Source organism: Sphingobacterium psychroaquaticum (genome assembly GCF_900177625.1).
Lineage (GTDB): Bacteria > Bacteroidota > Bacteroidia > Sphingobacteriales > Sphingobacteriaceae > Sphingobacterium > Sphingobacterium psychroaquaticum.
In genome coordinates this window covers 427,818-543,160 of the sequence record NZ_FXAU01000001.1, presented here as the reverse complement: position 1 = coordinate 543,160, position 115,343 = coordinate 427,818, and the positions used below count along the sequence as shown (strand labels likewise).

78 protein-coding genes, 1 tRNA gene and 1 riboswitch (2 of these 80 cut by a window edge) are annotated in these 115,343 nt (G+C 42.2%); of the genes, 31 read left to right on the top strand and 48 right to left on the bottom strand.

Translation table 11 applies throughout. The features are described from left to right. From B9Y69_RS02090 to B9Y69_RS02080, 3 genes are all read right to left on the bottom strand, one after another. A protein-coding gene (locus tag B9Y69_RS02090) for a sensor histidine kinase (RefSeq protein WP_085471344.1) crosses the window boundary here: on the bottom strand, positions 1-193 show its start. It extends 839 nt beyond the left edge of the window; the window shows 193 of its 1,032 coding nt (coding positions 1-193); the start codon lies at positions 191-193; its stop codon lies off the left edge, out of view. A 29-nt stretch (positions 194-222) separates the two neighbouring features. Next, positions 223-2,733: a carboxypeptidase-like regulatory domain-containing protein gene (locus tag B9Y69_RS02085; RefSeq protein WP_085471343.1), complete on the bottom strand. Its 2,511-nt coding sequence runs from the start codon at positions 2,731-2,733 to the stop codon at positions 223-225. Between the two features lie 166 nt (positions 2,734-2,899). Next, positions 2,900-3,469 carry a TMEM175 family protein gene (locus B9Y69_RS02080; protein ID WP_085471342.1) on the bottom strand — a complete coding sequence of 190 codons (570 nt, stop codon included), beginning with the start codon at positions 3,467-3,469 and terminating at the stop codon, positions 2,900-2,902. 239 nt (positions 3,470-3,708) lie between these two features. Between B9Y69_RS02080 and B9Y69_RS02075 the strand changes: the two genes are divergently transcribed. From B9Y69_RS02075 to B9Y69_RS02065, 3 genes are read left to right on the top strand one after another with little or no spacing between them, the layout of a single operon-like run. Next, the gene (locus B9Y69_RS02075) at positions 3,709-4,857 is read left to right on the top strand and encodes a 6-bladed beta-propeller (protein WP_085471341.1); all 1,149 of its coding nucleotides are present in this window, start codon (positions 3,709-3,711) and stop codon (positions 4,855-4,857) included. Between the two features lie 3 nt (positions 4,858-4,860). After that, complete coding sequence (locus tag B9Y69_RS02070) at positions 4,861-7,668, top strand: hypothetical protein (protein WP_085471340.1); 2,808 nt, start codon at positions 4,861-4,863, stop codon at positions 7,666-7,668. A gap of 46 nt (positions 7,669-7,714) precedes the next feature. Further along, entirely contained in the window at positions 7,715-8,551 is an 837-nt protein-coding gene (locus B9Y69_RS02065) for a DUF1835 domain-containing protein (RefSeq protein ID WP_085471339.1), read from the top strand. Positions 8,552-8,644: 93 nt separating this feature from the next. On the opposite strand, the gene B9Y69_RS02060 is transcribed toward B9Y69_RS02065, so the two are convergent. The 13 genes from B9Y69_RS02060 to B9Y69_RS02000 all read right to left on the bottom strand — a co-directional run bounded on the left by B9Y69_RS02060 (position 8,645) and on the right by B9Y69_RS02000 (position 27,216). Beyond that, positions 8,645-9,862 carry a TCR/Tet family MFS transporter gene (locus tag B9Y69_RS02060; protein WP_085471338.1) on the bottom strand — a complete coding sequence of 406 codons (1,218 nt, stop codon included), beginning with the start codon at positions 9,860-9,862 and terminating at the stop codon, positions 8,645-8,647. Positions 9,863-9,982: 120 nt separating this feature from the next. Then, complete coding sequence (locus B9Y69_RS02055; protein WP_085471337.1) at positions 9,983-10,855, bottom strand: helix-turn-helix domain-containing protein; 873 nt, start codon at positions 10,853-10,855, stop codon at positions 9,983-9,985. A gap of 135 nt (positions 10,856-10,990) precedes the next feature. Then, positions 10,991-11,063, bottom strand: a tRNA-Lys gene (locus tag B9Y69_RS02050). 249 nt (positions 11,064-11,312) lie between these two features. After that, a complete protein-coding gene (locus tag B9Y69_RS02045; RefSeq protein ID WP_200811730.1) occupies positions 11,313-12,920 on the bottom strand; it encodes a RagB/SusD family nutrient uptake outer membrane protein in 1,608 nt (535 codons plus the stop codon). Between the two features lie 10 nt (positions 12,921-12,930). After that, the gene (locus B9Y69_RS02040) at positions 12,931-15,876 is read right to left on the bottom strand and encodes a SusC/RagA family TonB-linked outer membrane protein (protein WP_085471335.1); all 2,946 of its coding nucleotides are present in this window, start codon (positions 15,874-15,876) and stop codon (positions 12,931-12,933) included. Positions 15,877-16,093: 217 nt separating this feature from the next. After that, positions 16,094-18,334 carry a S9 family peptidase gene (locus B9Y69_RS02035; protein ID WP_085471334.1) on the bottom strand — a complete coding sequence of 747 codons (2,241 nt, stop codon included), beginning with the start codon at positions 18,332-18,334 and terminating at the stop codon, positions 16,094-16,096. Further along, positions 18,327-19,745, bottom strand: a complete 1,419-nt coding sequence (locus B9Y69_RS02030; protein WP_085471333.1) for an APC family permease — start codon at positions 19,743-19,745, stop codon at positions 18,327-18,329. Before B9Y69_RS02030 ends, B9Y69_RS02035 begins: the two co-directional genes overlap by 8 nt. Before the next feature lie 8 nt (positions 19,746-19,753). After that, positions 19,754-21,574, bottom strand: coding sequence for a DUF885 family protein (locus B9Y69_RS02025; protein WP_200811729.1), 1,821 nt, complete (start codon positions 21,572-21,574; stop codon positions 19,754-19,756). Positions 21,575-21,594: 20 nt separating this feature from the next. Continuing rightward, a complete protein-coding gene (locus B9Y69_RS02020; RefSeq protein ID WP_085471332.1) occupies positions 21,595-22,854 on the bottom strand; it encodes an NAD(P)/FAD-dependent oxidoreductase in 1,260 nt (419 codons plus the stop codon). A 22-nt stretch (positions 22,855-22,876) separates the two neighbouring features. Then, on the bottom strand, positions 22,877-23,875 hold the full coding sequence (locus tag B9Y69_RS02015; RefSeq protein WP_085471331.1) for a 4-hydroxyproline epimerase: 999 nt from the start codon (positions 23,873-23,875) through the stop codon (positions 22,877-22,879). A 13-nt stretch (positions 23,876-23,888) separates the two neighbouring features. Continuing rightward, a complete protein-coding gene (locus B9Y69_RS02010) occupies positions 23,889-25,337 on the bottom strand; it encodes an aldehyde dehydrogenase (NADP(+)) (RefSeq protein ID WP_085471330.1) in 1,449 nt (482 codons plus the stop codon). Between the two features lie 16 nt (positions 25,338-25,353). Further along, a complete protein-coding gene (locus B9Y69_RS02005) occupies positions 25,354-26,253 on the bottom strand; it encodes a dihydrodipicolinate synthase family protein (RefSeq protein ID WP_085471329.1) in 900 nt (299 codons plus the stop codon). 81 nt (positions 26,254-26,334) lie between these two features. Continuing rightward, positions 26,335-27,216, bottom strand: coding sequence for an AraC family transcriptional regulator (locus tag B9Y69_RS02000; RefSeq protein ID WP_085471328.1), 882 nt, complete (start codon positions 27,214-27,216; stop codon positions 26,335-26,337). A 193-nt stretch (positions 27,217-27,409) separates the two neighbouring features. Between B9Y69_RS02000 and B9Y69_RS01995 the strand changes: the two genes are divergently transcribed. The 3 genes from B9Y69_RS01995 (at position 27,410) to B9Y69_RS01985 (ending at position 33,833) form a co-directional block, all read left to right on the top strand. After that, positions 27,410-30,121, top strand: a complete 2,712-nt coding sequence (locus tag B9Y69_RS01995; RefSeq protein ID WP_085471327.1) for a DUF5695 domain-containing protein — start codon at positions 27,410-27,412, stop codon at positions 30,119-30,121. 144 nt (positions 30,122-30,265) lie between these two features. Further along, positions 30,266-31,657, top strand: a complete 1,392-nt coding sequence (locus B9Y69_RS01990; protein WP_085471326.1) for an aminopeptidase P family protein — start codon at positions 30,266-30,268, stop codon at positions 31,655-31,657. After that, positions 31,650-33,833, top strand: a complete 2,184-nt coding sequence (locus tag B9Y69_RS01985; RefSeq protein WP_085471325.1) for a S9 family peptidase — start codon at positions 31,650-31,652, stop codon at positions 33,831-33,833. Before B9Y69_RS01990 ends, B9Y69_RS01985 begins: the two co-directional genes overlap by 8 nt. Before the next feature lie 68 nt (positions 33,834-33,901). On the opposite strand, the gene B9Y69_RS01980 is transcribed toward B9Y69_RS01985, so the two are convergent. The 14 genes from B9Y69_RS01980 to B9Y69_RS01915 form a co-directional block, all read right to left on the bottom strand. After that, positions 33,902-35,746 carry a DUF4859 domain-containing protein gene (locus B9Y69_RS01980; RefSeq protein ID WP_234991053.1) on the bottom strand — a complete coding sequence of 615 codons (1,845 nt, stop codon included), beginning with the start codon at positions 35,744-35,746 and terminating at the stop codon, positions 33,902-33,904. Between the two features lie 24 nt (positions 35,747-35,770). Then, entirely contained in the window at positions 35,771-37,162 is a 1,392-nt protein-coding gene (locus B9Y69_RS01975; RefSeq protein ID WP_085471324.1) for a DUF4859 domain-containing protein, read from the bottom strand. Between the two features lie 11 nt (positions 37,163-37,173). Further along, complete coding sequence (locus B9Y69_RS01970) at positions 37,174-38,310, bottom strand: DUF4859 domain-containing protein (RefSeq protein WP_159451790.1); 1,137 nt, start codon at positions 38,308-38,310, stop codon at positions 37,174-37,176. A gap of 18 nt (positions 38,311-38,328) precedes the next feature. Continuing rightward, positions 38,329-39,807, bottom strand: a complete 1,479-nt coding sequence (locus B9Y69_RS01965) for a RagB/SusD family nutrient uptake outer membrane protein (protein ID WP_085471322.1) — start codon at positions 39,805-39,807, stop codon at positions 38,329-38,331. 12 nt (positions 39,808-39,819) lie between these two features. After that, entirely contained in the window at positions 39,820-42,930 is a 3,111-nt protein-coding gene (locus tag B9Y69_RS01960) for a SusC/RagA family TonB-linked outer membrane protein (protein WP_159451789.1), read from the bottom strand. A gap of 187 nt (positions 42,931-43,117) precedes the next feature. Next, the gene (locus B9Y69_RS19065; RefSeq protein ID WP_144036482.1) at positions 43,118-46,615 is read right to left on the bottom strand and encodes a family 43 glycosylhydrolase; all 3,498 of its coding nucleotides are present in this window, start codon (positions 46,613-46,615) and stop codon (positions 43,118-43,120) included. Between the two features lie 267 nt (positions 46,616-46,882). Beyond that, positions 46,883-48,268, bottom strand: coding sequence for a DUF6055 domain-containing protein (locus B9Y69_RS01950; protein WP_085471320.1), 1,386 nt, complete (start codon positions 48,266-48,268; stop codon positions 46,883-46,885). A gap of 166 nt (positions 48,269-48,434) precedes the next feature. Further along, entirely contained in the window at positions 48,435-49,274 is an 840-nt protein-coding gene (locus B9Y69_RS01945; RefSeq protein WP_085471319.1) for a glycoside hydrolase family 16 protein, read from the bottom strand. Between the two features lie 39 nt (positions 49,275-49,313). After that, entirely contained in the window at positions 49,314-49,772 is a 459-nt protein-coding gene (locus B9Y69_RS01940) for a DUF4488 domain-containing protein (RefSeq protein WP_085471318.1), read from the bottom strand. 111 nt (positions 49,773-49,883) lie between these two features. Next, positions 49,884-51,119, bottom strand: coding sequence for a hypothetical protein (locus B9Y69_RS01935; RefSeq protein ID WP_134433413.1), 1,236 nt, complete (start codon positions 51,117-51,119; stop codon positions 49,884-49,886). Positions 51,120-51,132: 13 nt separating this feature from the next. Beyond that, positions 51,133-52,368: a DUF4998 domain-containing protein gene (locus B9Y69_RS01930; RefSeq protein WP_085471316.1), complete on the bottom strand. Its 1,236-nt coding sequence runs from the start codon at positions 52,366-52,368 to the stop codon at positions 51,133-51,135. 25 nt (positions 52,369-52,393) lie between these two features. Then, positions 52,394-53,587, bottom strand: coding sequence for a DUF5000 domain-containing lipoprotein (locus B9Y69_RS01925; protein ID WP_085471315.1), 1,194 nt, complete (start codon positions 53,585-53,587; stop codon positions 52,394-52,396). A gap of 35 nt (positions 53,588-53,622) precedes the next feature. After that, the gene (locus B9Y69_RS01920) at positions 53,623-55,542 is read right to left on the bottom strand and encodes a RagB/SusD family nutrient uptake outer membrane protein (protein ID WP_085471314.1); all 1,920 of its coding nucleotides are present in this window, start codon (positions 55,540-55,542) and stop codon (positions 53,623-53,625) included. A 10-nt stretch (positions 55,543-55,552) separates the two neighbouring features. Further along, positions 55,553-58,759, bottom strand: coding sequence for a SusC/RagA family TonB-linked outer membrane protein (locus tag B9Y69_RS01915; RefSeq protein WP_085471313.1), 3,207 nt, complete (start codon positions 58,757-58,759; stop codon positions 55,553-55,555). Between the two features lie 339 nt (positions 58,760-59,098). On the opposite strand from B9Y69_RS01915, the gene B9Y69_RS01910 reads away from it, so the two are divergent. The 6 genes from B9Y69_RS01910 (at position 59,099) to B9Y69_RS01885 (ending at position 67,847) form a co-directional block, all read left to right on the top strand. Further along, entirely contained in the window at positions 59,099-63,169 is a 4,071-nt protein-coding gene (locus tag B9Y69_RS01910) for a hybrid sensor histidine kinase/response regulator transcription factor (RefSeq protein ID WP_085471312.1), read from the top strand. A 151-nt stretch (positions 63,170-63,320) separates the two neighbouring features. Beyond that, positions 63,321-63,851 (top strand): hypothetical protein, encoded by a 531-nt coding sequence (locus B9Y69_RS01905; RefSeq protein WP_085471311.1) that lies wholly within the window; start codon positions 63,321-63,323, stop codon positions 63,849-63,851. A gap of 4 nt (positions 63,852-63,855) precedes the next feature. After that, positions 63,856-64,809: a DUF4407 domain-containing protein gene (locus B9Y69_RS01900; RefSeq protein WP_085471310.1), complete on the top strand. Its 954-nt coding sequence runs from the start codon at positions 63,856-63,858 to the stop codon at positions 64,807-64,809. 53 nt (positions 64,810-64,862) lie between these two features. Beyond that, positions 64,863-65,177: a DUF4342 domain-containing protein gene (locus tag B9Y69_RS01895; RefSeq protein ID WP_085471309.1), complete on the top strand. Its 315-nt coding sequence runs from the start codon at positions 64,863-64,865 to the stop codon at positions 65,175-65,177. A gap of 487 nt (positions 65,178-65,664) precedes the next feature. Beyond that, positions 65,665-67,305, top strand: a complete 1,641-nt coding sequence (gene abc-f / locus B9Y69_RS01890) for a ribosomal protection-like ABC-F family protein (RefSeq protein ID WP_234991051.1) — start codon at positions 65,665-65,667, stop codon at positions 67,303-67,305. A gap of 116 nt (positions 67,306-67,421) precedes the next feature. Continuing rightward, positions 67,422-67,516, top strand: a riboswitch (SAM-I-IV-variant riboswitch). A gap of 67 nt (positions 67,517-67,583) precedes the next feature. Next, positions 67,584-67,847, top strand: a complete 264-nt coding sequence (locus B9Y69_RS01885; RefSeq protein WP_085471307.1) for a hypothetical protein — start codon at positions 67,584-67,586, stop codon at positions 67,845-67,847. A gap of 29 nt (positions 67,848-67,876) precedes the next feature. Here B9Y69_RS01885 and B9Y69_RS01880 read toward each other — a convergent pair whose 3' ends face one another. Continuing rightward, positions 67,877-68,983, bottom strand: a complete 1,107-nt coding sequence (locus tag B9Y69_RS01880) for a DUF2891 domain-containing protein (protein ID WP_085471306.1) — start codon at positions 68,981-68,983, stop codon at positions 67,877-67,879. 82 nt (positions 68,984-69,065) lie between these two features. On the opposite strand from B9Y69_RS01880, the gene B9Y69_RS01875 reads away from it, so the two are divergent. Further along, complete coding sequence (locus B9Y69_RS01875) at positions 69,066-69,737, top strand: DUF937 domain-containing protein (RefSeq protein ID WP_085471305.1); 672 nt, start codon at positions 69,066-69,068, stop codon at positions 69,735-69,737. Between the two features lie 202 nt (positions 69,738-69,939). Here the strand turns inward: B9Y69_RS01875 and B9Y69_RS01870 are convergent, their stop codons facing one another. From B9Y69_RS01870 to B9Y69_RS01860, 3 genes are all read right to left on the bottom strand, one after another. Continuing rightward, the gene (locus B9Y69_RS01870; protein ID WP_159451788.1) at positions 69,940-71,568 is read right to left on the bottom strand and encodes a hypothetical protein; all 1,629 of its coding nucleotides are present in this window, start codon (positions 71,566-71,568) and stop codon (positions 69,940-69,942) included. Positions 71,569-71,760: 192 nt separating this feature from the next. After that, positions 71,761-72,732 (bottom strand): FecR family protein, encoded by a 972-nt coding sequence (locus B9Y69_RS01865; protein WP_085471303.1) that lies wholly within the window; start codon positions 72,730-72,732, stop codon positions 71,761-71,763. Continuing rightward, on the bottom strand, positions 72,729-73,262 hold the full coding sequence (locus B9Y69_RS01860; RefSeq protein WP_085471302.1) for an RNA polymerase sigma-70 factor: 534 nt from the start codon (positions 73,260-73,262) through the stop codon (positions 72,729-72,731). The genes B9Y69_RS01865 and B9Y69_RS01860 overlap by 4 nt, the downstream gene beginning before the upstream one ends. Before the next feature lie 304 nt (positions 73,263-73,566). Between B9Y69_RS01860 and B9Y69_RS01855 the strand changes: the two genes are divergently transcribed. After that, positions 73,567-74,334: a lysophospholipid acyltransferase family protein gene (locus tag B9Y69_RS01855; RefSeq protein WP_085471301.1), complete on the top strand. Its 768-nt coding sequence runs from the start codon at positions 73,567-73,569 to the stop codon at positions 74,332-74,334. 77 nt (positions 74,335-74,411) lie between these two features. Next, complete coding sequence (locus B9Y69_RS01850; protein ID WP_159451787.1) at positions 74,412-74,978, top strand: porin family protein; 567 nt, start codon at positions 74,412-74,414, stop codon at positions 74,976-74,978. A 106-nt stretch (positions 74,979-75,084) separates the two neighbouring features. Here the strand turns inward: B9Y69_RS01850 and B9Y69_RS01845 are convergent, their stop codons facing one another. Together B9Y69_RS01845 and B9Y69_RS01840 are read right to left on the bottom strand one after the other, a co-directional pair. Further along, a complete protein-coding gene (locus tag B9Y69_RS01845; protein ID WP_085471299.1) occupies positions 75,085-76,575 on the bottom strand; it encodes an acyl-CoA dehydrogenase family protein in 1,491 nt (496 codons plus the stop codon). Positions 76,576-76,924: 349 nt separating this feature from the next. Further along, positions 76,925-77,890, bottom strand: coding sequence for a bile acid:sodium symporter family protein (locus B9Y69_RS01840; RefSeq protein WP_085471298.1), 966 nt, complete (start codon positions 77,888-77,890; stop codon positions 76,925-76,927). A gap of 256 nt (positions 77,891-78,146) precedes the next feature. Between B9Y69_RS01840 and B9Y69_RS01835 the strand changes: the two genes are divergently transcribed. Continuing rightward, a complete protein-coding gene (locus tag B9Y69_RS01835) occupies positions 78,147-79,352 on the top strand; it encodes a pyridoxal phosphate-dependent aminotransferase (protein WP_200811728.1) in 1,206 nt (401 codons plus the stop codon). A 131-nt stretch (positions 79,353-79,483) separates the two neighbouring features. Here the strand turns inward: B9Y69_RS01835 and B9Y69_RS01830 are convergent, their stop codons facing one another. Then, a complete protein-coding gene (locus tag B9Y69_RS01830) occupies positions 79,484-80,731 on the bottom strand; it encodes an ABC transporter permease (protein ID WP_085471963.1) in 1,248 nt (415 codons plus the stop codon). Positions 80,732-80,987: 256 nt separating this feature from the next. Here B9Y69_RS01830 and queA point away from each other — a divergent pair, with 256 nt between their 5' ends. Further along, on the top strand, positions 80,988-82,037 hold the full coding sequence (gene queA, locus B9Y69_RS01825; RefSeq protein ID WP_085471297.1) for a tRNA preQ1(34) S-adenosylmethionine ribosyltransferase-isomerase QueA: 1,050 nt from the start codon (positions 80,988-80,990) through the stop codon (positions 82,035-82,037). A gap of 432 nt (positions 82,038-82,469) precedes the next feature. Here the strand turns inward: queA and rpmA are convergent, their stop codons facing one another. The 7 genes from rpmA to proS form a co-directional block, all read right to left on the bottom strand. Beyond that, positions 82,470-82,733, bottom strand: coding sequence for a 50S ribosomal protein L27 (gene rpmA / locus B9Y69_RS01815; RefSeq protein ID WP_085471295.1), 264 nt, complete (start codon positions 82,731-82,733; stop codon positions 82,470-82,472). 46 nt (positions 82,734-82,779) lie between these two features. Then, positions 82,780-83,091, bottom strand: coding sequence for a 50S ribosomal protein L21 (rplU, locus tag B9Y69_RS01810; protein WP_085471294.1), 312 nt, complete (start codon positions 83,089-83,091; stop codon positions 82,780-82,782). A gap of 86 nt (positions 83,092-83,177) precedes the next feature. Continuing rightward, complete coding sequence (locus B9Y69_RS01805; protein ID WP_085471293.1) at positions 83,178-85,088, bottom strand: amidophosphoribosyltransferase; 1,911 nt, start codon at positions 85,086-85,088, stop codon at positions 83,178-83,180. 94 nt (positions 85,089-85,182) lie between these two features. Further along, positions 85,183-86,238: a fatty acid desaturase family protein gene (locus B9Y69_RS01800; protein ID WP_085471292.1), complete on the bottom strand. Its 1,056-nt coding sequence runs from the start codon at positions 86,236-86,238 to the stop codon at positions 85,183-85,185. 23 nt (positions 86,239-86,261) lie between these two features. After that, complete coding sequence (locus B9Y69_RS01795; RefSeq protein WP_085471291.1) at positions 86,262-87,407, bottom strand: cystathionine gamma-synthase; 1,146 nt, start codon at positions 87,405-87,407, stop codon at positions 86,262-86,264. A gap of 26 nt (positions 87,408-87,433) precedes the next feature. Beyond that, positions 87,434-88,210 carry an NAD-dependent epimerase/dehydratase family protein gene (locus tag B9Y69_RS01790; protein ID WP_085471290.1) on the bottom strand — a complete coding sequence of 259 codons (777 nt, stop codon included), beginning with the start codon at positions 88,208-88,210 and terminating at the stop codon, positions 87,434-87,436. Between the two features lie 167 nt (positions 88,211-88,377). Further along, entirely contained in the window at positions 88,378-89,850 is a 1,473-nt protein-coding gene (gene proS / locus B9Y69_RS01785; protein ID WP_085471289.1) for a proline--tRNA ligase, read from the bottom strand. 174 nt (positions 89,851-90,024) lie between these two features. On the opposite strand from proS, the gene B9Y69_RS01780 reads away from it, so the two are divergent. Then, positions 90,025-91,182 (top strand): hypothetical protein, encoded by a 1,158-nt coding sequence (locus tag B9Y69_RS01780; protein ID WP_234991049.1) that lies wholly within the window; start codon positions 90,025-90,027, stop codon positions 91,180-91,182. A 75-nt stretch (positions 91,183-91,257) separates the two neighbouring features. Continuing rightward, the gene (locus tag B9Y69_RS01775) at positions 91,258-92,811 is read left to right on the top strand and encodes an OmpP1/FadL family transporter (RefSeq protein WP_144036480.1); all 1,554 of its coding nucleotides are present in this window, start codon (positions 91,258-91,260) and stop codon (positions 92,809-92,811) included. Between the two features lie 142 nt (positions 92,812-92,953). On the opposite strand, the gene B9Y69_RS01770 is transcribed toward B9Y69_RS01775, so the two are convergent. Continuing rightward, positions 92,954-96,349 (bottom strand): DUF1080 domain-containing protein, encoded by a 3,396-nt coding sequence (locus B9Y69_RS01770; RefSeq protein ID WP_085471286.1) that lies wholly within the window; start codon positions 96,347-96,349, stop codon positions 92,954-92,956. Positions 96,350-96,367: 18 nt separating this feature from the next. Next, positions 96,368-97,636 carry a Gfo/Idh/MocA family oxidoreductase gene (locus B9Y69_RS01765; protein WP_085471285.1) on the bottom strand — a complete coding sequence of 423 codons (1,269 nt, stop codon included), beginning with the start codon at positions 97,634-97,636 and terminating at the stop codon, positions 96,368-96,370. A 259-nt stretch (positions 97,637-97,895) separates the two neighbouring features. On the opposite strand from B9Y69_RS01765, the gene B9Y69_RS01760 reads away from it, so the two are divergent. Then, positions 97,896-99,137 (top strand): ROK family transcriptional regulator, encoded by a 1,242-nt coding sequence (locus tag B9Y69_RS01760; protein ID WP_085471284.1) that lies wholly within the window; start codon positions 97,896-97,898, stop codon positions 99,135-99,137. A 9-nt stretch (positions 99,138-99,146) separates the two neighbouring features. Here B9Y69_RS01760 and B9Y69_RS01755 read toward each other — a convergent pair whose 3' ends face one another. Beyond that, on the bottom strand, positions 99,147-99,905 hold the full coding sequence (locus B9Y69_RS01755; protein ID WP_085471283.1) for a DeoR/GlpR family DNA-binding transcription regulator: 759 nt from the start codon (positions 99,903-99,905) through the stop codon (positions 99,147-99,149). A gap of 124 nt (positions 99,906-100,029) precedes the next feature. Here B9Y69_RS01755 and B9Y69_RS01750 point away from each other — a divergent pair, with 124 nt between their 5' ends. From B9Y69_RS01750 to glpT, 8 genes are all read left to right on the top strand, one after another. Next, a complete protein-coding gene (locus B9Y69_RS01750) occupies positions 100,030-101,595 on the top strand; it encodes a glycerol-3-phosphate dehydrogenase/oxidase (RefSeq protein ID WP_085471282.1) in 1,566 nt (521 codons plus the stop codon). 33 nt (positions 101,596-101,628) lie between these two features. Then, positions 101,629-103,122, top strand: a complete 1,494-nt coding sequence (gene glpK, locus B9Y69_RS01745) for a glycerol kinase GlpK (RefSeq protein WP_085471281.1) — start codon at positions 101,629-101,631, stop codon at positions 103,120-103,122. Between the two features lie 22 nt (positions 103,123-103,144). Further along, positions 103,145-103,870, top strand: a complete 726-nt coding sequence (locus B9Y69_RS01740; RefSeq protein ID WP_085471280.1) for an MIP/aquaporin family protein — start codon at positions 103,145-103,147, stop codon at positions 103,868-103,870. Positions 103,871-103,944: 74 nt separating this feature from the next. Next, entirely contained in the window at positions 103,945-107,190 is a 3,246-nt protein-coding gene (locus tag B9Y69_RS01735) for a SusC/RagA family TonB-linked outer membrane protein (RefSeq protein ID WP_085471279.1), read from the top strand. A gap of 12 nt (positions 107,191-107,202) precedes the next feature. Next, entirely contained in the window at positions 107,203-108,696 is a 1,494-nt protein-coding gene (locus tag B9Y69_RS01730; RefSeq protein WP_085471278.1) for a SusD/RagB family nutrient-binding outer membrane lipoprotein, read from the top strand. Positions 108,697-108,705: 9 nt separating this feature from the next. Then, positions 108,706-109,965 (top strand): DUF5689 domain-containing protein, encoded by a 1,260-nt coding sequence (locus B9Y69_RS01725; protein WP_085471277.1) that lies wholly within the window; start codon positions 108,706-108,708, stop codon positions 109,963-109,965. 51 nt (positions 109,966-110,016) lie between these two features. After that, the gene (locus tag B9Y69_RS01720) at positions 110,017-110,925 is read left to right on the top strand and encodes a glycerophosphodiester phosphodiesterase family protein (RefSeq protein ID WP_085471276.1); all 909 of its coding nucleotides are present in this window, start codon (positions 110,017-110,019) and stop codon (positions 110,923-110,925) included. A gap of 26 nt (positions 110,926-110,951) precedes the next feature. Beyond that, positions 110,952-112,292 (top strand): glycerol-3-phosphate transporter, encoded by a 1,341-nt coding sequence (glpT, locus tag B9Y69_RS01715; RefSeq protein WP_085471275.1) that lies wholly within the window; start codon positions 110,952-110,954, stop codon positions 112,290-112,292. A 32-nt stretch (positions 112,293-112,324) separates the two neighbouring features. On the opposite strand, the gene B9Y69_RS01710 is transcribed toward glpT, so the two are convergent. Continuing rightward, entirely contained in the window at positions 112,325-113,041 is a 717-nt protein-coding gene (locus tag B9Y69_RS01710; protein WP_085471274.1) for a DsbA family oxidoreductase, read from the bottom strand. 224 nt (positions 113,042-113,265) lie between these two features. Here B9Y69_RS01710 and B9Y69_RS01705 point away from each other — a divergent pair, with 224 nt between their 5' ends. The 3 genes from B9Y69_RS01705 to B9Y69_RS01695 all read left to right on the top strand — a co-directional run. Continuing rightward, a complete protein-coding gene (locus tag B9Y69_RS01705; protein WP_234991047.1) occupies positions 113,266-113,784 on the top strand; it encodes a helix-turn-helix domain-containing protein in 519 nt (172 codons plus the stop codon). A gap of 106 nt (positions 113,785-113,890) precedes the next feature. Then, entirely contained in the window at positions 113,891-114,547 is a 657-nt protein-coding gene (locus tag B9Y69_RS01700; RefSeq protein ID WP_085471272.1) for a class I SAM-dependent methyltransferase, read from the top strand. 51 nt (positions 114,548-114,598) lie between these two features. After that, on the top strand, positions 114,599-115,343 hold the 5' end (the start) of the coding sequence (locus B9Y69_RS01695; protein WP_085471271.1) for a heavy metal translocating P-type ATPase. It continues 1,904 nt past the right edge of the window; the window shows 745 of its 2,649 coding nt (coding positions 1-745); its start codon is at positions 114,599-114,601; its stop codon lies beyond the right edge, outside the window.

The following is a 115,343-nucleotide window of genomic DNA, read 5'->3' as shown; positions in this document are numbered from 1 at the left end:
TGGTTAGTAAATAAGTAGCGAATGATAGCAAACCAATCAGATATATTTTACCGCCCAAATGAGCAAGGGATTCCTGATACCCAATGAATACTTGATTGAACGTGATGATCCCCAACGTAACGATAAAGAACAAATGTCGGCCTATTCGATATTCGGGATCGACAATCAAACGATAGAATTTACTTTGATGCATAATTTCCGCAGAATTGCACTAAAATTACATTAAAAATCGATCCTATATAATATATTGAACAATGAAGTGGCCTGTTTTTTTGCTTCGATCCTATTATTTTTCACATTGTACGCATGTTCATAATACTCTTTGGTGCGACTCGCGTTTAACCATTTCACAGCAAATTCATGCGATCGGTTTGTTCTGTTCATCCGATAGCTTATCGCGTAATTAGCAAGCAACATCGGTGCGAACTGCCGAGCATAAGCATTCGTTTCGTCGTATTGGATTTCTTTGTCCACATGATGGAGTGAAGCCGATTCATCAACGGGTGTATATCGATTACCACCTTGATAGGTTAGCTTTAAATTGACACTCAGCAGATTTCTCTTTTGAACACCCAACATCCATTCTTTACCGACTAATCCATTCACAACAAAACGCCTGTTGTATTTGGTATTGAACCACACACCATTCCCTCCCCTATATTTGGAGTCGAACACGGAGGCTGTCAGCATATAATAATATCCTTTGGTGAGGTATTTCTCCAACGTTACATCTAATCCATAATTCCGTCCTTTTCCTTCATTCACCAAGGCATCTTCGACATAGAACAAACTGCGGTTAAGTACCGAGTAAGAGCTATCTGCTATAACCGGTACATCGAATAGATGCTGAAAGTACGGTTCAACTTTAAGGTTCATATTGTCCGCTATTTTATACTGGTAGGACAAGGTTAAGTGATGTGTTTTTGTGAAATCAAGGTCCTTGTTTAACTGCTCTCCCGTATGTTTATCCTGGACATAGTACACATCCATCTTTTCCATTCGGCTGTGTAAACCGTAAGCCAGTGCCAACGTGTTTTTTGGCGATGATTGCCATCTCACCGAAACGCGGGGTTCTACTGTCCATTGACCATTTAAGCTAAGAACCTGACTGTTTAAGCCTAAAGTAGCGGACACGCTATTGCTTAACGTAAACAAGGAACTACTGTACGCAGAGATCAGATTGGTATTGCCTTTTCCTTTCGAAATGGTTTCTAGATTTTCACCTATAAAAGGCGATAGTCCTAAGTTCATTGTGTAGTCCATATGTGTCAGCGTGACTCCACTTTTATTCGTGTGCGTTGCGCTGTACTTTTTACCGAATGCCGTTGTCAAGATCAGGTTGAGGTATCGATTATCCAAATCGAGGTACGGCGTCGTCGTATTGGCGTCTTTGTAGTAATTTTCCTGTGCTTTATTCTTCGTGTAAACAGAAGCCATCGTGCTTTGTAGAACCCCACCATTCTTAAAATTATACCGATGACTAATGCCGGCTGTTCCAGAAGTTTGTTTCATTTCCGAAAATTTACTATCATCGATATACTTCCATTTTTCCGGGTCTTCTTCTTGGGTTAAAAACTTATCAACCAACCCTGTTCCCCAAATAGAAAATGTATTTCCTTTTTTACTCGGGAAGTTCAGTTTGAAATTCAAGTCCTGATAATCCAGCAGTTGATCTTTGGTCTGGCCAGCACTCATTTTATTCATCAATCCGGTGGTCGAATAGCGATAATTAAAAAGATAAGAAGCATCACAATTCTTACGGAGTGGGCCTTCGGAAGCGAAGTCTAACCCCAATAGACCCATTTGAAAGGTATGTTCGAAATGGCGATTATTTCCATTGCGCATCTTCATATCAAACACACCGGATACGGCATTACTATATTCGGCAGGAAAAGCGCCGGTATAGAAGTCGGATTTACCTAAAACATTGGCACTTAAAGCGGATAAAACACCTCCACCTAAGGTGGCTATATCGGCAAAGTGATTTGGATTGGGTATTTCCACGCCTTCCAATCGCCACTGGAGCAGGCTGGGTGCATTGCCATGAACCGACAAACCGTTGTTTCCGACGCTCGGGGATATACCGGCAAAGGAGCTCAACAAACGGGCCGGATCATCCATCCCTCCCGCGTACCGACTTGCTTCCTCCACGCGTAAGGATCGTCCGCCCGTTAACGCCATTTTATTAGAGACTTGTTCTTTGCTGCTAACGGAAACGACAGTCACATCTTTTATCGCCAATTCACTGGGATCCATGGTTACTTCTAGAAATACCTCCTTCTTAGAGCTTAATAAAATTTCTTGAACGATTGTGGGTTTATAACCGACGGATGAGAGCTGAATACTATACCGACCGACCGGTATATTTTGTAGTATAAAATGTCCCTGAAGATCTGTTTGTCCGCCGATACTGGGATGCTCCACCACCTTCAAAGACACAAATGATATAGGTTCTGCCGATACGCGATCTGTTACAACACCTCTAATGTTCTGCGTTACCTGTGCCTGACTGTAGGCTAACGGCGCCCCCCATAGCAGGAGCAGAATTATCGACATTCGGTTCTTGCATGCACGCATAAGGTTATATAGTGCGTGGAATAGATGTCGGACTCCTTTCTTTTTGGATAACTGCTCACTGAGGACCTTCTCTAGCGCGTCCAACACTTTCTCGCAATCGGAAATAGATACTTCTGATAGGGCTGCTATCTTTTCGACCGTTTCTTGCTTCTTCATTTCGTTTTTATCTAATTGATAAGACAAAACTAGAGCGTGACGAAACATGCCACAGAAAGATGAGACAGAATATCCCCTTTCTGCGACAGAAACTGCTTTTTAGTCTAACTATACCTGTAGAATATCGTCGTTTCGGACGGGGCTGACTGCTACAAGAAGATTATGTTTACTCCTTCTTTTCCAATCTTCTGTCTGGTATGATCCATATCATGGCTACGATATAATAGAACACCAACGCTAAATACGGGTAGTAAAAGGAGCTTATTATACCGATCAAATACAGGATAATGGAGGCTTTCTCTTTGACGCTGTTGCCTATCGCTAATGAGAATTCAGACCCTTTTCCTTCTTGTTTTTTTATACGGTAAGACAAGTTTGCATAGGCGATTGCGACCATGATGAGTAAAATTCCATAAAACAGGGTTGTTCGTTCAACGAAATGGTGCTCCCCCATCCAAGCGGTTCCAAAAGGGATCAACGATAAACAGAATAGAAAAAAGAGGTTACTCCATAGTATGCCACCATTGACTTTATGTAGGTAATGCAGCATGTGATGGTGGTTGTTCCAGTAGAGTCCGACATACAAAAAACTGAGGACATAACTGATAAATTTAGGGTGAAGACTGTAAAGAGCTTTCCAATCGGTAGACTCTGGCACCTTCAGTTCGAGGACCATGATGGTGATGATTACTGCGATCACGCCATCACTAAAAGCTTCCATTCTAGCGGTATTCATATGCATTAGTTTAATTGACAGTTGTTCAATATGTAATTATTTGCAACAGTGGGTATTTCCTAGAATGAAAAGCAGTGCTGTTGACAGGAATAAAAATAGAACTATTTTCGGGTAAAGAATAGCCTGTTTGATTTTTTTCTCTTACACGCATAAGTTACTACGAATAAGTAGGTTAAAATAAATATTCCCCTATATGTGAATTATGTTATTTTTAATTATTTTAGAGCAAGATTAACCAAATGAAAAGAAACTTACTAATTACCTTGTTATTGCTGTCAACTCTTGCTTGTTATGCGCAGCGACTAATACATGACCCCAGTATCCCGATACAGAAGTTCCGCATTATCATTGAACAATTACGTGGAGGGACCGTCTCTGAGAACCTAACAGATTTAACGTATATTCCATTAGGTGGAACCAAAAACGATGTTATAGACTATATCGCTAGTTCTGTTTTTACCAAAGAACGAATCGCTATTGTCAATAATGAAAATGGTCATTTGTTTCTCTACGATGAAAAAGGAAACCTTATAAAAAGAATATCAAAAATAGATGGTTATAAACCAAAAGATAAAAGAGTTTTCTACGGTGTGCAAAGAGAAGGTAATAAGCTGATTCTTTTCGGTGAACTGCTGAAGGCGACACTTGACTTTGACGGAAATATTTTGGAAAAAGATATCGATTACAAATATAAGACGGAACGGCCGATCGTAACATTGGGAGAAACGACCTATACCTATGGTCGGACCGAAGTTAAAAAAGATTCCTTCCCAGAATTTGCACTAAAGATGAACGATCAGATTTTAGTACGCTATGATACACGGGATACGGTTAGCAATATCTTTTCTCAAGGAACACCACTGGTTAAGATTTCGGACACAAAAGCCTTTGCCATTTTTCCAACGACCTATAATTTTTTCGAATTGTCGCCCGATGGAATATCAAAAATCCATCAGTTTCTATTTCCACTAAAGAATACGATAGATACGTCAAATTTCCAAGTGTACAAAAGTGGGCAAAAGCTTTTCGAGTATTTAAATAAGAATCAAGAAAAAGTTTACTGCGTAGGGCAACCTCTTCTTTACAAAAACTACCTTATCCTGCAAATTGGAAGCCTGAAGTTAGCAGCTTGGGTTGCCTACGATATAAATCGTGGAGACATTATAAGTTTAAATAAAATTCTGCCCGATGTGTCAAATGATTTCTTGGAATTCCTGGATAGAAACACGCTGACAACAGACGGTGAATATCTATATAGCATCATCTATCCTAATGCTATTCCGCGAGCCAAGGATAAATCCAGAAATGAAGGACACAGCATGCGGAATGAGTATGCTAAATTAGAAAAATCCTTAAACCCCATCCTTGTACGCTTCAAGCTCAATTAATTGATGAATATAAAATCTATTTTTCTCGTCCTAATCTCTTTAGGGTTGTGCTTACATGCAATTTCACAGACCAAGATTACAGGTACACTCATCGATTCGACATACAACCGTGTACTGGAGTCCGCAACCGTATCGGTATATGAACAAGGAAAGAAGGCGGTTGATAAAGTTACACTAACCGATCGCTATGGCAAGTTTGAAATCCTAGGTTCCGCCTCCGGAAAGCCCCTGATTTTGGAACTGTCGCTCCTGGGCTACGATAAGCTACGCATTGATTTTCAACTAACGGCTAACGAGAAGAAAGATTTCGGGAAGTTCAATATGAAGCAGTCTGTCAACGAAATTGAAGCCATTGAGATGGTACCACCGGTACGTATGAATGGAGATACTATAGAGTTTAATGCAGATGCCTTTGAACTAGACTCCAACGCTGTGGTGGAGGATCTACTAAATAAGCTTCCCGGTATTGTTGTCTGGGGTGATGGAGCGGTAACCTATAACGGTCGGCCAGTGCCCACGATATTGGTGAATGGGAAACCATTCTTCGGTGCAGATATGGCTATCGCCTTACAGAATATAGATAAGAAAGCAGTGAATAAACTTCAGGTATACGATAAGAGAAGCCGGGAGGATAAAGAGAATGATCCTGAAGGCAAAAAACTGGAAATGAATGTCGTGCTAAAAGAGGGAAAAGAAAATATGATTTTCGGAAATATTGGTGGAGGGTACGGTACGGATGAGCGTTATCAATCCTCCATGAATATAAATAAGTCACACACGAAAGCACAAACCACCGTTGCTTATTCCGGCAGCAACATTAATAAAGATCTCGCTAATATCGATCAGCTCCTAAAGAATACGACGTTTAAAGGAATTGGTATTAATGCGGACTTTGCTCCAGACTTTTTACGGCAAGGTATTTTAGAACAACATGTTGTTGGGGGTCGGTATCAATATGATTTTAAAGGTTCCGCAACACCCAATAACCAACATATTGCTACCGGAAATATTACGGCACGCTGGAATAGAAATAACAATGAAAATGAATCGAGTACGATCTTGCTAAACCCAGAAAGTGCAGATCGCAATTCGCGGTCTTACTCTTCCACGAGTGAGCAGGACTGGCGTGTCCAAAATGGAAGTTTCAACTATCAGCATACAGATTTCACCTATAATCAAGGAAAGCGGAATAGTATGTATTCAGGAAACGTATGGATGGAAAATTCAAAAAACGATAACCGCAATAGTAGTCTGACAACATATAATTACCTCAATAACCAATCTTCTAATAATCTTAACAATACGGATGAAACCTGGCGAAAGGGATTAAACTTCAATGGTAGCATCCAACTGGAGGCCAAACCAAACTATATGATCAATGGCAAGAGCCAACTCTCTTTTATGGATCATATGCGTGTTCATCTTCAAGTCGATGGTAATTTCAATAATGAGCGTGCCGATTCTTATAAGTTAGGCGATTATGTAAACTTTACCGATTCGTCCCTGGACAAAAAGTCGGAAAGGAGATATAATAATGAACAGTCAAACCAGTATTTTAACGGCAATCTTTTGATTCGACATAAAACGTTTGGAATAAGAAATCGGATTAATTTCAATACCAGGGAAGAAAACAGTTTGGTCAATGATTTAGTAGGTACTACCCTGTTGCAAAACAACAGTCTCTCCCATGATTCGAGATTTAGACAGACACAATATGAGCCTAGCTTAGAGTTTTACAAAACGTTAAAAAATAAATATTTAAACGGCCGCTACTATTATAATCTGAATCTTGAAACATCCATCGGTACACGCTTCTTCCGCAACAACAATATCTCTACACTGGATTACCGTAACTTAGCGCAACGATTTAACAGTGTTTTAGGTTCGCTGGCTCTTAACTATAGCTATAGTAAAATGGGCAAATTTTATTCTTCACATAATCTGCGATACAACTACAATGAAGAATATGCCAACCTACAGCAATTGCGTCCTATTTATGATGACATCAGTCCTGGTTACCGGTTCTATGGCGCTATTAACCCAATTAAGGCAACAGGTGTTCATTACATCAGTTATAATGGATACTACAACCAAGAGCGTCAGCATGCTTTATCTTTAAATTATAATATTGGTTATCGCCTTTATAAAAATGGATTAACAGACAGTTTGGTATACGCGGAGAATGAACAACAAAATTATACCGTTCAGGTTCCTAACGACATGTATGTCCTCACTTTCACGACCTACCTATCGAAGCCTTTCTTTATAAAAAAAGGTCAGACGCTTACGCTTAATATGTCAGTCAATGCCAATTGGGGCAACAAGTATCAGTTTGTGGATGGTCATATGCAAGAGATGATAAATCGTCGTATTGGCGGTAATATGAGCACCTACTATACCATTCTGAATAAATTTCAGGTAGGCTGGAAAAATGACCTGAACTTTTATAAGCGTCATGATAAATTGGCTACTGATGCCAAAAACGACTATTCCTCCTCTACATGGAATTCGGGGCTAGCTATGGCCTACCAGGTAACTAAACGTTGGACCGTAAATACCAGCGTGGACAATCGATCTAATTTTTCTAAATTTCAGGATAATCATGCTGTTATTTGGAATGCCAATACGACTTATAGAATGCTTAAAGGCAATAATCTGGAGCTGAAGTTCGAAGCGTTAGATTTATTACGTCAAAATAAAGGATTCTACTTTAATGATGGGGTAACAGAGTTTACTACGGGGTATCGAAACATCTTGACACAGTACTACATGATTAGCTTGAGCTATATGCCGCGTAAATTTGGGAAATAAGTATAAATTATAGTAAAGAAAAATTTATCATATCAACATACTTAATATGAGACAAAAAGATTTACATATAATCTTTGGATTGCACAGCAAGAATCTATTAATGCAAAGTGAACAAATTGACCCTAAGCGATCCGAGATATTAGTATTGCATGACTCCCTTTCCTTAGGTCCATTATACGATCTCTATGATAAAAAATCTAGCGAATATAGAAACCTATGGTGGGATAAAATAGGAGCAACAAAACCGAAAGAGGATGAGGTTAATTACATACTTGATGAAACAAATAACCTAAAAAATGCAATTGATAAAAGTGACAATTATGATAATATCTACTTATGGCTTGGCCATAATACTGATGAAATAATTCTTACTGCCAGAATACTTCACTACCTTAAGGAAGTAGCTATTCCAGTCTTCAAGTTAAATCTTACTAAGACAATTTTCACAAATGACAAGGGCATGGAAACCGAATTTCATTCTATTCAAATGATGAAGGCAGAGCATGTTCAAGGAGTATCAAAATACTTTGAAGAGCTAAACATCAATGATAAAACTTATTACGCTTCACTTTGGGAACAAATTGGTAAGGAACAATCATTTGTCCGTATTTTTGGCAAATCAATGAACTATGTATCTGGAGATGAAACCTTTTTGGATCAATTTTTAATAAACAATTGCAAGGAAACAGTACAAACATCTTCATATGTTGTGGCTTACACCCTTTTTGAGCTTTGGAATCATTATGGTTTTGGCTGTGGTATAGGTGATCTTTTTCTCTATTATAGATTGAGACAATTAGGAAAAATGGGTAAAATTGAAATTCAATACGCACAGGAAGGTACCGACAGAAGAGAAACAATATTTGATGTAAAATACAGATAAACTTACCCCTTTGAAGAAAGAGAACTAATTTGGTAGTTTCCGTTTTAGTCTTTCTGTATGGAATAAATGGAGATGTAAACCTTGTCATAAAAGTCATTTACTTTTCCGTTGAAAAGCAAAATATACAATAACCGCGCTAATAGACATTAAAATAGATGCTAGAAAAAAGGGGGCTCCTGAAAATTCAAAGGGCGCTTTATCGTGTGTAAAATAATAGAATATGTTTGTCATAACCGGAGGACCAATAATAGAAGTAGCACTCACTATACTTGCTAAGGCTCCCTGAAGTTCCCCTTGTTCATTAGAAGGAATATTTTTACTGATTATAGATTGCAGTGCCGGTCCGCACATTCCGCCTAAAGAATACGGGATCAGGAAAACAAACATCATCCAACCTTGATTAGTGAATGCAAATAGCATTAATCCCAGGGCATAGAATAACAAGCCGAAATATACACTTTTCTGTTCTCCCAATTTTGGGGCTGTCCATCGTATTAGAACTCCCTGCACTAATCCAAGCAATAATCCAAGTAGACCAAGTGATAAACCTACGGTTCGTTCTGTCCAATTAAATTTATACATGGTAAAGAAATGCCAGTTGCTCTGCACGGCATGAAGAGCGACATAGACCAAGATTAAAGCGACAACAAGGTTTGATATCTTTGATTGTTTTTTCAGAAAGATAAATGTTCCGATCGGGTTTGCACGTTTCCAATTGAATGCCCGACGTTTATCTTTTGCCAAACTTTCTGGTAGTATAAATAGTCCGTAAAGAAAATTCACCATACATAATACAGCAGCAACATAGAAAGGAACCCGGGCTCCATATTGTCCTAGCAAACCACCCATTACCGGACCAATAATAAAGCCCAATCCAAAAGCAGCACCAATTAAGCCAAAGTTTTTAGTTCTATCTTCGTCCGTGGATATGTCAGCTATATATGCACTGGCTGTTGAAATACTTGCCCCAGTAAGCCCTGCAATGACTCTTCCGAAAAACAACCAACCGATAGAAGGTGCAAGTGCTAATAGTATATAGTCAATAGCAAATCCAAAAAGAGAGATTAAAATAATAGGCCGTCGTCCATATTTATCGCTTAGATTACCTATTATAGGTGCACATATAAACTGCGTAATTGCATAAGCGAAACCGAGCCAACCTCCATATTTTGCGGCTTCACTAAGGTCACTATGAATAAGTTCTCCAATGAGCTTAGGAACGACAGGAAGTATAATTCCCCAACCTGTTATATCGATCAACAACGTGATAAATATAAATCCAATAGCTGCCTTTTTACCTGTTTTTTTCATGCTGTAAAATTAAACAGCGATAAAAACAAGGGGTTGACAATTTAATGGTGTTTACGTACAATTTGAAAGCTGCTAATCCGCAGCAATCTGTAAATACTTAAGATACATAAACGTATTACATTATTCGTTTCTATACGTTTTTGGCGACACTCCTGCTATTCTTCTAAAATATCTGCTAAAGACACTTGTTTCTTCAAAATGAAGCGCATTACTAATTTCCTTAATCGAAAAATTAGAAGATTTCAATAATGTTTTAGCATGCAGAATGGTGATATGATCAATCCACTGTAATGCAGATTTTCCAGTTTTCTGTTTTAGGAAAGTAGAAAGATATTGTGGTGTTAAATGTAGCTTTTCAGCATAAAATGCAACACTTCTTTGTTGGTTAGCATGCTTTGAAATTAGCAGATAGAAATCATCTATGATTTCATGCGTGCGGTTTTTCACGAAGCTTTTGCTATTCGGTAAATTAGAATATACTTCAGAAATCATACTAATTAAGACCATAACAAGATGCTTTAGCATTTGGGCCTTATTGGGACTTGGTTTTTTATGATAGAAATTTTGTATCAGGGTTAATAGTTCATTCTGGAGCTTGATGTCTTCGGGTTGAAGTCTGATAATGGGCTGCCATCTAATTTGATTATTCATTACAAACTCACGTAGAATGGGAAATTCTGTAATAAAATCTAACGAAAGACCAATAGTTACTATTTCTGCATCTTCACTCAATGACTTTGTATCAATCATTAATTGTGGTTGTAAAATAGCGATATCACCGGCATTTAATTCATACTCTAAAAAGTGGATTTGGGATTTCATGGATCCTTTTACCATGAAGCCTAGTAATAAACCTTCAAATAGGCGACTATGCGTTGTATATTTCTTCTTGGGGTCATTTTGTTGATTCAGAACAATTATCCCTTCCGTCTTTTTCGAAGGATCAAGATTATACAATTCATAGACGTTATCTAAAGTTATAAATAGAGCCATGTACAAATATCAAAAAATAATATTTTATAACTCACTTTAAAATTTTTGAACCTGAGCCTTCACGAATCGAACCCTTGGGTTCTCATCCCATGGGATTAAAACAAAAAAAGCAACTCTTGTGAAGTTGCTTTTTTGTGATCCCGCTGGGATTCGAACCCAGGACCCATACATTAAAAGTGTATTGCTCTACCAGCTGAGCTACGGAATCTTTACTCTTTCTTTTTTCGAAGTATCCTTCGTTGTTTGGAGTGATGCAAAGGTAGGTAAATCCTTTTAAAATGCAAACCCTAGCGTACTTTTTTTTGAAGTTTATTGCGAATAACCTCTGTTATAGGGAATTATTTTTCGATTGATTAACGACATAATATGTGTCCCTCCCAATATTAGACGTCGAGAGGGACACATTTGTTTTAGAAATGAGACTTTTTAAGGTATATGTACGTAAAAGCACCACACATTAGTAGCCTGTGTTTTGTTTTAATTTCGGATTTTTATTGATTTCATCATTTGGAATAGGAAACAAGGTGCGACTTTGTGCGTTCGCATGTGGTGCATGATTGAACCAAGACTTCGTCTGAAAGACACCAAAACGAATAATATCTTGGCGTCGATGTGCCTCCGCCGTAAATTCCCAGCCAAGTTCATCCAAGAAGCGTCCATACTTAATATCCTGTCCCCCATTTGTGCCCGCAACACTACCATCTTTGTTCTGTAATCCATAATTGTATTTACTTCCCCCAAGAAGGTCCGCGCCCGAAACCGTAGCTTTTGTCGGATTCGCCCTGAAGGCACGTTCACGCACTTGGCTCACTAAAACTGCGGCATCACTTTCACGCCCTGTACGAAGCAAGGCTTCCGCTTTCATCAATAGCACATCGGCATACCTAAACATCGGATAATCGTTATCCAAATTGTTAGTCGCTCCTTTCTTTATCTCATACTTACCAATACGATACCCCGCATTAGAAGCAGCGATGGTGCCGTCTCCACCAATCCCTGGAACAGCTTTTTCGTACGTTATCACAAGTTCCCCTGTTGTGGCATGGTACTGTGGCCCCTGAATCCAACTGTCGTAGAGTCTTTGGTCTTCCTTGTCGTAGCTATCGATAAACTGTGGTACAGCGCAATTACCGCCCCAAGGACCAGCAGCCATATTATACACCAATCGACTAAGCGGATCTAGGGTCTTCATATGTATTTGGCTCCCCTGTCCATACACTTCGTCGTAGGGAACAGAAAAGATGATCTCAGGTGAATTTTGATTCGTTGGAGAAAAGACACTCTTGTATTCTGTATCCAAACGATATTTATTTGCATTGATAATATCATCTGTCAGACTAATCACCTTATCCCACGACGATACACCGACGTAAACTTCAGAATTTAAATAAACTTTCGCCAGCAGCGCACGGGCTGCCCATACATTCATACGACCGTACATACTGCCTACTTCATTCGATAAAAGCGGGATAACGGTTGTCAACTCATTCACCACGAAATCATACACTTCCTTACGCGTTTTTTGTTCTGGAAGGCTAACGTCACGGTAGTCCGTAACAATAGGGACATTGCCATGGTTATCCAACAGCAGGTAATAGGCTAATGCACGAGCGGCACGCAGCTCTGCAATTGCCGATTTACCCACGCTTTCCGGAAGCGGTAAAGTACCGTCTTCAATCTGCATAATGACCCGATTCGCCTTCGTTATACTGGAATATGCTTGCTGCCAGGTATTGTAAGGCTGCCACTGTATAGTGGTCCACGTATGCTGGTGCATCCGTCGATATGTCCCGGCATCGTCCCAACCATTCGGGCGTACAGGCGTGATAATATGATCCGCCGATTCTTCTTGTAAGTCAAAATACCCTTGCCAGCCAAACATCAGGTTTCTAAAGGACGCATAAACCGGTGCTAAAATTGTCGGCAAATCACGCTCTTGTGGTTGATATTCCTTCTCGAGCACTTCCGAGAATACTTCTTCGGAAAGATCCGTACAGGAGTTAAAAGATAGCAGCCCAAATCCTACAAGCGCTGTCATCCATATATATTTATTATTTCTAGACATAATTTCAAGATTAAAATGTAACGTTCAGACCTGCCGTAAATGTCCGTGTCGTCGGGTAACGATCCCGGTGTTCAATACCTGGTGCAAAAGTGAAATCCCCCGAGTAGCTTGTCGCCTCCGGATCCAGTCCTTTATACCCTGTGATGGTCATCAGGTTCAATCCGGAAACATATAAACGCAAACGATTTATACCCTTTATCGCCTGCGGTTTAAAACTATAGCCTAAGGTCACATTATCCAATTTCACAAAGTCAGCATCCTCAATATAGTGCGAGACATACACCAAGTCATTATTCAACGTTTTACCATAAACAGGGTCATAAGCCGTCTTTAGTGCATTGTAAGCTTTATTGATTGGGTTTTCATAATACATGCGGGTCATATTCAGAACTTGGTGCCCAAAAGCCCCCCGTAGGGTGAAACTAAAGTCAATATTCTTATAGTTAAAGCTGTTATTCCAACCCAAGTTAAAGTCCGGGATACCATTTCCATAATACTGACGATCATCCGGTGTCGCATCCGCCATGGTTACCGCTTCTCCGGTCTTACTTTCTACCAGCCACTTTCCATTATCATCAACACCAACGGTCTTCCAAACATAAAAGTCACCAATGGAACGTCCTACCTCCACCCTGTGTGTCGCAATCTGAATAGGCTCCCCTGTATATCCTGCTTCAAAGAAAGGTACCGTTACATTAAATGCATCGTTCGAAAGATTAATCAGCTTATTTTTGTTTGTAGAAAAGGTAAGTCCTGTCTTCCATTTGAAATTTTCTTTCCGCACGGCATCGACATTGATCAAGACCTCCACACCACTGTTACTCATTTCTCCGGCATTCAACATCATGCTCGAATACAAATAAGGTGGTGAAGGAACGCTGAACTGATACAAAAGGTCTTTTATACGACGGGAGTAATAATCTACCGAACCATAAACACGATTATTAAGCATACTAAAGTCTAACCCGACATTATATTCATGCTTCTTTTCCCATTTCAGATCGGGGTTGAAATTTCGTACCGGTACAAATCCAGGAACCCATTTACCATTGATATATGCGCCCTGGCCACGGTCAAAATTATAACTCGTTTGCGACATATACGAAGAAGAAGCAATCGTTCCTGTTACCCCAAATCCGGCACGTAACTTCAATTGATTAATGGCTTTGACCTCTTCCATAAAAGGTTCCTTCGCCATATCCCAACCTAGTGAAATAGCTGGAAAATTTCCCCACTTATTGTTCTCTCCAAATGTTGAGGATCCCTCTCTACGAATACTCGCCATCGCCATATACCGCTCCTTATAGCTATACGTCGCGCGCGCAAAGAAACCCGCTAGTTTCCATTGACTCTTTCCACTGGTCATCGACGCCATTCCGCGTTGAAGCGCCATCCCTGACTCTAATTTATTATAACTGTAATTATCCGTTGGGAAGTCAAAATTGTAAGCATAGAAGTTCTCTGCTGTATTATCCTGCCAACTATAACCACCTAAAACACCGAGTTTATGAAGACCAAACGTCTTATTGTAATTTGCCGTTAGCTCCATCAGGTTTTCAACCATCGCCGATGTACTCCGAGAGGCTGTTCCATTCAGGTTATTTTTTGTTGTATTCACATGATCAAAGGAGGTCGAGTTTCCGTATAGATCGTTCTGCTGTACACGTGATAACAACATCTTTAAACTCAAGTCCTGAATCGGTCGATACTCCAAGGATCCATTCATTCGGGTTTCGCGAAAAATACGATCATTTACCGTCTCGTGGATCATACCTAAGGGATTATCGTACATATACGCATTATTCTCTTGCCATTTTCCTTGATCGTTAAATACACGATCTGTAGGGTTCCGGATAATCGCTTGGCGCCACATATAATCCGACGAACCACCCTGCTTAGCTGTGGTACTCCGATTAATAACCTGCATATTGGTGCGAAGCTTCCCATCAAACATTTCGTGGTTTAGATCCGCACGTATATTGAGACGTTCCTGTCCACTTTTCAATAATACACCTTCCCAGTCTCTATAATTGACCGAGCCCGTAAAGTTTGTTCGTGCATTACCACCAAAAAGGGTCACATTGTGGTTATGACTGAATGGGTTCTGGGTGACTTCATCAATCCAATTCGTTGAGCTTCCTAAATCGGTATATTTTACGCCCTCCCCAATCAGCCGCTTATAGTCATCCGCTGTCATCATATCCGGTTTACGGAATAACGTCTGTAGGTTGGCGTAGTTGTTATACTCGATAGAAGTACGATTATCGTTGGATCTATTCTTACGCGTGGTGATCAAGATCACACCGCTTGTTGCGCGTGTACCATAGATCGCCGCAGCCGAACCATCTTTCAAGACATCTATTGATTCTATATCTTCCGGTGCCACCGTATTCAGGTTTCCTGGGATTCCGTCGATAATAACCAATGGATCTTGTGAACCATTAATAGAATTTAAGCCCCGAAGGTTAATTTGCGAAGACGAATTGGGATCTCCATTCGGAGTTGTAATCCGTAACCCGGCTACTTTACCTTGAATGAGCTGACCCGCATCTTTTACAGCACCTTGTGTAAAATCCTCTGCTTTTACACTTGCAATTGCGCTAGTCACCTCGCCCTTCTTTTGGGTACCGTAACCGACGACGACGACTTCATCAATGGCTTCCGAAAAAACGGATAAGTTAATGGTTAAGGATGACTCTGTTGTCAGTACGATCGTTTTGGAGGCGTAGCCAACAGCTGTGACCAATAAACTGGCTCCCTTTTGGTAGCTCAGAGAAAAGGATCCATCGTTTTCTGATGATTGTTTCTGATTTGTGCCTTGGAGCTGTAACGTTGCTCCCGGAATGCCCTCCCCAAGTGGGTTGAGCACCTTTCCTTTCAATAGAATACGCTCCTGTGCATACAGGCCCGTCATTAAAAGACAGGTTAGCAATAGGTACGAAATAATTTTTTTCATGCTTGGTTTAAATCTGGTAATTTATAACAACTAAGTTATTTTTTATTAAATGTTATAATAACACTTATTTTAACAAACCTTTACCAATTCTTAACCATTTATTCACCGTGGAGACATCAAAAAAAAGAGGCCTTACGTATATCGCAAGACCTCTTGACTTCAAACTAAACTAAAAATGTATCCGGTTATTTAAACCCTAATAGCATAAAATTTATTCTTATGGTATAGCGTTCCAGGCAGGGGGATTAACCTCTAAGAGATTTTTAACAAAGAAATCGCGACGCTTTTTCTCTCCATAATCTCCACCGGAGGAGTGCCCCATTCCAGGAACCATAATAAGCTCATGTTCTTTATTTGCTTTTATCAACGCGTTGGTCAGCTGGTAGGTCGATGCTGGGTCGACATTGTCATCTAATTCACCAACAATAAGCATCAGCTTACCTTGCAATTTATCGGCGTTATCAATATTGGAACAAGCTGCATACTCGGGACCAATCGGCCACCCCATCCACTGTTCATTCCACCAAATTTTATCCATCCGGTTATCGTGGCATCCGCACGATGAGACACCTACTTTATAAAACTCTGGGTGAAATAATAGAGCCGCTGTCGAACTTTGACCTCCTGCTGATGTACCATAAATACCAACTTTCTCTAAATCCATATACGGATATTTCTTGGCTGCATCTTTCATCCAAAGAATACGATCGGGAAAGCCGGCGTCTTTCAGATTTTTCCAACATACATCCTGAAAGGCCTTCGAACGATTAGATGTTCCCATTCCATCGATTTGTACAACGATAAAACCAAGCTCTGCCAACTCTTGCATCCCACTCGGGTTTGGAATAAATGTTTTCGGAACAAAAGAGCTGTGTGGTCCGGCGTAGATATATTCAATTACAGGGTATTTCTTCTGCGGATCGAAGTTAGTCGGACGAATAATTATACCCCAAATATCGGATTTACCATCACGTGCCTTTGCAGTAAACACTTCGGGGGCTTTCCAGCCCGTAGCTTTCAACGCTTGATCATCGGCTTTTTCTAAATCTATAATTACCTTTCCAGAGCGGTCTCTCAACACCGTAGTCGGTGCCTCGTCGATCCGTGAATAGGTATCTACAAAATAGCTATGATCGTTGTTAAAATATGCGGTATGATTACCATTCTCCCGTGTCAATTCGCGTAGATTTTGACCATCAAAACCAATACTATAGTACTGAATAAAATAAGGGTCTTGGTCTTTATTTTTGCCGCTTCCTTCAAAAATAATTTCTTTACGTGTTTCATCCACATGAACCACTTTACGAACAACCCACTCTCCTTTTGTGATCTGATTTATAACAGCTCCTGTTGTTCCATCGTAACGGTACAGGTGATTCCATCCATCGCGCTCCGAAGCCCAGATTATCTCTTTGCCATCTTGCAGATCTTCGCGGTACCGCTTTCCGCTATAATCAATAAAGGTTTTATTGGTCTCATTAATCAAATAACGGCTACGCCCCTGTGTCGCATCGAGCTCCACAACAGCATATTGCTGATGCCCCCGCTTGTTATATTCAAAAGTTAACGCTCGGCTATCTTTTCGCCACTCGAGGCGTCCAATGGAAAACTGGTTTTCGATCAGCCATGTAGGACAAGCAAATAACTGATTGCTTTCCAGGTTATAGATAACCGGATAATATTGTGACAAAGCATCTCCTGGTTTTGGATAATCCCGTGTTTGTAATTTCGGCTGTAATTGATCTCCTGGAGAAGATTCCAGCAAAGTCAAGATCCGCACTTCTGCTTTACGAACTTTACTGGCAGCAATTTTTTTTCCATCTGGCGACCACTGGATATGCGCCGCATAATACTCCCCCGGACTACCGTCAAAAGTGAGTTGTCGTTCGGCTTTTAAATTTCCTTTTGGCGCTACATAAAGATTACTGTTTTTGATAAAAGCCACGCGAGACTTATCGGGTGATTCTACCGGCTCTCCTTTGCTATCATCATAACGCTGTCCCCAATATCCACCTCGACGGTTATCCCGGGCTCCTTCTTTTTTTGTTATTTTTTTAGTAGATCGATCCCATGACCATACCGATCCCTCAGCCTCCAATTCGACAGTGGATCGGTCAATTACTTTGATACGGTCGCCCCCAATACTACGTGGGTCAATATCTTTTTTTAAATCGCTCTTCAAGGCCTCAACGACCTCCGTCACTTGGAACAATTCCGATTTTGTCTTGCTTTTTGTATCCACCAAAACAAACTCTTTTCCATGTACTGTATTCTTTTCGTACCACAACAAATCTCCCGACTCGTTCCATTTAATTTGCGAAGGTGCATGGTATACCTTATTACTAATTAATCCACGCAAATCCTTTGCTCGCTTATAGTCATCAACGGTTCCCTGTGCGAAACCCTGTGCCACAGAAAGGGCTAAACACAATAGGATATTAAATCTTGTTCTAAACATTCTTTTTAACTTTACTATTCACAAAATAAAAAATCGGCACCCCAGCCAACGTGATGAGAATCCCCGGCACGGTATAATCTGGCTTATAGATTAACATAAGTACAATAAACGCGATTCCCATCAGGATATAGATAATAGGTAGATAGGGATACCCAAAAGCTTTATAGGGACGCTCCAAATCCGGACGCGTATAGCGCAGACGGATAACACCGGCTACTGCCAGGACATAAAACACCACTACCACGCACGTAATCATATCCAATAGATCACCATATTTACCACTTAAGCACCACATACAGGCGATGACGCACTGTAGCCATAGTCCATAGGCGGGAACAGCATTTTTATTGAGGTTGCCCACTTTCTTAAAGAACAAGCCATCTTGCGCCATCGAGTAATAAACACGCGCACCAGCAAGAATAATACCGTTATTACAACCAAAAGTACTGACCATAATCATCACGGCTATAATCGTAATCCCAAACGGCCCAAAAATCTCCTGCGCCGCGCTCATGGCTACGCGGTCTTTAGCGGCACTTGCCATCTGCGGTAGGTCAAGAATAGCGGTATACATCAAATTGGTTAACAGATAAATTACCGTTACAATGGTCGTCCCCAGTGCCAGACTAAGTCCTATATTCCGTTTCGGATTTTTAATCTCCCCGGCTACTGAAGAGGATGAATGCCACGAATCACTACTGAATAAAGCGCCCACCATCGCCGCCGAAATGGCACCAAAAGCACCAAAGGTACTGTAGGATTCATAGGTTCCGTCTACATTCAACCGCCGCAGGCTCCACATATCCTCAGCATTCCAATTGACATGCCATATTTCATGCTTAAAAGCTAAGAAACCAAATAATATCAACAGAAGTAAGCTTGCTATTTTGATCAATGTTAATGTTGTCTGTACGAGCTTACCGCTATTGATACCACGGGAATTAATGAAGGTCAATAAGGTAATAACCGCTATAGCCACGACCTGTGCGGAAGAAATTTGATAATCCCCCAAGGTGAGCAAGTAGACATCTTCATCAAGGGAAGGAAATAAATATGCTGTAAATTTAGCAAATGCCACACCCACCGCCGCAATGGTTGCTGTTTGAATGACGGCAAAAAAGGTCCAGCCAAACACGAAACTAACCAGCGGGTTATACGCTTCGCGAAGATATACATACTGTCCACCGGCTTTGGGGAACATGGCACTTAATTCACCATAGGTCAAAGCGGCGGTCAATGTCATAAAACCACAGATGACCCAAATCAACATCATCCAACCGGCAGATCCTGTATGCCTCGAGATATCCGCCGATACGATAAAAATTCCGGAACCAATCATACTTCCAGCAACCAACATGGTTGCATCAAGTAGGCTCATCGATTTTTGAAAAGACTGTTTCGGTTGCTCCATCGCTCTGCTTATTTAAAATCGTAAAATTTCCATACGGTCTCATGATCGGGCGATAGGTTCTGATTGGTCAGAATAGCACGAAGCATTTCCATCGGCATATAGTTCTCCTTGATTACCCGATCATGAAACGCTTTGTACGTTAACTTACCGGTATCGACTAACTCATGTTTAATCTGCATCAACTGCAACCCTCCAACCAAATAGGCCAATTGATAAAGTGGACTATAACTTCCTTCAAAAGAACGTTTCACTTCACCATGTGCATTTGCCTTTTCAAAACCAACGCGGTCCACTAAATAATCGATGCACTGCTGGGGCGTCCATTCCCCTAAGTGGAACTTAATACTAAAGGTAATACGGGCACAACGGTGCATACGCCAAAAAAGCATACCGATACGCTCTTCTGGCGTGTGGGCAAACCCTTTGTCGTACATTAACAGCTCCCAATATAATGTCCATCCTTCGGTCCAAAAAGGGGTATTAAAGGCCCGCTCCCGGTAAGGCTTATGCCGACGATTCATAAAATACTGTAAATGATGCCCCGGATTGAGCTCATGTTGCACGGTGCCTCGCGAGAAATACGGGTTATTTCCACGCATACTCATCAGCTTCTGCTCCTGCGTCATCTCTCCTGTTGGATAAGAAATACTAATCTCCCGTCCCCCCGTAAAGAAAGGGTTCACCAATTGCCGTTCAGGCGTCATCATAATCATGCCCCAGGTTTCATCAGCAAGTTCGGGGATATCCATCAAATCGTTTTTACGAATAAACTCCTGCGCGTCGTTATACAACTTCAAAATCAACTCCGGCTGCTTACCCTCCGGCACATAACTGTTTTTCACCTTCTCTTGTGCAGCCTTCCAATCTTTTCCAAAACCCATTTCCTGGGAGGCCTTGAGCAATTCAGCCTCACACCAAGCAAATTCCTTATCGGCAAGCCGCAATAGATCATCTGCCGTATAGGCAATCATCTCTTCTTTTAACTGCTTATTCAGTTCGTCTCGCCCAATAGGCGCTCCTCCAATTTGACTCCCGTCGTCAAACACTTTCCAGTCGCTCTTACTCGTGAGCAGCTCACTATAGGCATCCAACTGTCCTAAAAGTTCCTTATGTGGAGCAGGGCCCCACCAGGTAAACATGGGGTCATAACCGTTGTAAAAATCAAACGAACTGTTTAAGCGTAATTTTAAACTGTGCAGCACGTCCTTCAAAAAATCGACGTCCTTATACGATATAGTTGCCACCGAAGATACCTGCTGAATCGCGCCCTTTACTTCTTTCGCGGCGGTTGTCATAGATTTAGCCAGCTGCTCTCCCTCTATCGTCGTTCCGCGTCTGCGAAGTTTTTCAAAATCATATATTTTTGACGCAAACGGAAGGTACGATGACAACCGTTGATACGTCTCCTGTTGTGCTGTCAGGCGTTCAATATCTTGCTTCACCTTCCGTTTTAGCAACACAAAATCTACTTGCCCATTACTATCCAACGCCTTATATGGAAAGGCTTGTAGCTTTTCCAAATAGAGCCGATCCAACGTAAGCAACCGTTGCACTTGTTCCGGTGATTCTGCTGCGCTCTGATTTCCCCATCCTTTCGGCATTGGCCCATAAAAATAGTTAATAGCCTGTACGTCATGACTGTATTGGACGATTAGAGGTTCAATGGGGGTTGTGTGCTGATATAAATTAAGGTTTAGGTTTGGGTTTGGGGCTTGGTTTAGGTCTTGGTTTTGCTTGCTGTTTTGCTTTTGTGCCATCACAGTATGTTGAGCGAACAGCAATGCTAAGCAGATTGCTGTCTTTTTGGTTAAGGAACGTGGGTTTATCATAATTTTGGGTTTATCGTCTGTTAATCAAATCGATCGGGGCGAAAGTTGGAAATATCAGTTTCTGTAGGTCTTCCGGAAAGGATATCGGCTACTGCTTTCCCAAATGCAGGGCCCAGGCTCAACCCCATCATTCCACCACCGCCAGCTAGGCTCACATTCGATATTTTTCCGACACGCCCCAGGTAAGGAAGACCATCTGGCGGACAAGGTCGGTAACCAAACCAAATTTTATCTTCCGGATAGGCAACTTGAATATCGGGCATGTATTTAGGAATTGATTCGACGATTCCCTGTACTCGATTTCTATAGATGGTATCATTGGCAGAACCAAGCTCCATGGTTCCACTAAAGCGGATATGTCCATTCATAGGCGTCACGGCAACACGTGCCTCTAACAATAATGCAGCATGTTTCAAGGTGGTTCCTTCTGCCGGATTATACATAAAGGAGTATCCTTTTCCGGGCATTAAAGGTGTTTTTAAACCAAGCTTTGCTGTTAATTGAGGTAAATAAGCACCCGTCGCTATAATAACCTCGTCCCCCGAAAAGCTTCCTTTATCGGTTATCACTTCGCGTACTTTACTACCTTCCTTCACAAAACGTAATACATCGACATGCTCATGAAATGTTACGCCACCTGATTTTAGGTAGTTAATAAGTTGACGCATCAGCTTCGGTGGATATAACTTTCCATCACACTTGTAGAAAGCTGCACCAAGGACATCCAATTTCAGGTTCGGCTCCAAGGCTTGCACTTCCGCCGCATCCAGAATGGATACATCAAGCTGCAGATCCTGCGCACGCTTCGCCAGCTCCACTTCCTCGTGTTGAACCTCCTTGCTCTTGAACAGCATGATAATACCATTCTGCTCCAGTTCAAAGTCAAAATCAGGTTGATTTGAAAGAGCATCATAAAGCTTACTGCTATAAAGGTTTAAGTCCCGAATCGCGACAGCTTGTTTTTCGACATGCTGTTTATTCGCATATTTCATGAACTTCATTCCCCAGTCCAATAGGTTCCAACTGAGGTTAGGTCGTACATAAAAGGGGCTCTTGCGGTCGAACATCCACTTGATGCCCTGTGATACCATGCCAGGAGCCGCTAATGGAGTAAAATGACTGGGCACAATCATTCCTGCATTGCCGTAGGAACAATTATCGTCCAGGTTACCTTTTTCGAGAATGGTCACTTTCCAACCATCCTGCAACAAATAAAAAGCGGAGGATAGCCCAGCTATCCCTGCTCCAATAATCAATACTGTACCTTTATCTTGGCTCACTGTCTTGTTTTCGTCTATATTTTTACATCACTTGGAATCCCTCTTTGTAGGGATCATCGTCATCAATAATGATCGTATTGTATCCTGTAATTCGTGCCCATCCTTCTATAGAAGGAACAATGGCTGGTTTATTTGCTACGGTCACTGTCTCCTCTATCTTTCCGATAAATTGTGAACCGATATAGCTCTCATGTACAAACTCTTGTCCAGGCTTAAGCTTCCCCTTCGCATACCACTGCGCCATACGTGCCGATGTTCCGGTACCACAAGGTGAGCGATCCAATGCATTTTCGCCCACTAAAACAGCGTTCCTTCCCGAAGAATTAGCCTTCGTAGGCTTTCCTGTCCATTGAACATGCGTTAAACCATGGATATGTGCATTCTCTGGATGAATAAATTCATATTTTTCATTGAGTAGGGTACGAATCAATTTTCCATAATGAATCAGTTGACTTGCTGTAAAAACGCTGATATCTTCAAAATTCTCTTGTGGATCTATAATACCGTAAAAATTCCCACCATAAGCTACATCCACCCTTATTTCACCCAGATCCGGACAGTCTACAACCAGATCCTCACTGTGTAAAAAAGAACGTACATTGGTAAGTTTTACCGTATCGACTTTAGCACCCGTTTGTTTGTAATCAATCAAGACCAAGCCCGCCGGCGTTTCCAGACGAAGTTTTTCGGGCACTTTAGGAATCACTAAGCCTTCCTCGATTGCAATAGTTACGGTACCAATTGTACCGTGTCCACACATCGGTAAACAACCGCTAGTTTCAATGTAAAGCACGCCGATATCGTTCGCACTATCCGCTGGCGGATACAACATACTACCACTCATCATATCATGTCCTCGCGGTTCAAACATCAGTCCTTTTCGAATCCAGTCGTATTCCGCCATAAAGTGTAAACGCCGTTCCATCATGGTATTTCCATGGAGCAACGGCGTACCACCAGTCACCAGTCTAACCGGACAACCACAGGTATGTGAGTCTATACAAAAAAAAGTCTTCTTCATTTTTATTCGTTACTTAATCGATTCGGTATTGCCCATCTACAATGCGTGCGATCTGGAGCGGGTTTTCCTCTTGTAGTTCTGCTGGTAGAAAGGTATTTGGCCAATTCTGAAAACTGACAGGACGCAAAAATCGCTTCACCGCATCGGGACCTACGGAAGTAAACCGTGCATCAGTCGTTGCTGGAAAAGGGCCTCCATGGTGCATACCATATACCACTTCCACACCAGTCGGCATACCATTAAACAGTAACCGCCCACACTTCTCTTGTGCCCGCATAAAAAAGTTCTTATGTTCCGCAACATCAGTGTCTGTTGCTGCAAACGTAATGGTAAGCTGTCCGGATAAGCGATCCAGAATGTGATACATTTCGGCTGCATCTGCACACTCCACCAAAAGTCCGGTTGGACCAAAAACTTCTTCAGAAAGATGTTCGTTCGTTAAAAAAGCTTTTCCTGTGGTCACAAATACCGCTGCTTGTGCAAGAGTGGCAGTTCCCACCTGTCCGGTTGCCAATAGAGACACCTCGGGCTGTCCTGTTAGTTTATGCTTCCCATGATCGTAGGCTTTCTGAATACCTTCATGAAGCATTTTTGCTTCACTTATATTGTTTATTTCTGCACTAACCGCTAATTTAAAAGCCTGGAAGGCCTCTCCCGACACGGCTAAAAAAACACCCGGGTTTGTACAAAACTGTCCTACACCTAATGTGAGTGAGCCAATATATTGAGCCGCCAACGTTTGTGGATTCGCCGCTAAATATTCTGGAAAAGCAAAAACTGGATTGACGCTTCCCATTTCAGAAAAAACAGGAATAGGTTCCGCCCGCTTGGCACCCAAGTCAAACAATGCCTTTCCTCCCTGAAAAGACCCCGTGAAGGCAACGGCTTTGATTGCCGGGTGGAGCACTAAAGCTTCTCCTATAGCATGGGAACTACCTTGAACATAGGTAAAGACAGATTCTGGAGCACCGTATGAGGCCAACCCTTTAGCGATAGCCTGCGCCATTAGCTGCGATGTGCGCGGGTGTGCGGGATGTTCTTTAAAAACGACAGAACAGCCAGCGCCAATCGCACTTGCCGTATCTCCTCCTGCCGTAGAAAAAGCAAAAGGGAAATTGCTTGCACCAAAAACGGCTACAGGCCCTATCCCTTTATTATATTTTCGAATATCGGCTTTGCCTTCACCCGCTTTATCGATACGTGCTTCTGCATAAATACCGGTACGTATGGCATTGGCGTAGCTCCGCCACTGCCCCACCGTTCTCCCCTTTTCGCCCTGCAGGCGTGCCAAAGGGAGCGCTGACTCTTCATGTGCCGTTTGAATCAGCGTCTCATCAAGTGCTTCAACCGCATCGGCAATAGCGTGCATTAATGCTGCACGCTCTGCCAATGATAGTTGTTGTAAATATTGATACCCAGCCTCTGACTGCTGGACTATAGTATTAATTTGTTCATGAACCATCTGTGTAGGCCTAAAATCATAACTGTGGTCTTAATGCCAACGCATCATCGATCACTTTATTGACACGTACTTCTTCTTCCCCAACCAACGGTAAACGTGGCGCTCTTGTGAATGGTGTAGATAAGCCTTCTTTTGCTGCTGCCAGCTTGATGTACTGCACAAGTTTCGGATGAATATCCAATTCCAACAATGGCATAAACCATCTGTAAATAGCAACCGCTTTATCTACTTCTCCTTTTTTAACATAATCAAAGATGGCGAAGGTCTCTCTTGGGAATGCATCCACCAATCCACCAACAACACCATCGGCTCCTAAAGCCAACGACTCCAAGAAAATGGTATCCACACCCGCTAATATTTTCAGGCGATCACCAAAACGATTTTTTAATCGTGTAATATTGGTCAAGTCCCGTGTGGACTCTTTTACGGCTTGTATATTAGGCTCCTGCAACAATTCATCAAACATATCTAACGAAATATATGTTGCGTAATCAACGGGGTTATTATATACTAAAATAGGCAGCTTCGTATGCTGTGCGATACTTCTAAACCAGGAAACAACTTCTCTATCATCTCCGCGGTAACGCATAGGAGGCAATACCATCAAACCATCTGCACCTAATTTTTCTGCTTGTTGCGCAAATGCAATAGCATCCGCAGTGGTATTCTCGGTAATGTTTAATAAAACAGGTATTCTACCTGCAACCACCTGCAAAGCATGTGTTAAAATTTCGAACTTCTCCCCCGGCGTCAATACGCTAGCTTCTCCTAAAGATCCGGCTAATATTATACCGTGTATACCTGCTGCAATCTGCGCTTCAATGTTAATAGATAACATTGCAAAATCAATTTTACCGTCCTCATCAAAAGGGGTCAACATAGCTGGAAATATTCCGCTCCAATTTATACTAGCCATAATTAATTAAAATGTTTTCTTCAAAACTATGGCCTATCGCACGGAATTGCTACACAGGTTTTAATCAAAAGTCACCACATTTTAACTAACGTGCCGCTGTAACCGTTTTTTAACCTGTCCGTAATATTCTTTCGGACAAAATCCGGTCACCGTTCGAAACACGCGATTAAAATTTGTTATGCTGTTAAAGCCCGAATTAAAAGCGACTAGCGCGACACTCTCGTAACGTTCGGCAGAAATAAGTTGACAAGCCTCCTCAATACGAAGCTGGTTCAGGTAATTCACAAAAGTGAGCCCTGTATGTTTCTTGAAATATCGACAAAAGGCTTGCGGCGTCAAACTTGCGCGTTCGGCTATCTCTTCCAAGGTAATATTATGTCTAAAATTGGATCTAATGTAGGTGCAAATTGAATTTATCCGTCCCTGCCCTTCATCATTACCCGGGATGGCTATTACTGACAATGGTCTGAGTTCATCAGAAACCTCGTACAATTCTTTTATTAAAAAGAAAAAACTAACGAGCTGATTCATCATGTCTGATTTCCGCATAATGTCAATTCTTCTTTTTATTCGAGACCGATATTTTTCTGGAACCTTAAAGCCTTTTTTACTCATGGTAACAAACTCCAGCAACGCCGCAAATTCGGGCGTATGAAAAATACTGGATAATGTACCATTTGTATCAAAAAAGACGGAAACCGACTGTACACCATTCTCCTCCAAATCGTCGATACTCTTTTTAAATACATGCGGTTGATTAGGCCCCAATAAAAAAATATCTCCTTCTTCAAAATCGTGAAAACTATCCTCGACATACAATGTTCCTTTTCCCTTTACAATCCACATGAATTGATATTCCTCATGTTTATGGAAAAATGGATAAAACTCACTTAAATTATCTTCTTGAACATAAACCGATTTATTTTTCGGCGACGGAACATTGAATTGGATCATTTTCATCATAATTCAGGTTAAGTGTATAATTAACATTTAATCACAATTTACAATTTAGTTATCGTAATTTACAGTAAATAATTACACAAACAAAGCAAGAAAATAATATTGGTGAAGATTAGACCAAAATTGGTTAAATATCAGTCGATTTATTTTTTTTTACAACCCTACCTTTAAAAATCATCAATTTAGAACAATAATTATGCACAAACTGATCAAAACAGCTATACTACTTTCTATAGGTTTTGTAGGCGGAACGACAATTGTTCACGCACAGAATCCATTTTGGGAAGCTATTAAAAAGCAACCGGCAACTTTAGGTGTGGACCAAGGTGTTGACAACTTCAGCTTAACGAACCTCAATCTGGGTATCTTAAAGAGTTCTCAAACCGTTGCTTCACTCAAACTAAAAGATGACAACAAGTTTGACTATACCCCCGATGAATTATTGACGAAACGCGATCGGGATAAGTTTTTCCATCTGGGCGATATCAATTTATCTATACGTCCGGTTGGAACAGACGGCTGGACAGCCTTTTCTTCGGCAAAGAGCCGTCAGCAGGTGAAACCCTTAGGTGCAACCGGAAAGGTTCTTGCCGCAGCTGATATATCGGCTTCATTGGGCGATATTCCGCTACAGGTGGTTCGAAACTGGGAGAATATCAATGGCGATCTTTGCCTACGTTTTACCATCACCAACAATACCGCGCAGGACTACGAAATAGGTGCCTTGGGGATTCCCATGATCTTTAATAATAACATGGATTGGAAAAACCTGGACACAGCACATGCTGATAATGTTTTCTTTGATCCTTATATCGGAAAAGATGCCGGTTACATTCAGATCAATAGATTACATGGAAATGGCCCCAGTCTCTTAGTTATTCCGCAAGAGAATGCCTCTTTTGAAGCCTACAATCCTTTGAACAGCGATCCTACGCCTCGCAGCATTACCTTTGAGGGATTTCATGAATGGCTCATACATAGTAAAGCATTAGCTGAAACAGAATGGAAAGGTGTTGAACAATGGAATACACCGACCTCCACTGTTCTACGTAAAGGTCAATCTACCACCTATGCCGTGCGTTTTACATTAGCTCCAAGCATTCGGCAGATCGAAGAAACATTGGTACAACAACAAAGACCTGTTGCCATTGGAGCGCCTGGCTATGTCGTGCCGACCAACAATCCGGCAAAACTTTTTATCCAGTATGCCAAGAAGATAAAAAGCATCGATGTATTTCCAACAGGCGCACTGACGGTCGAGAAATTAGATCAAACGAAAAACAAATGGCAAGCCTATCAAGTAAAAGGAAATCAATGGGGGCGTGCTAGACTGACAATCACCTATGTTGACGGGCTGGTACAGACCATTCAATACAAAGTCATTAAGCCCGAACAGGAAGTTGTTAATGATCTGGGGCAATTCCTCACCACTACACAGTGGTACGAAAATCCAAATGATCTCTTTGGTCGCTCCCCTTCTGTTATTAGCTATGACTATGAAACCAAAAAACTGATTACCGAAGAGCAACGCGCCTGGTATGCAGGCCTAAGTGATGAGGCTGGCGCCGCAAGCTGGCTTGCCGCTATCATGAAACAGGTCGTCCAACCGAACCCACAGGAAATCCAAAAGCTTAAACGTTTCGTCAATGAGACCATGTATGGACGTATCCAGCACAAGGAAGGAAAGGACCAATATGGCGTGGTAAAAAGTTTATTTTATTACGAACCGGATAGCATGCCTAAAGGCACATACAGTGAATCTATTAATTACAAAACTTGGTCTGCATGGCCGAAAAAAGAAGCAGATAATATTGGCCGCTCGTACAATTACCCGCATGTGGCAGCAGCGCACTGGGTCATGTACCGCTTAGCCCGAAATTACCAAGGCTTAGTGACCGAAGAAGCATGGCAAACGTATCTTGACCGGGCCTGTCAAACCGCAATAGCAATGGTTGAAAAAGCACCTTACTACGCGCAATTTGGACAGATGGAAGGTAGTATTTTCTTACTGATCTTGTTGGATATGAAAAAAGAAGGCTTAACCAACGAAGCGGCGAAACTGGAAGAAGTTATGAAGAAAAGAGCGCTACATTGGAAATCCCTGAATTATCCTTTTGGTAGCGAAATGCCTTGGGACTCTACCGGACAAGAGGAAGTCTATGTATGGTCGCGTTACTTTGGATTTGATGATAAAGCAACCGTCACATTAAATGCTATTTTAGCGTATATGCCAACGGTGCCACACTGGGGCTACAATGGTAGTGCGCGTCGGTATTGGGATTTTGTATATGGTGGTAAGCTTTCACGTATCGAGAGACAATTGCATCATTATGGATCTGCTTTAAACGCAATTCCGGTCTTGACAGAATACCGTCAACAACCACAAGACTTCTATTTGCTACGTGTTGGACACGCTGGAACCTTAGGAGCCTTAGCTAATGTGACCGAAGATGGTTTCGGACCAGCGGCATTTCACTCCTACCCTTCGACACTTGCCAACGATGGCATTTCGGGTGATTATGGAACGGGCTTTTACGGATATGCGGTGAATGCCGGAACCTATATTTTCAACCACCCTGAATTTGGTTGGCTAGCCTTTAGTGGAAACTTAAAGCAGTCGAAAGAAAAAATAGATATTGCAGTCACTACGGCTTCTCGGGGTCGTGTTTTTCTAGCCGCTGAAAACCTATGGTTGACAGCCGACGCAGGGGAAATTGCAAACCTCTCTTACCACCCTAAAAATAAAACCGTAGAACTACAACTAGGCACGCCTGATAAGGCTACCCCTTCCGTTCTGCTACATATTAATCCGGAAAGCAAGTATACGATCGACGGTCTGGCAAAGGATCCGCAAGGTCGCTACGTTATTCCTGCATCGACAACAAAAGTGACTTTGCGAAAAATCTAAGTCCCGTAATATTATGTATAAAAGGAACCTGTGGAGTTGTACAATGACTTCACAGGTTTTTTCGTTAACTTCGTCTGTGACATGGATAACTAAGCGTATGACAGTCCTTGTCTCATATATTAAAGCGTATTAATAAACAACATCATGTTTTCCAAAGAAACTTATATCCAACGCCGTGCTGCGTTGAGAAATCGCCTTTCTTCCGGCATTGTCTTATTCCTCGGTAATATTGACAACCCCATAAACTTCAAGGATAATTGTTATCCTTTCCGTCAGGACAGTACTTTTCTCTATTACTTTGGACTTTCCGTTCCCTTTATTGCAGCGATCATTGATCTGGATGAAGATAAATCCATTGTTTTTGGCGATGAGCTCAGTATAGATGATATCGTGTGGATGGGGCAACAAGAGACATTACAGGCAAAATGTGCCAAATCGGGTGTCGCACAGACCAGCCCTTCGGGGTCCCTTTCGACCTTTATACAAAAGGCGATAGACAGCAAGCGAACCATCCATTTTCTACCGCCATATCAATCCAGTAGTAAAATTCGGTTAAGTGAACTGCTTCAGGTACCTGTCAGCAACCTCAAGCCGTCCGTGTCCCTGATTAAAGCAGTGGTTGCCCAGCGTTCCATAAAGGAACCGCAAGAGATTACAGAGATTGAAAAAGCCTTGCAGGTTGCGACAGAAATGCATCTCCTCGCTATGCGTCTAGGAAATATTGGAACCAAGGAATATGAAATTGTAAATGCGATGCAACACTATGCCGGCGATCATAATTGTTCCTTTGCCTACCCTCCGATTGTAACACGTCATGGTGAAATCTTACATAACCACCACTACCATAACACCTTTGGCAAAGGGGACATGGTCTTGAATGATTCCGGCGTAGAAACAAGCTTGGGTTATGCCAGTGATTTAACGCGGACCTTCCCTGCTGATACAACTTTTACACCCTTGCAACGGGATATGTATCAAATTGTTCTTGATTCCTTTGAAAGTTCACGCAACTTGCTTCAGCCCGGAGTAAGTTTTAAATCTATCCACCTACATGCCACTGAGATATTAGTACAGGGGCTAAAAGATATCGGCTTAATGCGCGGCAATGTGGCTGATGCCGTAGCTGCACATGCGCACAGTCTTTTCTTTCAATGTGGACTGGGACATATGATGGGCCTCGATGTCCACGATATGGAAGATTTGGGTGAACAGTATGTTGGCTACACCGATGAAAACCCGAAAGACACGACAACTTTTGGCATAAAATCTCTACGCCTAGGGAAAGAGCTTGAGGCGGGCTACGTTCTGACCATCGAACCTGGAATTTATATTATCCCGGAGTTAATTGATATCTGGCAAGCCGAAAACAAGCTCGCTGAATTTATTAATTACGATAAACTAAAAGAATTTAGACATTTCGGTGGTATCCGTATTGAGGATAATTTCTTGATTACACCCGAGGGATATCGCTTACTAGGTCCTGAGCTTATCAAATCTGTCGAAGACATTGAAAATTATAAACAAGCATATGCATAAATCATTAAACCGTAAAATATCGCGGTGGGTTATCGGTGTATTTTTCTTTTCCTCCTTATCCCTATCCGCACAACAGCAATGGACACCTGATGGTAACGGTTACTACCTCTTTTCTCCAGATCGCGGCATTGAAACTGTTGACGTTCTCGGCAAAAAGACGCCGGAAGCTTTTATTCCACCGGCATTGCTGATTCCTCCTGGCGCCACGAAGCCTTTATCGGTACAACATTTTGAGGTATCAGCAAATGGCGAGTTGGTACTGCTATTCGCAAACACCAAACGGGTGTGGCGCGAAAATACACGGGGTGATTATTGGATCTACAACAAAAAAGATAAATCCCTTAAGCAGCTGGGGAAAAATCTCCCGTCGGCTTCTTTAATGTTCGCAAAATTTTCACCGGACGGTTCAAAAGTAGCGTATGTCTCTAAGCACAATATTTACATCGAGTCATTGGATACCTACAAACCGCAGCAGATTACAACCGATGGAACAGACCGCATGATCAATGGAACATTTGACTGGGCCTATGAGGAAGAATTTGGCACAAAGGATGGGTTCCGTTGGTCTCCCGATGGCGGTAAGATCGCGTATTGGAAGCAGGATGCACGCCATACGCGTAATTTCTTAATGATCAATAATACGGATAGCCTCTACTCGTTTACGATTCCTGTAGAATACCCGAAAGTGGGGCTCGATCCGTCTGGCACAACCATTTGGTTTTATGACTTGAAAAAACGGGAGAACAGCCAGGCGAAAATTGCTGGCGATCCTGTACAGCACTACATTCCGCGGATGGAGTGGTTACTTGATTCTAAGGGCATTATTCTACAACAGCTAACACGCAAACAGAATGAAAGTAAAATCATTGTTAGTGAGGCTTCTTCCGGACAAAGCAAAACCATCTATACCGAAACGGATGCTGCATGGATTGATATAAAAGCACGATGGAATCACGGCGATCCGAGTGGATGGGATTGGATCAATAACGGAAAGGCATTTATCTGGGTTTCGGAACAAGGCGGATTTCGCCAGATCTATACCATCGATATGGAAGGAAAAGCATCACTGGTGACCAAAGAGCCTTTTGATATGATACAAATTGACTTTATTGATACGCAAAAACAAGATATTTATTTCTCTGCCTCACCGAAGAGCGCAACCGAGAAATTTTTATACCGCGTATCCATTGCCACAGGTCAAACGCAGCGTGTCAGTCCCGCTTCTTTACAAGGTACAAACGACTATAAGATATCACCCAATGGTAAACTCGCATTATTCAACACCAGCAGCATCAATTACCAGGCATCGGGCGCTGTTGTATCCTTACCTGAACACACACAATTAGTAGCGCCGCGACGCACCAATCAACGGAGTCCTGACGATAATCATCGTGCGGAATTCTTTCAGGTAACAACAGTGGACGGAATTACGCTGGACGGCTGGGTCGTAAAGCCGTTAAATTTTGACCCGACAAAAAAATACCCCGTTGTATTTTACGTATACGGGGAACCGGCATCACAAACCGTGACAAATAATTTTTACACCGGATACAACCGTCTCTACGAAGGAAATATGGCCGCTGATGGTTATGTTTACATTTCATTGGAAAATAGAGGCGCTCCGGCACCTCGGGGACGTGAATGGCGTAAATCCATATACCGGAATATCGGTATACTAAATATCCGTGACCAAGCGATGGGTGCTTTAGAAGTCTTTAAATGGGGATATATTGATACCAGTCGTGTCGCCGTGTGGGGCTGGAGTGGCGGTGGCGCAACAACACTCAATCTCCTCGGGCAATATCCGGAGATCTACCAAACAGGAATATCCGTAGCACCGGTAACCAACCAGTTACTTTACGATAACATCTATCAGGAACGTTATATGGGGCTACCACAAGAGAATGAAGCAGATTTCTTACGTGGTTCGGCAATTACCTATGCAAAAAATGTAAAAGGTAATTTATTACTTGTCCACGGTACAGGTGATGATAATGTACATTATCAAAATGCGGAAGTATATATTAATGAATTGGTGAAACATGGTGTGCCTTTTCAGATGATGGCCTACCCGAACCGAAGCCATTCGATTAATGAGGGGGAAGGTACGAGTGAACACTTGGCAAAAACCTATACGAACTTTTTACGTATGTACTGCCCGCCTGGCGCGCGATAGTATAACTTCTCTATTAAACGAACAAGGCGGAATTACTTCTTAATTCCGCCTTGTTTTGTTTAAGACACTTAGGTAACCTTAATACGGAATACGAAAGTAGCTTTTACAAAGGTGTTCGGTGTATGCTCGTATACCAATGCTTGTTTAATGGTATAAGTTTCCCCGACCGTCAGTCGATTCGGATATTGACCAATCGAGAATTCTAATGTATTTTCATTGAATTCAGAAAAAACAAAAGCATTCGCACCCCAATTCACAACAGCGCCTGTCTGCCCAAACCAATGTCCATAACCGTTTGCTGTCGTTGTTGCATTTAGTGTCCCATTAGGCTCAACGGCATAAAATTTCACCTTATTCCCAATGAGTGATGTCAACTGACTGGGTTGCAAAAGGAAGGCTTTACCTAAAGCTGTTTGGTCTACACTTATTTTGGTTCCTGTATAATTTGTAGCATCCAGCGGAAAGGAAACATCTTGCGTCACTACGATATCAGATGGTTCATCATCTGCGTCGAAAGTAAGATACCCCACCACATTGGTTTGTTGTACCGCGATGCGATACGGCCATTGTTCATCGTTACTTTCATTATCATCCCAAGCATGCGCTTTGTAGCTTGTCGGAGCCCCAGTAACAACAAACCAAAGACGACTTGTGCCTGATGGTACGGTGAACTTTGCTTGCCCTACTTTTGCATTGTGCATGGTACCATAGACCCGATTTCCATTACTGAGTAAAGCGACAAAACCATAACGCCATCCGGCCCTTGCCGCGTTATCAACAGCATTAAATCCCGGTTCATTAACAAATCCCTCAAAATTTATGGTAACCTCGGTACCCGCCGCTGGTACTTCCAACGGTACAACATTATAACCGGTGGTACCTGGAGCTTTATCGTTCGTTACCTGTAAACGTCCATCATTAAGTACATCAAACTTATACGTATGTTTACCTATGAAATTTTGTCCCAAATCCCGCAAGCTATTAATATCCCAGCTCGCAAACTTACTCGCAGCATCGTACATCTGATCGTTGAACTGGCTATCATTTATGCCTGTAATCCGCTTGTATGCCTGAATTGGATCTTCTGGTTCCAGTGCCCCCCGCCAAATACGGCCTATAATATCAATCCCGTGCCGATCGGCCCAATAATGATGAATAAAGTAGTTGGCATACCGATACAACTCGTGTATTTGATGACGGTGATAATTTTGTGTATACACCGAAAAATGATGTGAGTTGAAGTTCTCTAAGGGGTAGCTTTGGTGGGCTTGCCACTGTGCGGTCTGCTCCCAAAAGCCATTCCCACCGTTGCCGCCAAAACCATAGCGAAAGCCATGTCTCCCACCAAGGTCGCAGCGTACCTGATACTGAAAGCTATGCCCTATTTCATGCGCAATAGTTGCCCCAACAGGCTTACAGGTACTCGGACTGATCCACAAGGCACCGATAACATCGTCGTAACCGCCCCCATAGGCCATCCAATCGGTAGTATGATGTAAGAAAATCATCATTTTATACGTATCCAAATTCGACTTACCAACACCGCGTTCAGCGAAGCCCAATGTATTGATATTTAACGCATAAAACTGTTCTGCCTTGGCGAGTAAATCGTCTATATCAACCCGATACTCCGTTGCTACACTTGCGGCTCCAGGATCAGTCGTGCCGTATTCTTTCCCCCAGAATACGATAAAGTGTTCCGATTGTTTGCTTCGGGTGTACGACCAGGTACTTGCCGCACTATGGAGATCCATATTTTGAAACTCATTAGGAACATAAATCTGCAAGGCAGGATTATTCTGCTCTTCTACAGGAACAGCAGTCGACTTGCTGCACGAAAGAATAAATGTAGGAGCCAACAGTAGCAGCAGGCATAGCCGGCGGACAAGGCTCATTTTTTGTTTTGAAATCATCGCTTTTCTGATTTTAAATCCGAGTTATTGAACACGAACATTGAACACAAATACAACTTCCACTATTCCCGACCCTGAATCATACAGTAAGGACTGCCTGATGACAAACTTATCTCCCGCAAAATTACGATCTGGGAATTGGCCAATATCAAAAGCCATATCAGCCATTTTAAACTCGGAGAACAAACGTGCACCGTCGCCCCAGGATATCGTATTACCATCTTTATCCAACCATTGCCCCGGAGCTGCGGCTGTACTTCTGGAATCCCGTGAACCATCTGCCTGAATGGCATAGAAGGTGATACTTGTTCCAAGGCGGCTGGCAATTTCAGCGGATGACATACCCAAAGCTTGTTCGACCATTGCACGATCCATAGCGACTCGCGTGGCCGCGTACCCCGCTCCTTCCGGAAGAACGACATCTTTGGTGATGGTCGTAATCTTTGGACCGGTATGCTTAACTGTTTTTAATTTAAAACGAACTATATGTGTCCCGGGTTTATAGAATCGTGCTGTCGTAGCGGTATTGATGTTACGTCCCAGATCCGTATAGTCTGCCACCACACGGTAGTATGATGCAAAGTCGGTATAGTTCGTCGTCCCGACACGCGTTACCGTCTTTACTGGATAGACGATCCCTTTATAATAAGGGTATGGGTGTACAATGGCAGTATCGGTCATCTCCGCAGCATAAAATGGGGACCAATCTGCAAAACTCGGTAATGTAGCCCGTCGCATAATCTCTCCCTTTTTGGGATTAAATGGTTTCCCATCCTTATCGAGCCACATATATATAATTTTGTTTTCGGCTGATTCTTTATGCTCGATCGAAACTGTAAAATCCTGATTCCTTAGGTTTACAGCATTAGATTCAGAACCCACTGCTGTCGTTGTCGCACTGGCCGCAAAAACCGAATCCGGTTTCATCTTGATAAGATTTATATCCAGTGCCTCTTTATACAGTTTTGATCCCGCGATATTGGTCGCCTTAAGATCCACCGTATAAAGGCCTGCAGGAATACCTTCTGTCGCAGGAGAAATCACCGCAGCGCCACCTAGCCCATTAATGGAAATTGCGGGTGCTGTTTTCTTACCAATACGTTGCGAGAGTTGCTCTAAGGTGGTTACATCTTCCCCCACCTGTCCAAGGTATACATTAAACTCCTGCGGTACCAGAAAATCTGGAACAACGGCTCCTGTAGCTCTATTCCTGATCTCCACTAATTCTACGGTCATTGGTGTGGAACTACCGTTCGCGATAATCGGATTCGTACTCGTAGCCGTTCCTTGTACGACCTGAAGCGTTGATACGCCATAACGCAGATTATCGTTCAAAAATCCTATTTGATCTGGTTTACATCCTTGATACATCGCAAAAAAAGCGATGCATAAGTACCATACGTGTTTCTGTTTCATAACGAAGCTGATTAATTGATCTTGATATTAAAAACAAACTCTGCACGAATCTTTTCATTACTTCGGTTGGTATATACCAAGGCCTGCTTAATGGTGTACGTATCTCCCATGGCAGATCGATCTGGATACTGGCCTATATTAAATGTAAAAGTTGATGCATTATACTCAGAGAATAAGCGCGCCGTGGTTCCCCATGTGACGACATTTCCATTCGCGTCAAACCAATGACCTGGAGCATTTGCTGTAGAATTTCCATTCAGAATATCACCCGGCTCAATCGCATAGAATACAATAGAACTACCCATCAGTCCTGGAATATCATCGGCCTCCAATCCAAAAGCATCGGCGATCCATGCGCTGGAGGCAACAACAGAGCCACCCGTATATGCACTTGCGGCCTTAAAAGCAACGCTATAGGTAAAACGAATGCCATTCGGTAGATCTTCGATAAACGGTCCATTATCTCCTGTTTCATTAAAATCACTGATAAAAACATGTTGATTGCTCAGTACATTCAAAACAGTTCCTGAAGCCGTTTTAATTCCCGTCGTTTGACATAATACCCGGACATCGGCCTGATCGTTCCTATCCACACGAACACTTCCATCCGGTGCTGTTTGATCCGGTTCTCCACGCACTTTGATATAATACAGGTAATACACATCCTGGTACGACCATTGCCCCTGCGGTTGCTTCTGTTTATTGAACGCAAAACCTGTAACAGGCGTATTATTGTTCATGGTCGTATAAGTCGTGTTAGCACTCGTCAGGCTATGTTGACCATCCCCATAAAAGTAAGCGCGAACAGAATCTACACTAGTTGCAGTAAGAAAATCTGCAAACGTATAGGTACCATTTTCATCATCTTCCAAAAACAAAGCTTTCTTCATTTTAAAAGCGCGCGAAATCGAATAGTCCGATGGTACCCAAAAGGTCTTCGCATTATTAATCTCATCTTTCAACCCAAAGTGATCGATGACTTGAAGTAGCGTATCAAACATATGTTTGGGATGCGAGGCCAGATAATCATACGTAGACATATTGACCTCAGCCTGGTGCAAACCATCATCGGTGAGATATGCATCTTTCTTGCAGGCCGAAAAACTGGCTACTAAAATTGCTACTATAGCGATATATATTCGTTTCATATTATAGTCTCCTTTCATTTAAAAACCTACGGTAGCCCAATATGAAGTCTGCCGTAAAAACGGATTCTGATTTAACATACTGGGATCAAATGGCCAATAATACTTGCCGAGGGCAAACTGCTGCTGCGTCATCCGGGTGTTTGAAAATTCATAAATACCGGCGGCTTTATACAGACGAATCATATCGTAAAAGCGGTGTCCTTCGAGAAATAGCTCCCGGGCACGTTCATCAAAAACAGCCTTTAACAGCTCGCCTTTACCATCCCACTCCCCCAGACCAGCTAAAAGACGAACCTCATTCAGCTGATTTTTCGCGTCACTGGTTCTGCCTAACGCCGCCAGAGCCTCGGCGCGAAGAAGCTTAATATCGGAATAGCGGAAAATGATAATATTATTCTTGAACACAGGGACAGCATTATTCCCCTCTTCCGGATAGGTGAGATTCGCATACTTGTTGCAAATCACATAACTGGTGCTTATTGTTGTATCCTGTGAATATTTCCGTCGCTTGTCTACTCTTTCCTTAAACAAACTATCAATTCGAATTTTGGTCGTCGTTAAGCGCGGTACCGTTAGTGTACGGTGGTATTTCGAAGAAGCAAGCGTGTAATCACCGATTCCAATGCTGGTACCTTCGTTCGCGGCACTTTGTGATATCTCAAATATCCCTTCAGCGGACTTCCCTTGAAAGATGGTCCGGTACGGAATACTATCGCGCGAGACATACGAATACAAGCCACTTTTAATAACGGAGTCAGCCGCCGCTGCTGTTTTTTCATAGTTCCCTAACCAAGCATTAGCATGTGCTTCTAAGGCAAAAGCAGCGCCTTTATTAGCCCGTAAAGCAAAGTCTGCCGTTACAATATTGCGCCAGCCTAGTAATTTTTTTGCAACCTCCAAATCTTGCAGGCTTTGCGCCAAAACCTCTACCGCTGTTGCTGCTGGTTTATTTTCAGCATAAATAGGCTGAACGGCCTCGGTGATGATAGGCACGCCCCCCCAAATACGTCCCAAATAGAAATACGAAAAAGCACGCATATAGTACGCTTCTCCTATTAAATGGTCACGTGTACGTGTATTGGTAAAAAGGTTGACGTCCATTTTTTGCACATGCTCAATCACGCGGTTCGCTTGGTCGATAACCCGATAAAACAAATCGTAACGGCGCAACTGATACAGTTGATGACTGGTATTGGATGCTGCAACAAACAGACTCCAGTTCATCGCGACCACATCGTTATATGGAGCGGTATTTGAAGACGCAATTTCATCGGATGGTAAATCGCCGTACGCATAATGTGCGATACCGTTGGCACCATTAAGTGCGGAACGTAAGAGTGCATACATGCCCGCTACCGCAGCATTTGCATCGTCCTGTGTTTTCCAAAAATTCTCATCTGTAGCAGCACTCTTAGGCTCAAGATCTAAAAAGTCCTTGCAGGATGTCACTACGATGAACAAGCTAAAAAACAGTATAAGTAGTCTATTATTTTTCATGACTTTCTTTTTTTACAGTGAAATATCTAAACCAAAAGTCCATTTCTTAGGGATTGGGTATCCGTTACCTGTAGAATATCCATTAGCTTCCACAGCTTCTGGATCCGGCACGGTAGACCACGATATAATGGCAATGTTATCCAATACGCCATACAGGCGCAACGACCGAATACCAAGTTTCTTTGAAAACTGTTGTGGTACATTATAGCCGATACGCACATTCTTCAGACGGATAAAACTTGCATTTTCAACAAACGTGCTATTGGCAATATGCCAGTTGTCGACCGTATTACGGAACAAACTTGGAAACTTACTTTGATCCCCAGGCTTCATCCAAAAGTCAGCCATCTCAAAGTCTCCAGCAATCGCTGAATTTGGTCCCCACGTATTGTACAAGGTCGCAGACCCCGCATCTTGTAACTTATCGGATAGGTATCCATTCCATAATGTACGACCGAAGATAAAAGTAGTCAGTGCCGAGATAGACCAATTTTTATACGAAAATGTATGCGTCATCCCGCCTATAAAATCTGGATTCGGGTCTCCCATATCGATTTTATCATTATCATCGATTATGAAATCACCGTTCATATCCAATCGTCTTGGATCACCGGCCTGGTATTGCGTGCCTGAGCCTGAACCATGCCTAATGCGGGCGCCGGTCAACGGATTAACGGGAACGTCATCCGTGGTTGCATAGACGCCGTCCACCTCCCATACTTTAAACGGATAAAGAGGTTGCCCCACGTTTAGAGCACGCTCCATCCATGGTGGACCGACCTTGATCTCCTGTCCGCCATTCGGAAGTTTGGTGACATAGTTTCTATTGTATGAAATATTGAAATTGGTATTCCACTGAAATTCGGATTTAGGAGACATATTCCGGGAGTTAATGGTTAGCTCAGCCCCCGTATTACGAACACTGATAAAGTTGGTCGAAATGGTGGAGTATCCTGAGGTTGCAGGCATTTGCAAGCCATATACTAAATCCTTGGAATCACGCACATAGTACTCGAGATTGATAGCAATCCGATCTTTCAGCATATTCAAATCTACCCCTACGTTAAGTTGCGGCGAACGCTCCCATTTAATAGTCGCTGAGGTAGCCGTACTGCCATAATTTGGATAAACAACATTAGCGCCATTGTAGGTAAATTGATTACCGCCCATACCGTTATCCAATACAGAACCATAATAGGCGCCACTATATCCCAGCATCGTATAATGCGCATATTCAGACCCTGGATCTCGACCGGTTAAACCATAGCTACCACGTAACTTTAAGTACGATACCAAGCTCTCTTTTTTGAAGAAATTCTCTTCCGAGATAGCCCATCCAGCAGAGATTGATGGAAAGATTCCCCATCGGTTATCGCTGCTGTAACGAGAAGAAGCATCCATCCGGTAACTTGCCGAAACTAAATACCGATCCTTATAGTCATAACCGACACGACCAAATACAGATATTCGGGAACGTTCAGCGATATTAGAATAGCCCGATAAATTGGGTCCAGCACCAATACCCGTAACCGTTTTAACAGCTTCGCTATTATTATTTCTACCCCATAGATAGTTCGAGTTTGCTACATTCTTCTCCATCCCGTATCCCAAAACACCACTTAAGGTGTGTGCCGAATTAATGATCTTATTGTAGTTAAAATAACTCTCCCATTCCCAACGGCGGTTTTGGTTGACCCAATTCTCAGCAATATTCTGTGAACCCGTTAATAGTTTTGGTCGGTAAAGATCCCGGGTGTTATTGTTCAGGTTAAAAGAAAATTGAGATCTAAATGTTAGCTCTGGAATAAAAATTTTCTTTACAGTACCCGCCACGTTTCCATTGATACTGGTACTTCTATCATCATCCAGGAGCCCGTCGTAACGTCCTGTATATACCTGACGTTCGAGATCTGTAATTTGCCAGAAAGAAGAAGGAAAACCCCAGGTTGAAAATGGATACTTACTACCGTCGCCAGAACCATGCTTAGCTTTTGTAATACCGGAGAAAATATTCGTTTCAAACTGCAAATTTTCCATCGGATTTACCTGGAGCATAATCCGAGGGGTGATGCTTTTATTTTCATAGCCCATCATTACCCCTTCTTCATAATAGTGTTGAGCCGAAATACGGTATAGAAACTTCTCCATATTTTGACCTATGCTCACATTAACATTGGTAATCGGGGCAGATTGTAGAAAAAGACCTTGCCAATCCGTCGCGTGATTGTAAGCTGCATTCAAACTATCGGTCAACATTTGATGAACCTGTCCATCATAAAACCAATCATAATTCCCGCCATTATATAGAAGGTTCATTTTCATGCGGCGTTCTGCCGCGCCTACAGTTATTGGCTTCATCGCAGGTCGACTTGATATCCCGGTATAAGCGGCTACGCGAACTTCCGGAACCCCAAAAGCGGGTCTTTTGGTTTTAACGATAATAACCCCATTAGCTGCACGCGCTCCATAAATGGAGGCCGCCGATGCATCTTTTAAAATATCGACCGATTCAATGTCATTGGGATTGATTGCTTGCAAAGGACTGGCATCACCATATGCCGCCCGAATATCACTGACATCATATATAATCCCATCAATCACATAAAGAGGCGATTGCAACTGATTATCCGCCAGCCCCAGGTTACTCGATCCACGAATATTCACAATGTTATTTGTCCCCGGTTCTCCCGATGTACTCAAAACCGTTAAACCTGCTACACGTCCCTGTAACATCGCGTCAAAAGTAGCGTAAGGTGTATTTTCAAATTCTCGCCCTTTCACCGACGATACCGCGCCAGTCATCTTCCGACGTTGAATATCTTGGTATCCGACAACCACCACCTCATCCAGATCGGCGGCGTCATCGTCCAAGATTACATTTACTTTTGTTTCCCCTTTTGCAATAACATGTTCCTTTGGTCGAAACCCCACAAAAGAAAACACCAGGTATTTGGCATTGCTTTCGGTCTTAATTTCATACAGACCCTTTTCATCCGTTGCGGCGGTACTCCGTCCACCCTTCTCTTTTACCGTCACGCCGGCAATGGGATTACCATGCCGATCACTGACCGTTCCTGATATGCGGGAGCCCTGTCCATGAACTTTGGAAAAGACTAAGGACATACAGAGTATACAGCATACTCTAAAAAAATGTAGACTTTTCATTAGTAAAATAATTTGGTTAATAAATATGTTATAATCGCTTAAGGCATATGCTGCCTCTATTCGAAAAGCGTACAGAAGCTTTTCTTTCAATTTTTATTCTTTTCACTAATAAAAAACGTCCTGCAATTCAGAAAAACCGAAGCTTTTACTGTGAAATCCGGATACGCTTAAAGTCTGCAAAACCGTCCTTATTATCATTTGTCGATTGATAAACCCCGACACGCACAACCGCTCCAGGCTGGTTCAACGACATATCAAACGGACTTCCTGGCAATTCTTGCCAGACATTCCCGTCTTTGCTGGTACGTAAGAAAAATTGATCTCCTACTCGTTGCACCTGTAAATAGCGATGAAAATTCCATCCTGCCCCCGTATTCTGCTGCATTTTATAACCGCCATCGATTCGCGTTGCCATGTTACCTACACCCCAACCGGTCATAACGGAGTTCTGCAATGCAATTATTTTACGCTGCTCCGGACCAACGTGCACGAGAATGCCTGACTCATTCGCACTCCCCTTACGTTCTGTCTGCCCATTAACGTTTGCCAATTCCACCTCAAATACAAAATCGCCCGATACCTCCTTGGATAAAAACGGCCCACTTTGCTCGCGTCCATCCCATCGTGTATCAGCAGAACTCAGGCGAATGCCGCCGTTCTGAATTAAAGCTTCTTTTACGCGCGCACTATCCCCCGAAAACAGATTCCACTGTCCCACATTATCTTCCGTAAGCAGATTAAACCGTTCATCAATCCCGACCAACTCTTTGATACGGTAATTTTTTACGGTTGCCACAGCAGACGCCATATCTGCTACATTTCCATACCGATCTTTCGCTAATATGCGGAAGTGCGGAAGCGCTGAGACATTATCCCAATTGACGAGATAATTAGGTGAATCCTGCCAACCGCTCCCCGTCTTTTCGCCATCCGCAATAAACAGGTACTGCACGCCTTCTCCGGGATGAGACTTCGCTTGCATGAAAATTTTATTGGCATTAATAAAACGAGGCTGGACAAAAAATGTGGTTCTTTCGTTTGTCCAAGATGAAGGTTCATTAAGCGGTATGAACGTATCACTATGCGACACAAAAAGAGAAGCTATTGCTACATGGTTCAATTTAATCACACCCGTACTCATATTGATAAAGTCCTTTTCGATCGACTTCAGATCTAAAGCAACCGGTACACCATCAAGTAGAACCTGTCCACCTTTAGCACGGCGACTTAGCGTCAGTTTATGCCATTCCCCAACTTTAATTTTTTGTCGCATCGCTGGATAATTCAGTAAGGCGAACTTGTTATCCAAGGCTTGAAACTCCAAGTCCAGTCGCGTATCCTCCTCTTCGGAAAACATAGACGTTAAAGCGATCGTTTCCAAGCTGGCACTGGGCTCCCCAACAACCGCAATTTTGTGCCCCACAACTTTAGTTCGCGCCATCCCCTCTTTCACCAGTAAACTGCCCTGCTTTACCCCTTCATTTGGCCATTCTTTCATCTCCCCAAGTGTCAATTGATCTGCACGGTGCCAAAGCCCAATTTTAGCGTTTGATGTTTGTTTATAAAGTGTTTCTATTTCCCCAGGGCTTAAAGCCTTATCATATACTTTTAAAGAAGAAATAGCACCAGAAAAGAATCCCGCGTCATTCCCTGCTTTACCGATAGAAAATGCAGAAGCAATACGCATAAACAGCATCTTATTTGCAGCGTTAACCTCTATCCCATCAACATATACGCGTTCCATATACCCATCAAAAGAAACCACCATATGATGCCACATATTCGCTGTGGGTAATTCCTTAAAAGCAACATCGGGCCATGCCCCACGCACTATAGCCCCATTATTTCGGTCGTGACCGTATCCGAAAACTGCACGTGTTAAATCCTGCGTTCCTTGCGTCCAAGTCAAAAGTGGTTCATGTCGCTCAATAGTTGGATTAAGCACCCACATCGCTACGGTATGACTACTGTTGCCGGCAAGTGTAGTTGGCACGGTAAATGTCGAATGAAGCGCACTTCGTCCGTCTAAAATGACAGCTTGTCGACCTTTTAACAGGGTTACATACGGACTACCTTCGGTTGTCCATTGCCCGATCAGGCTTCCTTTATTTGCAACGGGAGAGGTGAGATTTCCAAGGGAAAGTCCATCTGCCTCGAAATCGATCAACAGCCCACTTTGGCGATCTGAAATAACGGCGTCCTGCGTGCTCGATAACACGGTACTTTGGTTTATATCTTCACTAAAAACTTTAATATTCCACAGCGCCCGAAAGAGACCTTCTACTTGTGTTTTATCGATGGTTATTCGGAGGTATCGAGCTTCCACATTTCCTTTATCAACCATCGGACTCCCCCACTGCTGATTCGCGCGACGATCAGAAAAAATATGCCAATCCTTCCCGTCATTCGAATATTCAATAAGATAACCGTAATACCATGTTGGGTATTCAAATTGCGTCAGTATGGTCTTGATGACTTTCTGTTCCCCTAAGTCTAGCTTTAGCCAAGCTGGATTCATATTGTCTTTCGCTTTCCAGAGCGTCCCATTATTATCATCAATCGCAAACGTTGGACGGAAATCATCGCTATAACTTGAAGACGCTTCTACCGCAGCATGCAAAGCATGATTCGTGTAAGGGAGCGTATTTTTGGCTAATAAACCGATACCAGTATGCGTTGGAACAACCTTTACAATATTCCCTTCGGCATCAAACTCCATTTTATCAGCAGCGATCTGTCTATGAAAACCTCCGCCTGAATGTGGATTATTATGCCTATGATACACGATGTAATACTGATCACCCTCCTGCAAAACACTATGGTGCCCCGGACCATGAACGGTGCCATCGATCGTGGTGGATAATACGGGGTTAAAAGCCTCTTTATATTCAAAAGGTCCCATAGGACCTACCGTGCTGGTCGCGTACTGAACGCGATAGGTATGATCTTCGCAATGTCCCGAAGAATACATAAAATAATAAATACCATTGCGCTTAAAAACGAGCGGTGCTTCAAAGAAATCTTTTGCATCGGTATTAGGGATCAACTTAATTTCGGCAAAAGTTTTCATATCCGGATTTAAGAGACCGACGGCACATCCATGATCCGGATAAATTCCCCAGGTTCCCCAATACATATATATTTTACCATCGTCGTCCGTAAATGTCTGGCCATCCAGGGTAATCACACCCGGGATTTTATAATTTGGCACCAATGCCTCTCCTTCGTGCTGTAATGGCGTCCAAGGACCAACTGGTGTATCTGAAACCGCACCATATAACTGTACAGGCTGACTGTAGTACAAATAATATCGACCATCGTACCCCTGCGTCATATCAGGCGCCCAATACCAATGTGTATCGGGCCAGTTCATGGGCTGAATCGTCCAATTGACAAAATCCTTAGATGTCCAAACTTGCGATGGTCCCAGTCCACCTCCATTGCCATCTGTAGTTGCATAGAGGTAATAGGTATCGTCAATCTTTTTAATCGTCGGATCCGCAAAATAACCTGGAATAATAGGGTTTCCCATCTCCTTTTCGGTATGCTGTGACGAGGTGATTGTCTGACCGGCAACTGTAGTTACAAAGCCAAACTTCAAGCACATCAAGCATAGTCGAGTAAAGAATGAGAAACAATTCATATCATTTAATTTTGGTTTAACGAGTCGAAAGCCATCACCGTCCCCCTTACGAAATACATAGATATTTCGGCTTCCCCCGACAAGTGAATTATTAGTTAATCAGTTTATATTGGTTAAGCGTTATTTTGACACTTATTAATTTATAAACCAAATTTACAGTGACATAACATACCATGCTAATCAAATTTTCACCTATTCCAACTGTATTTTAACTAAAAGTAACCTTTTTGTTACTTTTGCCAGAAGTAATTAAGAGATCGCTCGCTATTATTTTGTTTCTCCGGTCGTTTTTGCAAGGACCTTAGTATTCATTAATTCAATTTCATAGGGCCATCTTTCTTTGGTCTCCTCTTTTCCATCAATTAAATGAACGTGATGCTCCCGGGGCGCTCCCATTACGACCAACCATAAAAATTCGGTATTTTGTGGTACGTTAAAAGAAGCCTGTCCCTGAGGGTTATGATATGTTTCGCCATACGTTCGCTTTCCTTCCTTTGATACCGCAATAAAGCCATAACGCCATCCGGAATTTTCAGGTTGGGGTACGGTCACATTATTATAAGTCGTCATGCCTGCAAATTGCAGCTTCACAAGGTTGTTTTCTCCTTGAGGAACCGCTAGGGGGATTGCGTTGTATCCATAATTCTGAGGAACATGGCTTGCTGCAATACGCCATCTCTGTCCGGATATGGAATCGAGATTGGTATAATGCTGATTTGCGTACGGAGCAGAGACCTTTTCTATACGGGGCATATCCCACGTAACAAAACGACGATAGGCATCAAAAAGCTCATCATTAAAAGCTGTTTGTGAGATATTACTCAACCGCTGGTACGTCCGAACGGGGTCTTCCCCTTTGATGGCATTGCGCCACATCTTCCCGATAAAATCTATGCCATGCTTAGTTGCCCAATACTCCAATACGAAGGGCGCATGATATTGGTTGGTTTCATGTAGAAAAGCGTAGTGTGTTTTACCGAGAAAAGCCTTTAGGTGATAATTTTCAAAAGTAATCCATTCCGGATATACCTGCCATAACATATATTGCGATGTCATTTCAAAAATACTGTTTCCACGGCTTCCTTCGATTGGCGAGGAATATGCCCAATTGCCATCACATTTGGCGAGATATTGGAAACTATGCCCCATTTCGTGTGCCAACGCCCCATACGGCGTTTTATGAATACGGGCAGCAGGTGTCCACATCACCCCAATTTTATCTTCCGCGCCTCCCCCGTATGCCGTACCATCGCCTCCTCCAAATACAAACATCAACAACTTATATGTATCGGATAAGGAGTTTCCAACGGAAACGAACTTCAGATCATTCGCGTAGAAACGATAAAATTCTTCACAGGTGGCCAACACCATTTTGGGGTCAAAACGTTTCGTTTCTTCCTGATTGTCCATCGGGTTCGGACCATACTCTTTAGACCAGAATAACACGATGTTATCGGACTCTAAGCGTCTTGCATTGCTATACTCACTTTCTGGATTGTTGTAATCATTTCCTTCGGGTACACGCCAAATCGAGGTAGGTATATACGCTTCTTTGGTCGATTGTGTTTTTGTGGTCTGCGCGATGCTGCATACCGATATGCACAGCAATCCAATCAAGGAGCTTACATACCGTATTATTTTTGTTGTTATCATATGTTTAGGTGTTCTAGAGATCAATGGTTTGTGTTTTCGTGAGAACTAAAACACAAACCATTGACAAGACTAAAGATACACCAATCGAAAACCGTCTTGCACCACGATATTAACCTCTTATGCGTAATATTTAACTAAAAAAGAAGACATCTCCTTTTTAAAACATTTACTTGTTCTTCTTTTGATAGACGCGAACGTAGTCGATTTCATACGTTGACGGGAGTAATGATTCATCAATTTTCCCGCCATTCATTCCACCCAATGCAAAGTTAAGAAGAACGTAATGTGGTTGACGGAATGGATTAAAGCCACTTCCATCTTTATTTTCGAGTTGATCCATTGGTACACGAATCATCAGTAGATCGTCTACATAGAGGGCAATCTCCTTTTCATCCCAATCCATTCGCCATACATGGAATTTACTGGCCCAATCCTTACCCCCTAATTCCTCAACGGATTTCGTACTGCTGTGCCAATGCGCTTTCCATTGTTCGCTGGTCCCTATGGCAATATTTGCTAAGATATTACCACGATAGTACTCCATAATATCTATCTCTCCATTGGAGGGCCATTCTTTTTCTATCCCTAAAGTCCAGAAAGCAGGCCACAAACCAGATCCGATCGGTATTCTCGCCTTCATCTCAAATCGACCATAGGTCCATGCTTGCTTGTCCCGTGTATTAATAGACGATGATGTATACTGAATATACTTTCTCTTCTTTGCCCAGTCCGTACTACCTGCGACATACGTTGGGTTTTTCTTCTTTTCTTTTTTCAGGTTTATAAGCAGTAAACCGTCCTTGCAATATGCATTTTCTTTTTGATACCATTGATCTTCATTGTTGCGCTTAAATCCTTCTTCAAAGGTCCAATAATCGGGGTTTGGCGGTCCATTCTGATTAAACTCATCGGCCCAGACTAATTGATAATCTGAAGAATTGGCTTGCTGCGCAAAGTTAACCTGGGAAAAAGTCAATAACGTAATAAAACAAATAAAACGATTCATAAATAAAAAGGGGTTATACTGATATATTTTCATTAAAAATTAGATTACTGGGGTTTTAACACGCTTCCATTTTTCAACAAATGGAACGCCATTTACCGTTCCTTTAATTTGTAAGGTGTCTTCGTTCAAAAAGCTATACGAAACTTTTGAGGCTGCATTCCGTAGATTCGGATTGATGGAAAATTTGATATTCTCACTATAAATATCTTCTGACAGCACCTTAAATGATCCCTGTTGTGAATTAAAGGTCCCCTCTGGGGTGACAATCACAAACATATAGCTCCCATCTTTGCCGAAGAATTTCAGGTAGCCCGGCGGAACACGCAGCTCGATCCCGCTCTCATTTTCGGCAACAACCATTTCCCAGATGCCGACAAACCGTTTTCTATTTTCTTTTGTTGAAGAAGACGTCGGTACCGTAGCCGAAAGAAGGAACCAAGTAATAAAAAGTAGTCCAATGGGCAACAGTCGCTTTAATTTCAAAAGATTCAATTTCATAATAATTCTATTTAGTCCGTTACAATTAAGTGCAATGCATAGGTATTCTTTGCGGGATCGCAGCAGAAAAAGAAGCCTCCGTTCTCTCTCGAGAAGGAGGTTCCTTGATTGCTAATTGATATAAGATCCACTATGTGAGGTCATGCCATCTTTTCGCATGGCCTCTATAATGAGGCAATTATACACGTAGTCCCAACTCGACGTTACTTCGGAGTTTTGGTTTAGGCCATAGGGCCACCAGTGTTGCGTATCACCGTTTAACGTTTGTTCTTTATTTTTTGTAATCAGTTTAAGCAAATTGTTCACGCCGTTAAACTGATATTTACCAGACACAATTGCTTGATCTCGCCACCAACTAGTGGTTCCGGTTCCAAACGTATGATTCATCTCATGCAGCATGGTACGTAGATTCTGGAAACCGGCTTCCGTTCCGAAGCGCATCCATCCTTCATTGTTAGCATCAGCCGTGGGAACACCTGGTACATAATTTATCCATACATGCTTTGTCGCCGAGGTATAGTTATTGGCGTACCATACGGCACTATCTATAGCCACCTGCAACCGTGCATACGCCGCTTGTTGTTCTGCCGTAGGATTCGTCTCTTTATTAAAGGTATACGTTACTTTTCCTTTACCTATTGTTTTGAAAGTAATGTTTGCGCCGTAACTAACCCCTTGCTCATTGATGGCGTACGAACGTAAATGGTAGGTCGTACGTTCGTTCAACCCAGTAATGTTACAACGGTACGCCCCCTGCCCCACGGCTCCGTGGACCACTTTTCCTTGATCGATCGTAGGGTTTTCTACTGTTCCCCAGCAAATTCCTCGTTCCGTGATTTGCCCGCCTCCATTTCCTGTAATCTCCGCATCATATGAGGCCAACGTCGAGCCAATAATAAACATGGGCCCATTGGCAAAAGTAACGGACTGGATACTCGTTGTCTTCAAAGTTTGCTCTTCACCATAAGCCACACCACCTTTATTGCGGACATAAGCACGCACATAATACGACGTATTACTTTTCAATCCGGTCAATTGCACCGAGAAAGTTCCATCTCCCTTCACCGTATTAGCTTCCATATATTTATCCTCAACAGTTGGCTTGGGCGCTTCTCCCCAACAGATTCCGCGATTGGTCACCAAAGCGCCTCCTTTGCTCGTTACTTGAGCTTGTACCAAGGCAGTATTTGTCGTAATAGATGTAAATTTTGGCGAGCTCACGCTCGCCAAAACAACCTCTTTACCCGGCTCCTCTCCTTCTTTTTCATCGCTTATCGAATCACTCTTAGAGCAGGCCAAACATAGCACGGCCAAACATGTCAACCAGGTAATACCGTATCTTTTCATATGTATACCCATGCTATTTCGCCAAATATTTAAGTTTCACACTACTTACTTTCCAATATTGTCCTGTGCTTCCTGTTCCCGTCAGTGAACCCACGAATCCGAATGAAAGTTCCGTCTCTTCTGTTAGCTCAAACGGGACTGTAATAACACCAGACCGGTTTACAAAAGAAACATAGGCTTTGGCCTGTGTAGCAAGGTTTTCAATATTTGGTATATCCTTACCCTTTGCAATAGCAATGAAGAATGAACCTGAAGAGCTCGCGCCATTGACATCAACCACATATTCATATTTACCTGCCGGTAAGGTGGTCGTTTGGTGGATTTTACCATTTGTAAAGGATGTTAAGTTATTGCTACTCCAACCGGCTTCCATCGTTAAGCGATAGTTCTGATTACCATCCACACCACCGTAGTAAGCACCGTTCAAAAGGAAGTTTTTAACCGCGGTGTTCGTGACCCAGCTTGCTGGAATTCCCCAACGACTGCCACTAAAGGCCGATGTTGCGAATGGTGCCGCCGTATTCTTCAGATATTGGCTTGTTACGTAACGCGTAAAATTAGTGGACGCGTATTCAGTATAAAAGGTGTCGATAGACAATGTATCCGGCAGGAACAAAGTGCGGTACTTCACCTCCGTTCCGATCCGATAATCTTTCGGCAACGTATTTTCGCTTTCGTCAATAGGTACAAGCAATAACTTTTCCTTATTATCGATCGTTTGATATTTCACCTGTGTTCCAAACACGCCACTCGTCAAATCCATACCACCCCACTCGATTACACCTTCTTCCGTTTCCGATATAAAGGCATTGGCAACAGGTCTATTGATTAAGCCTGAAATATAGCGCGCGCCATACGATGCTCCGGTTTTAAAAACTGGTAAAGACTTATTTCCTTGTGCATCGAATGTGATAAACTCAAAATTATGCACCCCTTCCGCAACAGGAATCATTAGTTTTAAGGTATCAACCCCCGTAGTTCGCTGGATAGGAACCTCAATAGAATCCTTACGTCCATTCCAAAACGCTTTGAGTTTAACAATTTTTGGATCCGCCATAAACAGTCCGGTTACATATACACGCTCTTTCCCAGAGTATACGATAACCGAATCTATTTTACCAGTATATACCGTTTCACCACCCTCAAAATACTTCTTATACTCATCTCCTTTGGTACACGAGCCAAAATAAACGGCTAGGGCAAGGAGGAAAGAAATACGGGTTAATATTTTATTATATGTTCTTTTCATCTCTATAAATTTTACACGTTTATACTTAGCGCGGATCTCCGTAAACTTGAAGCTCTGCGATGGACATAAAGGTAGATCCCTGCCAGTTTCTGTTTGATTTTATACGGAGGTACCGAACCTTAGGAACAGCAATATCAAAATCGTAGCTCAGTCCACTATTGGCCAATTGATAGTCCTCATCCGTTTGTTGTCCAGCAGGTAAGCCGGAGGGTTTGACACTCACGTACGTTCCGAGCAAGTGCCAGTTGTTCCAGCTACCATCCGACGGTGGGTTTGTGGATCCCCAAATTTCGAACTGACGAAGGTTTCCTCCGAAGAAATACATCCGACCGCTGTTGGTATATTCGGGGTAGTCCCAAATAACGATACGACTCATTTTCGATAAAGCCCCGGTATCAAAAGTCACCCATTGAGAGGTCGTAATACCTGGTTTGGTTAAGGAAATATTAGGCCAGTGGAAATTATCCCCATCCCACATTTTATTCAACCCAGTAGATGTATACTCCTGCTGCGCATCGCCTGGCAAGACTAACGGAGCGTATCGAGACTTAGACAAAGCTGTCTCATACAATGGTTTAAGGGTGGTAATCATGGTATCCGTGAAGTTCATATACTTATCGCGAACAGTAATAGCGAAAGTTTGTGCCACCGTATCCAAACCTCTGATAGTCCGATTAATCTGCTTCGTAGCCGTATAGATATTATCCACAGATGGTACCCATTCGCCTAAGGAATCGACCATCACCATAATGGTGATATCTTTTTGTTTTTCATTTTCTCCCGTGATGCGGATTCCTCCAAAAGCTGGTATAACCTCCAAACTGCGGAATGCATCCCAGATTGGGTTCTCTTTCGGGCGAATGGTTACCTGCACCGGTTGCGAGTTTACCTCGCTTCTATTTACGGCAAATAGGTCAATGGTATAATCAGCCTCGTCAGCAAAGCCCTCCACGATCAGGAAATTATTATAATAAGAGGATTTCACTTCCATCTTACGACCTGAAGACAACGTATAGACTGCTTTCACGTAGAGGAGGTCCTGATCCATCGGCAATCGATACGCTATGCGAGCAGCACCGGGCAAGTTCTCTACCCGCACATCAGTGACTATGCCCGGAGGCGTTGTATTTTGTTCTGAGATATCCTTAACCTCTTCTTTACAAGACCAAAAGGATACGACAAGAGCTATACAAAAAATACTATATAATAGGGATTTCATAATATATGCGTTTTATAATTCTTTTCGTTTTTATTCTACCAACCTACATTTTGTACGAGATTCGGATTCACCAATAGCGCATATTCGCCTAAAGGCCAGAAGTAATCTCTCGGCGCGATAAAAGTTTGTGGAAACAGCGTCCGTAAGCGGTAATAGTCATTGGTTGTCTCTTGGCTAACGCTCCAGCCCGTAATATTTTGGTTCAGATAATTTACGGCTAACTTCCAACGACGGAGATCCCAAAAGCGCTTGCCCTCAAACACCAACTCAATCATACGCTCTTGTCGGATAATATCGCGAAGACCTTCTTTGGTGCGTGGTTTATTGGGATTGGAAGAATAACTGTTCCAAGACTCCAACACACCTTTTAGTCCAGCTCTTGCACGTATTTTATCTAAAGCGGCATAAACCTCTTCGCTCGGACCAAACGCTTCATTTGATGCCTCGGCATACGCTAAATACACATCGCTTAAGCGGATTTCCGGCCACGGGTACGAACGATAGCTCACACCACTTGAGGCAAATGTTTGTTCCCAATTAACCAGCTTACGTAAGAAATAACCGGTTTCATTAATCCAACCGTGGTTATTCGCACCTGCAGACTGATTTAATTTGGCCTCTAATACATAGGTATCCTCATCCGTTAAGCTCAATTCATCAAACTTAAACCATACACTGCCATCAAATGCGAGGTTCGCGTAGAAGCGTGGTTCCCGATCAAAGTTCAAACGCGCCGTGCGGTACCCCTCTTTGATATAGAAACGCTCGGCATGGTTAGCTTCACGAACGGTATATCGGTTCGTAAAATCCAGCGTTTTATCCTCGTTCAAGGGAACGCCATTTTTTGTATAAAACATTTCTGCAATTTTTATCGGTGCGCTCAAATGTTGTCGCGCCGTTCCAACAACAGCCTCTGCAGTGAGTAAAGGCATGGCGTCGCGCTGAATGTTGGACGCTTGGCTATTGGAGTTTGCCCATATATGTTCTTCTTGCCAACGCTCATTAAAGCCATTTGCAATGCTCAACATATTCGCCGTCGTATCCGATAGTCGAAACTGTCCATACTGTGCTTTGTTAAACTTATATAGCTTGAATCCCGCCGTTTCTGACGACTGAACTGCCGCTGCCGCTGCTGCTGCTGCACGTACCCATTTTGTTTCGTCGTATACAGGATTAAATAACTGCTCGCCCTTTGAATTCTTAAAACTCGCGTAGTCTGGATTGCCATTAAATAAAGGACTGGCCGCTGTCAGTAATACATTTGCTTTTACGGCGTGGATAATAGGTTTAGTGATCCGCCCAAGTTGTAGCGCGCGATCGGTAATCAACAACGGTACAGATGTGTTAACCGCTGAATCCAATAAACTGACAATATAATCGACGGCCTCATCTACAGGACGCTGTTCCACCCGAACCTGTTCTGCAGTTGCATCCAAGGGAAGATTTTCACGAACAACAGGAATTGGTCCATAGGCCCGAAGCAGTAAAAAATGGTAATATGCCTTTAAGAACATGACTTCACCCAACCATCTCGAACGATCATCCGCATTTAGATCCGGTACTTTGCTGGGATTAGATACATTCTCCAGAAAAATATTACAATCGCGGATGGCCTGGAACAAACCACCGTCCCAACGATTAACTAAAACATTATTTACATTTTGTGCCCCGCGTGCAATCTGCCAGTTGCTACCCAATATCTCCCGCTGAGCAACCGGCAACCAAACTTCATCCCCGGCCAAAAAACCGTCGTTTTGCAGCGGATCAGCGTTGCGCGGCAAATAGGAATAACAGGTGTATAAATATTTCTCTGCCTCATTTCTCAACGAAAAGGCATGTTCGATTGTTGCTACATTATCCGGAACCACATCGATATAATCTTGACAGCTACTCGCCAGTACCAGCATGCCCGTCAACATCGAAAAACGAGTTATTATATTTTTAATCTTTTTCATTTTCTAACGCTTAAAAAGTAAACTGTAAGCCTAAATTATATACGGCTTGTACCGGGTATCCAATACCCTTACCGCCCATTTCTACATCCCATAGCTTAAATTTGCTAACAGAAAATAGGTTCATACCATTGGCATAGATTCGCAAATTTTTGGCACGGATCCGTTCCATTAGGCTCTGCTTAAAGGTGTATCCAAATTCAACGCTTTTCAGACGAAGAAATGCGCCATCCCGAAGCCACCACGAAGAAACCTGGTTGTTGTTTGCAATGACACCTTCGCTCAAACGTGGCCATAAGGCGTATAAATCTCTGTTGTCTTCGCTCCAGTGACTATCGGCAATAGCCTGTAGCAGTCCGTTCTGATTGCCGCCATTCTGATAGAAAGGAGATATGTTTTCCGGGTTTAGGAAAAAAGAAGAGCGCGCAGATCCTTGAAAGAAGAAACTAAAGTCAATACCCTGGTATCCTAAAGAACCTCCAAAACCATAAATTAATTCTGGATTTTCCGGGTAACCTAGCGCCACTTTATCCAGATCGGTAATCCGGCCATCGCCATTTAAGTCTTTGTACTTTATATCCCCTCCGAGGTAGTGAACTCCCGGTGTTCCAATCTGTGTAGGCGAATTTAAAACCTCTTGATCATCCACAAACAAACGCTCTGCCACATACCCGAACCATTGCTTCGCCGGGTAATTCACTGTATAGCGGTAACTCTCCGCATACGCAGGCTCATCAACGATCAGCAGTTTACTTTTTGCATAGGTCAGTGTACTTCTCCAGTTCATCCACCAACTGTTGTTCAATGTTTTATTATAATTCAACATCAAGTCCACACCACGACTTTCAGCCTTGTTGGTATTGGCAACAATAGGCACCTGTAATCCCATTGTTGTCGGTACAAAAGCACGATCTGTTAAGATATTACTACGTACTTGCTTGTAAACATCCACGTTGATTTCTAAAGCATTGAAAAGCGTGGCATCTAGTCCTAAATTCGTTTGTTCTGATTTTTCCCAGGTTATACCTTCATTAGCGTAGCGATTAATCGCAATACCTGGACGCCCAATAATACCGAGCTCGCCAAATACTGCCCCACGCCCTACGCTATTCATGTTAACCTCAGACATATAATAAAAACGCTGTTCTGCACGTCCAATTTGATCATTTCCGACAAAGCCATATGTTGCACGCAACTTCAGGTTGTTTACTGTGTTTTTAATCGGTTCAAAGAATGCTTCATTCGAAATATTATACGCTAGACCAAAGGAAGGAAAGAAACCCATACGACGATTTTTGGCAAATCGCTCCGAACCGTTATATCCAAAGTTAAATTCCGCCATATAACGATCGTCATAACCGTAGGTAAAGCGTCCCGACAAACCGATATTTCTAGCGGGTAAGGATAGTTGTAAACTGCCGGCATTACCATTTAGCTGATTCTGGATCAATCCAATTAATGTACCCCCTACATTATGTACACCAAATCTTCTGTTATAATTGGCAATAGCGTGTGCATAAAACATCGATGACACTCTTTTTTCAGATTCGCTATAATCTAAGTATTCACGTCCTACTTGCCCGATGGAACCTATTCCTCCATCGTTTAATACCCGAAGGTTCAGCGTTCCATCAGGGTTTACATTACTGGAATAATAGAAAGGATTATATTGGCGACTAACTTCGAAAAAAGCATAGCGACGTACATAAGCCATAGCCGTTAGGTTCAAGCCCGGAATAACCGCACTTAAATCTTGTCTGATTTCAATCTGCGGCATAATAGTCGATGTATTATACTCCTGGTAACCTCGTACCATTTCAGCGTATGGATTTACATAGAGTCCGCCATTCCGATTGACTGCATTCCCAAAAAGTGGGTGATTTAAATAAGGTCGGAATGAAGCCGGATAAACGGCTGGAAACATCACCGGGTTGGACCATATTGCTCTTCTAAAGGTAGCTTGCCCCCCATTGACCCATCCACCATCCGAATCCCGGTAACCGATAGGTCCGGTGTAGTCATCAAACTGTGCATACACACGTACAATACCTGTTGTTGTCGGGGTGAAATTGATGTCCACATTTGATCGAACAGAATAATTACGAAGCTTGATATTATTGTTGAAATTATTTATCCCGTTCATTTTCAACAAGCCGTTGTCTACGTTATAGGTTCCCGCCAAGTAGTAACGTGCGCGTGTCCCTCCACCCGATAAACTGAGGTTATAACGTTGGTTTAAGGTATAATCCTTAATCAATTGATCGATCCAATTGTTATTCGGGTACAACAAAGGATCCCGTCCTGCTTTCGTATTATCGATCTTACTCTGCCAATACGGTAGTCCTTGTCCTGTACTCGCATCCAAAGGGCGTGTTAGGTATGCCTCATTGGCTAACTCCATGTAGGTAATATTATCTGCAAACTGGAAATTACGCGTATTCGTCGATAGCGAATTTTCCATACGAAAATCAAAATTGGTCCGTCCTTCTTTTCCGAGCTTCGTGGTAATCAGCACGACACCATTTGCACCGCGAGCGCCATACATAGCGGCTGCATTCGCATCCCGTAACACCGAGAATGATGCAATATCATCGGGTTGTAGGCGAGCCATATCGGTTGGTGTCGATTCCACGTTATCGATCAAGATCAACGGATCCTGTTTCCCGGTACCGAAAGTACCGAGCCCCCGGATAAAGAAATTGGCATTATCAGCTCCCGGTTCACCACTCCGTTGGAAAGCAATCATACCAGCAACACGTCCTGCCATCATCGTGGTTAGGTTGCTCGTTGGCCCTTTCAGCTCTTTTGGTTCTATGGTGGTTACCGAACCGACTAAGCTGGCCCGTTTTTCACGTTGCCCGAAACCGGTAACGACAACATCTTCGATCATACTGTCGTCTGTCTCTAAAACAATATCCAGCACAATGTACCCTGTGGCGTCAGCTTTCTTTCCGGCAAGAGATACCTCTTTTCGAATAAAACCGATATTACTAAAAACTAGAGTCGATCCCCCAGGTACAGCAATTACGTAATTTCCTTTGTCATCCGTAAGTGAACGTGCTTCCCCTCCGAGCACGCCGATGGTGGTGCCCCCTAGCGGTGCGCCCCCACTTGTTATCAAACCTTTGACATTGACATTTTGCGCAACACCTATACCATACATCATAAAGAGACATAAAAATATGCCCAGACGTTGTGTAAGCATTTTGTAAGTTTTCATTGCATTTATTTTGGTTAGTTTATAATCTGCGACAGTTCATACACTGCCTGCACAATTATCGGGAGTATCTTACACTTTACTTAGGGGGGATTTCATCAAAAACAAGGGGGTAATTAGGCAGGACAAGCTAAAAAAAAAGGAAACAGGAAAACAAACAACCGTTTTTTATCCACCAACAACCACATATTAACCGGTCTACCCGCTGGCAATTATGACGCACATATACCGTAGAAAAACGGCAGAAAAGGATAAAAAAAATAAATGTCAAACTTACGCTTGTTATTAGTAAAGCTTTTAACTAGCTTTACTTTATAACCTATTAATGAAACCAACCCAATTATGAAGTATAGTATTTATACCTTTCTTCAGCTTTTTTTGGTACTTATTAGTGCAAAAGGGCAAGGTACAATAGAGTATCTCGGCATAGAAAAAGGACTATCGAACGACTATGTAACAAATATCTTCCAAGATAGACATGGCTTTATGTGGTTTGGTACCTACAGCGGATTAAATCGCTATGATGGCTATAGCTTTAAGGTATATAAAAATATACTACACGATGCACAATCACTCCCCGACAACCGTATTACCGATATTGCGGAAGATAAAAACGGAAATCTTTGGGTGGCAACCAAGATTGGTATCGCCCAGTTAAACCGGGACGAGACGACCTTCTCGCGCCTGCCGCTCTATGCGGAGAATGGAAAAAAGGTCGATATCAATTTTTCCGTGCACCAATTAAGAAACGATAAAGAGGGAAATATCTATGCCGGCAGTGAGCAAGCGGGATTATTAGCCATCCAACAGCATAAGGGCAGCTATGTAGCCTCTTCCATTCCATTACAACTTCCCCAAAACGAAACGACATCATACAGTGTTAGTGGTTTATGCAGAACACCAGAAGGAAATTTATGGCTCGTTGTTCAAAACGTAGGCCTCTGTTATTATGACCCTCAGCATAGAACGGTGGTGGTCAAAGCTGCTGGAACCTTTAATGCGACCACCATGGCAGCATCCGCAGATGGTGATGTATGGTTTGCTACAAACTGGGGCATCAGCCGATACAATCCATCGCGTCAGGCGTTTGTTCACTATACAGCGGCGGCGGGACTAGGTCTTGACCGCGTGGTGCACCTATATTTTGGTAAGGATAAAAAAATGTGGGTTGGAAGCGACGGCGGCGGAATACAAAAGATTGATATGATGACCGGCAAAGTGGAACAACACAACGATCACAATAAATATGTCCTGACGAGTAACTCTGTCTTCGCCATCTATGAAGATTCCCAAAACAGACAGTGGATCGGAACCTTACGTGGTGGGATAAACAAAATCGATTATAGCAAAGGGAAATTTCAGTTGATTAAAAATAAAACGCACGGCCAGCTTATCAGTGAGAAGGATTTTGTGCTATCCATGGCCGAGGCAGATAACGAAAACCTGTGGATCGGAACTGATGGCGCCGGTCTTTTGAAATGGAATAGAAAAAAGCAAGCGTTTGTGGATTTCCCCATCCAACATCATGCTTTACAGAAAGCTTTCGTGACGGATTTAATACAACAGTCGGACAATAAGCTATGGGTAAGTACCTATGACCAAGGCCTCTTCCTGTTGGATACCAAAACGGGAAACGTTAAACAGTATCATTGCTATTATCCCAATACCGATTATATTAATCTTACGACCTGGCGCTTGCATCAAGACAGCAATAACCAAATTTGGGCTGCAACCTTAAACGGCGGATCAATTTATAAATTAGACACGAAAGCGGATCGTTTTGTCCCCTTGGATATCCCAACGAAAGATATCCTGGTCTTTACAGAAGAAAGTGCAAACAACTTTTGGCTGGGTTCCTGGAGAGATCTTATTCGCATCGATGTAACCACAAAAAAACAGCGCACATTTACCATCGGTACCCCAGTGCGCTTTATCCATCCCGCCGGAAAAAAACACCTGTGGATAGGTACCGAGGGCGGTGGTTTACTGTTCTTTAATAAAGAAAACGGGGCATTTGATCGCTATACCGAAAAAGAGGGTCTCCCCAGCAATACCTTGCTCAATGCGCTGGAGGACAAAGAAGGAAATTTGTGGATATCAACCTATAATGGACTTTCAAAGTTTGATCCAAAGACCAAGAGTTTTCAAAACTTTAGCCGGACAGATGGACTACAAAGCAACCAATTTACATACAATGCTGCACTAAAATTACGTTCCGGTGAAATGGCATTTGGCGGTATTCGCGGGTTCAATATTTTTACCCCTAAAGATATACAGGCACAACAGCACTTTCCGAAACTGGCTATTACGCAATTACAGATTGACAATAAGCCATACGGCAGCGCGGAGCAGCAGCGAGATCAGGCTTTAGGAACCGTAGACAAACTGACCATTCCTTACCATCAGGCCATGCTTTCTTTTTCATTTGCTGCCCTGGAATATACCTTCCCAGACAAGATCAAATATGCCTACTTTTTGGAAGGGTGGGATAAAGATTGGAACTATGTGGGAGAGCAACGCAATGCACAATATACCCATTTAAAGGAAGGGGCCTATACCTTACGTATCAAATCGACCAACGCCGATGGCAGCTGGAACCCCAAAGAAAGAATAATAGCGATAGAGATCCTTCCTCCATGGTGGCGAACCGGATGGGCCTATTCTGCTTATATTTTGTTGATAGTAGGCTCCTTATATCTTTATATCAATCATATAAAGTACAAAACAAAACTATTATATAAACTCAAAACGTCAGAGTTTGCACGCAATAAAGAGCAGGAACTCAGTGAGAAAAAAATAAGTTTTTTCACCCATATAGCGCATGAGTTTAGAACGCCACTAACCCTCATGGTCAATCCGCTCAAGGATATGTTGTACCGTGCTGCACATGAAGATATCAATAAGCAGGAACTACATCATGTCTACAATCACTCAAAAAGATTGTTGAGTCTGGTGGATAAATTGCTTTTGTTTCGAAAAGCTGACAGCGGCTTTGATGAGCTACGAATTGTAAAGCTTGATTTTATAAAACTGTGTCGAGAAGTGTATTATTGTTTCCAACAACTGGCACATTCGCAGGATATCGATTACCAGTTTGAAAGTTACGCGGATAGCTATGAGATGTATGGTGATCGGGAAAAACTGGAAATATGTCTCTTTAATCTATTTCATAATGCGATTAAGTATACAGCTAAAAATGGGAAGGTAACCATACAGATCACGCCTCACAATGACTCTTTAGTATTGGAGGTAATCGACTCCGGAAAGGGCATCATAAACACGCTGGCGTCCAGTATATTTAAACCATTTCATCGGGACTACTCCAGCAAAGGAAGCCAGCAATCCGGATTTGGCATTGGCTTATTTTTGGTCAAGAAATTTGCCGAAGCACACGAAGGGACTATCCATTTTGAAAGCAATGAGCTCCTAGGAACTACCTTTACGCTGACCCTACCACACAAACCAAAGATGCTAAAAGATAGCCTTGTCTTCGAGGATGTTCCAGAGCACTCTGTCTTTCTCCATGAGTTTATGGACAGCGATCTCCCGGTGGATCAAAATACAGTACCGTTGGAGTCTAACAACACGATACCTACAAGGAAACACCAAACACTTACGACCGAGCAGCGTATTATCCTGGTGGTAGATGATAATGACGAAATCCGGAGTTACGTAGCGAAGATATTTACCCCTGATTATGAAGTGATACAAGCGGAGGACGGAGAAAAAGCGCTTGAAATTTTGCGAACAATAGAACCGGATATTGTCATTAGCGATGTTGTGATGAAAGATATTTCAGGTATCGACCTATGCGAAAATATCAAAGCAAACAATCGACTAAACCATATTCCGGTGATCCTACTGACAGCCAGCTCCTCCCCCGATGTTCGTCTGAAAGGGATTGAGGGGGGGGCGGATGATTACATCACCAAACCTTTTGATAAAGAAATTCTTCAGGCACGGGTGAGCAACCTGATACAAAACAAACAACGTCTTCATCAGTATTTTCACAATGAGATTACGATGCAGGCAACGGATAACAAAATCCCACAAGAGTATAAGGACTTTCTACACGATGCGATGCATATTGTAGAAGCGCACCTGCAGGAGGCCGATTTTTCCGTAAAAACATTAGCCGACAAGTTAAGCATGAGTCACTCCAACCTATATCGACGTATTAAATCTATATCAGGGAAATCGGCAAACGAATTTATCCGCTATATCCGATTGAGAAAAGTCGCCCGAACCCTGATTGATACCAATGCTAACATAAATGAAGCGGCCTACGATGCGGGATTTAGTGATATCAAACACTTTAGGCTTCAATTCACAAAACTATTTGGGTGTACGCCATCCGAGTATCGTAAAAAATTTGGACACGTTAAAAACAAATATCAGGTACGCATGAATTAAATATGGTCCCGTCAGCTTCGCTGGTTGACGGGATCATATTTTCACCGACATTCTTCCTGCATTCACCTAATTTATGGAAACCTTCACCTAATCACTGTATTAATCCCTCTGATTGATCCCTTACTTTGGAGAATTAAACAGAGAAACAAGCATGGGATTATTTTCATTTTTAAGAAAGAAAAAGGAGCTGCCACTTTCAACTATTCCACAAGAAGATATTACACTTCCTGAAAACGAGCAAAGTACGGAGCTCCATACGACAGTACCTGGCGGAGATGGTATTTTCCGCATCTACAATTACTTACAGCAAGATTTTGAAGCCAAAGGCTTTAATGACGCCCTCATCAGTCCCGATGATGGATACAAAAACGATAATATCCGACTGATTCGTTATGATCTTGAGATTCTGATCCATCAGGTAAAAACGTACCATGACTCCTTAATGAAAGATATGGAGTTTCATATCCACTCACGGGGACGCGCTGGGTTGATAGATCTTGTCGATGAGCTTAAAATCAAACAAACAGACCTTCTCGACCACATGGAAAAAGTAAAAGAATTCGAACGATCAGTAGCCACCGATAGTGGTTTATGTGAACGTGCGATTTTAGCATACAAACGTGGTTTCATGAAAGGTATGGCATCCATCACACAAGCCTATTTATTAAACAAAAAATTCTAGTACGATGAAAGATTGGTGGTTAAAATTTGGTTGTTTTCTAACAGGGTTCAATTATAATCTAGTAAAAAACTCGAGTGAGCAATCGGCCAAGAACGTAAAAAAATATACATCGGCCATGCTGTTGATTACGCTAGTCTGGTTTTTCATTGGCTACAGTTTTGCTACACGATACCTTCACTTGGAACAATGGGGAGGGCTTCTCGGTGGGCTCTTAATGAGCTTTGTCGTTATCCAGATCGAGCGGATTATTATCCTATCGACGAAAGTTAGTTTAGGTTCCAGCATCTTCCGTATTCTCCTCGCTTTGGTGATGTCTATTTTAGGTGCCTTTATTATGGACCAAATTACATTCAAGGACGATATCGAACTGCGTAAAGCGCAGGTCATGGACGAACGTGTAAAACTAGCCGTGCAACAATCTGAGCAGGATATCCAGAAGCAAATAGCAGGTTTGGACAGCATGATCGCTAAAGCAAACTTACGCTATGATGCCGTAAGTAATGACCTAAAGAAAAATCCGGTCATTATAACGACGTATACGAACAGTAGTGTAACCAAGGATAAAGAAGGAAAAGCGATCAATAGTACCCAATCGACCAACAAATCGGTGATGGAGAATCCGAAAAAACTGGAAATGGAGCAGCTCCATAAACAAATAGAAACGCTGCAACATAAAAAATTTGAGCTGGCCCAGTCGATCACGACCATCAAAGAACGAAAAGAAAAAGAATTGAAAGCCAGTACAGGATTTCTCGATGAACTGACCTTACTACATGATGTGGTTACATCCTCACAAATTGGTATTTTCGTATATCTCCTCTTCCTGTTGTTCTTTCTAGCTATTGAACTTTTTGTACTCGTCATGAAACTAACGGACAAAGAATCTGACTACGATAAGCTTTTGCAACACCAAACAGAAATTCGCGTTCACATGCTAGAAAAGCTACGCAATCCGTAAACAAAGTCTCTATTATAACTGTTAATTTTTATAAACTCAAAACAAATACAATTATGTCTATCAAAGAAACATTCTTCGTAAACGGGGAAAACCTACTCAAAAAAATAAAGGAAATTATCGCAGAAGGTAATGTGACCAAAATCAGCATTTCGGACAAGAACGGAAAGGAAATAATGAGTTTTCCAGTAACGTTGGGTGTCGTTGGGGTCGTATTCGCGCCCATTTTTGCGGCTGTTGGCGCCATTGCGGCTTTACTGACCGAATGCAAGATTACAGTCGAGAAAGAGCACAAAGAAGATGAAGCAACACCTCCTCAGGAAGAGGAGAAAGAAAATGCTGCAACAGAACCAGAAGAACCGTTGTTGTAAGGCTATCTTATAACTGGCTCCTTTTAGTCTAAGAATTGGACTATACTCATAAAATAGATCGACCTCTTGCCTCTGGAAAACAACAAGCAAGAGGTTGTATTCTAAGCTCCCACGTGGCTGAGAGGACAGGGACAAATAAGGGAGACACGAGCCAAAGGCGCGCGCCAGCGGATAGCAAACTAGCGAACCGTCTTCAAAATACTCGACGCTCACCAACACGCTAGTTCGAGCCTGCCTACCACAGATGATCTTGCAAATCAAACTCCTAAAGGTTAAAGTAAGTAATATGATATGCTAAGCGATAAACCTACTACAGGTAGGCTTGTCGCTTGGACTTTTAAAGACGTTATGAAGAAGCCAGCCATCACCGGGATTACTTTTTTTTCAATTTTAACTTTTTAATTGCTACCTTTGTAAGCAACAAATCACTTACTGCATGTAATAAATATTTCTTTCCACCGAACATACTCAGCATTATCCTTAATGGATGAACTGCCTATTGTTAACTTCTACAACGAAAGAAATCATGCTTATTATCGACAATATTTCCTATATACATCAGGATAAAGAAGTCCTGTTTACACATTTAAATTTTAGCCTTCGTCAAGGTGCTAAAGCTGCGCTTATCGGGAATAATGGTGCAGGAAAATCTACACTGCTTAAACTTATTGCAGGTCTTCACACTCCCAATACGGGTCAAATAAGATCGGTAGAGTCCCCCTATTACATCCCTCAAATACTTGATCAATACCAAGACAAAACAGTGGCTGAGGCGCTTCAAGTAGCCCATAAATTGCATGCTTTTTATGAAATCTTGGCGGGAAATGCCTCGGAAGAGCATATGTTGATGCTCGATGATGATTGGAGCCTCGAAGAACGCTGTCACGATGCCTTTACCCGTTGGGATTTGAAGGGAGTAAACCTGAATGACAAGATGGCGACACTTAGTGGTGGACAAAAGAGCCGTGTTTTTTTAGCCGGTATACACATCCACCAAGCGAAGTTTATCATCATGGATGAGCCCAGTAATCATTTGGATAATCAGGGCCGGCAATTGCTTTATGCATACATCGAACAAACTGCAGCAACTTTACTTATTGTGAGCCACGATCGTACCTTGCTCAATTTACTTGACACGATGTATGAACTTAGTAAAGAGGGCATAAAGACTTACGGCGGGAATTATGATTTCTACGCGGAGCAGAAAGATGCGGAGCGCAACGCGCTGGGCGACCACATCCAGGCAATGGAAAAAGACCTTCGGAAGGCCAAAGAAAAAGAACGTGCCGTAGCCGAGCGTCAGCAGAAGCTGGATGCACGTGGTAAAAAGAAGCAAGAAAAAGCCGGCGTTGCGCGTATTATGATGAATACGCTCCGCAATAACGCCGAAAATAGCAGTGCTAAATCCAAGCAAGTCCACAGCAATAAAACGAATAATATCGGTGAAGAACTATCATCGTTGCGCATGCAGCGTGCCGATATCGACAAGATGAAGTTTGGTTTCGAAAGAACAAGCCTTCATCAAGGTAAGGTGTTATTCGAACTCACGCATGTAAATCATCAATACGAAGCCCAAGCGGTTTGGTCGGATAAATTAAATTTAAAAATTACAAGTGGCGAGCGCATTGCGTTAAAAGGAAAGAACGGCTCCGGAAAAACGACCTTCATCCGGCTCTTGTTAGGTGCGTTAACGCCCGCGACGGGATCGATTTTCCGTACCGCGATTGAAACCGTTTATATTGATCAGGACTACTCCCTTTTGAATGATGCACTTAGCGTATACGAACAGGCCGAGGATTTTAATGACGGAGCACTCCAAGAACACGATATAAAGATTAGGTTGGATCGCTTTTTATTTAACAAAGAAAGCTGGAACAAATCGGTTGCTGCATTAAGCGGCGGAGAACGAATGCGCCTTGCTCTATGTTGTTTAACAATAAGTAATAATGCACCAGAGCTTCTCGTATTAGACGAACCTACCAATAACTTAGATATCCAAAATATCGAAATTCTAACCGCAGCTATTCAACAGTATCAAGGAACATTATTGGTCGTTTCGCACGATGCCTATTTCTTGAATCAAATAGCTATTACAAGGGAGATTGAGTTGGTAGGGAGTAGTTCGTAGAGCGTAGTTGGTAGGAAGTAGTTGGTAGAGCGTAGTTGGTAGGGAGTGGAGCGTTGTTACTAAATATACGTTATTTAAAAAAATATTTGGAAATAAAAAAATACTCTACTATATTTGTAGAGTATTCAGAATTGCATAAGCAATACCAACCGAGTGTAGGCACCGCGGTGGTAAAATAATACGGGTATCACGCCAAAATAAACGTGTCTTCACGATTGTTTTAAACCCTTGATTTTCTGAATACAATTTATGGTTAAACGTTTTTAATTTTAAATTGTATGTCAACAACAAATCAACTATCCAGCCATCTACAAGAGCAGTTCCACCACTATACGGTGAATGAGTTGATCACCATCAACAATGACATTGTTGAAAACAAGGTTTGGGGAAGCTCACGCTCTACCTTCCGGAATGCAGTGCTTAAAGCACTTGCCCAGAAGGGAATCGACCTATCCCCTATTATTTCCAAAGAGGACGGTTTTACCGTAATCCAGATTGTGAAAGTAAAGCTAGAAAACAATAGCCTCATTCCAGTCTGTTAAAGCAAGCAAATCTCCCCCTTTACATATAGCTACTGGTTAGACAGCGCCAACAAGGCAAATGATCCTAACCAGTGGCTTCCCATATAGTCGTCGTTGCTGATATTTTTCAAAGAAAATTCAATGTGATTATTCCCGAGCTGCACCAAAACATCATGAAGTTCCGGAAGCACTTGTGCAATACCGTACAGGCAATGGGCACGACTAAAGTTCAACCCATCCAAGTGAACCAATTTTCCATCCGTACGATCGCTCACAATAGCAGGCTGCAATAACTTTACTTCCTTTTCAAACAAACCTGGCATAAAATTCAAAAGCCACACTTTATACTCATCATGTGGTAACACCTTACTCATGAGATAGGCTTCCTCCAAACACGGTGACAGAAAATCATATCCACTCGGTTCGTACGCTAAATCACAGTTTTTATCCTTTTCAAAAAAACGTGTAGTATTGGTCTTTATAGCATTCAATAGGTTATGATCTCCAACTTGTTTGGCATAATCAAACATCAAAGCAAGACTAAAAGCTGTATTATCGTGTTGCCCTGTTCGAATCGGGTAAACTAATTTTGTTAAATAAACTTGTGTCCGTTCCGAAAGCAAATCGACCAAAGGTTGTAATACGGATGCCCACTTCTGTGCATCCTTATCTTCCCATGCCAACAGCTCTTGCTGCAACTTGAACAACCAGGCCCAGCCGTAGGTCCGCTCGAAGCTCAAATTATTTTTATCTTGAAAAAAAGCAAGCTCCACCGCGAGATTTTCCTTCGTGATATGAGCGTTCAATATCTGTCGGATTTTGCCGTCGGAATCTAAATCGGGATGAAGGCGTAACAAGTGCACAATGGACCAGTAACCGTGCACGGAAGAGTGCCAATCAAAACATCCATAAAAAATCGGACGCAGTGCCTTAGGCCCTTTTAGATCTTGAACGCTCCCCAAGACCTGTCCCATTTTATTCGGGTATTCAATCGTTAAACAATGTGTAGGGAGTGCGAAAATCAGGGCTGCCATTTCGGAATCCAATGTCAGCTTATCTACTTTCGCTTCATTCTCTGTTGCTGTATTTCGTTGCTGTTGACAACCACTTAAAACAGCTAAAAAACACAACGATACAACAAATCCTAGGTACTTCATAAAACATTTTTTTTTTCTGTAAGTTTATAAGAACAAGAATAGGCATAAAAAAATACATATTGTTACTTAACAAATAAAAATCATGGGTATTACAGATTTAATTACAGGTGGTATCGGTTCGAAAGCGATATCAGCCATTTCCAGTACGTTGGGTGTTAGCGAGACGAAAGCAAAGTGGATCGTTGCAGCCGCCGTTCCGCTGATGATTGCTGCGTTGAACTACAACTCCAAAAACAAAGGACAAGCAGAAAATATCGACAAAGCGCTTGACCAACACAGCAGTAGCGGTATTCTGGATAAGATAAGTGACGTTTTTGGCAGCAACAACAACGATGATGGCGGAAAGATTGTCAACCATATGTTTGGCAAAAACACAGAATCTGTAACACAAAATTTTGCAGATAAGCTAGGCTTGAGCAGTGCACAAGTAGGTGGAGTACTCGCTAGTTTAGCGCCCATGGTTATGGGATATCTCGGCCAACAAAAACAAAGTGCCAACAGTGGGGGTGGCATTGGCGACCTCATCGGCTCGGTATTAGGCGGTGGCGGTGCGCAACAAGCTTCCACAGGAGGTGGTATTGGAGATCTAATCGGCAATATTTTTGGCGGCGGAGGCAACACACAAGCGGCGACACAATCTAACGGTATTACCGATATGATTGGCAACCTGGCGGGCGACTTTTTCAATCAAAACAAAAGCCAACAGGATAAAGGCGGCATTTTGGATTCTTTAGCTGGCATGTTTGGAAAGTAAAATACAAAAAAAGACTACCACGTAGCCCCGCTTCTTGCGGGGATGTGGTAGTCTTTTTAAATTTTATCTGGAGAAGATAGTTCACACTTTACTATATTGCCTGCATTAGCAACGCTTCTAGCTTTCTTAACCACCAAATGTCGCCTGAGGAATTATGGCGATCTGTAGAAACTTGCCTTTGCACCACCTCAACTCCCTAACCCTAATTAAACACATAATTTATCCCGACCGTTCCTCCTCCGTGGAAGCTATTTCTAGTACGGCTTGCCCCCCAGAAACGCCATGCAGTACCCGCCCCACTTTCTTGCTCCAGCGCTTGGGCGTAGTTAAAGGAAGGAGCCGCAAAAACCTGTAAATGCTTGCTCAGGTACATCGCTGGCATAAAACGTAGGGAAACACGATTATTATCAGTCGTACGAAAGTTATCCGCAAAATTTGTTCGTTGTACAAGTTCGGTCGAAAAAGAAAATTTCGATGTATGTACAAGGCGTGCGCCCAACCCAAATTCCGCCGCATACTTCATTATCGGATCATCTACATATAAACCAAAACCAAGTACGCTGTACAGGACACGTCCCCCAGAACGGAAATTTAGTGCCACCAGCTTGCTGTCATCAATATGAACCGACAACTGCTTTGTTCCATTTTTCACTAAACTCAATAAGGCAATCGGGTAGTCGCTACTATCTGCGATATTCAATACGCCTGCAAGCTGTACACCTTTTACTTTCTTTGCTATGTTGATACCACCCGCAAGCTGACTTACCACCTCTTTACGACTCACATTGAGAACCCCAGCAAGCTGAACACCTTTAACCACCTTGGCTATGTTCACTCCTCCAGTAATCTGCACGGCCACCTCATTTCGGCTTAAATTATGAACACCAGCTATTTGGCTTCCATAGGATGTTTTTGCGCCGTTAAAACCACCTGAGAGCTGGATACCGTGATGAACGGTATCGGCTAAATTCCATACTCCCCCTATTTGTACGCCTTCCACATCATTCATCACCACATTGCCACCGCCAGCCAGCTGAAATCCTTTCACATTCCCCCCAACCACATTGATGACACCCGCAAATTGAGCACCACGCATATCATATTGGTTCACATTAAAGCCGCCTGCCAACTCTGTACCATCGACCCCAGCCGTGGCACCACCAATTAAATTCAATGAAAAGGTGTTCACAATTTGTGAATTGAAAAAGCCATGCGTGCTAAGTCCCGGTGTCAGCGACATTTGAAAAGGGCTATAGGCAAAAACACCACCCAAATTCAAACTCTGCAACCGTTGCGCGGAGCTCGTAAAAAAATGACCAAAATAGCTATCATAAACGGTTCGGCTGCTATCCTGTCGTGCATAATAGCCTAACTTACGGCCCTTCAAATTCTTTACCGCATCAATTGGCAACAACAGCATAATGGAGGTGTCCCTATAATTTTCCTTACTTAAACCGATTGCAAGGATATGATCCGCTTTCTTTAAGTCTAAAACGAAATACCCGTTTTTATCCGATAACGTGGAAGTCTGAAAGGCAACGCGATCGTAAATACTGGCATGCGGAATACCCTCTTTTGTTCGGATATCACGGACATACCCCATCACCATCGCTCTATTTGATGTGGGTTCCACTTCTACAGATACATCCATCCGTTGTGGTGCATAGGTAATAATAACATGCGATTCGGTTTCCTTGAAGCTAAACTTCTCCCCTAATAATTTCTCCAAATAGTCAATCAAAAGGCCATCAAAAGGTTTTGTATCTACTATTTTCTCGGTATCCAACAAATTACTGTTGTATGAAAAGTAAAAAGATTCTGTTCTCTCCAAGTGGTTAAAGATGGTTCGGAGCATCGTTTTCTCAAACCCCGGTACCTTAATCTTTTTAGATAAGCTTCCTTGGGCTGTTGCCGCACTGCAAAAAAAACAAAAACAGATTAACGCTATAAATAATTTAGACTTGCGCACGATATATAAAATAATTTTCAAACTGCTAATAAACTGACTTTTGAACATCCCAGCTTAATTAATATAATACTTGTTTCCTCTTTTTTTCATCTTCAGATCAAAGGTCTTCAGAATCACATCAATCATCTCGCTTAAGCCCTGTTGTTCGAACTTAGCAGAGTACAACAACTTTCGATGCGCTGGATTTTCCAAGACAAATTCTTTCTCATAGGCTTTACCTAAGGCCTCGAATACCCGCGATAACGGCGTGTTGTCAAACTCAAACACCTGATGTACGTAATAACGATATAGATTATCCTTCACTGAATCCACTTTTACCGTTTGCTTGCTTGTATCAGCGATCACGATACGCTGTTCAGGTAGTAAAAAGACTTCTTGATCGCCATAATTCACACGCACCTTGCCTGTCGCGACGATAACTTCCGTTTCACCCGGCGTCCTTCGTACATGGAAACTCGTGCCAACAACCGTAATCCGATGCTGCCCCGCTTCGATCACAAAAGGATGTGCCTTATCTTTTTTGACCTCAAAGAAAGCCTCCCCCTCCACTAAGCTTACCGCACGTTTTTTTCCAAACCAACTTTTATGGTAATGTAACTCTGTATCTTTGTTTAGACTCACCATACTTCCATCAGGCAATGGCGCACGCAATGTTTGCGTTAATGTACGTAGATCTGTCTCCTGAGATAGCTTATCATTTAATCCCCAATAAGATAAGCCTAAAATCAAAAGTATTGCGGCTGCTGCTCCGATCCAACGAAATGGAGACCTACTCGTCCTTATCTTGACGACAACTTCGTCCTTTGACTGAGCCCTTTCCGTGCGAAGCTGCGTAAAGGTGTTCCAAGCCCGATCAATATCAATCTCAGGCGCATCTCCTTTTTGTGCACTGAGCTCCCATACCTTTTTCATCGCGATATATTCTTCTTTATGTACGGGATCCGCTTCAATCCATGCTTCCATCGTTGCTCGTTCTGCAGCATTCATCTCCCCCACAATATATTTTGTAATCCATTCCTTGTTCATAATCCTGAAATTAAGGTTAACAATAAAACTGTTAAATAATCGACCAAATGTATCCGTAAATGCCGCAACGCTTTGGTCATATGTCCTTCGACGGTTTTTAACGATAAATTCAATGAAACCGCAATTTCCTGGTATTTCAGTTCTTGAAATCTGCTCATCTCAAACACCACTCTACTTTTCTCAGGCAGCGAATCCAAAGCGCTATGCAGTAATTTTTTCAGCTCCGCATCACTCTGATCTGCATACACGGTTTGGATACCATGGTGTACTTGATGATCTGTGTATCGCTGCTTTACCCGATTACGCTTCACGATGTTTAAGCTTTCATGGTATACCGACTTGTAGAGATACGCACGCAGTGAGGTGTGAATATCCGACTCCCAGTCTTTCTCCCATAACCGTAGAAACACTTGCTGAACAACCTCTTCTGAAAGTGCACTATCCTCCAGAATGCGATACACATAAGCATGCAACTCTTTAAAGTGTGCCCGGAAGACTTCCTCAAATTTTTTTTCCTTTTCCGTTGACATATCGTATTAAATAGTACTTCCCAACAAGCCTGTTTTCGGCTCGCTTTAAAGATAAGACAACTTACATAAGCTATACCCTTAACAATATTTGAAAAAAAACGCTTACGTATCGCTGCTTGTCGATCAAAAAAAATCAACTTCTACCGAGGGTATATACCAAGTTCGTTGTCAAAGGTATAAAAAGCACGCTTATGGAAAGTATAATATATAGTACGGTAATCCTTGTGACTCTCTTTATTGGTTTCACTGGATATATGCTGTACAACTTGATAAACAGTATACACGAAACAGCTGATTGATCACGATGGAGCATATATACAGCACCGTAGGTTTTATCCTTCGTCACATATGTCGGTATCGATATGCCGTGTCCCTACAGAATTTATCACGTGCCCTACCATCGGCTTCCTATAGCGAGGTGAAACAGCACCACCTGCATTTTTATAAAAATGCGGCGCGGATCTTAATTGAAACAGTCGTTCCATCGATGCAGCAGCTACACGTTCCCAAGGCGGAACAGCACATGTTATCCATGCTCGAGACAAAAAGGAAGCGTATTATTCTTTTGACAGGACATTATGGTAATTGGGAAGTCTTAAATAAACTACCAAAGCATACGAGCATACCCGTACAAGCTCTGTACAAGCCCCTGAGAAGCAAATTCTGGGATAAACTTTTCACGAAGTTCCGTAGCATACATGGTATCCGGCTTTTGACGGCATCACAAGCATTGCGCATATTACTCCGGGAGGAACACGAAAGCAGCATTACTCTTTTTATCGCGGATCAATTTCCAGGAAAAGAAAATGGTCTCTCCATCGATTTTCTGTCGCAGCCTACGCAGATGTTTACCGGAGCGGAGCAATTGGCCCGAAAAACCAACGCTTCTGTGCTGTACCTTGAACTTGTACCGGTTGGAAACTATGGTTGGAAAATTCGTTTAGAGCCAATTTGCGATAGCGCACAATTGACTGCCCCAGGATTTATCACCACACAATATACCCGAAAACTTGAGAATAGTATCCGACGAAATCCAACGTGGTGGCTTTGGACACATCGTCGATGGAAATAAAAATAAATGAAAGCAAGGGTATAGCCCGCAAAGATTGTCTCATCATTAAATAACAATTAATAAAAAAGAACATGAAAATGAAAAACCAGATTAAGCAAGGAATGCTCGTTATGGTAATGGGTTTATTAGTAAACCAAGTAGCACGTGCACAAGAAGTGGACTTTGGCGTAAAAGCAGGAAGCGTTTACACGATGCCTAGCTATTCAAATAAGAGTGTAAGTGATAAAAAATCTGAATTTGGCGCACAGGTAGGTATATTCGCTCGCACTACAGATCGATTTTTTGTACAACCGGAGTTGACGCTTTCCTTTACTTCGACAACCTATAATTTTGAGGGTAAAAAACACAACCCAAATTTTTATCAGCTCCACCTTCCAATACAAGCGGGGTATAAATTTTATGAATCTGAAAAGATGGGAATACGGGCTTCTGTTGGACCGCAGTTAAATTATCAATTGAACAAAGCAAAGGCAACAAGCACAGCAAACTACAAGTCTTTTAGTTACGATGCTTTGGCGAATGTTGGGTTAGATATTAATCGTTTTGGAATTGATTTGCGCTATAATCATGGTCTAAACAAGATCAGCAAGGAGTTGGGTGCAAAAAACAAGTCAATAGCTCTTTCTGTAGGATATACATTCTAACCTATCTTAGACCACAGCAAAAAAAAGGAGACTCTCATAGGTCTCCTTTTTTTATTCGTCTTTAGCTGGCAAGATATAATATATCTCTCCGGACAAGCAGTATTATTTACACAAACGACAACCAATCACCACCCTCTTGGTATTCCACAATAGGTGTCGCATCATTAGGGTTCAAGAACGTTGCTAACAGTTCCTGGATATCCATTTTAATATGTTTCGTCGTGTTTTCGTATAGATCCTGACGGAATCCTTTTTCCACTAACTCGTCTACGTATTGCAAACAAACTAAACGCGCAATCACTTTACCCAATACCACCGTTTGTCGCTGTGCCAAATTATCGCTTATAGAAAAATCTAACAACGCTTTAAAACGAGGCGCCACGCGCGCTGTTGTATCAAGGCTAGTAAGGAAACGTCCAAAATGAAGCTCTTTACTTTTCTTCATTTGTTTAACGATTGCTTCTGCAATCTGACTGTACAACATTTCGTTGGAACCTTCAAAGATCTGGAACGGTCTGGAATCTACGATACCTCGGCCAGCAATATGATCCAATTTGTAACCACTTGAACCCGATAGTTGCACACAGATATGTGCGGCTTCCTGCATCAAGTCTGTTACCAAGGCTTTCATACTATTTGCCTCTACCCCATTTCCAGAAACGTCATGCGCTATCGAACTCATGCCCGAACTATGTGCACACATCCCCGAGCACAGCGTAAACGACGATTGAATACGCGAAATTTGATATTGTACCGAATCTAACGCTAACAACGGTTGTCCGCCCACCTTACGATTGGTACAGTGTCCGATTGCTTCGTCCAGCATACGTTGTAAGAATCCCATTCCCATACCTGGGAACTGCAAACGGCTACGGTGCAAAATATCCAGCATCATCTTGATGCCTGTACTTGTTTGTTGTAGTTTTTGATTGGCTGGAACAGTGAGGTCAATAGTATTTAAACCGTAAGGAATCATGTAAAGTCCTAGGTTGTTGAAATACTTCTCTACTGGAATATGTTGTTCAGAACGACTATTGTCCGTTACAAAAAAATCGATATCACGCGCTAATTCACCATTATCCATGGCCTTACGAGCAGCTACAATCCAAAAATCGGCCATCCCAGTAAGTCCTTGCCAGTGTTTTTGCCCTTTGAGCTGATAGTTATCATCGGTAAAGGTATGTTGGGTACGCATGCTTAATGCATCACTCCCATAATCTGGCTCAGTGATCATTAATCCGCCCATCGCTTGATTCTCGATAAAACGCTTAAAGATATCTCCTTTGATATCGGCATGGCCGTATTTCGCTAGAGGCTCCAAAAAGAGTGCTATATTGATTCCAAAAGTTAGTGAAAGCGGAAGAGATTCATAAGATGCCGCAGATAATAATCCGAGACATTCCTTTACTTTAACTCCCCGGCCGGCAAATTCTTCCGGTACGGCTACCGACAACGGATTGAATGCCATAATGCCTTCCCAGATCTCTTTAGGAAGACCGCGCTCCAAACTAAGTTCATTAATATCAGATGTGTTGTGAAACAATTCCACTAACCCTGCTTTGAATTGTTTTATAAAAACATCAAAAGATTCAATCATATAGCATTTGGCTTTAATTACGTTTTGTTTGCGAAAATACAATTAATTAATTGCAAGAGGTGTACAAAATGATCTTTATAAAGGTGATTTTCGTCATTAATTACAACTAATTTCCGTATTTGAAGCTTTCCGAAAAAAAAAGTAAAATAAATTTGGACTTAGTGTTTAAAATACACTATCTTTGTGGTATCATAATTTAGGTTTATAATTGGTTAGTAAAGGTTTCCATTCTCCCCGTTTGGAAACCTTTCTTTTTTAGATTACCGGGAAACCTTCCTCTTTCATCAAAAAAACATATGTTTTGTCGGCTTCTTTCCAGCATTTTTCGCTGCCTGTCACACCCTGATTATTACCCCTTATTATGATAGCGCTGGGCAATGATTGTCACTACAAAAATTTGAAAAGCGTGAAAAATCATCAAAGGTAAAAAGTATAAACCAGCACCAGCGGTATGAACAAATAGAAACTTTCCAAATACAGAACCATGGGTCAAAGATTTCTTGGAACCACAAAACAGTGCCGTAATCTGATCTTCCCGTGAAAATTTTAACACATACCTGCTCAAAGCATAAATTAATCCATACACGAGGCAGAAAAGTACAACCACCCCTACAAATACCCAGACCAGATACGTTCGTCCGATGGAATCAAATACACCACTTACAAAAGATTCGGCAAAACTGGCATAGACAATAAGCAGAATAACAGACTTGTCAAACCGACTCAATTGCTTGCTATATGCCGACGCCCATTTCCCAAGATAAGGTTGCAAAAACTGCCCCAATAACACCGGAATAATTATTTCTTTCGTCAGCCCCCAGTATACGTGCCCTAAGATATCCACGTCTCCAAAGTCCATAAACAACTCCATCCATAAAGGGGTAACAACCACACCGATCAAGCCTGAGATACTGGCATTAAAAATAGCGGCTGCCATATTTCCGCGTGCAATGGAAACCATTACCACAGAGGATGAGACCGTGGATGGCAGCGCAGCTAAAAAGAAAAATGATAGCCAAAAATCGTGTTGAATGGATGTTTTAATAAAGGGATAAAAGGGTAGCAATACCAAAGGGAACAACAGAAATGTCGAAAACTGAACCAACACATGAAGCTTCCAATTACTCAAGCCATCCTTAATCTGCTTAAAACTGAGTTTTAAACCATAAAAGAAGAAAATAAGCGAAACGCCTATAGTTGTAATCATCTCCAGCCCCTTTCCTGCTCGCCATTCGTAAAGCTGTGGAAAGAAATAAGCTAATACAATGCAACAAAGCAACGCTATTATAAAGGTATCAATCTTAAATTTTTTCATATCTCAAAGTAGAGCCAAATGTAAAACTTCCATCATGCACTCGTGCAAAATAAGCTGTAACAATTGAAAGACACAGCGCGAAGCGGCAAATTAACATTTTAACAACAGAAGTGCCATAAAAATCAATTTTCCACAAAGCATACAGGGAATTCATAGAGAAGGAACAACATTTCTCCTAAAATACCGATAAACCATATGAAATATAGCCATGAATATTATTGTTTATAAAAGCAAATTTCTATAAGTTTGTACCATCATGAGCACGACACCGTATTTATCTGATCGGATCAACAATTTGTCCGAATCCGCAACTTTAAAAATGACCAAATTAGGTCGCGAATTAGCCGCTAAAGGCGTTAATGTCATCAGCTTAAGTGTTGGTGAGCCAGACTTCAATACACCTGACAATGTAAAGAACGCAGCAAAGCAGGCCTTAGACGACAACTTCACGCGCTATTCGCCGGTACCGGGATACCCAGAATTGCGTCAAGCAATCGTTAACAAGCTCAAAAATGAAAACGGTTTAGACTATGATCCTTCGCAGATCGTAGTGTCTACTGGCGCGAAACAATCGCTTTCCAATGTTATCCTAACGCTTATAAACCCGGGTGATGAAGTAATCATCCCTACGCCATACTGGGTATCCTACTCAGAAATGGTTGTTTTAGCAGAAGGAAAATCGGTTTTCATCAACACAGACATCGATTCTGATTTCAAAATTACGCCAGCGCAGTTAGAGGCGGCAATTACGCCGAAGACTAAACTCTTCATGTTCTCTTCACCATGTAACCCTACAGGTTCGGTTTACAGTAAAGCAGAATTGGAAGCCTTGGCAAAAGTATTTGAAAAGTATCCAAATATCTTTATCCTTTCGGATGAGATCTATGAGCATATCAATTTTATTGACAAGCATGAATCTATTGCACAGTTCCCTAGCATCAAAGACCGCGTAATCGTTGTTAACGGTTTCTCAAAAGCGTATGCGATGACAGGCTGGCGCTTAGGTTATATTGCTGCAAGTAAAGAAATCGCAGCAGCAAACGATAAGCTGCAAGGACAAACAACCTCAGGTACCTGCTCTATTGCACAGCGCGCTGGTATTGCTGCTTACAATGACGGACTAGAGAGTGTTAAAGTCATGAAAGAAGCATTCTTACGCCGTCGTGAACTGGTATACAACTTACTCAATGAAATTCCTGGCGTAAAAACAAACCTTCCAGAAGGTGCTTTTTACTTCTTCCCGCAAATCAGCTCTTTCTTTGGAAAGAAAGATTTAAATGGAAACGTAATCAAGGGATCAGCAGACTTAGCATTATACCTTTTAAATGAAGGCCATATTGCAACTGTAGGTGGAGATTCTTTCGGTAACGACAATTACATCAGATTATCTTATGCAGCATCTGACGAAAGCCTAATTGAAGCCCTTCGTCGAATGAAAGAAGCACTAGCAAAACTAGTATAAATAGAAGCTGCTATAACATAAAAAAAGCTGGACCTCAGGTCTAGCTTTTTTTATGTTATAGTATTTTAATACGAAGGATCAAGTATACATCACAAACGACAATCTACCTGCCACCAACTACTCCCTACAAACTACTTACTTCGAATCGCTTCGACAGGGTCTAACTTCGCAGCATTGATCGCAGGTACGATTCCAGCGATAAGTCCAATAATAGTCGATAGCAAGGAGGTAATCACAACCATCTTCAAGCTAACGACAACCGTAAAGTCAAATAAAAGCTTGGCGAGTGCAGCTAAGCCATAGACGAAGCCCAACCCTATTGCACCACCAATTAAGCAAAGCAAGATACTTTCAATCAGGAATTGGGATAGTATAAAGAAATTCTTCGCCCCAAGTGCCTTCTGGATACCTATTAAATTTGTTCGTTCTTTTACACTCACAAACATAATATTAGCGATTCCAAATCCCCCCACCAAAATAGAGAACACACCAATACAAAAACCCGCTAGATTAATAATCACGAACATTTGATCCAACTGTGCAGTAATAAGCGTGGTTTTATTAACCGAAAAATCATCTTCGCGCTGTGGCGCCAACCGATGCGTAGATCGCATAATACCGATCAACTCACTTTCTGCTTCTTCCAGGCTGAATTGAGGCTTCACCTCGATTGCAATACTGGGTGAATAGTTTTCATAGTTTACAATATTACGTCCCAACGCAAAGGGAATATACATGGCGTCGTCATTAGACACATTAATCAACATGCCTGAGCCCTCCTTCTTAAGCACGCCTACCACTTGAAGCTTCCGTCCTCTCGCCGTCACATAGCGGCCAATAGCGCTTCCATGTGGAAAAAGCCCTTCCGCCACCGTGGCCCCAAGCACCGTAACACTGGTACCAGCACGCGACTCCTGCTCTGTAAAATAACGCCCTTCTACAATATCCAGTTTCCGAACATCATAGATATTATGTGTTCCCGCAGCAATACTGACATTCGAGGCCGAGTTATTTTGATACTTTATGGTACTCCCTCCAATGTAAATGGAGTACGCGACATCACTTGCCGTGGTCATACGATCTCTAACAGATTCGTAATCTTTATACTTAGGTTCCGGTCTATTTACATATTTCCACCAGGGGAAGTCAGGTCCTCCATCCCAGGGCCATTTCTCTACGTATAGCGTGCGGCTACCAATTTTACGTACCGATTCTTCCAAATTATTACGAAGGGTGTCCACGGCAGAAAAAACACCGATAATCGTCATAATACCAATCGTAACACCTAATAGTGACAACAAGGTACGCGTACGATTATCCTTCAACGCAGACAACGCAAATAAAAAACTCTCCTTTAATAATCGAAAGACTAATAGCATATTTCGTATAAACATAATTAAATTACTGTTTATTTACAAAACATTTCCACGTCTTTTCAGACGTAAAAAAAACGAACCTTCGGCATCCATCAAGGTAAAGGTGTAGACAAGGCATCGAATTCCGCAAACACACTAATAATCCAGTGAAAATACGACTTTTATGTTTTATTTTCGTATCTTTGTAAGCCTTTTTGAAACCTTTAATCAGGCTGATTGTTAAGGTTTCAATACATTAAACATATCGATATAATAAGAGATGAAATTATCACAGTTTAAATTCAACTTACCTGAGTCTTTGTTAGCATCAGAACCTTCGGAGCAACGTGATGAGGCACGCCTAATGGTTTTGCACCGCGATTCAGGAAAAATAGAACATAAAATATTCAAGGACGTACTTGATTACTTTGATGATCAAGATGTCATGATTTTGAACAACACCAAAGTTTTCCCTGCACGTATGTATGGTAACAAAGAGAAAACCGGTGCTACAATTGAGGTGTTCCTATTAAGAGAATTAAACAAAGAATTGCGTCTTTGGGATGTTCTTGTTGATCCGGCACGTAAAATCCGCGTAGGTAATAAGTTATATTTTGGTGACGACGATTTATTGGTCGCTGAGGTGGTAGACAATACAACATCACGCGGACGTACTATTCGCTTTTTATTCGATGGTACAGACGAAGAATTCCGTCGTAACATTGAAATCTTAGGCGAAACACCTCTTCCTAAATACATCAAACGTAAGGCTACACCTGAAGATAAATTCCGTTACCAAACAATCTACGCTAAGAACGAAGGAGCTGTTGCTGCACCTACGGCAGGTCTTCACTTCTCTCGCGAGTTAATGAAGCGTTTAGAGTTAAAAGGAATCAACTTCGCAGAGGTAACTTTACACGTTGGATTGGGTACTTTCCGTACCGTTGAAGTGGAAGACTTGACGAAACACAAGATGGACTCTGAACAGTTTATCATTACCGATGAAGCAGCAAAAATCGTTAACAAAGGTATTGACAGCAAACGTCGTGTTTGTGCCGTAGGTACAACCTCTATGCGTGCTATTGAATCAGCAGTATCCGCAGACAGACATTTAAAAGCTTCGAGCGACTGGACAAGTAAGTTTATCTATCCGCCATACGATTTCAGTATCGCGAATTCAATGATCACCAACTTCCATACGCCAGAATCAACCTTATTGGTCATGATTGCGGCTTTCGCTGGATACGAAAACACCATGAATGCATACGAAGTGGCTGTAAAAGAAAAGTACAGATTCTACTCATACGGAGATGCGATGTTAATTATCTAACATTTCTACCCCTATAAAAAAAAGCGTTCTGTCTAAGGCAGAACGCTTTTTTTTATATCTTTTTTTCGATTGACTGTATTTTCTTAAAAATATCTTTATATTTACGTAACACGTATAACCCTAAAAATGAGCACAATTGGAAAAATAGTCATGGCAGCAGGCATTGTATTGTACTTTACCTGGTTGTCACAATTCAATCAAATAGCCCAACCCGGCTATACTGATTTGGGAAAAATATGCCTTTATAGTACCCTACCGGTATTTCTTACGGGTCTTTTAATTTACTTTAAAGGAAAAGTAAGGAGTAAAGAAGTAAAAGGGTAAGTCAAAAGTAAAGAAGTAAACACCATCATAACTTCTTAACCCTATAACATAAAAAAGACCGTTGATTGTTCAACGGTCTTTTTTATGTTATGGAAAACCTACGTAAAATTAGTTCTGCTCAGCAGGAACTACAGATACATAAGATTTGTTGTTAGCTTTCTTACGGAAAACTACAGTACCATCAACCAATGCATATAATGTGTGGTCTTTACCAACACCTACGTTTGCATCTGGGTTGTGCACGGTACCACGCTGACGAACGATGATGTTTCCAGCAATAGCTTGCTGACCACCGAAAATCTTGATACCTAATCTCTTACTATGTGACTCACGGCCGTTCTTGGAACTACCCGCACCTTTTTTGTGTGCCATTTCTTTATCTTAATTTATGACTTAAAAAGTCAGATTAAAAATTCAATTATAAACTGATACCAGTGATCTGGATTTTCGTGAACTGTTGACGGTGTCCGTTTTTCTTTTTGTAACCTTTACGGCGTTTTTTCTTGAAAACGATCACTTTATCACCTTTCAAATGAGACAAAATCTTAGCTGAAACTTTAGCACCTGCGATACTTGGCGTACCTACAGAAAATTTACCACCGTCCTCGGCTAACAATACATTGTCAAATTCAATACTAGCGCCTTCGTCTCCTTGCAAACGGTGCACAAAAAGAAACTGGTCTTTAGCAACCTTGAATTGCTGTCCTGCTATATTTACTATTGCGTACATTGTTATAAAATAAAATTGTTAATATTTTAATGAGCTGCAAAGATATCTATTTTGATCAATAAAACCAAAATAGTTTCTTTGTTTTTTTATGAACTAAAGTATGCTCTAACGTTCTTTCCTTCTACCCAGTTCATAAATGCTTTGTTCACGACTCTATTTCCACCAGGAGTTGGATAATCTCCAGAGAAATACCAATCTCCTTTATGGTTAGGACAAGCTTTATGCAAGTTATCCAAAGTTTGGTAAATCACTTCAAATTCTGCCTCCAAGTTATGCGGACGAACGATATTCGCAATCTCTTCCGAAATCTCTTCATCTGTGAATGGCTCGTAAATAGCTTTGACGTAATTTTCGATCTCCTCGATCGGTTGTGTCATAGCGACTACACACTTCTGGTATACCTCGTCAATGATGTGCGCTAAACCATTACGTTTTAACAAGTTGATCGCAGCCTCAAAAGCAACAAACTCTCCCATCCGTGACATATCGATACCATAACAATCTGGGTAACGAATCTGCGGTGCGGAAGAAACAATAACAATCTTTTTCGGATGCAATCGATCCAAGATTGTTAAAATACTCTGTTTCAATGTTGTTCCACGAACAATAGAGTCGTCAATAGCAACAATAGTATCTTCATGATTACGCACAATACCATACGTCGTATCGTAAACATGTTGCACCATATCTGTACGATCAGCATCCTGGGTAATAAAGGTACGCAGCTTTGCATCCTTTACATTCAGCTTTTCAAAACGTGGTGTGATACTGATTACATCCTCTAACTCCTCATCCGATATCTTATCGGAACGATTTAATAACGCTTCTTTCTGGAAGTTCCGCACATAACTATTAATCCCTTCCATCATCCCGTAATAAGAAACTTCGGCGGTATTTGGAATAAACGAGAATACGGTATTTTTAATATCGCTGTTAACCGACTTCAATACCTGAGGGCACAACAATCGGCCTAACTCTTTACGTTCTTTATAAATATCAGCGTCTGAACCTCTAGAGAAATAGATACGTTCAAAAGAACATGATTTCTGCTCGACTGGCTGACGGAACATTTCCTCCGTTACCGTACCATCTTTCTTCGCAATAAGCGCATGCCCCGGTTTAATTTCCTTAACCGCCTGCAAAGGAATGTTAAATGCAGTTTGAATAACCGGACGCTCCGATGCTACCACAAGAACTTCATCATCCTGGTAATAGAATGCCGGACGGATTCCTGCAGGGTCACGCATAACAAAAGCATCCCCATGACCAAATATACCAGCAATGGTATAACCACCGTCCCACGTTTTAGCAGAACGCGTTAATATCTTCGTTACGTCAATGTTTTTTGCAATCAGTGCACTGATCTCAACATTGGAGTAATTTTCCTTTTTAAACTTGTCAAACAACTCTTGATTTTCATCATCCAAGAAGTGCCCAATTTTTTCTAAAACCGTAACGGTATCGGCTTGCTCTTTCGGGTGCTGACCTAGTTCATACAGTTGTTGCAACAACTCGTCAACGTTCGTCATATTAAAATTCCCTGCAACAACCAAGTTACGGCTCATCCAGTTGTTCTGGCGTAAAAATGGGTGACAGCTTTCAATGCTATTCTTTCCATGGGTACCATAGCGCAAATGCCCTAACAACACCTCTCCTGTAAAGCTAACATGATCTTTCAACCACTGCGTATCTTTAGATTCTGCGGGATAAGCCTTCCCTACTGCAGCAAACTTCTTCTGCACATATTCAAAAATATCTGCCACCGCAGAAGAGCCCATCGCTCGGTATCGTGAAATATAGCGGTTTCCAGGCTTCACATCGAACTTAATCGTTGCAATACCAGCACCATCTTGGCCTCGGTTATGTTGCTTCTCCATAAGAAGATACAACTTGTTGATTCCATAGTAGGGCGTGCCATACTTTTCCTGATAATAAGATAGGGGTTTTAGAAGTCGAATAAGTGCAATGCCGCACTCATGTTTTATAGCGTCACTCATAGCTTGAATTGATGGTGCAAAGTTAAAAAAAATATTTAAAAACAAGTGCAACTAAAAGATGAAGGGAGCTTGCTGTGGCAAACTCCCTTCATCTTTACTTTGACATGGCATGAATAACCTGCACATGTGATAAAAAAGCAGATCTAAAGCTCTTAAATTCAATATAGTTTATATTGAATTCTTGACAGGTCTGCCTAACAATTTTGTTTAGTGCAGGATAATGCACATGACTGATTTTAGGGAAAAGATGATGTTCAATTTGAAAATTCAAACCACCTAATAACCAAGTTAACACTTTATTCTCTGTTGAGAAGTTGGCTGTTGACTTCAGCTGGTGGATCATCCATTCATTTTCAACGCGATCCGTATCGACCACCTTAAACTCTGTTTCTTCTACAACATGAGCCAACTGAAAAATCACAGCTAAAAATAAACCGCACACGACCCCCGAGATCAACAATCCAATCAACGTAGGTAGCCACCCAACATAAATTACCGGAAAAATAATAAATATGGAATGATGTATAACTTTCGTCATCCAAAAAATAACCTTCTCTTTTAATGGAAAATGAAACGTTTCAATACCTGCAACCTGTTTAAAATACTTTTCGTAATCCTGGTAGTATATCCATGTCAGATACGAGATACTATACAGCAATGGAAAATAGTACTTCTGAAAACGATGATACTTTTTCGCCTTTTGATCACTGTGCAAACGCATAAACTTCACCTTGATATCATGATCCTCTCCCTCGATATTGGTATAGGTATGGTGCGCAATGTTATGCTTTAACTTCCAGAAATATATATTTCCTCCCAAAAGGTTAAGGCTATAAGAAAGGACCGTATTCAGTTTTTTATTGCTTGAAAAAGAATTGTGCCCTGCATCGTGCATGATATTAAAACCAATAGCAGCGAAATTAATTCCAAAAACAACGCACAAAAGGACACTGATGATCCAGTGTGGTTGCACAAAAACCAGAATTCCGTAAATCAGAAAAAACACCGTCAGCAGGATTGCCGCTTTGGTAAAAATCCGCTTATCGCCGGTTTTATCTTTTAATGTACTTTTAAAATAGGCATTTGCTTTTTCCTTTAACGCTTTTGAAAATACGGTATTAACGTTATTAAACTTTATTGTAGGATTCATTTAATTGAACTGATCTTAAACACTTAACCCAATACCTGTTGTAAATCAGCAATTAGATCGTCTGCATCTTCGATCCCCACAGACAAACGCAATAGATTATCCACGACTCCTACTTTTTCACGTGCTTCTTTTGGAATAGAACCATGTGTCATCGTTGCGGGATGGTTAACCAATGACTCTACACCTCCCAAAGACTCTGCTAGCGTAAACACCTTAAAGCGTGATGCTATACGAAATGTCTCTTGTAGATCGGCGTCTTTCAGTACAATGGATATCATACCCCCAAAATCACGCATTTGCTTCTTCGCAATTTCATGTCCGGGGTGATCGGTGAAACCTGGCCAGTATATCGTTTCGACCTTAGGATGATCTTTCAGAAATTCAGCAACCCGACGGCCGTTTTCGCAATGTGCTCTCATGCGCACATGCAAAGTCTTAATACCGCGTAAAGCCAAGAATGCATCCTGTGGACCTGGTGTGCCCCCCACTGCATTATAATAAAACCACAACTGCTTGTACAACTCTTCGTCGTTAAGCACCAAAGCACCCATCACGACATCAGAGTGTCCATTCAAGTACTTGGTTGCTGAATGCATCACGATATCTGCTCCTAGATCCAATGGGTTTTGTAAATACGGTGAAGCAAAAGTATTGTCCACCACATAAAGCACCTTATGCGCCTTAGCCACCTTGCCTATCGCTTCAATATCAGCCAGCTTCAGTGTTGGGTTTGTAGGTGTCTCCACCCATATAAGTTTCGTCTTCTCCGTTATGGCTTCTTCGACTACCGATACATCAGACGTGTTGACAAACTTAAACGTAATACCATACGGTTCGTATACCTTTGTGAAGATACGGTACGAGCCACCATAAAGATCATCTCCTGTCACCACTTCATCCCCCGGTTTCAATACGCGTAATACCGTGTCTGTTGCTGCCATGCCGCTAGAAAAAGCTAGTCCGAAACGACCATTTTCTAAAGCAGCCAAACAGTCCTCCAATGCTTTACGCGTTGGGTTTGTACCGCGTGAATACTCATATCCTTTATGTTCTCCTGGAGAAGCTTGTTTATAAGTCGAGGTTTGATATATTGGAGTCATTACCGCTCCTGTTGTCGGATCAGCCTCCTGTCCGGCATGAATAGCTTTAGTTGCAAATTTATAGGCCATAAAACAATGTATAAAAATCAAATATATTAAAAATCTAACGGTGACTTATATATAAACGTATATTTCAATTCAGAAATAATACGTTCACCTGACACAACTTTCTGAAAACTCGCTTCATCAGTAAAAGACGAGGGTAACGAAAAACCGTACCGTCGTGCCGACTTCAGAATCACCTCTTTTTTCAGCGGGTGTTCGGGCGCGGTGATATTATAGACCGAATATTGGAGTTGTGCCTGAAAACCAAGCTGCAAGAGGGCTACGACATCTTCCTGGTGCACGAAATTGGCCGGCTGTCCACCCGTAACACAAACACGGTTTTGAAAATATTTAGCAAAAATACGTTCCTGCCCAAAAAGTCCCCCCAATCGATACACAATGGTACGCGGACAGACCTGCATCCGTTGTTCTGCATAACAGAGATTGCTTGTTTCATCCACTGCGGATTCCTCTGTATACAGGCCGGTTTCATCGGGGTACACGCCCACAGAGCTCAAGAAAATCTGTTGTTTATAGGTTACTTTTTCCAGGACGCGAACGACCTGGTTAAGACGATGCGATAGAACTTCCTGCCCCAGTTGCTTGGTCGCTGGGATGCTATTTAATATATAGTCGACCTGTTCCGGAAAAACTGAGATGTCGATGCTCGTGTCAAAATCCACACACAAGACCGTAAAACCTGCTGCAATAAATCGCTCCTGCTTAGCCGGATTTGTAGTCGTCAAGATAACCGTATGACCACAGGCTTTCACCGCGTGAGCAAACGCCTCTCCTACCCAACCGCAACCTAATATAAGGAATGTCATTTTTTAATAGTGTCTAGATAGTAGTTCGTAGATAGTAGTTGGTAGTTGGTAGATAGTAGTTGGTAGATAGTAGTTGGTCGAGCCACAACATCTTGCGGCTCGACCAACATTTACTTTGTAATCAATACTTTGCTCCGGCTACAAACCACGAGCTACCAACTACCCTACTAATATGCTTTCGCAAATAAAACTCTCTTCGTGGAAGGCTTACCCGTGAAAATACATACACCAGCCTCTTCTTTTGCATCCAAAGGAATACAACGAATTGTTGCTTTGGTCTCTTCTTTCACCCGCTTCTCTGTTTCTACCGTTCCGTCCCAGTGGCATGAAATGAAACCACCTTTACCTTCAAGCACTTCTTTAAACTCATCATACGAATTCACTTCGGTAATATGCGCATCGCGATAGTCTAATGCTTTCTGATAAATATTCTCTTGAATAACGTCCAGCAAATTCTCAATACGAACAGCCAATCCTTCTTGTGACACCGTCTCTTTCGATTGGATATCACGACGTGCCAGCTCTACGGTTCCATTCTGTAAATCACGCGCCCCTACTGTTACGCGCAATGGCACCCCTTTAAGCTCCCATTCTGCAAACTTAAAGCCCGGGCGCTGCGTATCACGATCATCGTATTTTACAGAAATACCTTTTGCTTTTAATTCGGCTCGCAGGCTATCTACAAAACCATCTACCGCTGCCTTTTCTTCCTCGGTTCTATAAATAGGTACAATAACAACCTGGATCGGTGCCAACTTTGGTGGAATCACCAAACCTTGATCGTCCGAATGTGCCATTACCAAAGCGCCCATCAAACGTGTCGATACACCCCATGATGTCGCCCACACATATTCCTGCTTTCCTTCCTTGGATGTGAACTTCACATCAAAAGCCTTGGCAAAATTTTGTCCCAGGAAATGAGAAGTTCCTGCTTGTAGTGCTTTACCATCTTGCATCAATGCTTCAATCGTATAAGTATCTACCGCTCCTGCGAAGCGCTCATTCTCTGTCTTCCGTCCACGCACAACAGGTACGCCCATTACTTTTTCAGCGAAATCAGCATACACGCCTTGCATTTTTTCTGCTTCCTCGATCGCCTCCTGTTCCGTCGCGTGTGCGGTATGTCCTTCTTGCCACAAAAACTCAGCGGTACGCAAAAATAAACGTGTACGCATCTCCCAACGCACCACATTCGCCCACTGGTTCACCAAGATTGGAAGATCCCGGTAGGATTCGATCCAACCGCGGTATGTATTCCATATAATAGTCTCCGAAGTCGGACGAACAATCAACTCTTCCTCTAACTTGGCTTCTTCATCAACAACGATGTTACCGTTACCATCATTCTTCAATCGGTAATGGGTAACTACGGCACACTCGGTCGCAAAACCTTCAACATGTGAAGCTTCTTTCGAGAAAAAAGATTTGGGGATAAATAAGGGGAAGTACGCGTTGCTATGTCCTGTCTCTTTAAACTCTTTATCAAGGATCGCTTGCATGCGCTCCCAAATAGCATAGCCATAGGGTTTAATGACCATACATCCTCTTACAGCAGAATACTCCGCTAAATCAGCCTTAATTACGAGGTCATTGTACCATTGTGAATAATCTTCACTACGACTTGTGATTCCTTTTCCCATTATTTACCTTATTTTTTACTGTAACAATCTGTAATATTATCGTCTTAATCAGAAAAACTTTAGCCTCAACTAAAGTTTTATATATATTTTTGAGATAGCATTAAACCACTTCAGAAAATACGGGTCTAAGATAGTAATAAAGACTTACATTATCGAAGTTTAACTGTATTGGAAATGATGAAAACAAATAGATTATTATTCGGAAGTTTGACACTAGCAGCGGTTTTTGCCCTGTCATCGTGTTCAACAAGTAAGCAGGTTGCTTACAAAGACGACGTTTATAATAATCAATCCAAAACTCCTCAAGATTACCAGAGTCCGGATTATTATTATACAAACGGACAACCAGAGCAGTATTCACAAAATGAGTATTATGCCGACGAGTACGCCGATGAGGATTACATAGAAGGATATGAATATGATACCGATTTGGAGTATGCCAATCGTATCAACAGATTCCACTATGCTACACCAGGTATGGGTTACTATGACCCATGGTTTGACCCTTGGTATGGCTATTCCGGTTTCGGACTTGGCTTTGGATGGAACAACTGGGGATGGAACTCTGGTTGGTCAATCGGCATGGGCTGGGGAATGGGCGGCCGTTGGGGCTGGGGTTCTCCATACTATAATGGCTGGGGATACGGTGGTGGTTTTGGCTGGGGCTACGGCGGAGGCTGGGGCGGCTGGGGCTACAACTCTTGGGGACATCCATATTATGGATATAACAACTATTACGGAAACTATTACGGTGGTAACCGCTACAGTATAAGACCGGCAAACTCTTCTGTTCGCTCGGGCTCAAGAGATCGTTATAACTCTAGAGTTGGCACAACAACACGCACAGGAACATCAAGCCGTACCGGTGTTAGCCGTGATGCAAATGGTAGAATCGTTACCGGTAGCCGTGTCGGAACAAGAGAAGGAACCGTGTCAAGAAATGGATCAGGTACACGTGTAGGTGATCGCTCAACAACAGGCAGCCGCACGAGAGAATCCGGAACAATATCGAGAGATGGTTCAAGAACACCTGTAGGAACAAGACAAACCTCTGGTTCACGTGTAGGTGGTTCGACAAGAGAAGGTAGCGGTGTGGGAACAAGTAGACAAACAACACGCCCTACATCAACCGCTCCATCGCGTAGCACAACAAGAAGCTCGGGATCAGAAACCCGCTCTAGTCAGCCTTCTTCAACAAGAAGTTCTGGATCATCGTACACACCATCACGTAGCTCTGGCAGCTCGATGTCTAGCGGTGGCGGTGCGTCAAGAAGCTCTGGATCAAGCAGCTCTTCTGGCAGCTCTAGATCGGGTGGCGGTAGAACTCGTTAAGAAAATATACCTTAAATAGCCAATATCTACGGATATTGGCTATTCTATATCTCCTATTACATTTCACAACATATTATGAAGTTAAAAAATATACTTTTTACGTCTTTATTGGTATCCGGTCTAATGTATTCTGCGCAGGCGCAGTTTGTGGGTGATGCCATTATCTTCGGCCAAGAAAACAATGGCGGAACAGCGCGTTTCAAAGGTTTAGGAAATGCAAAGACGGCTCTTGGTGGAGATATTAGCTCCGTAACAGGCAACCCGGCAGGATTAGGCTTTTTTAAGCAGTCTGATATTTCGGTTTCCGTAAACTACAATAATGCAAACAACAAGGGTACCTATTTTGGACAAAATACATCCAAAAATAAAGGGCGCTTTGGGATCGACCATGCCGGGGTAGTTTTTCACTTCCCAACGAATGAGGGATACCATGGATGGCAAAATTTCAACGTAGGTATTAGCTACGAGAACACGAATACGTTTACCAATAATGTACGTTATGAAGGAACAAACCCGGATAACTCGTTGGTAAACCGCTATAGCGATATGGCAAGCACAAGCACCAATACAAATTGGATCGATCAGATGTATAAGTCGATCTTAATCGAAGAACATAGCGACCCGACCAAAGGTTATTTCCCTGTTGTTGGAGACCGCGCAAATAAAACACAAATTGCGGATGTCTTAGATAAAGGTTACAACTCGAGAACGGCTTTAGCTTTTGGCGCAAACTACAATAATGTATTTTACATTGGTGCCAATTTGGGATTCACATCATTCCGCTACGATCACTCCTCCCAATTTTCAGAAGGTGGATGGACCAAAAACAGAGCGCAAATCCTAGCAAACAACCCAAATTCAGAAATTGCAGACCCAACGAGTCCCCTATTTGATTTCGTTGAGGCAAACTATGAATTGTTGGATGATTATTACCAACGCACAGAAGGTTCAGGGGTTGATTTCAAAATCGGCGCGATCTATAAACCTGCGGTCGATTGGAATATCGGAGCAACCATCTCCTCACCTACTTGGTATACGATAGATGATTATACAGATAGCTATATTAAAGTAGATTATTACGACAATGAAACTGCATCTTCGGCATTTAGCACGAAAGAAGTACTTTCTGATCCAACCGAAGATTCATATAATTTGATTACTCCATGGAAATTCAGCGTGGGTCTTTCGAAATTCTTCAGCCGTGGTTTACTGTCTGCCGATATAGAGTATGTAGACTACAGTACCATGAAACTGAGAACTATTGGTGGCGCTAATCCTTCTCGCGAAAGAGAATGGGACGCCGATATGAAAGCAGCTTACCAATCAGCAGTAAATGTACGTGTCGGTGGTGAGGTCTTATTTACCAATGCCCTAAGTGGACGTGCTGGTTTCAATTATTTCGGTAACCCCTATAAAGGAGCAGATAACAAACAATACAGCGGTAGCTTAGGCTTAGGGGCTAAAATTACGCAGTCTCTATACCTAGACTTAGCGGTTGTACATTTAGTAAACGACTATAAAGTAACACCCTACGAAGTCGATGAAACATTCTGGAATACTAAAAACCCAGTGGCTGACATCAAGCATCAACGTACGAACGTCGTGCTGACTTTAGGGGCTAAGTTTTAGTAGTTGGTAGATTGTAGTTTGGTGGTTGGTGGTTGGTAGTTGGTAGTTGGTAGATAGTAGACTATGTCCTATGAACAAAAAACCACAAACCATGAACTAAAAAAAAGCTCTCGAGGATCTCGAGAGCTTTTTTTTATCTAGCTTATAAGCTTTTCACGCGGATATTTCGGAAAAACACTTCAGAACCATGACCCAAGAAGCCAATGTGTCCCGACTTATTTGCCAATCCAGGGTGTTGCTTATTATCTAAAGTGCCATTCTTTTTGGCTTGCGAGAAATCACCGTCCAAAATAACAACACCGTTTAGCGTCACCTTAATCTTATCACCTTGCACACGAATTTCCTCTGTATTCCATTCGCCGATAGGCTTCATACCGATACGTTTTGCAGGTAAAATACCGTATGCAGAACCGTGGTATTGATACTCTTTCAGGTTTTTGTAGATATCAGCATCATTATCCAAAATCTGGATTTCTGTACCAACATAGGCGGCATCCCCTTCCAACGGTGTACGAATACCGACACCATTGTTTGCGCCCGGCGTGAGCTTAAACTCAAAGCGGTACACAAAGTCTGCATACTCCTTCTTCGTGTATAAATTCTTGCCGAATTTAGCGTTTGGATTAGCCCGAACATACCCCTCCGGCGTTAGTTCATAAGCAGGAGTTTCCGTCCATTTATCAAGGTTGGTACCATCAAACAACATTTCGAAACCTTCATTACGTTCCGCATCGCTTAATGTATAAACCTCTTTTCTGGCCAATTCTTTGATAAAGATATCACGGTACCATACCTGCGAACCATGCGCCTGAAGCTCAATCTGCTCCACCGGGAAGATCGACTGATTTCGATCCCAGTAATTCTCCAAAGTCACATTATCGACAACCAACTCACCGTTCAACCATACCCATACCTTCTCACCCACCATACGGATTTTCAAGGTATTCCATTCGCCCAAAGCATTATCAGCTACTTTCAATGGATCTTTTGGATTTTTCTGGTTATTGTATAAACCACCAGAACCAACCTGAGCACCTACATTCGTACGAGAGATATCCCACATTTGAACTTGAGGTGTTCCTCGTAAATAAACGCCGGCATCAGGCTCTTTACCATTTGGATCTAACTTCCAGTCTACCAACATCTCAAAATCACCGTATTGCTTTACTGTCGCTATATTATCACCGTGTCCGCTAAATACAAGTTCACCATTGCTAGCACGCCAGTTTTCGCGCATCTTTTGATCCGCAATAGCTTGCTTGTCTGCCAGCTCTTTTGCTGTCATCTTCGCCCGCTTGATTGGATTTTCCACCAAGCCTTTCCATCCCGTAAGATCCTTACCGTTGAAAATCGAAACATAACCCGCTCCTTGTGGCATTTCTGCTAAATGGCGGACAATAGCTTCCCTTAAATACGAGCTTTCACTTCCCGAAAGATTCGCATTTGCACGCTCCAAGATATTGCGCACATCAGGCCCAACGAAAGACTTATCATCCATCGCAATATTCATCGCCGTATTTGTGGCGGCACCTTTAAGCTCTGCGTCATCTAAAAATTGTGCCGCAAATATCATCGCTTGGTACGTACCTGTCGCTTGCAAGCTCCCCAAAGCACTACGCTTTTGGTTTACATTTTGTGCCAGATGAAATGCATCTTTCAACAACAATGTTTTTTGCGTTGGCGTATCGTTACTTGCATTGATCTTGCTGATCAACCCTTTGAAGATCGTATCAAAATTTTGCGGATCTTTTTCTGTTCTGGACAACGCGATCAAGGTAGACAACACCTCTGGATTCGACCAATTTGACAAAGCAGAAATAGCCTGATTCTTAAGACCTTCGTTATTCAGGTAATTCTTCACCGCCGTTAGTGATTCCGCACCACCTACACCAGCAAACACAGGAAAATATTTACCTACGCTAGGCGCTGCCGAACGAGAGATATTAGCCGCCAAGCGCTTGATTTTAGCATCTTTATCAGCACTCGCATTCAATGCAATAACCATTGCGCTCTGTAAATATTTAGCATCCGCTTCTGGGGCATTAGGTACCAACGCAGCAATAGCTTCAAAGTCATCTACGTTCACAACATTCGGCAATGCTTTTAATGCTGCCGTTTTAATCGTATTATCGGTCGCGCTCAACAAAGGTAAAACTGCTTTTGCCGAATTAGCATTTGTACGTTTTGCTAAGACATTTAACAAAGTCAATTGCGTTTTTGCATCAGCACCTGGTAAAGCTTGATTGATCTCCTCTACGGTGTTTGCTCCCTTCGAAGACAACAACAACGATTCAATCGCCTTTGCCGTTAACTCATCAGCACCCGCAATTTGCTTAATCAAACTTTTAGCGTTTGTACCTTGTGAGAGACTTGACAACGTATTCAAGGCAGCAATTTTTGCCTGCGTACCTTTAATCTTCCCTAGCCCCTTTTCAATACCAGAAATATCGCCCGCAACACCTTTCTGTGCAATAAAGTTCAAAATCCCTTCTTGTACATCCGGTGCAGAAGAACCTATTAAAGCAATAAGTTTTTTAGTATCTGCCGCTGTACCATATTTACCCAACAATTCTAAGGCTGTCGTTCTGTACAATGCATTACTACTTGTTGCCGCCTTCATCAGCTGCTTACGTGTCGCATTCGGGTTTATCTTCGTCAACAACTGCAAAGCGCCCGCTTGTAACGTAGCCGATCCTGCTTTCTCCGCTTCCGCAGATATGGTATTTGCGACCGAAACTGCAAGAGCCTGTTGACCATTGCCAACTAGGTTGTTCGCATAGTCCAGCGTTAACCCACCAATATTCGTTTTATCGAATTGGTAATTAACCGACTTCAACTTTGCCAACAACACAGGGGCCGATTTTGCACCTGCAATCTTACTTAAAGCCGTATAGGCATTACGCTGGTAGTTTTCAGATGTGTACTTAGCCAATGTCGCAATAATTGCTTCCTCATCGGACTTCGATTTTAAGTCCCCTAAGGCCGCAACAATAGCTGTTGTGGTTTTTTCTGAAGTAGAACCTGCCAACGCCTTTGACAAAGCCGCCGCCGATTGCTCGGTACGAATACCATTTAGCGCAAGAGCCGCTTTATCAACCAGATACTCATCCTGTAGGTAAGGAACGATAGCTTCTATCGCCTCGTTCTTAGACGCTTGTTTCATAAGCGCCAAAACAAAGCCTTTATTATCTTTATCGGTAAGGTTATTTAGCGCTTTTACTAATCCTTGAGAAAATACGGTACGTTTCGCATCCATTCCCGGTTGCATCACGTAAAAAGAATACGAATTTGCAGCATACTCGATGCCCGCATTATTTCCACCTTGCGGCTTCAATCCAAGCAAAAGATTGGTAATATCGTCGGCTGTAAAATTTTCCAACTCCCGCATGGCCGATAAGAATTTCGTCTGTTCTTCGGCCGGTTGTTGGGCCAAAACGTCCGCAATCTTTGTTGCCGATGTTCTGTTTGCAGGTTGTTGGGCATACGCCGCAACCTGTATTATCAATAAGGCTGATAAGGTATTAAATACTTTTTTCATTTCGTTCAGGTAGGTCGGTTAAATAGTCCAAGGTCCACGCATCGGTTGATTAATCAAGCGGTTTGCTCCTTCATCGTTCACAAACTCTTGCTTTTGCGAATCAAAATGCAACGTTCGGTTCAAACGAAGAGCCGCCAATCCTAAGTTGACTAAGGTTGCTGAATAGTAACCATTCTGCTCATTAAGCGCAAACTTTTGACGCGTTCTACAGGCCTCCACAAAATCAGTCATCTGTGGTGCTGGATCTGGATACTGCGCTAATTTGCGTTCCATGTCTGGGATATCACAAACAAAGCCTTTATACAGTTTACCTTTTGGCCCTTCAATATACGCTTGACCTTCTTCGGTTCCTGCTCCATCAAGAATAATCTGACAACCATCGGCATACGTATATGTAATTTTACGCCAGGTGCCAACCGCATCGGAATGCTGCTGTGGTGCATCGACCTCAATCTTGATCGGACTCTCTTCATCCTTACCTAAGAAATACTGAACGGGATCCAAATAATGTTGTCCCATATCCCCTAAACCACCACCATCATAATCCCAATATCCTCTAAAAGTCGTGTGAACACGGTGTGTGCTATACGGTTTATATTGCGCCGGACCTAACCACATATCGTAATCCAACTCTTTAGGCACTTGCTCTGTAGGTAAATTTTCTTTACCAACCCAATAGAATTTCCAGTCAAAACCCGTATGCTTACTGATGGTAACTTTTAACGGCCAACCTAACATACCTGTATCGACTAATTTTTTCACCTTCTTCACAGGTACATTCAAACCGTAGAAGTTTGCATCGAAACGAAACCACGTATTCAAGCGGAAGATATTGCCATGCTGAGCAACTGCTTCTTTCACTTTCTTACCCTCTCCAATAGTTCGGGTCATCGGTTTCTCACACCAAATATCCTTACCTGAACGGGCTGCTTCAACAGCCATAAGTCCATGCCAGTGTGGAGGTGTCGCGATATGCACAATATCGACTTCTGGGTTTTGAATCAACTCACGGAAATCGTGATGTTCTTTCACGCCACCACCCAGGGCTTTTTGAGCAAGCGCTAAGTGTCGGGTATCCACATCACAGATGGCAACGGTTTTAGTTCCAGCATAGCCAAAATGACCACGTCCCATAGAGCCTACACCAATCACCCCTTTGGTTAAATGGTCACTTGGCGCCAAAAAGCCTTGCCCGCCCAAGACATGTCTTGGAACAATCGTAAAAGCTGCAGCACCAATCAATGACTTTTTGATAAAATCACGTCTTGAAGTGTTTTTTTCTTTCATTATGGATTAGTTAGTTTAGTTGAAGTTTCTAATTTAATATAAATTATATTGAATGTCTATACTGTCAGATAATTGTTGCGAAGAACACCCTGCCGACAGTCGTATCATAACCTAGATCTTGAATGCTATATTCCTTTCAAAATCGAACTAAAGTTAGAATAAGTTTTTAAGAAATAAAAAAACTTTAGCAAAAATTTCATAAAAGTAATTTATTATTTTCCCTATCTTAGGACGTTGTTAAAACCACACTAATCATTTTATGACATTAATCAGCCAGATTTTTTCGGAGAATCCATCATTTACGTCCAAGCAAAGAAAAAATGCCTTAGTTAAACTAAAGGTTCTGAAGACTATTTTCGAAAATTATGCGATAACGATAAATGAAGTTGCTACGAAAGTAAACTTAAGCTTACCTACACTTAATCTGATTATGTCGGAGCTCATCCAAGAAGGACTACTAGAGCAAAAGAGCAAAGGTGAATCAATCGGTGGCCGTAAACCTAACCTGTACCAAATAAAAAACAGGATACTGAATATCCTCAGCATAGAAATTGAACGCTTCACAGTTCGTCTCATCGTATTGGATAATAATAATGAGATCGTTCACGAAGGAAAAACATACACCAATAATCTCGCGAAAGATGCAGACAAGATAGATAACCTAATCGAGATCATTCGTCAGTATGCCGTAGAAAGCAAACTAGATTGGTTTACTATTATGGGGATCGGAATTTTAATGCCTGGACTTATCAATACCGAAACGGGCGAGAACCTCACCTTTTATTACGCCCCAAACTTTAACTTACGCCAACACATAAAAGAAACCTTTCAAAAGGATGTCTATATTCTAAATGATGTAAAAGCGGCCGCAATAAGTGAACTAAATTACGGTGCCGCCATTGGCAAGAAAAATGTACTGATCATTCAAATGGATTGGGGTATTGGTCTCGGTATTATTATTAATGGAGAAGTGTATATGGGGAACGACGGTTTCTCTGGCGAAGTGGGGCACATGGTTTTTGTAGAAGATGGCCAGCTCTGCTACTGCGGCAAACGAGGGTGTCTGGAGACTGTGGCTTCAGGAGTGGCTTTAGTAAACAGAGCAAAAGAAGATATTGCTGAAAAAATACCGACGACACTAACACAATTACCAGAAAAAGAGGCCCTCCTCCCGAAAGACATAATTGAAGCGGCAAATCTGGGGGATCAATACGCCATTGATCTACTTAACATACTGGGCAAAAATCTAGGCAAGGCAATTTCTCATCTCATCCAACTATTCAATCCACAAATGATTGTTATGAGTGGCAAATTTGCAGATGCAGGTACATTTATCACTCTTCCTATTCAATTAGGTATTCAAACCTATACGATGAACGCACTAAAAAATAGTTGTGAGCTCCGGGTATCAACGTTGGGTGAAAATGGTCCAGTCAATGGTATCGTGCTCTACTCGATCACCCGATACTTAGACAGCCTAATCGTTAAAATGGAAAAATAGATACCTGAATTAGCAAATCCGATATTCAATCCCCAATGAATCAAACAACTGTTGGTATTTAAGTGGGATACTATCACTAATGATCATATCTATCTTAGCAAGGCCGGCAATCTTACCCAGACTCTTCCGATCAAACTTAGAAGAGTCTGCCAACACAATAACCTTATGTGCCGACTCCATCATCCGTCGGTTGAGCAGCGCTTCGTGTACATTAGTCGTCGTAATGCCGAAGTCCAGATCAATGCCATCCACCCCTAAAAAAAGTTTCGAACAAAAAAAATCACCTAATAGATCTTCTGCGTATCGGCCGGTTATGGAAGACGATGTTTTCCGCACCGGCCCACCCAACTGGATGATATCTACATTATCATGCTTTATCAGTTCTAGCGTTACATTAATAGCCGAGGTAATTACCGTCAACCGATCCTGAGGAGCAATTTCCTGTGCAAAATACTGCATCGTTGTTCCCGATGCAATAATAATAGAGTCATTGGGCTCCACCAACTTTGCGGCCTCTGCCCCTATCTTTCGTTTTAAATCGGCAAACAAACTCGCCTTTTCGTTAATCGAACGATCCTTCTGATACGGATTAACATTGGTTGCACCACCGTGCGTACGAAACACAATGCCTGCATCTTCCAAAAACTGTAAGTCCTTTCGTATCGTAACCGACGAAACCTTTAGAGTTTCACAAAGATCAACCACGGAAACATGACAATTTTTTTCAATCTCCTTAATGATGTATTGGTGCCTTTCAACATTATTCATATGTCCAAGATAGGAAATCGTAAGCACTTGCAAATCCAAAAGTTAAAAAATTTCACAAATCTTCGTTTATTTACGCTTTTTATTATCTTTACCATATAATCACCATAAAACGAAAGAAACGGAAATGAATTTCAAAAGAACCGAAGCATTAAAACAGGTCAAAACAGCTGACCAATGGGATATCGCAATTATTGGTGGCGGCGCTACCGGACTAGGGATTGCGGTTGATGCAGCGTCTAGAGGATACAAAACATTGCTGATCGAAAAATATGACTTTGCAAAGGGAACCTCCAGCAAGAGCACAAAACTCGTACATGGTGGTGTCCGCTACTTGGCTAATGGCGATGTAAAACTTGTTTATTCTGCACTAAAAGAGCGCGGCTTGTTATTTAAAAACGCCCCGCATGTTTCTTTCGTACAGAGCTTTGTCATTCCCTCCTATTCTTTTTTCGGAAAGATGAAATTCCTTATCGGTTTAAAGATGTACGATTGGATGGCCGGCAGTCTACGGATCGGTAAATCTTCGCTCCTTAATAAAAGAGAAGTAATTGAAAAACTTCCCAAGATAAAAACGAAAGGCTTAATTGGCGGGATTCAATATTTCGACGGTCAGTTTGATGACGCTAGATTGGCTATCAACCTGGCGCAAACAGCGGCAGAACATGGTGCAACGGTCCTGAACTATACGGATGTTACCGCCATCACAAAAGATGATGCAGGAAAGGTGAATGGTTTAGTATTTACAGACCAACAGACCCAGGAAGTGTACACCATTAAATCGAAAGCTGTTATCAACGCGACCGGAATATTTGTAGATGACATTCTGAAGCTCGATACCGCAACACATAAAAACCTAGTACGACCGAGCCAAGGGGCGCACATTGTCGTAGATAAAAAATTCCTCGGAAATATTGATGCCCTTATGATTCCAGAGACAAGCGATGGTCGCGTACTTTTTGGTGTGCCATGGCATGATAAAGTATTGCTTGGAACAACCGACACCCCGCTCAATGAGCATCAAATCGAGCCGCGTCCTTTGGAGGAGGAAATTACCTTTATTTTGAACACCGCAAATGCATATTTAGAGCATGCACCAACACGTCAGGATGTGTTGAGCATCTTTGCGGGACTTAGACCGCTTGCAGCGCCTACAAACAGCGATAGTAACAGTACAAAAGAAATATCGCGTGACCATAAGCTCATTAAAAGTCCGTCCAACTTAGTAACCATAACAGGTGGTAAATGGACAACTTACCGTAAAATGGGTGAAGAAACCGTTGATTTTGCCATTGCCACAACCGGACTGGAAAATAAAGCCTGTAAGACCCTACATCTACCGATTCATGGATCAACAACGAACAAACAGTCTGGTCACTGGCAGGTGTATGGCAGCGATATGGATGCGATCACGAAATTAATGACCGATACACCAACGCTTGCCGAAAAAATACACGAAAAATACGACTTTAGAATGGCAGAAGTAGTATGGGCCTGTGAGCATGAAATGGTTGTCAAACTAGAAGATTTCTTGGCACGTCGTATTCGTTTCTTACTATTGGATGCGCAAGCTTCACTGGAGGCCGCTCCAAAAGTTGCTAAACTAATGGCTGAACAACTAAATAAAAATGAAGACTGGGTTATCCAAGAGCTGGAAGACTACCATAGTCTCGTAAAAAAATATACCTTATAAAAACAAATAACCATTTAAACCATATATGATATAATGAAGGAGTTTATTTTAGCACTAGACCAAGGAACGACCAGTTCACGGGCCATTTTGTTTGATAAGCAAGGGGGTATCGAAAATGTTGCGCAAAAAGAATTCACACAATTCTTCCCGCAATCGGGATGGGTAGAGCATGATGCACAAGAAATCTGGTCCACCCAATTGGCGGTCTTGACAGAGGTTATTGCGAAAGCAAATATTAAGCTGGAAGCGATCAAGGCCATTGGTATTACCAACCAACGCGAAACAACTATTGTTTGGAATAGAAAGACAGGCTTACCTATATACAACGCAATCGTATGGCAAGATCGCCGTACCGCAGATTATTGTAAAGCCATCGCCGAACGTGGATTAGAACGCTTAATACAGGAGAAAACAGGATTACTTATCGATGCATATTTCTCTGCCTCAAAAATTAACTGGATCCTGAATCATGTACCTGATGCAAGACAGCTCGCCGAACAAGGGGATCTTGCTTTTGGTACTGTAGACTCTTGGTTAGTTTATAACCTGACAAATGGAGCGAAACATATTACCGATGTTTCTAATGCATCGCGCACACTCCTATTTAACATCAATACGTTGACGTGGGACCAGGAATTACTGGATATCTTCGAAATTCCAGCCTCTATGCTACCTACTGTTTGCGCAAGTTCCGAAATCTATGGGGAAACCAGCACGGAGCTTAGCAGCAAGGCCATTCCAATTGCAGGTATTGCGGGCGATCAGCAAGCTGCTCTTTTCGGACAGTTATGTACACAGGAAGGTATGGTCAAAAACACCTACGGTACCGGTTGTTTCTTATTAATGAATATCGGCCAAAAACCCGTTATATCGACCAATAAATTAGTAACTACCGTTGCCTGGAAAATAGGCAACGAAGTAAGTTATGCGCTGGAGGGAAGCATTTTTATTGGTGGAGCAGTGGTACAATGGTTACGTGATGAACTTGGCATTATTAAAAAATCCGAAGACATTGAACCACTGGCTATGCGCGTGAGCGACACCAATGGCGTGTATGTTGTCCCTGCTTTCTCGGGCTTAGGCGCTCCGCATTGGAACCCAGAAGCGCGCGGCACAATTGTGGGCTTATCTCGTGGATCTAATGATGCACATATTGCACGGGCAGCTTTGGAAAGTATTGCTTACCAAACACACGACATCTTAAAGGCGATGGAAATGGATGCCAAAGCACCGATCAAGGAACTGCGCGTTGACGGTGGTGCAACACAGAATAATTTCTTGATGCAATTCCAGGCAGAAATACTCCAAACGAAGGTCATCAGACCAGCCGTAACCGAGACAACTGCGTTGGGTGCCGCCTTCTTAGCAGGTCTGGCTGTCGGCTTTTGGAAGGATATTGAGGAGCTTAAAGCACTATGGAAGGAAGACAAAACATTTACACATACCACAGAAAAAAACTATGATGTACAGCTTCGTGAATGGAAACGGGCAACAGATACCGTAAAATTCTGGGCTGACTACAAATAACCAAAACATAAACCTTGTTATTATGACACCATTTTTAGCTGAACTTATTGGTACAGCCGCCATGATACTTCTGGGCGGAGGCGTTGTCGCCAATGTTGTTCTAAAAGATACGAAAGGAAACAACGGCGGTTGGATTGTAATCTGCACCGCTTGGGCACTCGCTGTCTTTGTCGGCGTAACCATTGCGGGCCCCTATAGCGGAGCACACTTAAATTGCGCCGTAACCCTGGCGAACCTCGCCTTGGGTAAATTGGATGCAGCAACTGCTATGCAATATATGACGGCTCAAATTTTAGGCGCCATGATTGGAGCCTTCCTCGTATGGGCAATCTACAAAGACCATTTTGACCGAACCGATGATGCGGGAGCCAAACATGCGGTTTTCTGCACTTCTCCAGCCATCCGCAATCTTCCTATTAACTTGTTGAGCGAAATAATCGGAACGTTCCTTTTGATCTTTACTATTCTGCATTTCACCGATGCAAAGATTGACAATACGACAACTATAGGCCTAGGGTCTATCGGGGCAATCCCCGTCGCTTTTCTAGTTTGGGTAATCGGTTTATCCTTGGGTGGAACAACGGGCTATGCTATAAATCCTGCACGCGATTTAGGCCCTCGGATAATGCACGCCTTACTTCCAATCAAGAAAAAAGCTGCATTTGATGTTACATATGCATGGGTTCCTATTGTCGGCCCCATACTAGGTGCGCTGATAGCGAGCGCTTTGTACTTAACAATTTATTAATTCATGTATTCTTAACATTAAGTTAATGTGAATTAACAATTTTTGAAACCAATATTTAATTATAAAATAACCCTATGTTAACAAAAAAGCTTAAAAAAGTAAAGCCAGGTCGCGCTATCTCTAGCGCCTTTTGGCTAGCCTTAGCTACAGCTTGTTACTCTGGCAGTCATGTGTATGCACACGTTTCTCAGCCGATCACGAAGGCTCATCCACAACAAAAAGTAAAAATCAAAGGCCGGATTGTAGATCAGGCAACTAAAACAGGATTGAGTGGTGTTTCCATACGTTCGAATGGCGTGAACTTAGGCTCTAGTCAGAATGATGGAACTTTTGAAATAGAAGTAAATAGTGGCGCAACATTAACCTTTCACCTAATTGGTTATGATGCTTCAACATACCAAGCAAGCAACAGTAATGATCGCGTGGTTATCAATCTAAAAGAAAACTCGCAAGGGATCGAAGAGGTTGTGGTAACGGCGTTAGGCATTAAACGGGAACAAAAATCATTGGGATACGCTGTTACAAGTGTATCCGGAGAAGAATTAACCGACGCACAATCGGCAAACTGGACGGATGCATTAAGTGGTAAGGTTGCGGGTCTTAATCTCGTGAAATCAGGCGGTGGTCCTGCAGGAACCAACCAAATCATTCTTCGTGGTGAGAATTCTTTATCGGGCGACAACTCGGCTTTAATCGTGGTTGATGGGGTGATTACCAGTTCCAGCTCAGGCCGTATGACGACCAACGGAAATGGAAACTACCTATCCGATGATTCACCTGTCGATTTTGGAACTGGATTGGCCGATATCAACCCAGAAGATATCGAGAATATATCGGTGCTTAAAGGTCCGGGAGCAACCGCCCTATACGGTGCTCGTGGCGCCAATGGTGCGATTATTATCACCACAAAAAAAGGAAGTAAAAAAAGTGCAGGATTGGGTATTAGTGTAAACTCCAATACATCAATCGGTACGATCAACCGCTGGCCTGATTACCAAAATCAATATGGTGCCGGTGTTGCGGGAGGTGATTTTTACTATTCATACGGGGGATCCGAAGATGGTGCCAGCACCTACTCTACTTCCTCTGCATGGGGACCTAAATTTAACGGACAGATGTATTACCAGTTTAACCCGGAATACTACCGTCTGACAGCGCCTGAGCGTACCCCATGGGTGGCATATGAAAACAATAAAAAGGATTTCTTCGAAACGACAGTAAACAGTTCGAACAATATTTCTTACTCTACGGCAACGGACAAAACGACGACTAGAATTAGTTTGGGAAATACCGTCAACCGATGGATGGTCCCAAATACGGGATTCAACAGAAGCAATCTTGATCTACAACTCGGCTACAGACCAACAGATAAGTTGAGCATGCAGGGTAAGGTAACCTTGACGAACAAAAACTCAGACAACCTACCAACGACTGGATACAACAACGGTACCGTCATGTACTTTATTCGCGGACTAACACCAAACATGAATTTGGATTGGTTCAAGAATCCGTGGATTGAAGAAAATGTAGAACAAAACACACCGATGTCTACGTTGCTTGATAACCCATACTTACAGGCGTATGAAATGTTGAACGACCAGAATAGAAACGGTTTCTTGGGAAATTTCCAGCTAGACTATAAGTTCACCAAAGAATTTAGTTTGATGGGACGTGCTTCCATGGATGTAAGCTATGATGGACGAAGCTCCAGAAGGCCTTTTGATTCTAACAAGTTCGCAAACGGTTATTACCGTACAACGAATGTTTTTGCAAAAGAGACCAATGTGGACTTCTTAGCGCGCTACCGTAATGAACGCAACAAGGATATAAAATGGGGTGCTAACTTTGGGGGAGCACGGATGTCTAATACATATCGTAAATATGATAAGGCAACCAGCAAGCTTTTGGTTCCGGGAGTTTATAACCTAGGAAACACAGCAGAGCCGATCGTATCGCGACCGTACCGTAGCCAATACGCCGTAAACTCTATTTATGGTATGGCCAACCTTGAGTTTAAAGACTATTTATTTTTGGATGTTACCAGTCGCGTCGATTGGTCCAGCACGTTGGCTTCGCCTACATTTGGCGCCGGAAAAGGCTTTATGTACAACTCGTACAACGGAAGTTTAATCCTTTCACAATTACTAACATTACCTAAAGCAATCAACTTCTTCAAAGTACGTGCTTCCTTGGCTAATGTGGGTAGTGGCGGAACAAACCCATACCTAACGGCTTATACGTATCCACTGGTACCGAGCTATGGTGATGGTTTGACCAATCCAGTACAAATTCCAAATGAAGGACTAAAATACGAATCGACTCGTTCCATCGAGTTTGGTACCGACCTTCGTATGTTCAAAAATCGTTTAACATTTGACATTGCGGTTTATCAGAACAATACCTTTGACCAAATTCTCCCGGTGCCAATCGATCCATCAAGTGGATACACTCGAATGGTTATTAATGCTGGTGAAGTCCGTAACAGAGGAGCTGAATTTGCAACATCGTACCAAATCCTGAAAGCTAAGGATAAACTAAACTGGAAAATGTTTGGTAACTTTTCTTACAATGATGGTATTATCATATCACTGCCTGAATCTTCAGAAGAGAATGCGATTATCTTGTCGACTATCTACGGTTCTCGAGGTACTATTGAAGCGCGTGTGGGTGGAAATTATGGCGCAATGTATGGCTATGGCTACAAACGGAACACGGCAGGTGAAATTATTTACAAGGATGGTTTCCCTGAACTAACGACAGACTTGGTATATCTAGGTCGCTCCACCGCACCTTGGAAAGCAGCATGGGGGAACGAGTTCAAATACAAAAACTGGCGTTTTAACTTCCTGTTCGACGGTCAATTTGGTGGTGTAGGCTACTCCCTTACCCATGCCGTATTAATGGAAGAAGGAAAACTCAACAAAACAGTACCTGGCCGTTACAATGGTCTTGTGGGAAAAGGTGTCGTGGACAATGGCAATGGCACATACAGCCCGAATACAACGCTTGTGAATGCGCGTGATTTCTATTACAGTCACTTCAACAGAGACAATCTGGAGTCTAACACTTTCTCAACGAACTATATTAAACTTCGTGAGTTACGCATTGACTACACCATCAACAAGGATTTTCTACGTGCATTAAAAATCCAACGTGCAACATTAGGTCTATATGGCCGTGACCTTTTGGTATTCACCAAATGGCCAGCCTTTGACCCTGAATTTGGTTCACTAACTGCTGCAGGTATTCAAAAAGGTGCTGAAATAGCACAGTTCCCATCAACAAGGAACTTCGGTTTTAGTTTATCAGCATCATTCTAATCTAGAGAACTCATGAGAAAAAATATAACACTCAAAATAGGTATAGGTGCGCTTGCAGGACTGTTGTTAACGACGAGCTGTACCAAAGATTTTATTGAAAAGAATACCAATCCCAACGAAAACAATTTCGCTAGTCCGGAGTCTTTATTTGCTCCTGCTCTTTTATCTATTGTCAACAACAATTTAAATAGGGGTTTCCGTATCAATGGAGAATTAGCGCAGGTATCCGTAACCAACAGCGATAGCCGTGAAATACACCGCTATGAGATTCGGAACTCGGAGTCAAATAGTTCTTGGCAAAACTGGTATGTACAATTAACGAATATCCGCAACGTATATACCTCGGCAGAGGAGACAAAACAAGAGGGATACGAGACATGGCAAGGTATGTCCTTGATCATCGATGCCTACGTCGGATCTCTTTTGACCGATGTTTACGGAGATGTCCCTTATTCAGAAGCGAACCAAGGACGCGAAGGAGAAGTGTCACCAAAATTTGATCGTCAACAGGATGTATACAAGCAATTATTCGAAAAACTGGAGAAAGCGAACGAACTGTTGAAACTAAACAAAGTAATTCCGGCTCGTGCATTCAATGATGATCCTATCTATCCGTTCAGCTACTCCAACGGAGGTACGCGGACCAGTGCAGAACATTGGCGTCGTTTCGGAAACTCGTTATACCTACGCCTCCTTCTTCGTACGTCAGGCAAATCCGAGTTAGGAAGTGTTGCTAAGATCAAAGAAATCGTAGAGACTAATAGCGCAAACTATCCGATCTTCGAAAACAATAACGACAACGCAAACTTTAACTTCACGAATGTTGTACCTTTTGTTACAGAATTTTACAATTATCGGGATCTAGATTTCAACGGCGATAAAGGATATAGCGAATTTTTCATTAATACTTTGTTGGATTTGAAAGACAGTCGTATTACCAAATGGGCGACTGAAGCAACATTAGGCGTATATTCAGGTATTCAAAGTGGGTACAAGCAAGGAAATGTTCCTGAACTGGGCTCTCGCATGCTCCTGTCTTTGAAAACAGAAAGACTATTGGGGAATATTATGAATTACAGTGAGCTCCAGTTTATTTTAGCTGAAGCAGCCGCCAAAGGTTATATCACAGGTAACGTAACAGACTTTTACAACCGCGGGATTGCTGCTTCTTTCCAAAGTTGGAAAGCACCGTTGACGGCAGACTATTTTGCACAGCCTATTGTCAAATTGGCGGCAACGGACAATCTGGACACGAAAATGGAAAAAATACATACACAACGCTATTTCGCGATGTTATTCACCGATTTTCAACAGTGGACAGAAATTCGTCGTACAGGTTACCCTAAACTATTCGTAGGACCCGGCGTGGGCAATGATGGCATCTATCCTACACGTTTGCCTTTCCCGGCTTCAACGATCTCTTACAATAGAACAAACTACTTGGAGGCTGTTGCGAATATGGGTGGTGCAGATGATAGCAAAACCAAAGTTTGGTGGAATAATTAATAGAGCATTATGAAAAGTACTTTTTTAAAATATACAGTATTCGGCACCCTGGCAATCAGCAGCTTTACCTTAGCTGGATGCCTCAAGGATAACGATGAAGAGATCATAGACCACGTAAATACCGAAGCGTCCATCTATGTCCTGCGTAGTAACTATAAAGGATCAGACATCCGTATTTCGGAGTCTACATTAGAAGGCGCTTCCACCGTTGGAGGTGTCGTTATATCAAATCATGAAAACAAGAACCTAACACCCAACACTATTGCTGTTCAAAGCACATGGCGGGGAAAGACGCGCGGTATCCTTGTTCAAGTAGATCAAGCCAGTAAATATACGTTTGGTGACTCGATCTCCATGCAACTTGTTGGCTCCACTTTATCGGGGTCTGAAGGTGCTCTTCGTGTGAAAGATCTAGCGGCGGACAAAATTAGTATCATCTCTAAAGGAAACAATAAAGCATACCTTCCTGTTGCGATAACCAACCTACATGCTAAGCCTGGCGATTTCGAGAGCACGCTTATCAGTATCACGGCAGATGTTGACCCTGAACCTAGTAAGGGGCAGACAATTGCAGGTGAGCATACCTTAGTGGATAGTGAGAACAAAAAAATTGTTTTATCAACAAACAAAGAAGCAACCTTCTCGGAACTTGCGCTATCGCCATCCGCAACATTTCAGGGGATTTTTTACAGCAACCAAGGGCAGCTGGAACTTCGTATGCAGAAAGCAGAAGACCTCACCTTCCCTTCCGGTAAAATCTATGCCGGATGGCCAGAAACATTTGAGGAACCATATCAACAAAAAACAGGATATGCTGCTGCTGTTATCAATTTCCCAACTGGACCATGGAATCTAAATCAGTCCTTACAAGGAAATACAGCCGGACGCGACCGTATTGTATCCGGAAAGCAGTCGATACGTTTCCAACAAAACTTAAGCACATCTGCCTACCTGCAAATGAACTTTGATTTACCAGATGGAGCATCCAAAGTAACCTTGTGGTACGGTGCTTACTATACCGATAGATCTTCGACCTTCCAACTGGAATCCTCGATAGATCAAGGTAAAACATGGCAAATCGTGGGTAAACCCATATCAGATGCACACCCTACTTCGCAGAGCTTAGTAGCAAAGCAAGCTATTTTCTTGATGGATATCGATCAACCTGTCCGGTTTAGAATAAACAAACTCGGATTAGGAACAAGCAGTAATACCGTAAACAACGGCCGATTAGGCATGGATGATTTTGCGATTTACAAAAGTTATTAATAGTTTGGGGGCTTTACAAGTAAAGCCCCCAAACTGTTTTATAAGAAAGGTATGAAAAACATAAATAAAACATTACTTATATTAGCTAGCGGACTCATATTTGGTTGTTCGATGCAGAAAAATACACCAAGTACAATTGACAGCTTCCCGACCTTCTCGTACGAAGGACACCGTGGTGCTAGAGGATTGTATCCAGAGAACTCCATTGGAGCGATGAAGACAGCGATAGACTTACCTACGGTAACGACATTAGAAATGGATTGTCACATCACGAAAGATAAAAAAGTAGTCGTTTATCACGATGATTACCTTAATCCTAAGTTTGTACAATATGCAAACGGCGAACAACTACAGGGCGCAGATAACAAAGGTTTGATATACAGCTACAATTATGACGACCTAAAAAAGTTTGATATTGGCAGCAAAGTATATGCGGACTTCCCAGAACAAAAAAAGGTGAAGACGCAAATAGCCTTGTTATCAGAGCTAATTGATGCTTCGGAAAAATATGCGAAAGAAAAGCGTAAAACACCCATGTTCTACAACATCGAAACAAAGAGTGTTAATGGCAAAGATGGGGTGTACCATCCCCTACCGCAAGAATTTTCAGACTTAGTCTTACAAGTCGTCATTGATAAAGGAATTGCAGCGAGAACAGTCATCCAATCATTTGACAAACGCACAATTCAGTATATCAACAAAATTTATCCGCAGATAAAAACATCCTATCTGATCGATGCAAAAAACAAAAAATCGATCAAAGAGCTGATCGAAGATTTAGGGTTCACTCCTTTTATCATCAGTCCAAACTACAAATTGGTCAACAAAGATTTTATGGCAGATGCACGTCGCAGTGGGGTGAAAGTGATTCCATGGACAGCTAATGATAAAAATGAAATCGATCGTTTAAAATCCTTAAAAGTCGACGGTATTATTAGCGATTATCCCAACCTCTTTTAACCTCAACCTTTTTAACGTAAATCTGCATGTTACACCTATTTAAGCCGGCGGAACACAAACCGCAACTGCCGGCAGAACGAATTGATCCCGAATACAAAAAACTGCGTTTACAGGTATTCTTGGGTATCTTCATCGGATATGCCGCCTACTATTTTGTGCGGAAAAACTTTTCTTTTTCTATTAAAGATCTACAGGATAATTTAGGCTATACCAAAGCACAACTTGGTTTCGCCATGTCAGCCCTATCTATTGCATATGGATTGAGTAAATTCTTTATGGGTAATGTATCGGACCGTAGTAATGCGAGATACTTCCTCGCAACCGGACTTATCCTCTCTTCGCTCACCATGATTTTTATGGGGTTCTTCTCCTTTGCAACCTCTTCGGTAGCAGTCATGTTTGGGCTCCTTTTCATCAATGGTTGGGTCCAAGGTATGGGCTGGCCCGCAAGTGGACGAGTGGTCGTACATTGGTACTCTATTAAAGAAAGAGGTACCGCCATGTCGATATGGAACCTTGCCCATAATGTGGGCGGCTTCCTGGTTGGACCATTAACTATCTGGGGCGTGGAGCTATTTGCTGATTGGCAAGCGCGCCTTTACTTCCCAGGGATGATTGCGATCCTCGTGGCCTTTGTTTCTATTTTATTGGTTCGCGACACACCACAGTCTTGTGGTCTTCCGCCAATCGAAGAATATAACAATGACTATCCGAAAACATACGATGCTTCACAAGAGAAAGAATTCACAGCGAAGGAGATCTTTTTAAAGTATGTCCTCAACAATAAAATGCTTTGGTTTATAGCGATCGCGAATGCCTTTGTCTATTTAGTTCGAAACGGTATTATCAACTGGGCGCCGACCTTTCTACAAGAAGCAAAACATTTCTCTGCCTCAGAAGCAGCATGGTCCGCTTCTTTCTACGAACTTGCAGCAATCCCAGGTACTATCCTTTGTGGTGTCCTGAGTGATAAAGTGTTTAAAGGAAGACGAGCTCCGGTCACGATAATCTATATGGCCCTAACGTTCCTTGCTGCCTTTGTATATTGGCAAGCACCAGGCGAAAACGTGTGGGTGATTAACATAGCACTTTGGTCAATTGGATTCTTAATCTACGGCCCAGTGATGCTTATTGGTGTACAGGCGCTCGACTTGGTTCCTAAAAAGGCCGCAGGAACAGCTGCCGGACTAACAGGCTTGTTTGGTTACTTTATTGGGGATCTACTCGCCAACGCCGCATTAGGCTCTATTGTCGATAAAAGCGGATGGAGTGCTTCTTTCGAACTTATTCTAGGCGCCTGCATTTTGGCGATCGTCTTCACAGCGATGACATGGAATAAAGAAAAAGATTTCTTACGATTGAAATAAAAAAAATAGGCTTCCAAGGAAGCCTATTTTTTTTATTCACATCCTCCGGGGCCACAACTTGGTCCCTCAATGACTTCAAACGGAGAAGCGGGATTTTCCTTTCGCCATTCGGTAAAAGCTTTCTCCATCGTCTGTTTAAACACGTCCACATCTTGTGCGCCAGAGATCGCGTACTTCCTATTGTACACAAAGAACGGAACCCCGCGAACGCCTAGTTGCTGTGCTTCATATAGATCCTCACGTACCGCATCACGATACTGTCCGGCCTCCAACGCTTTTGCTAAACCGGCCGTATCCAAACCTAGTGCTGCAGCCAATTCTTGCAACACACCGATATCATCCACATTTTTTCCTTCCGTAAAATAGGCCTTAAACAACAATTCTTCTGCTTCATCCTGCTTGCCAAATGTTTTCGCAAAATGAGAAAACTCATGCGCCCGAAAAGAATTGGCAACAACAGCTTTATCAAAATCGTAATCTAACCCTACGGTCTTAGCCATTTCTGCTACTTGCGCAGTCATCGCTTTAGCCTGCGCAACAGACATTCCCTTATTCTCCGCTAAATAATCATATGTTGTAATATCCAGATTAGTCTCCAATGTTGGATTTAATTGATAACTTTTCCATTCCAACTCAATCTGATCTGCAAAAGGTAAGTCTGCCAACGAAGCCTCGTACCGCCGTTTACCAATATAGCAAAAGGGACACATCACATCGCTCCAAACTTCAATTTTCATTTTCTTCTCCATAAACTACCGTATTAATAATATTAAAGTTAGCGAATAGCAGCCGTATTGCCGATTACACCTACGAAAAATGACGGTCTACCGATATTCAACAACCCACAAAAGTAATTTCCACGTCACATCCATATCCCACATTTTCAGTTCAGCAATATTTTATCTATTTTCGACATTATCACGTTAAATCCATGGAGCTGTTCATAAAAAATATGGTCTGCGATCGTTGCAAAATGGTTGTACAAAATGAAGTAACCGCCTTAGGCCTTACGGTTACCCAGATTGAGCTGGGTAAAGTTACCGTTTTGGAAGAGCATATAGACCCCGTAAAGGAACAACTAGAGCAAAAGCTCAACACACTGGGCTTTGAGCTCTTGACCGATAAAAAAGTAAAAACAGTCGAGCAAATAAAAAACCTGATTATCGCCTCCATACACCATAGCGATGATAACTTAAAAGTAAACCTCTCCGACTACCTTTCCGAGAAGCTAAACAAAGACTATAATACCATCAGCAGCTTGTTTCGTGAGGTTGAGAAAAACACCATTGAAAAGTTCTTTATTAGCCAAAAAATTGAACGCGTGAAAGAACTCTTGGCTTACGATGAGCTCAACCTTAATGAAATTGCCTTTAAGCTTAACTACAGCAGCGTTGCCCATTTAAGCAGTCAATTCAAGAAGATAACCGGCATCTCCCCTTCGGTGTTTAAAAAGCAAGCAGAGGATAGCCGTATTGCGTTGGATAAACTGTAAAACCATTTCAACCTCCCGTAAAATTATATAAACCATACATCAAATTATGTAACATTTCCCCTTTCTGATTGTTGATCTTTGTATAGTGATTTAACTCATTGTATATATGGAGGATATCGATAAATTAAAGGAAATAGCAGATCAACTACGCATGCCCACAGGAAAAAAGGGCGAAGAGATGGCTTTGATGATGCAAACCACCAACGCGAATATGACGCAGCATGCTGTAGCTCACCTCCACGTTGGAGACGGCGATACCGTACTGGAACTGGGGCATGGCAATGCCGACCATATCACACCGCTCCTAAAAAAATATAGCGGAACGACCTACCACGGACTAGAAATTTCGGATTTAATGCAACAAGCTGCACAACACAATAATCAATTGTTCGTTGATCAAGGTCGTGCTCAATTTACGGTATACGATGGTCAAACTATTCCCTATGCAACCGAAACCTTCCATAAAATATTGACCGTAAACACGATTTATTTTTGGAAAGACCCGCTCAATCTCCTACAGGAATTGCACCGCGTGCTAAAGCTGAATGGCCTACTGGCTATTACGTTCGGTTTAAAACAATTTATGTCAACCTTACCTTTCACTGCATTTGGTTTTCAACTTTACGATGCGGAGGATATAGAGAAACTCGCTTTGCATGTCGGGTTTCACATACAGGCGGTGGAAGAAGAAATAGAATCAGTAAAAAGTAAAACCGGTGAGCTCGTAAATCGCCGCTTTGCAACCGTCCTATTGCGGAAATAAGACAACGTTTACGAACTATATACATACAACGATATAAAACCGTTACAAGATATGAATAAACAATTCAAAATATTAGGTATGACGTGTAGCGGCTGTCAAGCTACAGTCGAAAAGAAACTCAATGCATTAGAAGGTGTACACGCACATGTAAATCTAGAGAAAGGTATCGCAGATTTACATATGGAAAAACCATACACCCTACACCAGCTTCAAGGACAGCTGGGCGAAGATGGGCCGTACCAGATTGTAGCACTAGACTCCACCGAGAAAGCAAAACAAGTGGAAATCGCTGATTCCCCTAGTGGCAAGTACATATGTCCGATGTTCTGCGAAGGACACGACAAGACCTACAACGAAAAAGGTCGGTGTCCGGTCTGTAACATGCACCTAGTCCCTATCGAATCCTTAAAAGATATAGATCACAGCATGCATGTACCCAGTGGCACGATGAAACCGAGTGCCGACAACGCGGGTAAATACTATTGCCCGATGATGTGTGAAGGGGATAAAGTATACGATGAGTTTGGCTCCTGTCCTGTCTGCGGGATGAATCTGGAGAAAATACCAGCGCTCACTTTGAAAGTGGAATACAGCTGCCCGATGCACCCTGAGATTGTGCAAGATAAACCAGGAAACTGTCCGATTTGTGGTATGGATCTCGTTGCGAATCAGGTTGATGATGCGGGGGACGAAGTCTATCAAAACCTACTTAGAAAACTTTGGATTAGTGTTGCGCTAACTGTGCCTGTATTTATTTTGGCCATGGGGGATATGCTTCCGGGAGCTCCTGTGAGCC

Coding starts and splice junctions, on each gene's coding strand:
- B9Y69_RS02030 (WP_085471333.1), bottom strand. CDS start 19,745: ATGGAGCAACCGAAACAGTCTTTTCAAAAATCGATGAGCCTACTTGAT.
- B9Y69_RS01925 (WP_085471315.1), bottom strand. CDS start 53,587: ATGAAATCCCTATTATATAGTATTTTTTGTATAGCTCTTGTCGTATCC.
- rpmA (WP_085471295.1), bottom strand. CDS start 82,733: ATGGCACACAAAAAAGGTGCGGGTAGTTCCAAGAACGGCCGTGAGTCA.
- abc-f (WP_234991051.1), top strand. CDS start 65,665: ATGAACTGCCTATTGTTAACTTCTACAACGAAAGAAATCATGCTTATT.
- B9Y69_RS01780 (WP_234991049.1), top strand. CDS start 90,025: ATGATGAAAACAAATAGATTATTATTCGGAAGTTTGACACTAGCAGCG.
- B9Y69_RS01765 (WP_085471285.1), bottom strand. CDS start 97,636: ATGAAAGAAAAAAACACTTCAAGACGTGATTTTATCAAAAAGTCATTG.
- B9Y69_RS02000 (WP_085471328.1), bottom strand. CDS start 27,216: ATGATGAAAATGATCCAATTCAATGTTCCGTCGCCGAAAAATAAATCG.
- B9Y69_RS01865 (WP_085471303.1), bottom strand. CDS start 72,732: ATGAACAAGGAATGGATTACAAAATATATTGTGGGGGAGATGAATGCT.
- B9Y69_RS01750 (WP_085471282.1), top strand. CDS start 100,030: ATGAATTTCAAAAGAACCGAAGCATTAAAACAGGTCAAAACAGCTGAC.
- B9Y69_RS01920 (WP_085471314.1), bottom strand. CDS start 55,542: ATGAAAAAGATTAAAAATATAATAACTCGTTTTTCGATGTTGACGGGC.
- B9Y69_RS01730 (WP_085471278.1), top strand. CDS start 107,203: ATGAGAAAAAATATAACACTCAAAATAGGTATAGGTGCGCTTGCAGGA.
- B9Y69_RS02065 (WP_085471339.1), top strand. CDS start 7,715: ATGAGACAAAAAGATTTACATATAATCTTTGGATTGCACAGCAAGAAT.
- B9Y69_RS01975 (WP_085471324.1), bottom strand. CDS start 37,162: ATGAAACAGAAACACGTATGGTACTTATGCATCGCTTTTTTTGCGATG.
- B9Y69_RS01970 (WP_159451790.1), bottom strand. CDS start 38,310: ATGAAACGAATATATATCGCTATAGTAGCAATTTTAGTAGCCAGTTTT.
- B9Y69_RS01875 (WP_085471305.1), top strand. CDS start 69,066: ATGGGTATTACAGATTTAATTACAGGTGGTATCGGTTCGAAAGCGATA.
- B9Y69_RS01990 (WP_085471326.1), top strand. CDS start 30,266: ATGTTTTCCAAAGAAACTTATATCCAACGCCGTGCTGCGTTGAGAAAT.
- B9Y69_RS01995 (WP_085471327.1), top strand. CDS start 27,410: ATGCACAAACTGATCAAAACAGCTATACTACTTTCTATAGGTTTTGTA.
- B9Y69_RS01760 (WP_085471284.1), top strand. CDS start 97,896: ATGACATTAATCAGCCAGATTTTTTCGGAGAATCCATCATTTACGTCC.
- B9Y69_RS02010 (WP_085471330.1), bottom strand. CDS start 25,337: ATGGTTCATGAACAAATTAATACTATAGTCCAGCAGTCAGAGGCTGGG.
- B9Y69_RS02080 (WP_085471342.1), bottom strand. CDS start 3,469: ATGAATACCGCTAGAATGGAAGCTTTTAGTGATGGCGTGATCGCAGTA.
- B9Y69_RS02035 (WP_085471334.1), bottom strand. CDS start 18,334: ATGTTTAGAACAAGATTTAATATCCTATTGTGTTTAGCCCTTTCTGTG.
- B9Y69_RS01900 (WP_085471310.1), top strand. CDS start 63,856: ATGAAAGATTGGTGGTTAAAATTTGGTTGTTTTCTAACAGGGTTCAAT.
- B9Y69_RS01795 (WP_085471291.1), bottom strand. CDS start 87,407: ATGGCCTATAAATTTGCAACTAAAGCTATTCATGCCGGACAGGAGGCT.
- glpK (WP_085471281.1), top strand. CDS start 101,629: ATGAAGGAGTTTATTTTAGCACTAGACCAAGGAACGACCAGTTCACGG.
- rplU (WP_085471294.1), bottom strand. CDS start 83,091: ATGTACGCAATAGTAAATATAGCAGGACAGCAATTCAAGGTTGCTAAA.
- B9Y69_RS01735 (WP_085471279.1), top strand. CDS start 103,945: ATGTTAACAAAAAAGCTTAAAAAAGTAAAGCCAGGTCGCGCTATCTCT.
- B9Y69_RS02060 (WP_085471338.1), bottom strand. CDS start 9,862: ATGAAAAAAACAGGTAAAAAGGCAGCTATTGGATTTATATTTATCACG.
- B9Y69_RS01805 (WP_085471293.1), bottom strand. CDS start 85,088: ATGAGTGACGCTATAAAACATGAGTGCGGCATTGCACTTATTCGACTT.
- B9Y69_RS01885 (WP_085471307.1), top strand. CDS start 67,584: ATGTCAACAACAAATCAACTATCCAGCCATCTACAAGAGCAGTTCCAC.
- B9Y69_RS01855 (WP_085471301.1), top strand. CDS start 73,567: ATGGAGCATATATACAGCACCGTAGGTTTTATCCTTCGTCACATATGT.
- B9Y69_RS01800 (WP_085471292.1), bottom strand. CDS start 86,238: ATGAATCCTACAATAAAGTTTAATAACGTTAATACCGTATTTTCAAAA.
- B9Y69_RS01965 (WP_085471322.1), bottom strand. CDS start 39,807: ATGAAAAATAATAGACTACTTATACTGTTTTTTAGCTTGTTCATCGTA.
- B9Y69_RS01915 (WP_085471313.1), bottom strand. CDS start 58,759: ATGAAAACTTACAAAATGCTTACACAACGTCTGGGCATATTTTTATGT.
- B9Y69_RS02040 (WP_085471335.1), bottom strand. CDS start 15,876: ATGAAAAAAATTATTTCGTACCTATTGCTAACCTGTCTTTTAATGACG.
- B9Y69_RS01700 (WP_085471272.1), top strand. CDS start 113,891: ATGGAGGATATCGATAAATTAAAGGAAATAGCAGATCAACTACGCATG.
- B9Y69_RS01740 (WP_085471280.1), top strand. CDS start 103,145: ATGACACCATTTTTAGCTGAACTTATTGGTACAGCCGCCATGATACTT.
- B9Y69_RS02015 (WP_085471331.1), bottom strand. CDS start 23,875: ATGAAGAAGACTTTTTTTTGTATAGACTCACATACCTGTGGTTGTCCG.
- B9Y69_RS01930 (WP_085471316.1), bottom strand. CDS start 52,368: ATGAAAAGAACATATAATAAAATATTAACCCGTATTTCTTTCCTCCTT.
- B9Y69_RS02025 (WP_200811729.1), bottom strand. CDS start 21,574: ATGATAAACCCACGTTCCTTAACCAAAAAGACAGCAATCTGCTTAGCA.
- B9Y69_RS01775 (WP_144036480.1), top strand. CDS start 91,258: ATGAAGTTAAAAAATATACTTTTTACGTCTTTATTGGTATCCGGTCTA.
- B9Y69_RS01755 (WP_085471283.1), bottom strand. CDS start 99,905: ATGAATAATGTTGAAAGGCACCAATACATCATTAAGGAGATTGAAAAA.
- B9Y69_RS02085 (WP_085471343.1), bottom strand. CDS start 2,733: ATGAAGAAGCAAGAAACGGTCGAAAAGATAGCAGCCCTATCAGAAGTA.
- B9Y69_RS01845 (WP_085471299.1), bottom strand. CDS start 76,575: ATGATTGAATCTTTTGATGTTTTTATAAAACAATTCAAAGCAGGGTTA.
- B9Y69_RS01705 (WP_234991047.1), top strand. CDS start 113,266: ATGGTTGTACAAAATGAAGTAACCGCCTTAGGCCTTACGGTTACCCAG.
- B9Y69_RS01860 (WP_085471302.1), bottom strand. CDS start 73,262: ATGTCAACGGAAAAGGAAAAAAAATTTGAGGAAGTCTTCCGGGCACAC.
- B9Y69_RS01840 (WP_085471298.1), bottom strand. CDS start 77,890: ATGAAAAAATTTAAGATTGATACCTTTATAATAGCGTTGCTTTGTTGC.
- B9Y69_RS01950 (WP_085471320.1), bottom strand. CDS start 48,268: ATGATAACAACAAAAATAATACGGTATGTAAGCTCCTTGATTGGATTG.
- B9Y69_RS02075 (WP_085471341.1), top strand. CDS start 3,709: ATGAAAAGAAACTTACTAATTACCTTGTTATTGCTGTCAACTCTTGCT.
- glpT (WP_085471275.1), top strand. CDS start 110,952: ATGTTACACCTATTTAAGCCGGCGGAACACAAACCGCAACTGCCGGCA.
- B9Y69_RS01790 (WP_085471290.1), bottom strand. CDS start 88,210: ATGACATTCCTTATATTAGGTTGCGGTTGGGTAGGAGAGGCGTTTGCT.
- B9Y69_RS02055 (WP_085471337.1), bottom strand. CDS start 10,855: ATGGCTCTATTTATAACTTTAGATAACGTCTATGAATTGTATAATCTT.
- B9Y69_RS01725 (WP_085471277.1), top strand. CDS start 108,706: ATGAAAAGTACTTTTTTAAAATATACAGTATTCGGCACCCTGGCAATC.
- B9Y69_RS02045 (WP_200811730.1), bottom strand. CDS start 12,920: ATGTCTAGAAATAATAAATATATATGGATGACAGCGCTTGTAGGATTT.
- B9Y69_RS01945 (WP_085471319.1), bottom strand. CDS start 49,274: ATGAATCGTTTTATTTGTTTTATTACGTTATTGACTTTTTCCCAGGTT.
- B9Y69_RS01980 (WP_234991053.1), bottom strand. CDS start 35,746: ATGATTTCAAAACAAAAAATGAGCCTTGTCCGCCGGCTATGCCTGCTG.
- B9Y69_RS01960 (WP_159451789.1), bottom strand. CDS start 42,930: ATGTCCTTAGTCTTTTCCAAAGTTCATGGACAGGGCTCCCGCATATCA.
- B9Y69_RS01720 (WP_085471276.1), top strand. CDS start 110,017: ATGAAAAACATAAATAAAACATTACTTATATTAGCTAGCGGACTCATA.
- B9Y69_RS01770 (WP_085471286.1), bottom strand. CDS start 96,349: ATGAAAAAAGTATTTAATACCTTATCAGCCTTATTGATAATACAGGTT.
- B9Y69_RS01830 (WP_085471963.1), bottom strand. CDS start 80,731: ATGCTATTAGTCTTTCGATTATTAAAGGAGAGTTTTTTATTTGCGTTG.
- queA (WP_085471297.1), top strand. CDS start 80,988: ATGAAATTATCACAGTTTAAATTCAACTTACCTGAGTCTTTGTTAGCA.
- B9Y69_RS01985 (WP_085471325.1), top strand. CDS start 31,650: ATGCATAAATCATTAAACCGTAAAATATCGCGGTGGGTTATCGGTGTA.
- B9Y69_RS02005 (WP_085471329.1), bottom strand. CDS start 26,253: ATGGCTAGTATAAATTGGAGCGGAATATTTCCAGCTATGTTGACCCCT.
- B9Y69_RS01710 (WP_085471274.1), bottom strand. CDS start 113,041: ATGGAGAAGAAAATGAAAATTGAAGTTTGGAGCGATGTGATGTGTCCC.
- B9Y69_RS19065 (WP_144036482.1), bottom strand. CDS start 46,615: ATGAATTGTTTCTCATTCTTTACTCGACTATGCTTGATGTGCTTGAAG.
- B9Y69_RS01905 (WP_085471311.1), top strand. CDS start 63,321: ATGGGATTATTTTCATTTTTAAGAAAGAAAAAGGAGCTGCCACTTTCA.
- B9Y69_RS01935 (WP_134433413.1), bottom strand. CDS start 51,119: ATGAAAAGATACGGTATTACCTGGTTGACATGTTTGGCCGTGCTATGT.
- B9Y69_RS01850 (WP_159451787.1), top strand. CDS start 74,412: ATGAAAAACCAGATTAAGCAAGGAATGCTCGTTATGGTAATGGGTTTA.
- proS (WP_085471289.1), bottom strand. CDS start 89,850: ATGGGAAAAGGAATCACAAGTCGTAGTGAAGATTATTCACAATGGTAC.
- B9Y69_RS01895 (WP_085471309.1), top strand. CDS start 64,863: ATGTCTATCAAAGAAACATTCTTCGTAAACGGGGAAAACCTACTCAAA.
- B9Y69_RS01835 (WP_200811728.1), top strand. CDS start 78,147: ATGAGCACGACACCGTATTTATCTGATCGGATCAACAATTTGTCCGAA.
- B9Y69_RS01880 (WP_085471306.1), bottom strand. CDS start 68,983: ATGAAGTACCTAGGATTTGTTGTATCGTTGTGTTTTTTAGCTGTTTTA.
- B9Y69_RS02070 (WP_085471340.1), top strand. CDS start 4,861: ATGAATATAAAATCTATTTTTCTCGTCCTAATCTCTTTAGGGTTGTGC.
- B9Y69_RS01940 (WP_085471318.1), bottom strand. CDS start 49,772: ATGAAATTGAATCTTTTGAAATTAAAGCGACTGTTGCCCATTGGACTA.
- B9Y69_RS01910 (WP_085471312.1), top strand. CDS start 59,099: ATGAAGTATAGTATTTATACCTTTCTTCAGCTTTTTTTGGTACTTATT.